The following is a 112,387-nucleotide window of genomic DNA, read 5'->3' as shown; positions in this document are numbered from 1 at the left end:
TGCGGCGACCATCATCTCGGCCTTCCTTCTCGACGGGCCCGCCTGGCGCAGGCCTTTACTCCTCCAGACTCGTAACGCTGCGTAGTGGTTCCGCAGCGCTGTGGAACTCACCTGATGGTGTGGCGAAGTTATTCACAGGCGCCTTCTTGTCCACAGTTTTCGAGCAAGATCCACTTCTTTTTCCGGATCCCTCCACCGTGATTCCAGCCGCGAAGTCCGCGGCTCGTGGATTTGCAGTGAGAAGGGGGCGGAGATCGTGGCTGGATCGAAGTCGTGTGAAGCGCAGGCACCCGTGGTGGCCGGTGGGGGTGGGGCCCGGGGCCGCGCCGGGGGCGCCGCGCCCGGTGGAGGGCGGCCGCTGATCATCACCGAGGACCCGCTGCTCCTCGACGACCTGCTGCGGCTGTGCGCCGCCGCGGGCGCCGAACCGCACGTGCACCACGCCGTGCCGGAACAGGGCGGAGCCGGTGGCGACGGAGGTGGCGGGGGCACCCCGGGGGTGCGGGGCACGGGATGGGATTCCGCACCCCTGGTGCTGGTCGGGGACGACGCCGCCCGCCGGGTGCGCGGAGCACCCCGCCGGGACGGCGTGTTCCTCGTCGGCCGGGACCTCGACGACCCCTCCGTGTGGCAGCGGGCCGTGGAGATCGGAGCCCAGGAGGTACTGCGCCTGCCCGACGCCGAGAGCCTGCTCGTCGACCGCATCGCCGATGTCGTGGAAGGCGCGGGACGGCCCGCCCTGGCCGTCGGGGTGATCGGCGGCAGCGGCGGGGCCGGGGCGTCCACCCTCGCCTGCGCGCTCGCCCTCCGGGCGGCCAAGGGCGGTGAGCGCACCATCCTCATCGACGCCGACCCGCTCGGCGGCGGCATGGACGTGCTGCTCGGCGGCGAGAGCGCCGAGGGGCTGCGGTGGCCCGACTTCGCCGCCTCCCGCGGCCGGGTCGGGGCCGGGGCGCTGGAGGAGTCCCTGCCCGAGCTGCACGCGCTGCGGGTGCTGAGCTGGGACCGCGGGGAGCGGGTGGTGGTGCCGCCCGCCGCGATGCGGTCGGTCGTGGCCGCCGCCCGCAGGCGGGGCGGGGTCGTGGTGGTCGACCTGCCCCGGCGGGTGGACGAGGCCGTGGCGGAGGTGCTGGCCCAGCTGGACCTCGTGCTGCTGGTGGTGCCGGGCGAGCTGCGGTCGGTGGCCGCGGCGGCGCGGGTGGCCGCCGGGGTGCGCATGGTGGCCCGGGACGTCCGCGTGGTCGTGCGGGGCCGCTGTCCCGACGGGCTCGACGCCGAAGCGGTGGCAGGGCTGCTGGGAGCGCCGCTCGCCGGGGAGGTACCGGTCGAGGTGGGGCTCCCGGGGAGGGTGGCCGAGGGGGAACCCCCGGGCGCGCGGGGCACGCTGGCCCGCTTCTGCGACGGCTTCTGGCGGCGGGCGCTCGGCTCCGCCCAGGGGGTGCCCGCATGAGCGCGGTGCTGCTGGACGCCGTGCGCCAGCACCTCGCCGAGAGCGGGGCCGAGCCCACGCCCGCCCGGGTCGCGGCGGCCCTGCGGGCACAGGGGCGGCTCCTCGGCGACGCGGAAGTGCTGGGCGTGGCAGCCGAGTTGCGGTCCGAGCTGGTGGGCGCGGGGCCGCTGGAGCCGCTGCTCGCCGACCCCGCCGTCACCGACGTCCTCGTGGCCGCCCCGGACCGGGTGTGGGTGGACCGGGGCGGCGGGCTGGAGCTGACCCCAGTGACCTTCGCCGACCCCGAGGCCGTGCGCAGGCTGGCCCAGCGGCTGGCCGCCGTCGCGGGACGGCGGCTGGACGACGCCCGGCCCTGGGTCGACGCCCGCCTGCCCGACGGCACCCGGCTGCACGCCGTGCTGCCTCCCGTGGCGGTCGGATCGGCGTGCCTGTCGCTGCGCGTGGTGCGGCCCAAGGCGTTCACGCTGGACGAGCTGGTCGCCGCCGGGACACTGCCGCCGGGCGGACAGCGCCTCCTGCGGGCGATGGTCGAGGCCCGGCTGTCGTTCCTCGTCTCCGGCGGGACCGGGACGGGGAAGACCACCCTGCTCAGCGCCCTGCTGGGGCTGGTCGGGCCGGGTGAGCGGATCGTGCTCGCCGAGGACTCCGCCGAGCTTCGCCCCGACCACCCCCATGTGGTGCGGCTGGAGACCCGGCCCGCGAACCAGGAGGGGGCCGGGCTGGTCACCCTCGCAGACCTGGTCCGCCAGGCCCTGCGGATGCGGCCCGACCGGCTGGTGGTCGGCGAGGTGCGGGGTGCGGAGGTGGCCGACCTGCTCGCCGCCCTGAACACCGGGCACGAAGGAGGCTGCGGCACGGTGCACGCCAATGCGGCGGGGCACGTGCCCGCCCGGCTGGAGGCGCTCGGGACGGCCGCCGGGCTCGACCGGGCCGCCCTCCACAGCCAGCTGGCGGCCGCTCTGACCCTGGTGGTCCACCTGGTCCGGGACCGGGCCGGTCGGCGGCGGGTGGCCGAGGTGCACGTGCTGGAGCGGGACCCGGCCGGGCTGGTGGTGACCGTGCCCGCACTGCGCTGGGGGCCGCGCTGCTTCGTGCGGGAGGCCGGCTGGGCGCGGCTCGCCCCGCTGCTGGGGAGCGCGCGGTGAACGCCGGGGCGCTCGGGTCGGTGCCGGTGTTCGCCGGGGTGCTCTGCGCCGGGGCGGCGGCCTGGGGGCTGGCCGGCGGCGAGCGGTCACCGCGGCGGGCCCGGCTGGTCCTGGCCGGGGGCGGACCGCTGGTTCCGGGCGGGCCGGCTCCCGGGCAGCGGCTGGCGGCCGCGCTGCGGGTACGGACCGCCCGGTGGCGGGAGTGGGCCGGCCTGGCGGCCGGGCTGCTGGTCGCCGTGGCCGGCGGGTCGCTGATCCCGCTGCTGCTCGGCGCGGCATCGGTGCCGCTGCTGCGGCGCTGGCTGCGGGCCAGGGCCCGGGAGCGGGCGCGCGCCGCCCGTGCGGCGGGGGTCGTGGAGCTGTGCGGGGCCGTCGTGGGGGAGCTGCGGGCCGGTGCCCAGCCGGGCAGGGCGCTGACCGTGGCGATACGGCGCACGGAGGCCGGTCCCGGCGGTCCGGGGGCGGCGGAGGCGGGGGTACTGGCCGCCGCCGCGTTCGGCGGGGACGTGGCCGGGGCCCTGCACCAGGCGGCGCGTGAGCCGGGGGCGCGCGGGCTGGCCGGGATGGCGGCCTGCTGGCGGGTCTCCGTCGACGGGGGAGCGGGCTTGGCGGCCGGACTCGACCGGCTGGAAGGGGCGTTGCGGGCCGAGCGGGACCGGGAGGAGTCGCTGCGGGCCCAGCTCGCGGGGGCCAGGTCCACGACGGTGGTGCTCGCGCTGCTGCCGCTGGTGGGCCTGCTCATGGGCACCGCGCTGGGAGCGGATCCTCTGCGGGTGCTGCTGCACTCCCCGGTCGGGTGGGGCTGCCTGCTGGCCGGCGGGCTGCTGGAGGCGCTGGGGCTGCTGTGGTGCCGGCGGATCGTACGCACGGGGGAGCGGTGATGGACGGTTCCGCGGTCCACAGGCTGGGGACGGCGTTGTGCGTGGCGGCGCTGGTGTGGTGGCCGGCCTCGGCGGTGCTGGCGAGGCTCGGTCGGCGGGTGGTCCGGCGCAGGACCGCGCTGCTCTTCCGGGCCGGGCCGGAGCGGCGGGGGCCGGTGTGGGGTCCGGAGGCACTCGTCGGGTCCGGCGCGGCGTCCTTGGTGCGGCGGCTGGTCGCGCGGGCCCGGCCGTCCAACGGGCCCGAACTGCGCGAGGCGGAGGTGCAGTTGCCGTTCGCGGCGGATCTCCTGGCGGCCTGCCTCGCGGCGGGGGCGGGGCCCGTGGAGGCGGCCGAGGTGGTCGGGGAGTCGCTGGGCGGCCCGGTGGGCGAGCGGCTGGCGCTCGCGGGTGCGGAGCTGCGCCTCGGCGGCGAACCGGGGTCCGCGTGGGGGAGGTTGGCGGAGATACCCGGTGCCCGGGGGCTGGCGGAGTGCCTGGAGCGCGCCGCGCGGACCGGGGCGCCGGCGGCGGAGCCGGTCTCCCGTCTGGCGGCGGCCCTGAGGGCGGACCGCTCCCGGCGGGCGGGCGCCCGGGCGCAACGGGCGGCGGTGCTCGTCACCGCTCCGGTGGGGCTGTGCTTCCTCCCCGCGTTCCTCGCGGTCGGGGTGGCGCCGGTGGTGATCGGAATGGCGTCGGGACTGCTGTCGCAGCGGTGACGCGCGCCGGGCGGGCCGCCGGAATCAAAAACTGAAATCAGATCAAGAACGTAATCCCACAGGAGGTTGTCATGAGGATCATCCGGATTCGGTTGCGGGCGGTACTGAAGGGGCGCGGGGGTGATGCGGGAATGTCGACTTCGGAATACGCCATGGGCACGATCGCGGCGTGTGCGTTCGCGGCGGTCCTGTACAAGGTGGTGACGAGCGACGTGGTGTCGGCGGCACTCCAGTCGACCATCGGGAAGGCACTCGATGTGCCCTTCTGAGCGAAAGCGGCCGGGAATCGGTGATCGCGGATATGTGACGGCCGAGGCCGCTGTGGTCATTCCGGCTCTGGTGCTGTTCGCGGCGCTGCTGGTGTGGGCGCTGATGGCGGCGGCCGCGCAGATCCGGTGTGTGGACGCCGCCCGGGCGGGTGCCCGGGCGGCGGCCCGGTCCGAGCCGGTGCAGGCGGCGGTGGCCGCGGCCCGGGAGGCCGCCCCGGAGGGGGCGGAGGTGGAGGTGGAGCGGTCCGGTGACCTGTGGCGGGTCCGGGTGGCCGCTCCGGCGCCGGGGCCGGGCGGGCTGCCGGTACGGCTCGGGGCGCGAGCGGTGGCTCTGGCGGAGGACAGCGTGGGGCCGCCGCCATGAGCGGGGTACGGGTCCGGGGGCCGCGCTCGTGGGGCCGTGAGCGGGACCGCGGGGTCGCGACGGTGTGGGCCACCGTGGTGGCCGCGGTGCTGGTGGCGGTGTTCGGGGGTGTGCTGCTGCTCGGGCAGGCGGTGGTGGCCCGCCACCGGGCGGGCGCGGCGGCCGATCTGGCGGCCCTGGCGGCGGCCGCGACCTGGGCGCACGGCCCCGAGCGGGCCTGTGGGGCGGCCCGGCGGGTGGCCGGGGCCCAGGGGGCGGTGCTGGCCGCCTGCGAGGTCGGCGGCGAGGTGGCCGAGGTCCGGGCCGGCGTCAGGGCCGGACCTTTCACCCCCGAGTCCGCCGCCCGGGCGGGGCCGCCGGTGGCCCCGCCTCCCGGGCCTCCCGGGCCTGCCGGGCCTGCGGGGCCTCCCGGGCCTGCCGGGCCTGCCGGGCCTGCCGGGCCTGCCGGGCCTGCCGGGCCTGCGGGGCCTGCGGGGCCTGCCGGACCTAAGGCCTCCGCCGGATCTGCGGGGTCTGCCGGGCCTGCGGGGCCTGCCGGAGAGCCTGCCGGTCCCTCCGGCCCCGGCGCCCCCTCCGGGTCGGCCGGGGGCGACGGAGAGCCCGGTGGGGAGCAGGCCCGTGCGCCCGCCGGGGAGCCGCTCCGGGAGGGGGTCAGGGGGCCGTGGAGAGGAGGCGGGTGAGGAGGCGTACGGCGCCGCGCTTGTGGAGGGGGTCGTTGCCGTTGCCGCACTTGGGGGACTGGATGCAGGAGGGGCAGCCCGCCTCGCACTCACAGGCGGCAATGGCGTCCCGGGTGGCGGTCAGCCAGGCCCTGGCCGTCCGGAAGCCCCGCTCCGCGAAGCCGGCGCCGCCCGGGTGGCCGTCGTACACGAAGACCGTGGGCAGCAGGGTGTCCGGATGCAGCGGGACGGAGACGCCGCCGATGTCCCAGCGGTCGCAGGTGGCGAACAGCGGGAGCAGGCCGATGGAGGCGTGCTCGGCGGCGTGCAGGGCGCCGCCGAGGATCTCCGGGCTGATCCGGGCTTCGTCCAGCTGGTCCTCGGTCACCGTCCACCACACGGCCCGGGTGCGCAGGGTTCGGGGCGGCAGGTCGAGCTTGGTCTCGCCGAGCACCTCGCCGGTGACCAGCTTGCGGCGCAGGTAGGAGACGACCTGGTTGGTGACCTCGACGGAGCCGAAGCAGAGCCGGGCCGCGCCCCAGGGGATCTCGGTCTCGGTCTCCAGGACGGAGATGGAGGTGGTGTCGCGCGCGGTGGTGGAGAAGGGCGGGTTCGCCTCCTCGACCAGGGCGGCGGAGTCTTCCAGGTCCAGGTGTTTCACCAGGTAGGTGCGGCCCTGGTGGAGGTGGACGGCGCCGTCGTGGACGGCGGTGTGCGAGGCGGATTCGTCGACGGTGCCCAGCAGCCGGCCGGTGGAGGCCTCCACGATCTGCACCGGGCGGCCCCCGCCGCCGCGGATGTCGGTCAGGTCCGAGGCCCGCTCGCGGCGGGTCCAGTGCCAGGCCGTGGCCCGGCGCCGCAGCAGTTTCGCCGCCTCCAGCTGGGGCATGAGGCCGCGCGCGGCGGGGCCGAAGAGGTCCAGGTCGGCTTCGGTCAGGGGCAGCTCGGCGGCGGCTGCGCACAGGTGCGGGACCAGGACGTACGGGTTGTCGGGGTCGAGGACGGTGGCTTCCACCGGCTGGCGGAACAGGGCCTCCGGGTGGTGGACCAGGTAGGTGTCCAGCGGGTCGTCCCGGGCGACCAGGATGGCCAGGGCGCCCTGCCCCGAGCGTCCGGCGCGCCCGGCCTGCTGCCACAGCGAGGCCCGCGTGCCCGGGTAGCCGGTGATCAGCACGGCGTCCAGGCCGGACACGTCCACGCCCAGTTCCAGGGCGGTGGTCGCGGCCAGTCCCAGCAGCTCCCCGGAGTGCAGGGCCCGCTCCAGGGCCCGCCGCTCCTCGGGCAGGTAGCCGCCCCGGTAGGCGGCGACACGCCCGGGCAGGGACCGGTCCACCGCCGCGAGCCGCTCCTTGGCGATCACGGAGATCAGCTCGGCTCCGCGCCTGGAGCGGACGAAGGCAACGGTCCGCACGCCCTGTACGACCAGGTCGGTCAGCAGGTCGGCGGTCTCGGCGGTGGCGGTCCGGCGCACCGGGGCGCCCTTCTCGCCCCTGAGGTCGGTCAGCGGCGGCTCCCACAGGGCGAAGACGACCTCGCCGCGCGGGGAGGCGTCGTCGGTGATCTCTGTGACCGGTACGCCGGTCAGCCGGGACGCGGCGGCCGCGGGGTCGCTGGCGGTTGCGGAGGCCAGCAGGAAGACGGGTTCGGAGCCGTAGCGGGCGCACAGCCGGCGCAGCCGCCGCAGTACCTGGGCGACGTGGGAGCCGAACACCCCGCGGTAGCTGTGGCACTCGTCGATGACCACGTAGCGCAGGGCCTTCAGGAAGGAGGACCAGCGGGGATGGGAGGGCAGGATCCCCCGGTGCAGCATGTCGGGGTTGGTCAGCACGTAGTTGGCGTACTGGCGCACCCACTCGCGTTCCTCGACGGGGGTGTCCCCGTCGTACACGGCCGGGCGCACGGCGTTCTTGAGGGGTGCGGCCAGCTCCCGGACGGCCCGCCGCTGGTCGGCGGCCAGAGCCTTGGTCGGAGCCAGGTAGAGGGCCGTCGCACCCCGCCCGTTCGGTGCCTCGGCGCCGTCCGCGAGGGCGGACAGCACGGGGGCCAGGTAGGCCAGCGACTTCCCGGAGGCGGTTCCGGTGGCGACGACCACGGACTCGCCGTCCAGGGCGTGCTCGGCGGCCGCGGCCTGGTGTTCCCACGGATGGTCGATCCCCGCCTCGCGGATCGCGGCTACGACATCCGTTCGGATGCGATGGGGCCAGACCGCATGACGGCCCTCCCGAGGGGGCAAGTGCTCCGTATGGGTGATGCGCGCAGCCCGGGAAGGCCCCCGTGACAGGCGCTCCAGGACCGTGCCGGGAGCGGGTCGTGGATCGGCGGGTGCCGTGGGTGGACCGGGGCGGTGAGTGTTGGCCATTGGAACCGAGTGTGTCACTGGCGTGCGGGACAATGGTCCCAAGGCGTCGTGCGCGCCTGCCGGTAAGTGATTGAATGCCATCGCGGCAGCCGATCCCCTCCCCTACCTTCGGGTGGGGAGGCCCCTGGGGGGCGCCGCTCGATAGCAAGGTGCTGGAGGATCCGTGGACCTGTCCCTGTCGACTCGCACTGTCGGCGACCGCACGGTCGTAGAGGTTGGTGGCGAGATTGATGTGTATACCGCGCCCAAGCTGCGCGAGCAGTTGGTGGAGTTGGTGAACGACGGCAGCTACCACCTGGTCGTCGACATGGAGCGAGTGGACTTCCTCGACTCCACCGGCCTCGGTGTGCTCGTGGGAGGCCTCAAGCGCGTCCGCGCGCACGAGGGCTCGCTGCGTCTGGTCTGCAACCAGGAGCGCATCCTGAAGATCTTCCGGATCACCGGTCTGACCAAGGTGTTCCCGATCCACACCTCGGTGGAGGACGCCGTCCAGGCCACCGACTGACGTACGGCTCCTGATACCGAGGGAGCCGTCGAGGAACGGGGGTACCGGGCCATGGTTGGTCCGGGCCCCTGTCAAGGCACGCCCGTAGTCCGAGGGGGACGCACATGGCCACCGTTGAACTGCGCTTCAGCGCCCAGCCCGAACACGTTCGGACGGCCCGCCTCGTCGCGGCCGCCGTGGCGCGCCGGGCGGGGGTGGAGGAGGCCGTCCTCGACGAGGTCCGCCTCGCCGTGGGCGAGGCCTGTTCGCGTGCCGTCGGACTGCACCGCAGCAACGGCCTGACCGCGCCCGTGCGCGTCGTGCTGACCGAGGAGGAGAAGTCGTTCTCCATCGAGGTCGGCGACGAGGTGCCCGGGCCGGCCGGCGGTTCCGCCGAGTCGGTGCCGGGCATCGCCGCCGTCCTCGACCCGGACGTGGACGGGGAGGACGAGATGGGGCTCGCGGTGATCAGCGGGCTGGTCGACGACGTCTCGGTGACCAGTGGGGAATCGGGCGGGACGATCCGGATGAGCTGGCCCGTCGCCGCGGCCCCCGAGCTTCCGTAGCACCCTCCCAGCCCTATTTTCCGATCTTCGTCAATTCCTCGGATCTTTACCAAGGCCCTGCTGAGCAGGGCCTTTTTCGTTTCCCCGGGAAATCTTCTAGATCGCTGATCGATCGTCAATGCCTTTGCCCCATTACTTCTTTCGGGGGTAATGGAGTGACGTGATCTATTGCTGAGGAGCAAGAGCGCGCCAATTCCGTTTCACGCGCACTGTTTTGATCAGGTCGCGCTCCCTACAATCCGTCCACATCTTGAGCTCATCACGTCAAGGAGGACGAATGACGGGGCTCTTCACCCCCATCGCTCCGGATCGCGCCCATGATCTGGCAGCCGCAGTACTCACCGATGACAACCGCGTCATCGTGTTCGTCATCGCGGGAGTCGCGCTGGCCGCGCTCGTCGTCGCGCAGATCCTGGTCCGCCAGGTCCTCGCCGCCGATGAGGGCACCGACAGCATGAAGAAGATCGCGGCAGCCGTCCAGGAAGGCGCCAACGCCTATCTCGGCCGCCAGTTGCGCACCCTCGGCATCTTCGCCGTGGTGGTCTTCTTCCTGCTCTTCCTGCTCCCCGCCGACGACTGGACGCAGCGGGCGGGACGTTCCGCCTTCTTCCTCGTCGGCGCCATCTTCTCGGCCGCCACCGGCTACATCGGCATGCGCCTCGCGGTCCGCGCCAACGTCCGCGTCGCCGCGGCCGCCCGCGAGGCCACCCCCGCCGAGGGCGAACCCGCCAAGGACCTGACCGACGTGGCCCACAAGGCCATGAAGATCGCCTTCCGCACCGGTGGCGTCGTCGGCATGTTCACGGTCGGCCTGGGCCTGCTCGGCGCCTCCTGCGTCGTCCTGGTCTACGCCGCCGACGCCCCCAAGGTCCTGGAGGGCTTCGGCCTCGGCGCCGCCCTGATCGCGATGTTCATGCGCGTGGGCGGCGGCATCTTCACCAAGGCCGCCGACGTCGGCGCCGACCTGGTCGGCAAGGTCGAGCAGGGCATTCCGGAGGACGATCCGCGCAATGCCGCGACCATCGCCGACAATGTGGGCGACAACGTCGGCGACTGCGCGGGGATGGCGGCCGACCTCTTCGAGTCCTACGCCGTCACCCTCGTGGCCGCGCTCATCCTCGGCAAGGCCGCCTTCGGCGACCTGGGCCTGGCCTTCCCGCTGATCGTGCCCGCCATCGGTGTGATCACCGCCATGATCGGCATCTTCGCGGTCGCGCCGCGCCGGTCCGACCGCAGTGGCATGACCGCGATCAACCGCGGCTTCTTCATCTCCGCCGTGATCTCCCTCGTGCTCGTCGCGATCGCGGTCTACAGCTACCTGCCGGCCACCTACAAGGAGCTCGTCGGCGTCGAGGACGCCGCGATCTCCAACCACGCCGGGGACCCGCGCATCCTCGCCGTGGTCGCCGTCGCCATCGGCATCGTGCTCGCGGCCCTGATCCAGCAGCTGACGGGCTACTTCACCGAGACCAACCGCCGTCCCGTCCGGGACATCGGCAAGTCCTCGCTGACCGGTCCCGCCACCGTGATCCTCGCGGGCATCTCCGTCGGCCTGGAGTCCGCCGTCTACACGGCGCTCCTCATCGGCCTCGGGGTCTACGGGGCCTTCCTGCTCGGCGGCACGTCGATCATGCTGGCGCTGTTCGCGGTCGCCCTGGCCGGCACCGGCCTGCTGACCACCGTCGGCGTCATCGTCGCGATGGACACCTTCGGCCCCGTCTCCGACAACGCCCAGGGCATCGCCGAGATGTCCGGCGACGTCGAGGGCGCCGGAGCCCAGGTCCTCACCGACCTGGACGCGGTCGGCAACACCACCAAGGCCATCACCAAGGGCATCGCCATCGCCACCGCCGTCCTGGCCGCCGCCGCGCTCTTCGGCTCGTACAACGACGCCATCACGGGCGCGGTCAAGGAAGTCGGCGCCAAGGCCGGGGAGATGAACCTCAGCCTCGACATCGCCCAGCCCAACAACCTGGTCGGCCTGATCCTGGGCGCGGCGGTGGTGTTCCTGTTCTCGGGCCTGGCCATCAACGCCGTGTCCCGCTCCGCGGGGGCCGTCGTCTACGAGGTGCGCCGCCAGTTCCGCGAGCACCCGGGGATCATGGACTACTCGGAGAAGCCCGAGTACGGCCGCGTGGTCGACATCTGCACCAAGGACGCGCTGCGGGAGCTCGCCACGCCCGGCCTGCTCGCCGTGCTCACCCCGATCGCGGTCGGCTTCACCCTCGGCGTCGGCGCGCTCGGCTCCTTCCTGGCGGGTGCCATCGGCACCGGCACCCTGATGGCGGTCTTCCTCGCCAACTCCGGGGGTGCGTGGGACAACGCGAAGAAGCTGGTCGAGGACGGCCACCACGGCGGCAAGGGCAGCGAGGCCCACGCCGCGGTCGTCATCGGCGACACCGTCGGGGACCCGTTCAAGGACACCGCCGGACCGGCCATCAACCCGCTGCTGAAGGTCATGAACCTGGTGGCCCTGCTGATCGCCCCCGCGGTCGTGCAGTTCAGCTACGGCCCGGACACCAGCGCGGCCGTGCGGGCCGTCGTCGCGGTGGTCGCGCTCACGGTGATCGTCGGCGCGGTGTACGTCTCCAAGCGCCGCGGCATCGCCGTCGGCGAGGACGGCGGGAGCACGAACGCGGAGCGGGTGGCCCAGCCGGCCGATCCGGCGGTGGTCTCCTGACGCTCCAGGGCCCCTGAGCCCGGCTCCCGCGGCCCCCGCGGACCGACCGGCTCGAAGATGCGCCCGAACGGCGGACGGGCGGCGCGGACTGACGCGTCGTCTGTCCGCCTTTGTGCGTGCGCTGATGGCGGGCGTGTATCTTCCGGCCGAGAGCCTTCGAAGGGACCAATCCGGTGAACAAGAAGCTTGCGGCCGCGGTGTCCGGCGGTGCGGTACTGATGCTCGTCCTGTCCGGCTGCGGCGACGGCGGGGACGACGGCGACAAGAAGGCCGACGCCTGGGCCAAGAAGGTCTGCGACAAGTGGGAGCCAGAGCTCACCAAGATCAAGACGACCAACGACGAGCTGAAGCGCGTCGCCTCCACGAGCAGCAAGCCCGAGGAGGTGCAGAAGACCGACTCTGCCGCCTTCCAGACCCTCTCCGACGCCTACAAGAGCATGGGCGGCACCCTGACGGCGGAGGGTGAACCACCCGTCAAGGACGGCAAGGCCGCGGCGGATTCCGTGGTCAAGAGCTACGGGGAGATCTCCAAGAGCTACACCGATCTCAAGACGAAGATCGACGGGCTCGACCCGAAGGACCAGAGCAAGTTCGCGGAGGGCCTCCAGGGGATCGCCGGCGGACTCACCGAGGTCGCGGCCAACGAGACGGCGGCCAAGGAGAAGCTCAACTCGACCGGCCTGAAGGTGATCTACAGCCAGAAGGGCTGCCAGGTCACGGCGCCCTAGGAGGACTGACCTCCGCGTTCCAAGCGCCCCGCGCCCCGCCCGGTCCGGGCGGCCGGGATCCCGATCGGATCCGGCCGCCCGTCGCGCGCCGGGGCTCGTACGGAATGTCGGCCCCAGCGGCCACAATGGTCGGGTGAGTACCACCAGCCTTCCCACGCCCGACCACGCCGCCGAGCTCCGCGAGGCGTTCCTCGCCGCGGGGTTCACCGCCGACGGACTGCTCGACCTGCTCGGCGCCCCCGCCTACGCCGCGCTGGCCCGCAGCGAGACGGTCCCCGCCCTGCGCGCCACCCGCGTCGCGGGCGACGACGCGCTCGCGAGCCTGATCCGGCTGTTCCTGCTCCAGCAGCCCGAGCCGTACGTGCACGCGGCCGCCGCGCTGCCCGTCGAGGCCGCCATCGCCGACGGCTGGCTGCGCTGGGAGGGCGACGAGGTGCACGCGACCGTCGACGTACGCCCGTACGGCGGCCCCGACGGCGAGGACTGGTTCATCGTCTCGGACCTCGGCTGCGCCGTCGGCGGCGCCGGCGGGATCGGCAGCCGAGAGGAGGGCGTGGTGCTCGGCGTCGGGGGCGCCTCCACGACCCTGGCCGGAATCACCGTGCCCGTTCCCGTCGGCTCGGCCCTCGACCTCGGCACCGGATCCGGGATCCAGGCGCTGCACGCCGCCCAGCACGCCACCCGGGTCACGGCGACCGACGTCAACCCGCGCGCCCTGGAGTTCACCCGTCTGACGCTGGCCCTCTCCGGGGCGCCGGAGGCCGAACTGCTGGCGGGCTCGCTGTTCGAACCCGTGGGCGACACCGCGTACGACCTGATCGTGTCGAACCCGCCCTTCGTGATCTCGCCCGGCGCCCGGCTCACGTACCGGGACGGCGGCATGGGCGGCGACGACCTGTGCCGGACGCTGGTCCAGCAGGCGGGGGCCCACCTCAACCCGGGCGGGTACGCGCAGTTCCTCGGCAACTGGCAGCACGTGGAGGGGGAGGACTGGCGCGATCGGGTCCGCTCCTGGGTGCCGCGCGGCTGCGACGCCTGGATCGTGCAGCGTGACGTGCAGGACGTGACGCAGTACGCGGAGCTGTGGCTGCGCGACGCGGGCGACCACCGCACGGATCCGGCCGAGTACGCGGCGAGGTACGAGGACTGGCTCGACGAGTTCGACGCCCGCAAGACCAAGGCCGTCGGCTTCGGCTGGATCACCCTGCGCCGTACCGACGCGGCCGAGCCCTCGATCGTGGTCGAGGAGTGGCCGCACTCGGTGGAGCAGCCGCTCGGCGAGGCGGTCCTCGCGCACTTCGCCCGCCAGGACTACCTGCGCGACCACGACGACGCGGCCCTGTTGGCGGGGTACTTCCAGCTGACCGCGGAGGTCGTCCAGGAGCAGGTCGGCGCGCCGGGCGCGGAGGATCCGGAGCACGTGGTGCTCCGGCAGAACCGGGGGATGCGCCGCGCCACCAAGGTGGACACGGTCGGCGCCGGCTTCGCCGGAGTGTGTGACGGCTCACTCAGCGCGGGCCGGATCCTGGACGCGATCGCTCAGCTGGTGGAAGAGGATCCGGTCGTCCTGCGGGACCGGACCCCGGAGGCGATCCGGATGCTGGTCGAGCAGGGGTTCCTGGAGCCGGTGCAGGGCCCCGCCCAGTAGCCGGCGGCTGTCGGCGCCGTGATGTAACCCGGGGTTCGCCTGCTGTACCCCCTCGGGTGGCAGGCTCCCGGGCAGCGGGGGATCCGGGGGGATCCCCGAGCGGCCCGGGGGAAAGGGGAACGGCATGGAACGCGGTCCGGCGATCTTCGCGGCAGCCGTGTTCCTGCTGTTCGGAGCCGCTCTGCTGGTCTGGACGGGGGCGCGCGCCAGGCACCGGGCGCCGGTGGCCGAAGGCGTGCGCCCCGTCGTGGCCGTACCGCTGGCCGTACTGGCCGGCGCGGGCTCGCTGGCCCTCGGCGCCTGGTGCCTCCAGCGCTTCTGAAGCGGACACCGCCGACGTTCTCCACCAGGGTGTGAAACCCGACGTCGCGACCGGTGCGGGTGCGGGGCCAGACGGCCCCCGAGCCACCCTGCCCGGTGACCGGGAGGGCCCCGGCGCGGCATCCGGGCGGCAGAAATGGCACTTGTCGGGTTACCGTTCGAGTGGCCGTTGCGGGCTTGTGCCGTTTGACACGGGGGCGGGTTGTACCGTCACACTCCGCAGCGTCGTCGTACCGCGACCGAGTGCCGACCGTGCCGACCGGAGAGAAGAGCCAAGTTGTCCCCGACTAGCGAGACCGCAAAGGGCGGCCGCCGACTCGTCATCGTCGAGTCCCCTGCCAAGGCGAAGACGATCAAGGGCTACCTCGGCCCGGGATACGTCGTCGAGGCGAGCGTCGGGCACATCCGCGACCTCCCGAACGGCGCGGCCGAGGTCCCCGACAAGTACACCGGCGAGGTCCGCCGTCTCGGCGTGGACGTCGAGCACGACTTCGCACCGATCTACGTGGTCAACGCGGACAAGAAGGCGCAGGTCAGGAAGCTCAAGGACCTGCTCGCCGAGTCCGACGAACTCTTCCTCGCCACCGATGAGGACCGCGAGGGCGAAGCCATCGCGTGGCACCTCCAGGAAGTCCTCAAGCCCAAGGTCCCCGTCCACCGGATGGTCTTCCACGAGATCACCAAGGACGCGATCCGCGACGCCGTCGCCAACCCGCGCGAGCTGAACCAGCGGATGGTCGACGCCCAGGAGACCCGCCGCATCCTCGACCGCCTCTACGGTTACGAGGTCTCGCCGGTCCTGTGGAAGAAGGTCATGCCGCGCCTGTCGGCCGGCCGCGTCCAGTCCGTCGCCACCCGCCTCGTCGTCGAGCGCGAGCGCGAGCGCATCGCCTTCCGCTCCGCCGAGTACTGGGACCTGACCGGCACCTTCTCCACCGGCCGCGCCGGTGACGCCTCCGACCCGTCGACCCTGGTCGCCCGCCTGAACACGGTGGACGGCAAGCGCGTCGCGCAGGGCCGTGACTTCGGCGCGAACGGGCAGCTCAAGAGCGAGGTGCTGCACCTCGACGAGGCGAACGCCCGGGCGCTGGCCGCCGCGCTGGCCGAGACCTCGTTCGCCGTCCGTTCGGTCGAGTCCAAGCCGTACCGCCGCTCCCCGTACGCCCCCTTCCGCACGACGACGCTCCAGCAGGAGGCCTCGCGCAAGCTGGGCTTCGGTGCGAAGGCGACGATGCAGGTGGCGCAGAAGCTGTACGAGAACGGCTTCATCACCTACATGCGTACGGACTCCACCACGCTCTCCGACACCGCGGTGTCGGCGGCGCGGGCGCAGGTCACCCAGCTCTACGGCGCCGACTACCTGCCGGAGAAGCCGCGCGTCTACGCGGGCAAGGTCAAGAACGCCCAAGAGGCGCACGAGGCGATCCGGCCTTCGGGTGATCGTTTCCGCACCCCCGCCGAGACGGGCCTGACCGGCGACCAGTTCCGCCTGTACGAGCTCATCTGGAAGCGGACCGTCGCCTCCCAGATGAAGGACGCGACCGGCAACTCGGTGACCGTGAAGATCGGCGGCCGGGCGTCGGACGGGCGGGACGCCGAGTTCAGCGCCTCCGGCAAGACGATCACCTTCCACGGCTTCATGAAGGCGTACGTCGAGGGCGCGGACGACCCGAACGCCGAGCTCGACGACCGCGAGCGGCGGCTGCCGCAGGTCGCCGAGGGCGACGCGCTGACGGCCGAGGAGATCACGGCCGACGGCCACTCCACCAAGCCGCCGGCCCGCTACACCGAGGCCTCGCTGGTCAAGGAGCTGGAAGAGCGGGAGATCGGCCGCCCGTCGACGTACGCGTCGATCATCGGCACGATCCTCGACCGCGGCTACGTCTTCAAGAAGGGCACGGCCCTCGTGCCGTCCTTCCTGTCGTTCGCCGTGGTGAACCTGCTGGAGACGCACTTCGGCCGGCTCGTCGACTACGACTTCACCGCCAAGATGGAGGACGACCTCGACCGCATCGCGCGGGGCGAGGCCCAGTCCGTGCCGTGGCTGAAGCGGTTCTACTTCGGCTCGGAGGACGCCTCGGAGGTCGTACCGGCCGACGGCGACCACCTCGGCGGCCTGAAGGAGCTGGTCACGGACCTCGGCGCGATCGACGCCCGGGAGATCTCCTCCTTCCCGGTCGGCGACGGCATCGTGCTGCGCGTCGGCCGCTACGGGCCGTACGTGGAGCGGGGCGAGAAGGACGCGGAGGGCCACCAGCGGGCCGACGTGCCGGACGACCTGGCTCCGGACGAGCTGACGGTCGAGTACGCGCAGGAGCTGTTCGCGAAGCCGAGCGGCGAGTTCGAGCTGGGCGCCGACCCGGTGAGCGGCAACCAGATCGTCGCCAAGGACGGCCGCTACGGGCCGTACGTGACGGAGATCCTGCCCGAGGGCACGCCGAAGACCGGCAAGAACGCGGTCAAGCCGCGGACGGCCTCGCTCTTCAAGTCGATGTCCCTGGACACGGTCACCCTGGAGGACGCCCTCAGGCTGATGTCGCTGCCGCGCGTGGTCGGCGCCGACGCGGAGGGCGTGGAGATCACGGCCCAGAACGGCCGCTACGGCCCGTACCTGAAGAAGGGCACGGACTCGCGCTCCCTGGAGACCGAGGACCAGCTGTTCTCGATCACCCTGGACGAGGCCCTGGCGATCTACGCGCAGCCGAAGCAGCGGGGCCGGGCCGCGGCCAAGCCGCCGCTGAAGGAGCTGGGCACCGACCCGGTGAGCGAGAAGCCGGTGGTGGTCAAGGACGGCCGCTTCGGGCCGTACGTGACGGACGGCGAGACGAACGCGACGCTGCGGCGGGACGACGACGTCGAGACGATCACGCCGGAGCGGGGCTACGAGCTGCTCGCGGAGAAGCGGGCCAAGGGGCCGGCGAAGAAGACCGCGAAGAAGGCACCCGCGAAGAAGGCGCCGGCCAAGAAGGCCCCGGCGAAGAAGGCCGCCGCGACGAAGACCGCCGCGGCGAAGAAGACGACGGCGGCCGCCAAGAAGACGACGGCTGCGAAGAAGACGACGGCGGCGGCGAAGAAGGCCGCCGCGTCCGCCCCGGCGGACGAGTAGCCGACGGCTCTGGGGTCGGGGCCGGGGACACCGCTGCGCGGACTGCTCCCCGCCCCGCCCCCGGACCCCCGCGCCTCAGACGCCGGCGGGGCTGGATCTCACGCAGCGAAGATTCCGGCCCGCGCTGGGGGCACCTCCCAGCGGTAGCAGGGGGAGTTTGAGCGCAACGGGGCCAGGGGCGGAGCCCCTGGGAACGGTGGAAGGGCGGGTAGGGGATCCCGCACCGCACAGCGGCCCACCCCGCGGGCCCGGGGCGCAGCCCGGAAGGTGGGTGCCGGGTCACACCCGGCGTCGTCCACAGGCCCCCGCAACGGCCAAGCGCAGCGGATAGGCTGGGCGGATGACGCGAGCCGAGCAGCCGACGGTCGTGACCGACTCCGAGAAGCCCACCTACGACGAAGCCCTGGCCGCGGACTCCCGCGAGCGAGCGGTGCGCGCCCTGCTGCGCACACCCGGGCTGCGCCGGCTGTGGAGCGCCCAGCTGGTGAGCGGCATCGGCGACGCCCTCGCCCTGCTGGTCCTGGTGCTGCTGACCCTCCAGGCGGCCGTCACCGCCGGCCCCGAGGGCCTGTTCGGCGGCGGCTACCGGGGCGCGGCCTTCGCCGTCGCCTCCGTCTTCGCGGTGCGCGTCCTCGCCACCGTCCTGTTCGGCGCGGTCCTGCTCGGGCCGCTGGCCCAGCTCACGGCCCCCGGCGGCAAGCTGGACCGCCGCTGGACGATGGTCGCCGCCGACGCGCTGCGGATCGGGCTGTTCGTCGTCGCCCCGCTGTGGCTCGACTGGATCCCGGCGCACGCCACGACCGCGCTGCTGGCCACCGTGTTCGTCTCCGGCGCCGCCGAGCGGGTGTGGACGCTGGCCAAGGAGAGCGCCGCGCCCGCGCTGCTGCCGGCGCCGCCGCCGGAGGGGGCGACCGTACGGCCCCTCCCCGACCACCTCGACGCCCTGCGGCGGCTCTCGCTGCGCACCGCCTTCGCGGCGATGCCCGTGGCGGCCGCCGCGCTGCTCGCCGCGACGCTGATAGGGCGGGCGCTGGGCCTGGGCGTGGACTGGTTCGCCGCGAACCAGGCGGCGCTGGGCTCGTACGTGGCCGCCGGCCTGTTCGCCGCGTCCGTCTCGCTGCTCGTCCCGCTGACGCTGCCGGCCGTGAAGACCCCGAGGCCGCGTTCCCCGCTGGAGGGCCTGCGGGCCCCCAGGGCGGGCGACCGGCCCGAGAAGGGCCGTACGGGCGCGGTCCGGCTGCTCGTGGCGGCCTGCGCCGCCGTCGCCGGAGCGGTCGCCTTCGCCGCGTCCGTCTCCGTGCTGCACGCCTTCGACCTGGGCGGCGGCCCGGCCGCGTACGCCCTGCTGGTGCTCGCCCTCGTCGGCGGCACCGCCCTGGGGATCCGCGCCACACAGGCCGGGAAGGTGCTGCCCGGGCTGTCCCGGCGCCGGCTGCTGGCCCTGGCCATGGCCGTGGCCGGGCTGGCGCTGCTGCTGACCGGGCTGGTCTCCGACACGGCGACCGTGCTGTTCCTGGCGCTGCTCGCGGGCACCGCCGCGGGCGTGGCGGCCAACACCGGGCACACCCTGCTCGACCAGGAGACCGAGGAGTTCCGCCGGGCCAGGGTCACCGAGCACCTCCAGGCCGTGGTCCGCGTGGCGGTCGCCCTCGGGGCGGTCGCCGCCCCGCTGCTGGCCGCGGCGATCGGCCCGCACCGCCTCGGCGGCGGGCAGGTCGGCCACTCGTACGGCGGCGCCGGCTACGCACTGATGCTGGCCGGCGCGCTGCTGCTGCCCGTCGCGGCGGTGGTCCTGGCCAAGGCCGACGACCGGGGCGGCGTGCCGCTGCGCCGCGACCTGCGCGAGGCGCTGCGCGGCGGGGAGCCCGCACAGGCCCCGCCCGCGACCGGGTTCTTCATCGCCCTGGAGGGCGGCGACGGGGCCGGCAAGTCCACCCAGGTGCAGGCCCTGGCCGACTGGATACGGGGCAAGGGCCACGAGGTCGTCGTGACCCGCGAGCCGGGTGCCACCCCGGTCGGCAAGCGGCTCCGCTCGATCCTGCTGGACATCTCCTCCGCCGGGCTGTCGAACCGCGCCGAGGCCCTGCTGTACGCCGCCGACCGCGCGGAGCACGTGGACTCGCTGGTCAGGCCCGCCCTGGAGCGCGGCGCGGTGGTCATCACCGACCGCTACATCGACTCCTCGGTGGCCTACCAGGGGGCCGGGCGCGACCTGTCCCCGACCGAGATCGCCCGTATCTCCCGCTGGGCCACCGGCGGACTCGTGCCGAACCTGACCGTGCTGCTCGACGTGTCCCCGGAGACCGCCCGGGAGCGGTTCACGGAGGCACCGGACCGGCTGGAGTCCGAGCCGACCGAGTTCCACCAGCGGGTGCGGGCCGGGTTCCTGACGCTCGCCGCGGCCGACCCCGGGCGCTACCTCGTGGTCGACGCCGGGCAGGACCCCGGCTCGGTGACCACCGTCGTACGCCACCGCCTGGACCGGATGCTCCCGCTCTCCGAGGCCGAGGTGGCCGCGCAGATCGAGGCCCGCAGGCTCGCGGAGGAGGAGGCCCGCCGCAAGGCCGAGGAAGAGGCCGCGCGCAAGGCGGAGGAAGCCCGGCTGCGCGCCGAGGAGGAGGCCCGCCTGGCCCGGGAGGCCGAGGAGGCCCGGCTGCGCGCCGAGGCCGAGGCGGCCCGCCGCGCGGAGGAGGAGCGGCTGCGCGCCGAGGAGGAGGCCCGGGCCCGGGCGGAGGCCGAGCGGCTGCGTGCCGAGGCCGAGCAGAAGGCCCGCGCCGCCGAACGGGAGCGGATCCGGCTCCAGGAAGCGGAGGAGGCCCGGCTGCGTGCCGAGGCCGACGAGCGGCGGCTGGAGAAGCAGCGGCGTGCCGAGGAGGCCCTGCTGCGGGCGGAGGAGGCGCGTCGGCTCGCGGAGGCGTCGGCGGCCGCCGCGGCTGCCGCATCGGCCGCCAGGGCTTCGGCGGCCACTGCTCCGGCCGCAGCGTCCGAGGAGCCCGCGCCGAAGGTCGTGATGCGCAAGGAGCCGCTGCCGGACGAGGCCGTCACGGTCGAGACCCCGGTGGTCCGGCGGTTCGTGCAGCCCGACGACGTGACCCAGACCGTTCCGGTACCCAAGATCGACCCGCGCGCCCCGCGTCCCGTGGACGAGACGGCCGTGCTGCCGCCCGTGCGGCCTGATGGACCCGCGGGGGACCAGGTCCGGTCGGCCCCGTCGGGGCGTACCCGTCCGGCGGAGCGGCCGACGGCCCCCCACTCGCAGGAGGCCCCGGCGGACCGGGTGCCGCCGGGCATCTTCCGGGACTCCGGGAACGACGTGACCCGCGAGCTCCCCGTGGTCGGCGACGACGGCCGGCAGCGCCGGGCCCCGTCCGACTGGGCGGAGGCGACCCCGATGGACGACCTGCCGACCCTGGCGGACGAGCTGCTGGGCCCGCGCCCGGACGACGAGGACGGCCAGGACGACGCCGACGGGCGGGGCAGGCCGCGCCGCCGCCGCTGACGGGGCGCGCGGTTCACGGAAAGTGACCGCGGGCGGGGATTGTCAGTGGCGGGCGCCACAATGTGAGCAGGCAGTGTCGACGGAGAGTGAAAGGCGGTGGGCGGCATGCCCGTGTGGGAAGACCTGGTGGGTCAGGAGCGCGTGCAGACGCAGCTGGCCGCCGCCGCCCGGGACGCCGACGCCCTCGTCACGGCCGCCGCGCAGGGGACCCCGCCGCCGCCCGCGTCCAAGATGACCCACGCCTGGCTGTTCACCGGCCCGCCCGGCTCCGGCCGGGCCACCGCCGCCCGCGCCTTCGCGGCGGCCCTCCAGTGCGTCAGCCCGGACCGCGCCCTCGGCGGTGAACCGGGCTGCGGATTCTGCGACGGCTGCCACACCACCATGGCCGGGACCCACGCCGACGTGGAGATCGTACGCACCGACCTGCTGTCCATCGGCGTGAAGGAGACCCGCGACCTGGTCCGCCGGGCCCAGCTCTCGCCCGCCGTGGGGCGCTGGCAGGTCATCGTCCTGGAAGACGCCGACCGGCTCACCGAGGGCGCGGGCAACGTCCTCCTCAAGGCCGTGGAGGAGCCCGCTCCGCGGACGGTGTGGCTGCTGTGCGCGCCCTCCCTGGAGGACGTGCTGCCCACGATCCGCTCCCGCTGCCGGCACCTGACCCTGACCACCCCGTCCGTGGCGGCGGTGGCCGACCTCCTGGTGCGCCGGGACGGCGTGGAGCCGGCCGCGGCGGCGGCCGCCGCCCGCGCGACGCAGGGCCACATCGACCGGGCCCGCAGGCTCGCCACCGACGAGGCCGCCCGGTCCCGCCGCGCCGCCGTCCTCAGGCTCCCGCTCCGCGTGGACGACGTGGGCGGCTGCCTGAAGGCCGCGCAGGAGCTGGTCGACGCCGCCGCGGAGGACGCCAAGCAGGTCGCGGAGGAGGTCGACACCAAGGAGACCGAGGAGCTGAGGGCCGCGCTCGGCGCCGGAGCGGGCGCGGGCGGCCGGCTGCCCCGCGGCACCGCCGGGGTGATGAAGGAGCTGGAGGACCGCCAGAAGCGCCGCCGCACGAGGACCCAGCGCGACAGCCTCGACCTCGCCCTGACCGACCTCACCGGCTTCTACCGGGACGTGCTGGCCCTCCAGCTCGGCTCGGCGGTGGCCATCGCCAATGAGGACATACGGCCGGACCTCGACCGGATCGCCCGCGCCTCCGGCCCCGAGCGCACGCTGCGGCGCATCGAGGCGGTGATCGCCTGCCGGCAGGCCCTCGACCGGAACGTGGCGCCGCTGCTCGCGGTGGAGGCCATGACGATGGCGCTCCGCGCGGGCTGACCGTCCGCGAGCCGGTACACGACCCCGGTTCACCCGTACGAGCGGTCCCGGCGGGACGCTGCGGGGGCCCCGTCCGTACGGGGCGCCCGGTCAGTGCCCGGTCGGGGGACGACCGCCCGGGTCCCGCGCGCCGGACGGGGCCCGTCGCCAGCACGTAGGCTCGCGGCATGGACACCAGGCGCCTGCTGCGTACCGCCGGAACCGTGATCGCAGCCGCCGGGCTGCTGGTCTCCGGATGCACCTCCGGGGGTCCGGAGCCGGCCGCCTCGGCCGAGCCCACCACCGTCCCGGACGCCCTGCGCCCGTACTACGACCAGAAGCTGAATTGGCGCGACTGCGGTGTCCCCGGCTTCCAGTGCTCCACCATGAAGGCGCCGCTGGACTACGCGGATCCCGGCTCCGGGCAGGACGTCGAGCTCGCCGTGGCCCGCCGGCCGGCCACCGGGCCGGGCAAGCGGCTGGGCTCCCTGGTGGTCAACCCGGGCGGCCCCGGCGGTTCCGGCATCGGCTACCTCCAGGCGTACGCGGGCATCGGCTACCCGGCCGCCGTGCGCGCCCAGTACGACATGGTCTCCTTCGACCCGCGCGGGGTGGCCCGCAGCAGCCCGGTCGAGTGCCTGACCGGCCCGGCGATGGACCGCTTCACCCAGGTGGACCAGACCCCGGACGATCCGGCGGAGCGCGCGAAGCTGGTGGCCGCGTTCGAGGAGTTCGCGGCGGGCTGCGAGACCCGCTCGAAGCGGGTCCTGCCGCACGTCTCCACCGTGGACGCCGCCCGGGACATGGACATGCTCCGCGCGGTCCTGGGCGACGAGAAGCTGAACTACGTCGGAGCCTCGTACGGCACCTTCCTCGGCGCCACGTACGCGGACCTCTTCCCGGGCCGTGTGGGCCGGCTGGTCCTGGACGGCGCGATGGACCCGACCCGGTCGTCCCTCGACCTGAACCGCGACCAGACGGCGGGCTTCGAGACCGCCTTCCGCTCCTTCGCGAAGGACTGCGCGAAGCAGCCCGACTGCCCGCTGGGCCAAGGGAGCCCGGAGGCGGTGGCGCAGCGCCTGAAGGAGTTCTTCCGCAAGGTCGACGCCCAGCCGGTCCCGTCGGGCGACCCGGCCCGCCCGCTGGGCGAGGCCCTCGCGACGACGGGCGTGATCGCGGCCCTGTACGACGAGAGCGCCTGGCCGCAGCTGCGCGAGGCCCTGGCCGCCGCGATGGACGGCGACGGCGCCGGCCTGCTGGCCCTCGCCGACAGCTACTACGAGCGCGAGGCGGACGGCTCGTACGCGAACCTCATGTACGCCAACGCCGCCGTGAACTGCCTGGACCAGCCGCCGGCCTTCAGCGGCCCCGACGCGGTGGACGCCGCGCTGCCCTCCTTCGAGAAGGCCTCCCCGGTCTTCGGCGCCGGGCTGGCCTGGGCCTCCCTGAACTGCGCGTACTGGCCGGTGAAGGCCACGGGCGCGGCGAAGCCCCTGAAGGCGGCGGGCGCGGCCCCGATCGTGGTGGTCGGCACGACCCGCGACCCGGCGACCCCGTACAAGTGGGCCCAGTCCCTGGCCGGCCAGCTGGAGTCGGGCACGCTCCTCACGTACGACGGGGACGGCCACACCGCGTACGGCCGCGGCAGCGAATGCATCGACACGGCGATCAACCGCTACCTCCTCCAGGGCCAGCCCCCGGCGGACGGCAAGCGCTGCTGACCCCGCCCGGCCGCCCCGGTTCGGGGCACCGGGTTTAACCCTGTAGACTTGGCGCCGCTGCTGATGAGAGCCTCCCTCCGAGGGAATTCTTGTCTTCCCAGCGGTGCCGCCTTAGCTCAGTTGGCCAGAGCAACGCACTCGTAATGCGTAGGTCTCGGGTTCGAATCCCGAAGGCGGCTCTAGAAGAACCCTAGGACTCACTCGCCGTGACCTGGGGTTTTTCTTATGCCCCGACCAAGCGGGGGCGGAACGCGATGATCTTCGCACCCTCATGTGAGGCCGTCGTGAGGCCATCCGGTTCCGGAACCTCGGCCGTGCGCGCGGCGAGGTGGGCCAGAGCCAACCGCGCGAGCTCCTCCACTGGGCGACCTTCCTGCTCGGCCGCGCCAGCAATCTGCGCGACGAGCTGATCGAGAACCGACTGCGCCGCCTGCTCGACGGTGGGCTCGGCCGGGTCCGGATCGGGTTCCGGTGCGGGCCGACGAGCCCCGCCACGCGGCACCATGGCGGCGGTTGCCTCGGCGGCGTCGGCCGCCTGCTTGGGCATGACGGACTGATAGATGTCGTGCGTGACACGGGTCTCACTGTGGCCGAGGGTCTCGGACACGATCTTGATGTCGACGCCGGCGGCGAGCATGAGCGAGGCGGCGACGTGTCGCAGGTCGTGCAGTCGGATCGGCGGGAGTCCAGCGAGCTCGACGAGCTTCTCGAACTGGTCGGTCAGCCACCCCGGGTGAATCCACTCCCCGTTTTCGCGGGTGAACAGCCGGCCCGACTCGACCCATGCCTCGCCCCACGCGATCCGGTCGACGTCCTGGCGCACGCCCTCGGCTTCGAGAATCTCGTCTGTGTAGTCGTCGATCGAGATCACGCGCTCGCCTGCGTTGGTCTTCGGCGCGCTCTCCCTTACCTCCCATCCGTCCTGCACGAGCTGTGTCGCGATGGTCATCAGCCGGGACGCACGGGCATAGTCGGCCTTGCGGACGCCGCACGCCTCGCCGCGGCGCAGGCCCCGGAACGTGATCAGGTGGAACACGCCGTACAGGCGCTGTTTCGTGTCCGCGAGGAAGTCGAGGAACTGCCCGGCCTGCTCGGGAGTCCAGACCATGACCGCCGAGGGCCGGACGCCCGTCCGCAGCCACTCCTCGACCCGCTCGGCCGTCCAGACGAGCGCCTTGGGGCGCTGTACGGTCGGCAGCTCGACGTATGAGGCGGGGTTGAAGGTGACCGCCCCGCGCCCGATCGCGACGTTCAGAGCGGCGCGCAGGGTGTCGCGGATGTGCTTCTGAGTCGCGGGGTTGGTCACCCGGCGGAATGGCGGCATAGCCTCGATGGCGGCTTTGAGCGCCTTCCGTCGCGCGCGGTTCTCCTGCCCCTTCCACGGGATCGCTTTAAGCTCGTCAACGGCCGTGCGCCGCATCACGTTCGCTTCGAGGATCTCCTCGTTGGTCTCGGCGATCCCTTCGAACATGCCGTCGAGGTGCTGCACCGTGAGGCGGTCGAGGCGGATGTGCCCGATCCGGGGTTTCAGGTGGCACCGCAGGTCGACCTCGTACCGGTCCGCGCCGCTCTTGCGGAGCGCCTTCTTTCCGGCGAGCCACAGGTCGAGCCACTCGGCGACGGTCATGTGCTGGGTCAGTGACTGCCCGGTCGCGAACCTCCTCTTGGTCTCGTCATAGTCGGGGATGTCCTCCCCAGTCGCCGAGACCGTTTCGAGCAGGTCGGCGATCCGGCGGCGCCCGTCGGGGTCGGTCTTCCTGTCGGCGATGTCGAGCAGCGCGGCGAGCGCCGTCATGTCCGCCGTCGCGTCGGTCTTGGTCTTGTAGCCCATGCGGCGGAAGCGCCGGCGGGTGCCGTCCTCTCGGACTGGCAGCTCAAGAACCAAGCTGAATATGCCGTGTGTTCGCTGCGAGAGCTTGGGGCAGGCGGCGCCGAGCTGCTTGTCGGTTACCGCGTCGCGGCATCCGCAGCGCTTCGTGATCTGTCCGCTCATCTAGTCGTCTTCCTCCGGTGTTACCGAGTCGGGGTTGTCGAGCATGGCGAGCCCCTTCATGTCCTCGATCCAAATCGCTGGTAGGCGGGGGACCGTAAGACCTGCTCGGGTCATCTCGTCGATGTGGTAGGCGAGTTGTTCAAGGTGTTCGAAGTAGTCCTGTCGGGTGTCGGTGGCACGCTCCTTGTCTCGCACGGGTTCGTCGCCCGCCCTCATGGCGCGTCGGTGCGCCTTGTCGACGGCGAACCGACGGCGCTCGAACTCGGGGTACAGGGAGGCGGTGTACGCCGCTTGAGCCCACGCGGCGGACCACCTCGGACCGCTCTCGGTGATTGACCGGGGCTCGGTGTAGTACCGGCCGTTGGTCGGGCCCGAGAGTGTGGGCGTCTCCTCGCCCGTCCACCACCGCCACACGGTGTGCGGCGGGCGCGGGTCGGCGGCCGGAACCGTGGGCACGGTCTCGTCGCTCCCAACGGGGAGGGCGAGCAGCAGGGGAGGGACCGCGAGGGCGAGGCCGAGCACGAGGAGCTCGTCGACCGTCACCTCACGGCGTCGGCGCCCATCGGGCTTTCGTCGGCCCGACTCGATGCTGACGAGCGCCGCATAGGTGAGCTCGTTGGCGCCGAGACGGGCGCACTCGGCGGCGAGCCGCTCGCGGGTCATCTTGAGGCGGTCTCGGTGCTGGCGCACCTGATCGCCGATGGTGTCGCTTGCCGTGAGGTGATTGTGCATACAGCACAGCTAACTTTGCCTGTTGCACAATGTCAATCATTGTCGTTACGTTGTTGATCTCAACCAGCAATGCCGGTTGGCCAGGTCAGAGCCTGTGCGCCGGACGCAACGAGGGGGCCGAATGGGCGACGAAGAGCAGGGGATGACACACGAGGAACTGATGGCTCTGCCGGTCGCGGTCACGCTGGACACGGCGAACAGGGCACTACTGCTCGGCCGGACAACGGGATACACCCTTGCCCGATGTGGGAAGTACCCCGTCCCGTTGCTGCGCCACGGACGGCAGTACCGGGTCGCACGCGCCCACCTGCACCGGCACCTCGGCGTCGCGGCCGAGGCGCCATCCGGAACCGAGTGACGGCATGGCTCCGCCCGCCGGGCGAGTACGCCGGCGGGCGGGGGGAATCCCGGGGGCTCAGATGGGCAGCGTCCAGCTTGATCCGTGAGGCACGTCGAGCCAGACCTTTTGAGTGTCTGGGGTGATCGTCACTCCGAAGTCGCTGAGGTGCGGCGAGCCGTAGCTCTGCCACTCCATGATTGCGTCCTCGATGGAGGTCCACAGGTTGAGCGGCCCACGCTGGACCGCGATCCAGCCTTTCCCGTCGGCTGCCGGTCGAGTCCGTGCCTGCGAACCAGTGGCCACGTCGAGCAGGATCTGCTCGGCGCCCATGCCGAGGCGCTCGGCCGAGGGGGCGGCGAGCTGTCCGACGAACCGGCCCGTCCAGTCATCGAGCAGGGCAGGGTCGATCCGGCTCGGCCGCTCCTCTCCGGGCAGCAGCTCGAACGGCCCGTGCGGCGGCCGGTCATGGGGGCGGGCGATCATGAATGAGGTGTACCCGGGCAGGAAGCGGCCTTCCGCGACGCCGTTCCCCTCGACCGAGAGGCGGACAAGACCATGGGCGACGCTCCAGCCGGACAGGGTGACGAGCAGCGTTCCCCCGGTTTCGATCTGTTGTAGCAGGCCGTAGGGAATGTGCCGCATGGAACAGAACGCGATCACGATGTCGTACGGGGCCCGCTCGGGGTACCCGCGCAGGCCATCGGCCGTGACGAGCGTCGGAGCGTATCCCGCCTCGGCGAGCGCCTTCCGAGCGCGCTCCGCCGCGGCGGGGTCGGTCTCGACCGAGGTGACGTTCTCCTCGCCTGCCACCTCGCAGGCGTAGGCGGTCGAAAGGCCCGTTCCGGCCCCGATGATCAGCACGCGCTTACCTCGGGCGACACCCGCCTGCTCGATCATCCAGAGCACGACGCCCGGCAGGGTCGAGGATGACGTCGGGCTGCCTCCGGTCACGGGACCGGTGGCGTCCTCGGCGAGCACTCCGTCGAGCTGCGTCACCCACGTCTGATCCTGATAGGTGAGACGCAGCCACTCCTCGGTGGGGGTGTCATCTCGGCGGGTGGGCGTCCAGACCGTGACCCCCGGGGGGCTGCTTGGCTTGTAGATCGCGGGTCCGAGGAACACCTCGCGCGGAACGATCTCAGCCGCCCGTCGCACCTCGGGGTCGTGCAGCAGGCCGTCGGCGACGAGCTGCTCGACGAGTCGGAGCCGCAGCGCGGCGGCGATCTCAGTGGTCATGCGGTGTCGCCCTTCTGGAGGGTGTCGGCGAGTGCGCTCGCGATGGCACGGGTTGTCGGCTCGTCGACGAACGCCCACTGCCCATTCGGGTTGCATTCGAGGAACCACCATCGACCGTCGGCGTCAAGGGTGAAGTCGAAAGCGCCGAAGCTGAGCCCGAACGCATGAAGGAACGCGCGCACAGCTTCGCGAACTGAACAGGGGACCGCGATCGGGGAGCAGGTGATCAGGGTTTGGTCCTGGCGCCAATCGAGGTGATCGCCGGCGGTGTCGATCCGGGTCGCGAACGCGTCATCCCCGACGGCGGCGAGACGAATGTCGGCGATCTTTGGGACGCAGGCTTGGAAGAGATGGGGGCAGAGGGCGATCGAGTCGTCGAGCTCGTCCGCTTGAACGGTGCGCACCCAGACGGTTCGGTTCCGTCCGTCCTCGCCGGCGAGGTGCACGCGGTGAATGGGCTTGTAGATCACGGGTCCGTGGTCGCCCGCGAACTTCCGGGCATCTGCCGGCACGTTTGTGATCAAGGTGTCGGGGAGCGTGAAGCCGAGGCGGGCCGCGGTGGCGAGCTGTAGTGCCTTGTTCTCGGCGTCGCGGTTCCGTGAGGGGTGGTTCACGTGCAGGGCCCCGGGAAGTGCAGTCAGCGCACCTAGGTAGCCGCTGCGCGATTGCTCAACCCCGAACCGCTGCTCGGGAGTCTCGGCCGCCTGCGGGTTGCTGAAGGGGCTTGGGCGGCGCCAGTACACAGAACGGACGCCGGATAGGTCGAGGTGCCGAGTCGAGGTGGTGAGATCCCCGGTGAAGGCGCCCCGTTCGATCCGAGCACTCATGCTGGCCGTATGGGGGAAGTCGGCGGCGGGGTCGAGCCGTACGGCCGGGATGCCCCGGCCGTACAGCTCTTCCATCACCAGATCCGCCGTGATGTCACCGAGCGCGGTGACGACGAGAACCGGTGCGTCGGTCATGTCAGTCCGAGTCGCTGTCGTCGGTGAGGTCGGAGTCGGCGGGCGGGGGCGGGTTGGGGCCCCCGCCGTCGGAGGACGTCGAGGTCTGGTTGGCCGTGGCCGTTCCGGTGCCGTGCCCACCCATCTCGACACGGTTGTCGTTCGCGTCGAAGTAGCGGGTCGTCTGGGTGTCCGGGTCGATCTCCGTACGGACGTACGGTACTGCGGTGATGCTGGGGTACAGCGCTAAGCGCGTGGTCCCCCACGGTGCAACTGCGGTGGTCATTGCATCTCCTGCTCTCTGATTAACGGTCACATGCTGTGAGTTGCCATACGGTGCGCTCTCCTCGGCGCGGCGACAAGGCCGCGCCGAGGCGGTTCCCCGTGTCGGGGAGGCGACGAGCCGGCCCCGACACGGGAGTGCTGGTGCGACCCTGACCCGGATGGTCGCCATGGGCGCCGCAATGCGGCGAGGGGTGAAGCAGTGTCCGGACGGTGGGGGCGCGGTCGACCGACCGCCCGGACGAGGTTTACTCGGGGAGTTCCGGCCGGTACGGGTAGAGCACCTGTCGGTCGTAACAGGCGTCTTCATCCGTGCAGACGACGGAGGAGAACCAGACGTCGTCGATGTCGTCGAGTTCCCGGGCGATGACGAGATCGTCTACGCGGGCCGCGACGTTGCAGGAGGTGCATTGGATCACCCGGGCGCCCGGTGGAGGTTCGACGCCCACTGGCAATGAGCCCCCGAGGCGCTCCCATGCATCCGGGGCTTTGGTTCGGAGGAAGCAAGCAGCCGCATCCCGGCAAGAGCGGCGTTTCGAGACCTGCTCGTGTTCGTCCTCATCGAACCAAACGAACGTCCCCGACTCGACCTCGTCGTGCGGCACGAGTGCCTCGCAGAGTCCGCACCGCTCAAGTACGGCGGACCTATCCACGGTGCACCACCGGGACTGGGGGCCGCACGTACGGTCGCAGGAAGTAGGCGTGTCCGTCGATCGGCGCCAGCCGGGCCCGTACGTGGGAAGGGAGCGGCCTGCGGGCATAGGCCGGGGGCGGCGGGAGGACCGAGGCGAGGCGCGGGGATGGCACCGGGCGCCGGCGGCAGTCAGATAAGCGCCGACGCGCGGTGCAGAGGGTCCGGCAGATGCCCGGCCCTAACCAGATCCAGAGGCAGGCGATAAAGTCGCGCATGTGTCGTCATCAGCTCCTTGTTAGCTGTTGGCGTCGCTGCCCGGCGGTCGTGTCCGCGGCCGTCGGGTCTTTGGATGTAGCGGTGGGAGTTGGTCCGTCGGCGTCAGACGGGCGGACCACCCACTCCGATGAACTTCCGGGAGGGCTCGGCCCGGGTCTTGCCGAGGAAGAGCCGTCCGCGCTGCGCCCCGTCCGACACGTACGGTCGGACGGCATCGAACGGCGTGCGTGGTAGCAGAGGGTCGAACCCGACTGCTACGGCAACCGGGGCGCCGGCCGTGACGAATCTCGACCACTCGGTGCTCACCGGGACGTAAACCGCGGTCTGGCAGCCGTTGAGACTCAGCACCGCGTATCGCCCGTGGACGGCGAGTCGAGGCCCGATGTCGGGAAGTTGCGCTGAGGGGTGGCCGAGTTCCAAAGCCGAGGCGAGCCCGCGCATACGGCCCTCGATGACTGCCGGCGACTCGCCTTCCCGACGAATGGGCGGATGAGCCAGCAGAAGAAACGCGACGTGACCAACCTCGGTGAGATCAATCCAGAACCAAACGCCGAGCGAGGCCAGCAGGCCGGCCGTCGGTGTGGGCACGCTCTCGATCAGCATGGGATCACGCCGATTGGTGTCTCGCGTCCCTGCGTCTTGAACTCCGTCCATACGGTCTTGCCGCACGGGTGGTGCGGCTCCACCCCCCATCCGTCCGCCAGTGACCACACGATCAGCAGCCCTCGCCCATCCGTGTCGTCATCACTCGGCCGCCCGAGGCGGGGAGCCCCCGCCCCTGCGTCGTGCACCTCGACACGCAGACGGCAGTCGTCGAGAGAGACCTCGACGACGAAATCACCGCGTGCGGCGTGGCGAACCGCGTTGGTCGCAAGCTCGGACAGGCAGAGCACCGCGTCGTCGGAGCGGTCGGAGATCGCCCACTCCTCCAGCACGCCACCTAAGAAGGAACGCGCCTCGGATACCGCGCCGACTGCACGCGGGAACCGCTGCGCCACCGATCTCGGCATGAGTTCAACCCCCTTGCCTGCGCCGTTGGTTCGAGCACTTAGGCAACCGGCAAGCCGACAGCGGGGGTACCGTCAGCGTGGGTGGCAAAGGGTGGCACTTGAAATAGCGCACCTCTCGGAGGGGTAGGTACCTAGCATGACGTCGCCGAACACTGACCTCGCGAGGTGGCTGGAACGATCCGGCATGAGCAACAAGGAGCTTGCTCGCCGGATCAAAACCGCAGCTCAGGTATGGGGGCAGCCGCATATCCAGCCGGACGCAACCGCCGTGCGTCGTTGGTTGAACGGGCTCCAGCCTCGCCCGCCGGTGCCCGAGATCATTGCCGACGTCATCTCTGGGCAGGTCGGATTCCGCGTCACTACCTACGACTTGGGCTTTCCCGAGGGCGGCATCGCCGACCGCTCCATCGTCTACAACCCCTCGTTCGCCGTTACGGTTGAAGCCGTTGCCGATTTGGGGAGGGCCGACGTGGACCGTCGTAAGTTCCTGGCAGCGGCGCCCTTTGCCGCCGTCGCCGCTGTTGGGCCGTCGCGAGACTGGCTACTCAACACGCTTGACCAGCAGCCCGAGCCGGGGCCACGTGTCCGGCTGGAAGACGTAACCGCCGTGAAGAACATGTTCGGCGAGTTTCAGAAGATGGACGTGCTGCAAGGCGGCGGATCGGGCCGCCTGATCTTGGCGCAGTACATGAACCAGCACGTCTATCCGCTGCTGCGTCGCACGCACGCGGAAGACGTTCGCCGGGCGCTCTGCGAGGCGGCGGCCGAGCAGACCTACCTTCTCGGGTGGATGAGCTACGACAACGGGGAGCACGGAACGGCACAGCGGTACTTGATCCAGTCGCTCCGCCTCGCGGAGGAATCCGGGAACGCCGCACTCGGCGCCCACGTCCTCGCCGGCATGGCTGACCAAGCGACGCTGCTCGGCAACCCGACTGAGGGCCGACGGTTGGCTCAGGCTGGCCGAGCAGGGCTCGGCAAGAGCGCGTCGGCTGCCTGCTTGGCCGACCTGTGGGCCCTCGAAGCTCGGGCCCTGGCGAAGCTCGGAGACAAGACGGCAGCGACTCGCGCAGTGACCGAGTCCGAGGCTGCGTACAACCGCGTGCAACTCCAGAACGAGCCGGAGTGGGCGGCGTTCATCGACCCCGCGTACCTCCACGGCGAGCACGCGAACACGTTCCGCGACCTCAAGGAATCCGACGCCGCCGAAGAGCACGCCCGCCAGTCCATCGACCATGCTCGCAAGCAGCGGCGAGCCCGCCGAGGTGCGATGTCGCAGGCCGCGCTCGCCGTCTCCCACCTGCAACGGGGAGACCTTGAAGCCGCGCACGCCGCCGGAGTGCGAACCCTGACGCTGTCGGGTCAGGTGAAGAGCTCGCGGTGCGTCGAGGCGGTACAGGACTTGCAGCGCCAGATGGAGCCGTTTGGTACTCACCGGCTCGTCGCCGACTTCAACGAGCGCGCCCGGGAACTGGTCGCCGCCGCCTAGAAAGACAGCCGACGCAAAACACCCGCCCCCGTGACCGGTCCAAAGCCGGTCACGGGGGCGGGGGCGTCAGCGGTTGGCGAGCTGCCAGAGGGTCAGCGCGACCCCGAGAACGGCGACCAGAGCGAGGACGCTCGGCAACGGCCATCGGGACCGTTCGAGTGCGTCGAGCCGCTGCTCGTGATCGGCGAGGCGGGTGTCGAGCTGATCGGAACGCTGCACGAGCAGGGCGAGCGCCCCGTCGAGACGGGCGAACCCGGTCTCGACGGTCGCCCGCAGCCTTTCGAGTTCTAGGGCGACATCGCCCGGGGTCGGGTCGGTCACGGGCGCCCGTCCCGGGTGCGGTCGAGGGCGATCAACTCGGCGTCGGCGCCGGGCGCGCTGCGCAGCCATCCGGGCAGCAGGTTCTCGACGACCGGAAGCGCCATCACCCGGGTTACGCCACCCGCGACGGCGAGGGCCAGGCCGACGCCAGCCGCGGTCTGCGGGATGCCCGAGGCGTCGATGATCAGGGGGAGTCCGGCCGCGAGGGCGAGCACGGTCTGCACCACGGTACGGACGGTGCGGCGAGTTGCATCGGTCATGGGTGTACCTCTCTTCTGTCCACAGGTTGGGGAAAGAGCGCACGCCCGCGGTCGGCGGGCGGGCGCGGGGGAGTGATCAGGCGTTGGGGACCTTGAGCGCGGCCCACGAGGTGGGGCCGGGCCACCCGTCGGCGTCGTCGCCGGAGTAGCCGAGGCTGCGCTGCCACGCGGCGTAGGACTGCCGGTCGGACTCGGTCCACTGGGGTCCGGGACCCTGCGAGTACCGGCTGCACCCGACCGCGACGAGGCGTCGGCCCATGGCGGTGATGATCGACGATCGGGGTTCGCCCTTGAACCACCCGACGCCCGGGAAGGGCTCGAACTGCGAGGTCGAGTTACCGCCCCCACTCCCACCCGGGCGCGGTGCGCCGCGCTGCACCCACGAGTACAGAGCCGGTCCCGGGCACGCGGTCGCGTAACCGTCGCGGTGGCCCTTGATTTCGGCGCCGGCGTCGCCGTCCTCGCGCAGCCATTCGATCGCGTCGCGCAGGCCGTCGAGCTGTGCGTCGGTGGGCGTGGTGAGTCCCTCGTCGCCGACCATGGCGCACACCGCGTAGTGGTTGGAGTTCAGCGACGCAGACCCGTTCGCACCGGTCCGGCGGTGCGCGCCGCGGCCCTCGTAGACATAGCCGTGCGGGCAGACCATCGCCGAGTACGCGATGTCGGAGTAGTCCTCTTCTCGGTTGGCGAGGTGGCTCGCCTGAATCGCTCGGACCCTGCCGGCGCACTGGCCGTGGTTCTCCGGGCGGGAGAGGGAGGCCGGTACGGGCGACCCCTCGTAATGAATCTTCACCCCGCGGGTGCTGCCGATGTAGGCGAGCGCGTAGCGGGAGGGGCGGGCGCCCCACTGGGCGCGACTGACGAACTTCAAAGGGCCCTCCGGGCATAGAAAAAGCCCCGGGCCACATCGGGCGCGGGGCGTGGAAATGGGGGCGGACGGGCTAGGCGGCCAAGCCGGTCCAGAACCTGTTTGACCCGTTCTCCATCGAGGTGAGGGTGAGCGAGGCCGGGGCGGTCGCGGCGCCGGTCGCGTAGGAACCGAAGCGGCGGACGTTGTTCAGCCCGAACACGTTGGGGGGCGCGCTGAAACTCGACTCGGCGACGAGCATCATGGGGCCGTCGCCGGTGCCGGTGTTGTACTGGAATCGCCACGCGACGTAGTACAGACCGGCCGCGGCGGAGTAAGCCGCGGTCAGCGGGACCGATACGGTTGCGCCGCCGGACGTGTGGACCTCGGCGGGCTCGGTTCCTGCGGTCGAAAGATCGGCGGTCTGCGCGACCCTGGTCCCGGCGGAGTTGTAGAGCGCGGCCCATGACCCACTCGTCAAGCCGCCGGCGTACCCGCCGAAGTGCCACACGATCTTGCCGACGGACGCGGCCGACCGCAGGTAGACGGCGGTGACCCTGATCGGGCCCGACCCGGGGTAGAGCGGGGCGGAGTGGCCGAGGACGGGGTCGAATGCCCACGTGAGCAAACCGAGGTCGCTGGCTCGGAACTCGCCCCCGCCGAGGGAGTCGACGTAGCCCTTGCGGGCGAGGTGGTTGTCGGCTGTCGGTGGGGCCGAGCTCGACGGCACGCTCGAAAAGGTCTTGGCGCCGGCGACGGTCTGGCTTCCACTGAGCAGGACGGCAGTACCCGCGGCTTCGGCGCCGACGTCCGCGGCGACGAGGGCGACTGTCCCGGTCTTTCCCGCGACCGAGGTCACCGGAATGCCGGACGGCTGCACGTAGCGTGCATCGGCCGCGGCCTGGTCGAGCGCGCCGACGTCGGCCGCGACGAGGACGACCGTCCCCGTTTTGCCGTTGACCGAGGCGACCGCGCCACCCGAGCTCGCAGGGAGTTGCGCGGCAAGTACCTTGCCGTCGGCGCCGAGGGTGGCGACACCGCCGGCGGTGCCGGCCGCACTCGCGGCGAGCGCCCCGAGGTCCGCCGGAGTGAGCGTGATCGCGGCGGCCGACTTGCCGTTGACCGACTGGACCACGCCCCCCGGGCCGACGCTACCGGTAAGGCCGGTATCGCCCTTGTCTCCTTTCGGGCCGCGGACGTTGCCGCGGGAGGTGCCCCAGCCGGTTCCGGTGTTCTGGAACAGATCGCCTGTGTCCGTGCGCAGCAGAACGTCGCCGGCGCGGGTGCCGGTGCTCGGCGTGCTGCCAGCGTTCAGGTACAGGGCGGAACCTCGGACGTCGCCGCCGAACTGCCCCCACAAGCCTGCGGTGCGCTGCCACGTCGAGACCGTGGTCGAGGTGAGCCCGAGGACGGTCGTCGATTCGTACCGCACGTACATGTCGCCGTCGGTACCGAGGCCGGCCGCGGGTGCGGCGGCCCCGGTGTAGATGCGGGAGCCGGGGGCGCCAGTCTCTCCGGTGTCCCCCTTGGGCCCGGGAACTCCGACAAAGTTCGGCTTGCTCGGGTCCGTGGGGGCGATGTCGGCGAGGTCGACCTCGGGCTGCACCTTGGGAAGCAGCACGTTGTAAGAGCGGCCGATCGGGATTCCCGAGAGCTGCTCGGTCACGACGTAGGCCCACCCGCCGGGGTCCATGTCGGGTGAGTCGGTGGCGGGCAGGGTGACCTCGATCCCGCCCTGCGCGTCGAGCTGTGCGACGACAGGGCCGCCGAGGATGACATCGGCCGTGGGGAAGGTGAGTTGTGCGGGAGCTCGGAAGATCAGCGAGCCCGACAGGGGGGTGCCGTCGGGGGCGAGGAAGCGCGCCCGGACGGTGACGGTCGGTATGGACGGGGGCAGCAGAGAAAGCCTCCTAATCGTCGATGGTGTGGAGGCCCGGCGCGGCGGACGGGCTCTTGGGCTGCTCGGCCTCGGTGATGCCGGAGGCTGCCTCTGGGGGCGGCGGTGGTGGCACGTACGGGTAGTCGGCGCCCTGCCCCGGGCTCGCGTCTGTCTCGGGTAGCCCGGTGTCGACCGCGGCGACCGCGGCACGGGCGGCGAGGCCCTGCGGCGGGGGGTCGGGGATGTCGTCTTTGGAGTAGCAGCGGCGGGTGAAGGCGCCGAGCAGGTTGCAGATCACGCCGCTCGTGCCGGACTTCTGGCGAACCTGCACGCGGAAGAACACCAGGTGCTCGAAGGTCGCGCGGTGCAGCGGGAAGGTGACCCATTCGGTCTTCCACGCGACCTCTTGCGCGGGTGCGGTCACGCTGAGGGTGGCGACGTTCGACCACCCCGTTTCGCCGCCGGTCCGGTACTGCACGACCACCTCGCAGGTGCTGCCCCCGCCCGCGCCGAATTCCAGCTCGATCGAGGCGACGGGGTTGTGCGCCTGCACGGTGGCGAACCAGACGTTCAGGAACGACGAGGACGTGATCACGTTGTCAACGGCGAGCCGTTGAAAGGGCAGCGGCAGGGCGGGGGCGCCGAGGAACCGGCCGCTCGTGGTGTCGTCGCTGAGGACGATGTTCCCCTCGCGGTCCCACAGGCTGATGGATTGAGTACCGGCGCCGCCGAGCTCGGCACTCGGCCACGCGAGGATGGAGAGCGCAAGGGTTCCGTCCTCGCGGTTCATCCAGAACCCTTGCTGAGAGGTCTTGTCGGGATGGTTGAAGTACGGCCCGAACGACCCCACCCGGAACAGGCCGGTCCCGGACGGTGACCACACTTCGAGCGAGCCGCCCTCGGCGATCTTGACGAGCCCGGACGTGATTTCGTTCAGCGCGGGTCTGATCTGCGCGCGGCCGGCGAGGGTGCGCACCTCGCGCTCAAGAGCGCGGATGCGGTCGAGTAGGTCAAGGGGGATCGCTGCCACTAGGCGGACTCCAAGCTGAGTTTGGCGGTCTCGGGGCGGCCCCGGACCGGCGGGGAGATCGCGAGGCCCACCACGCGGTACCGGCGGTCGAGGCCCTCGGCCCACCACAGATCGCGTATGCGTACGCGGACGGTGGCGCCGAGCAGGGCGGGAGAGAGCGGTGTGCGGTCGAGCGCGACCGTGATCTCGGGGATTGTCTGCGGGTGCAGTGCGGCGGCCAGGTCGGCGCGTGCATGTGCGTCGAGGGTGCTCTGCTCGGTCACGGTGCTGTAATCGCTGGTGCCGTCCAGCCGCGGCCATCCGGCTGCGAGCTGCTCGGTTGCTTCGAGCAGATCGGACATGATCGGCAGCGATTCTTTCGTCTGGTTGCGGTTGTCGCTCGCGCCCCGGGACTGCCACACGTTCGCCTGCACAGTGGCGTCGATGGGCCACCCGTACGAGAGGATCGGGCCCGGGTGGTCGAGGACCACCTCACTCGCCCCCGTCCGGATGACCGGGGCGCCGAGCTGCAAGCGTTTGATCCGTCGGCCGCTGCCCGGGTCGCGGTAGCTCGCGATCCGCCACTCGAACCCGCCCTCGACCGAGGCGAGTTGGTCGATCACCTCCCGGATGCGCGGAACGTCATACCGGCGAAAGGTCCGGTCCCGCAGCACGCCCGAGAGCTGCTCGGCGTCGTGCTCGATTCCGATGTCGCCGCCGGGGAGGCTCGCGGCATAGTCGAGCAGCCCTCGCACAAGGTCGAACTGATCAACTTGCAGGGCTTCTTGGGTGTGGAGGATTGCGCGGTGATCGAGGTACGACGCCCACCCGCCCGCCTGCACCTGTAGGCCGAGAAACCCGCGGCTGTTGCTCGTGAGCGAGGCGGTCCACAGCACACCGCCCCACCAGATTTCCGAGCCGCGCTCGATCCATACGGCCGTACGCCCCGGTTCGACCGCGGCGCGGGCACGGGCGGCGACGGCTCGGTTCGGCAGGGGGATCGTGGCCGAGGCGGCGCCCGCCTTGCCGATGTAGTCGTCGAGCGACACGTCGGTGATCGGTAGGACGTCGAGCACCTGGTCGCTGCGCAGGTCGCAGAGAACCACCCTGTACGTGGGGAAGGCCAACGGTCACCCCCTACGCGTCGAGCGGGTAGATCAGGCCGGACATGGCGGCCCACGTCGTGAGGCCGGGGTTCCCGATCAGCTTGAGATGTCCGTTCGTCTGCGCATCGACCTTGATCGGCACGCCGCCGGCCGCGATCGAGGCCGAGGTGTGCAGCGCGGGGCGGGCCGTGGCGGGAAGGGGTGCGGCGAGAGGCTGCCCGGAGTTGGGCGGCGAGGCGTTCGTCGCCCACGAGATGCCGCCGCGCCACTGGAGGTGAGGAACGCCGCCGAGCATGATCCGGCGATACCTGAGCGAGCCCTGCGAGTTGCCCGCGTTGGTGTAGCCGCTGGCCAAGGCCGGCGCCGTCCAACCGACCACGGGATCGAGGGTCTGCCACGCCGAGCCGTCCCACCGGTCAAGGCTGCTGCCGTTGTCGCGGTACTGGCCCGGGTAGGCGCCGGAGAACGACAACCCGTACCCGCGCGGGATGATCCCCCCGTACGCCGCGGTGAAGCGGCGCCGGTCGACGAGCGCCGAGCCCCATGTGATCCCGCCGGTGCCCGCACTCGTGCCTGCGGGCACCGTGATTTCCCACAGCCGCAGCGCGGCCGAGGGGAGCGAGGGCGGGCTCGGCGTCGCATTGGCGGCGCCCTGGACGATTTCGAGGCGGGCGAGGGTCTTGTCGCTGTTGTCGTGCAGCTCGTCGTACACCCGAATGATCACGGCGTCGATGCGTGTGTACTGGGCGTTTCCGTCGGCGACGGTCAGCGTCTCGGGCGCGGTCACGGCCACCGGGTAGGCGCCTTGGGTGTCCGTGCCTTGCACCAGGGCGCGGCCGACGCCGATCTGCACCTGCATGGCCGCGGTGCCGGTCGCCTTGAGCGCGTCGCCGCCGGCGATCACGCCGTCGCGAGTGGTCATGGCGGACTCGGGCGCCATGACGCCGAGGGGGACAAGGCGCGTGTCCTCGCGGGTCTGTCCTGCGGAGAGCAGCCATCCGGCGCGCACCGTCAAGGGGGTCCTCCTTACCAGTAGGCCGACCTCCACCGGACCTCGCACGAGGCGCGAGGGTCGGTGGAGCCGGGGGCCGCACGGAAGACGAGCGACGTCGCGCCCGGCGGAAGGGTGAACAGGGGCTCGGGCACGCTGCGCGCGGTCGCGGTGTAGAGCCGTGACGTGCTGCCGTTCAGGGTCACGGTGCCCTCGCGCGTGTCGATGGTCAGCGTGTCGTCGGCGGCGAGGTCGATGTCGTACTCGATTACCTCGCCGGTGCGGATGCCGGTCAGCGAAGGCAGCGAGACCGGCCCTCGGAAGGTGATGACCGGGTGGGCGGGGGCGTCGCCCTCGTTCACTGTGCGGAGCGCTCCCGTGCTGCCGGGGGCGCCGAAGTTGAGCGGGTACAGCAACCGCTCGGGGCCCGGGGTCAACTGCCAGTCGAGACCGGGCTCGGGGGAGGGCAGGGCGGTCTCGGCCTGCTGCTCGATCACGCCGTGCCGCCGCGGGTCGGTGGCCTCGAATTGCAGCGCGCCCCCGGTGACGAGACCGAGGGCGTACCCGCCCGCCCCGACCGGTATCGCTCGTCGCAGGCACCTTGCCCACACCAGCAGGGGCGGGGAGTCGTCGAGCTGGACGACGAGCGGCAGCTCGGCGTCGCCGAGCGCGGTTGTGGCCGACAGCTCGCGGACCGCGGCCCCCATCCGTCCTGGCTCGGTCCGGATCGCGAGGCCGTCGAGCGTGATCGTCCGTGCCTGCGCGAGCAGCCGCCCGGGGTAGGCCCCGTGGCTGTCCGACCGGGGCACGGTGCCCGAATCCAGCCCGGGGGAGTCTTCCCACCCTGAGAGTGACTCCCACCCGTACGGGGTGCCGGGGCCGAGCAGCAGCTCGCCGATCTGGATGTGTCCGGGCCTGCGGACGCGATCACCGGAGGCCATGTCACCCCCTTGCCTTCATGTGCCACGCGAGCGCGGTCGCGTTCTGCTCGGGGGACTGCTCGCCGCCGTGCCAGTTCTCGATATGGACGGTCGGCCCCCAACCACCGGCCGAGGCGCCCCCGCCCGCGGGCGCCCCTGCGGTGGCGAGCTGTGGACCGGCCGGCACCTGCACGAGGTTGCGCATCGACCGGGCGACGGCGGGCGAACCCGCTTTGATGCCCTCGACGATTCCCGCGGGAATGAAGCGGCCGATCTTGTCTCGCATGAGCCGCGACGGAGAATGAATTCCGAGGGCTTTCGCAATGGGTCCGGGAATCAGATTCTTGGCCCAAGACATCAGGGTCGAGCGCAGCCACGATCCCATGCCCTTAATGCCGTTCCACAGCCCGTAAATCAGGTCGCGGCCCTGGTCGTAGAGCATGGTGCCGAAGTTGCCGAAGTAGCTCGCGATCGACCCCGGCAGTCCGCGAACGTAGTCGAGCATTTCGCCCGCCTTGCGGACGGTTCCCGTCTTGATGGAATCCCAATGCCGGATTATCAGGCCGATCAAGGTCCAGTTTAGGAAGAAGTCGACGATACGGCCCGGGATGCCCTTGACCCAATCGACCGTGGCGTTCCAGGCGCTCACGGTGCCACTCTTGATCGAATCCCAATGCTTGATGATCAGGCCGACGATCGTCCAATTCAGGAAGAATTGAAGGATCGTTTCTCCGACCCATTTCAGCTTTCCCCAGACCCAATCCCACGCGGCCTTTGTGGCGCCGACGATCGTGTCCCAGTTGGCGACGATCAGGGCGACGATTCCGACCACCGCGGCGATCACGAGCGCGATCGGCCCCATGGCGAGCAGCCACGCCGCGGCCATCCGGGCGCCCTGTATCAGGGACTGTGTACCCATGACGACCCACGCCCCGACCACCCGTACAGCAGCCGCCGCGGCGCCCGCCCCCTGGGCAATCCAGCCCGCGAGCATCGACGCGTTGAGCAGGACAAACCTGGCTGCAGCGGCGACCCCGGCGGCGGTTTGAGTGGCCCATCCGGTGACGACCGCGACGGTCGTCGTCCACGCGGTGACACCGAGCGCGACGAGCGTCGGGAGCATCAGCACCGCGATCACGCCGGCGGCGATCGACAGTGCCGTCGAGTGCTCCGAGACGAACGACGCTCCGGCGCTGAACGCAGCGCCGAGCCCGCCCGCCCCAACCCAATTCGCGAGCTTTTCAATGATCGGGATCGCATAGTTCCCGATGGCGCCGACGAGCTTCTGTTCGATGCCTCGCTTGAATGCCTCGATCTTCGTCGCCGCATTATCGTGCAGCGCATTACCTGCGGCGTCGGTGGCGCCCTTTACATCCCCCAGGGCCTTGACTGCATTCGAGGGGTCGAGCGAGTAGATCGCTTTCTGCATGTCCTCGGCCTTGGTGCCGAAAAGGCCGAGGGCGAGCTCGCTCTGCTTGGCAGGGTCCTTGACACCGCGCAGCTTGTCGAGAACCTGATCGAGGGCCTTTGCTGCCTCCGGTCCACCCTTTTGGAAGACCTTTTGCATCTTCTCGGCGTTGAAACCGAGACTCGTATATGCGTCGGCCGTGGCCTCTTCCATCGATTGAGCCATCAAGGTGAATTCCTTGAGGCTGTCGGCGACGGTGTCAGCGTCGCGGGCGCCACCTTGCAGGCCCTGCTGTAGCAGCCCCATCGACGTCTGAGCGTCGAGCCCGAGCTGCCGAAATTCAGTCGGATACTCCGAGAATGTGTCGAGCAAATCCTCGGCGGCATCGACGCCGTTCTGTGAACCCTTTACGAGGACGTCGAGCGCTTCCTCGGCGGACTTGGCGAGCCCGTTTTTCATCATGACGCCGACGGAACGACTCACGTTGCCGACGTCCTCGCCCATGACCGAGGCAGCCGAAGCGACCTGCGTCGCCAGCGTCTTGACCTGCCCCTGCGTCGCCTCGGGTGGCAGCAGCCCCCCGCGGGCGATTCCCTTGATGATCTCGGCGCCGTCTCCGACAGAGTCGACGATCGCGCCCGCGTAGAGATCGCCCGCCACCTGGCCGTACTTGGCGGCGACCGGACCGGTCGCGCCGAGCTGTGCCTGTAGCTGCCCGGGGATCTTGTCCTGTTCGAGGGCCTTGCCGATGCCCGCCATGAGCGCGGCACCGATGCCCGCTCCGATCGCCGCGGCGGCGAACCCCTTGAGGGCGGTGCCCATGCCGCGGGACGCTTCCGCCCCGCCGTCGGCCGCGCCGTCGGCGAGCCCGTCGCCGAGCGCGTCGCCGGCCTGCTCGCCCGCGCGGTCGGCCTCGGCGGCGATTCGGTCGCCGCCCTGCCGCATCGCCTGCTCGGCGCGCGCGACTCCGGCGGCGGCGCCCGAGTCGTCAACGGTGATCGTGGCGGCGAGTTCGCCGACCATGAGGGCCACAGCTCACCCCCCGGTCGGTCGTGCCGCGCGGTGCTACCGAGCGGGAGAGTCAGGCGGGGGGTTGAGCAGGCGCGCGAGGCGCGTCTCGGTGCTGAGCAGGCCGAGCACCCGCACTCGCAGCCACCGCCACGAGCGGGTTTGCAGAAGGTTGGGGGTGCTGAGATCGAGCCCGTAGGTCTCGTGCAGATCAGCCTCGACGATCGGCCACTCGTCGAGAATCCGCGCCCACGTCACTTGCGGCGCTTGCCCTTGGGCTTGCCGCGGCCCGGTTCCGGCCGGGTACTCGTACCACTCGAAGAGCCCTGATTCCTCGTCGTATTCGCCCCGCCCGATCGGCGTGCTGCTCGGTTCGGGGCCAGACGAGAAGGGTCGCCACCGCTGTTCCAGAAGCGTTCCGCGGCAGTGCGGTCCTGCGCGATCCACACCATGCAGGTGAGGGCCGAGTGCTTGAGTGCCGGCCACGACACACCGTCGGCGAGCATCTCGTCGTAAGCGGTGCCGAGGACATCACGGAAGTGATCGCGTTCGGCCGCATCCGAGAGAACCTGTTCGTCGGCTCGGCCGCCGTCCGCGGCCACCGCGGCGGCGTGCACGAGGGCCTGTGTACGCAGACCGACCTCGGCCGACGGGGCGGGCACGACGTAGTGCCGGCCCCCGATCGGCAGAGTGAGCGATTCGACGAGCAGCTCGTCGAGAGCTTCGAACGCCATCAGCTGTCACCCCCCTTGGCGGCGAGCAGGCCCGGGGACGCAACGGGGTTCGTGATCGTGGTGAGCGGGCCCGAACCGGTAAGCGTGACCTTGACCGTGTCCACCTCGGCAGCGTCGCCGCCGTCCGGCTCCCACTGGACCACGGCCCGCCCCTCGTACGCGTCGGGGAGACCGGACCGGTCGAACCACCGCACCCGCACATAGCTGTCGGGACCGAAAAGCATCGACGCCTTGCGCAGGGCCTCTTGGGCAGTGCTGAATTTCTTGGTCGTGGGGTTCGCGCGGTGGGCGAGGGTGGTCTCGACGCTCCACTTGAGCATGGTCACCACCTGCTCGGGATAGCCCTCGCCGTCGTAGAGATTCAGCTCTTGCACGGTGGGCTCGATCTTCGGCGCGAACTCACTGACGCCCGGTACGAGCGTCCACACCGGCGTACCCGGCACGGTCGGCATGTCGAGTTCGAGGCGGTACCGCCGGGCAAGCAGGGTGGTTTCGTCGGGGGGCGGCGGCGTGCTCAATGACGCTTCTCCTATTCGAGGTTGGGATGCCGGCGGTTCGCGCGGCAGTAGTAGTTCGCGGTCCGCTCCCATCGGCCTGAGGAGTCAGCCCCGATCGGGGCGGCCGAGACGCGATAGACGAGCTGCACCTGCGACTCGCCCCACGCGTGGGGGCCGGACGCGTGCAGCAGGTCGTGCACCTGGTCGACGAGCACCTCGGCCTCGCGCGGGTCCGTACCGGCGCGCACGCGCACCTGTAGACCCGTGGTCGTGTCGGTGAGCGCGGCCGAGTCGGTGACCGGGTAGGTCGAGAGGCAGATCGCACGGTCGGGTGCTGGCGGGAGGGCGGCGACGGTGATCGCGGTCTCGCCCGCGGCGTACACGCCGGCGGGGCGGTAGACGCCGACCCCGGCGGCGGCGAGTAGCTGCGCGACCCCGTCGGCAAGGTCGGTGGAGTAGCTCACCGCAGCGCCCGCCGCACCTGCGCCGCGATCAGCGCCTGTACCTCGCCGGACGTCTCGGGCAGGACAGATTCGAGGTACTTCGCGCTGCGCCCGGGGGCGTGCCGAGCGTTCATGTCCTCGTGCACGCGGGCGGCGTACGGCACGTCGTAGCTGACCGCGGCGGTCATCTGCTGCTCGTCGACCGAGGCGGCGCCGGACCGTTCGAGGGTGCCCTCGGCGATCGGCACGCGCTGCCGGCTCGCGCCGAGGACGTGCTCGGCGCCGAGCAACAGCCCCCGCGCCGCGGCCTCGCGAATCGCGTCGGTGGCGGCGGTCCCGTTCCAACGCAGACGAGCACGGCTCACTCGCACATCACCTCCGAGCAGGCGGGCACCGGGAGACCGGGTGCGGTGTGGCGGGCGACAGAGAGCGCGGTCGTCACCCGCCCGTCGGGCAGAGTGATGCGCGAGCCGACCGGACAGGCGAGGTCCGGTGCGGCGATGATCTGCGCGCTGCTGGTGACCTCCCTCCCGTCCGGGGCGCGCACCATGCGGACCGAGGCGGCGACGAGCGCGGGCACCTCGCGGACGGGGACGCCGTAGACAGGCCCGTACGCCCCGTCGCCCTCGTGTGGCTCGATGGTGATCCGGTGCCGCAGCAGGAACTCGGGCAGGCTCACCATGCGAACACCCGCCCCGGTTCGAGCCCTGCTCGGCGCAGCGCCCGGCGGGCGCGCGGGGCGAGCTCGACCCCGGACGCGCCCGCGGCCGACGTCTTGCGGTCGGACAGGCTCACCGGGCCGATGGAGACCGAGCCCCACCGGTCGGCCGCGCCCGTGCCGTCGTCTCCGGTGGCGAGCCACCATTCGACCTGCGCGCAGCTCGCGGCGGACAGGGCGGCGGCGATGGCGGGGTCGGTGGGGTCGCCGTCCTCGTCGACCGGGTAGACGGCGGTCAGCAGTGCACTGTCGATGTCCTCTCCGGCTCTTGCGATCAGCCGCTCGGCCTCGGCGGGGGCTGGCTTGCCGAGCCACACGGCGAGGGTCTCGGGTGTTGTGTAGGGCTGTCGGGCCACGATCACCCCCTCGTGCGGCGGGCAGCAGAACGCCCCGCCGGCTTGTCGTCGTCCGGCGGGGCGCTCGTCTCGTCGATCGGGTCGACGTTGTAGCCGTGTCTGCGCAGGTACAGCAGCAGTCCCTCGCTCGGATCGGTCGCGGTGCCGCGCCCGTCGATGAGCGTCAGATCGGCGATCTGCTCGTCGCCGTCGTGCGGGGCGGTGATCTCGTAGAGGGCCATCACTGGACCTTGATGTTCCGGAGCACGGCCGCGGCCTTGGTGGATTTCAGCGCGACCGCCACCGGCCCGAGCTCGACCTCGCCCACCTTGACGGCGCCCGCGGTGGTGAAGTCGGGCAGCCACTGCCGCACGAGCTGCCCGCCGAGGGTCGAGACACCGTGGAACCCGTCGGTCCCGAGGCGGACGGCGTACAGGTCCGAGAGGCCGGTGATGTTGCCGCCCGCTCCAGCGCCGTCGACATCGCGGGTCTCGACCGGGATCACCGGGTTGGTGCTGCCGGCCTTGTCGCCGAGGTCCACCAGGGCGACGCCGTTGTACGACTCGATGCGCTGCCCGAACGAGTTCTCGCTGCGAGAGAAGTACCCGGCCCGGCGGGCAAGCGACCGCACACGAGCGATCGTCTTCTTGTTGCCGAAGATCGCCGACGGGGCGCCGTCGAGCAGGCTGAGGAACTCGTCGAGCACGTCGATCGCGTCGTTCGCCTTGCCTGCGCTCTCCCCGATCGCCGCGCCGGTCCAGTCGAGGGAGGCGCCCGCGCCCATCTCGGTCGTGCTGCTCGCGAGGGCCTTGTCGAGCCCGTCGAAACCAGCCTCGGCCCCCGGGGTCGCGATGCGCTTGCCGTTGATGACCTGATCGGAGAAGAACGCGTTCGCGCTCTTGATCGTCTGGCCCATCTGGAAGGCGACTTCATTCGTCGCCGCCGACCCGAGGTTCGCGAGCACGCGGTCGATCTCGAAAGCCCCGCCGAGCGGGGAGAGATCGACGGTGAACCGCTTCCGGGCCGCCTGCGCCTTGGGGTACTCGGTGTTCAGCGGCCGGAACTGCGCCGGGCGCTCGGTGATCAGGCGGGTGTATCCGTACGTGAGGGTCGCGCCCCCACCCGCGGGGGACACAACGTCGTCGAAGGGGAGATTGTCGAGCAGCCACGAGGACTTGCGGAACTCGTCGATCACGGTGAGGTCGATGTCGTCCTGCGTGTTCAGCTTGGCGTCGGCAAGGGTGATCGCCATAGGCGGTACCTCCTAGGTTGGGATCAGCCGCCGAGGCGGGCGGCGATGGCGTCGTGCAGCGATGCGGGCCGGCGCTCGCCCTGCGGAGCGCCGTTGAACTCGGCGCCCCCGCGGGCGGGACTGGGCACGGCGCGGTACAGATCGGGGTCGCCCTCGACCGTGCTCTTGATCGCGGCGGCGAGCTGCTCGTCGAACTTCGGGTCTTGCGGATCGGCGTCCTTGAGGCCGGCAAGGAAACTCCGGCTGTTCAGCAGGCGGTCCCCGCGCGCCCCGAGATCCGCGGCATGGCGGGCGACGGCGAGCTCGACTCGGGCCGAGCGCAGCGCGTCGGCATTCTCGGCGAGCAGGCGGTCGCGCTCGGCCACCGCGGCGGCGAGCTGCGCGGGGTCCTGCTCGGCCTCGCCGTTCGGGTTCAGCGCGCGGGTGACAGCGTCGAGGGCGGTACGCAGCTCGGCGCGTTCGGCCTCGGCCTGATCGGCGCGGGCGGTCACGGTGGCGAGCTGCTCGGCCGCGGCCTGGCCGTCGCCGGCCGGTGCTTCCGGGGTGGGGTTCGGGTCGGCCGCCGGGGCGCCCGAGGCTGGTGTGTTCGGGCCGGTCGGACTGGTCTCGGACGTGGGTTCAGGCATGGCTGTTCGGCCCTCCGGGGCGTGGTGCGGGCATGAGAAAGGGGGCCACCGGATCGGCGGCCCCCTAGGTGTGGGCGGTCACTGCTCGGGTTGCGCGTGCGGCTCGGCGGCGACGTACCCGCGCACCCATGCGGCGCGCAGCAGCGGCTCGTCGCCGCGGTGCGGGCAGTCGGTCGCCGGGCGCCCGGCGACCGCCGCGGCGGCACCGGCCTCGCGGGCGCGCACGGCGTTCTCGCGGAAACCCAAGCGCTCACCTCCTAGAACCGGCGGCGCTGGTCCTCGCGCGCAGCGCGGGCGGTTTCGCCTGCCTGCGTCCGGACCCCGGTCACCTGCTCGCTGAACTCGGTCAGCGTCACCCGGGGCGAGACCTCTTCCCAGAAACGAATCAAGTCCTCCGAGGCCCTCGCGTAGGCGACGTGGGCGGGACCGCTGAACAGGGAGAAGGGATCGAGGCCGGCGGACCTGCTTCGGCGATTGAGCAGGTTGCCGCGGGTGTAGTCCTCGGCGGCGAGCACTTGCAGATAGACGTGCTCGCGGTACATCTCGCGTATCTCCTCACGGCTGTACGCCGCGCGCGCCTCGCGGTCGGCGAGCTCGCGCTCGTACGCCCATCGCTCGGCCGCAGACATGTGCTCGGTCCCGTCCGGCCCTCTTTCGAGGTCGCGCCCGTAGGCGCCCCACTCGTCCGGGTCCGCCGGCTGTGGGTCATCGAGGCGTACGGGGTGCATGGTCGCGTCGAGGGCCTCGCGGGCGGCGAGGGTGTCCGCGACGGTCGCGCCCGCGGGGACGGCGGGCGGGGCGGCGGGGTATCGGCGGTCGATCTCGGCGGCGATCCGGGCGGCATCGTCGGGGGAGGCGTAGCGCACACCCCACACGAGGACGTCGTCGGCGAGCGCGGAGAGATCGGCGGCGAGCCGTCCGGCGGGGAAAAGTTGGCCGAGCAGGCGGCGCCGATGGATCTCGGCGCCGATCGCCGGCCGGTCGTCGGCTACGTTCCGGGCGCGGTCGGCGAGCTGCGCCTCGGACATGCCGACGAGGTCGCGGCGGATACCGGGCATGGCGGCGTCGATGTCGCGCCGGTCCATCTCGCCCATGATCCGCAGCATGTCCTCGTCGCCGAGGTGGACGGCGATCCGGGCGAGCTCGTCGTCGGAGAACTGCGCGAGGTCATCGACGAGCCGGCCCTGCGGCCGGATGCGGGCGAGCAGTTCCTGCTCGTCGCGGCGGTCCGCCTCGGCGACGATCCGGGCGCGGTCGCGCTCGTCGAGCACCCCCGGGCGCAGGGCGGCGCCGAGCGCGGTCTCGGTCATCTCCGGCAGGGTCCGCTCGTCGCCCGAGCGGACGCGCGCCGCCTGCACGGCGTCGGCTGGCGGCGGCGGTGCGGTCGAGGCGAGGTTGCCCGCGCCCGGCTGCTCGCGCTCGCGGCGGCGGATCAGCTCGGGGTGCGCGGCGAGGTGGTCGCGCATCTTGCCCTGCCACTGCCGCACTCTGGCCTCGGCCGCCGTCTTGGCCTCGGGCGTCAGCGCGGCGGCGCTGCGGTTCTTCCACTTGCGAATGCCGCGCTCGATCGCCCTCTGTTTCTGTGTCGCCTCGTACCCGTCGGGGTCCTGCGACGCCTCGGCCGGAACCCGAGTCACGCCCGGAAGGAATGCGGCGACCGAGTGCCGACAGTTGGGGTGTTGCAGCCCTCGGCGCCGAGCTGCGTCGAGGCTTCCGGCGATGTGCACCCGGACCGTGCGCCCGTCCTCGACGGCGTGCTCGACCTCGATCGTTCGGGCACCGTCGGGCCCGTCGAGCGTGAGCACGCGCCCCTCGAACGGGTCGCACAACGGGCAGTTGTGGGGGGCGTAGCTGACGATCACGAGGTCGAGGCCAGCAGCGCGCAGCCGGTCGCCGTGCGCCTCGACCGCGGCACGGCCCACGGCCGTGCGCACTGCCATCTCGGCGTAAGAGGTCATCTGCCAGGAACGCCCGGACCGGTCGACGAACGAGCGCAGACCACGGTCGGCCGCGCGGTCCATGGCCCGTTGTGTGGCCTGCCTGCGGGTGTCGATTCCGAGCAGCGGAGTCGCGGTCACCTCGGCAATAACCTGCCGGTAGGTGTCCTCGACGCCGCGGAGAATCCCACGGTGGGTCTGCGTGACGAGCTCGACGGCTTCCTGCGCGAGCCGGTCGACCGCCCGTGTGCTCGGGGTGCTCTCGGCGATCCGGCGGGCGTCGGCGTCGGCCAGGGCGCCGAGCTCGGCGAGCCCGGACCTCGCGCCCACGTTGTACGCCTCGGCGACGACGTCGAACACCTCAAGCTGCATAGCGTCCGACAAGGCGGTGACGACGCCCTGCGCCGCACGCCGTAGGGGCTGCACGTCGCGGAGTTTGGCGGTCGCCCACCCGGGCGCTTCGTAGCCTGCGGCGAGCTGCCGGGCGATGATGCCGAGCAGCCGCTGCTCGGCGTCGGCGTACAGGTCGCGGACACCGGCCGAGAGATCCTCGACCATCCCGGGGTGGATCGGCACGGCGCCCCCCTCGTCCGGTCAGAGCAGGGAGCCGGCCTGCATGGGGTCGGGCACGGCCTGCCCGGTCTCGGCGAGGATGCGGGCGGTTTCCTCCCGCACGGCGGTCTCGTCCCAGTTCGGATGGAGGATGCGCACGCGAGTCTCGACGCTGATCGCCTGCGCCTGCACGAGCAGGGCGAGGGTCTGCGCGGTGGCCTGCGGGTCCTCGCTGACCGAGTCCCCGAACACGACGCGCGGGCGCTCGACCACAAGAGACGGGGTGAACAGGCGCCGGTCGAGCAGCAGCATCACGTGCAGCATGTGCGCGAGGGGCGCCTGCCAGTACCGGGCTTTCTTGTCGCGGGTGATCATCGACCTGCGCTCGCGGGCCTTGACCTCGGTCGCGGTCGCGGCGACCTGATCGCCGATTCCGAAGCTCTGCGCGGAGTAGCCGGCGGAGCGCACGGCCTGCTGCACGATCGCGTCGGCACTGCTCTGGTGCTCGGTGACCCTGATCGCGAACTGCGACAGGGTGATACCGGCCCCGCCGGTTTCGGTCGGTGGGATCGCGAGGGCCTGCCATACCTCGCGGTCCTCGTCCCAGGAAGCGCCGCGGCCGGGGCCGTGGTCGCGCAGGTAGGCGTCGGGCACGATCAGGCGGGCACGGGCGAGGCGGATGTCACGCAGCCACGACGTCCACACCGAGTCGAGCGCGTCCATGAGGTCATGCAACGGGGCGGCGTAGTCGGACCGGCCGAACGGGGAACCCCGGTACTTCCGGTGCGGCTTGATGTTCGGCACGTACGCGGCGGTGAGCTCGTCGATTCCGGTCGCGATGCTGTCGCCGTCGCCGTCCGGGTCGAGGGAGTCCACCAGGGCGGCGACGTCGGGGTGCTCGGACAGGGGCACGCGGACGCCGAGGCGGTCGGGTGTCCCCTGATAGAGCCCGTGCCGAATGAGCCCCGGCTCGTGTCGTTCGAGGTGTCGCCACACGGTGGCGGTGTCCGAACCGGACAGCTCCCGCCAGAAGGTAACCCCGGTCAGGACGCCCCATCGGAAGTCCGGTACTGCCGAGTCGGCGTGCACGGCGGTGAGCAGTGGGCGGGCCGCAAGGCTGGTGTCCCACGTGACGCGCAGGTACACACCGCCGAGGGCCGCCCCGATCTCCGCTGCTTCGAGCAGCGCGTTCGCCACGCCGCCGGACTCGACGAGCTCGCCGAGCCGGTCCTGCGTCGCCCTGTCCTCGACGGTGAGCACCGGGGGCTCGGAGAAAAGAAGATCCGCCGAGGTCGAGGCGAGGTCACCGGCGAGCGGGATGTGCATGCGGTTGTCGGGCCGCCCCGATGCGGGAGCGCTGCGCGCCCACAGCCTGCGCCGCCCGTCCTGCCGTCGTCCGTGGTCGCGGTAGATCGCGGCGAGCCGCTTGCGGTCACCGGAGTACCAAGCGTCGTCGACCGCCATATCGCGCAGCAGGCCGGCGAGATGCGGCGGCGGCCACGCGCCGCCGTTATCGGGCAGGGGCACAGCTCACCCCCCGCCGTCGTCTCGTCCGGGCGCGCGAGGCCGCGCACCTGCGGCAGTGCCGGGTGCCGTTCGGAGCGACGTACGTCGTCGCCGTGTCGAACTCGTGGCCCCGGGCGCAGTGCGTCTGCCGTGCACGGCGCGCGGCGGGGGAGACCCCCCGCAGGATGTTGGTCCGGTGGGACACCACTTCGAGGTGGTCCGGGTTCACACAGTGTCTGCGCCGGCACAGATGGTCGATCACGAGCCCATCGGGGATCGCCCCGCGGGTCAGCGCGTAGGCCACCCGGTGCGCGTACTGCGGTCGCCCGCCGACCTTGAACTGCCCGTAACCGTTCGGCTTGACGTGCCCGTTCCAGTCCCAACAGCCGAGAGGGCCGGCAACGATCTTCGCGAGGAACCGGTCGGTCAGCTCGGGGCGCACCCGATCACCCCCTCATCGGTCGGGCCCGGTGCCGTGGCGGCGAGCAGGGCGTGAGCGGGAGTTCAGGCAGCGGTCGTCAGCAGCCCGCGCCACTCGTGCACGGTGCTGTGCACGACGTAGCGCAACGCGTCGACCGAGTGATCGGCCAGCTTCACCGGGCGGTCTTCGCCGCGCGCGGCTGCTTGGTCCGACCAGACGTATTCGGGGAGCTCGGCGAGCAGCCCCTCGCACGACTCATGGATGAGCAGCAGACCGGAGTCGAGGGCTGTCGCAACGCTGCGGATTCCGTCGAGCACGTCGTTCTTGGCCTTGGTCACCCCGGGGTGCCCGTCGGCCCACAACTGCGTGGAGAAGGAAGACGCCGAGGGGTCGATGAACGTCCACTCGGGCTCGATGCCCTGCTCGCCGAGCCACTCGCGTACGGCCTTGCTGTACTGCGCGTCGGTCAACTGCCGATGCTTCGCACGGGAGTCGTGGCGCCACTCGCTCGTTACATACAGCCGACCGTCGTCGCCGAGACCGAGGGTCAAGGCGGCGAAGGGATTCACCGTGCCGTAGTCCACGCCGGTCCAGTACCGGCGCATCGGGGGCAGCTCGGTCACGACGTGCCGCTGCTCGTCGTACATGTCGAAGACGCTGCCCTCGGCGACCACCCAAGCGCCGTCGATCATCCGCCGGCGCCACAGTCCGGAGTATTCGGCGGACAGGGCGGCGACGTACGCCGCGCTCAAGCTCGGGTTGTCGGCGAGGCGGAAGTGCCAGGAAGCGAGGTCGAGCTCGCTCTGCCGGTCAAGGTAATTGACCTTGAACCAGTGCCTCGGCGAGTCCGGGTTCGTGGTGCCGAGCAGCCGCGCCCCGGGCACGCTGAGCCTCGCGAGGAGCTGCGCGAAAAAGCCCTCGGGCATGAGGGTGATCTCGTCGCAGTAGGCGAGCGAGGCGGTCAAACCTCGCAGCCGGCCCTCGGCCCGAGCGTCGCTCGCGCCCACAAGGTGGACGACGCGGCCGAGGATGATCGCCGTCGTAGCGCCCCGAGTGTGGCGCACCTCGGCGGCGACTGGCCCGAACAGCTCGCGATCGGCGAGAGGTTCGAGAACGTTCCGCTCGATCGTCTGGAGACTGCGCCCGCAGATCAGGATGAGCCCGGACGCCGGCGCCCGCCGGACGGCCAGCAGGAAGGCCAGGAGCGAGGCGATCGTCTTTCCTGACCGCACGCTGCCGTGCCAACAGCAGATGCGGGCGGTCGCCTCGCGGATCGAGCGAATCTGTTTGTCGGACAGGGGCGGCGGCGAGGGGATCACCCCCCGTCGGTGTCGCCCCCCGGTTGCCCGAGCAGGGCGTCGGCGAGGCGGTCGAGCATCGAGCCCCCGGTGCTCCCGGTCCCGCTCGTGCGGGCGAGCTCGGCGACCTTGGCGTGTACCTCGGTCAGCGCTCGGGCGGCGGTCGCGTAGTCGCGTGCGTCCCGCGCGGAGTCGGCGGCGCCGACCCGCTCGACCTGATCGAGGGCACCGTCGAGGGCGTTGTCGGCGAGCTGCTCGCGTCGAGCAGCAGCGTCGGCTCGACGGGCCTCGGTGGCGGCGGCGACCCGCGCCCCGCCGCTGAACGTGAGCCCGAGCTCGGCAGCGATCTTCGAGACCGTGGCAGCGCTGCGCCCGGTCGATCGGGCGATGGCGTTGCGGGAAAGCCCCTCGAAGTGGAAGCGACGTACGGCCTCGCGGTCGGCGTCGCTGATCGGGTCGGCCACGGGATCACCTCCCGGGCATGCGAACGCCCCGTCACCGGGGGGATGGTGGCGGGGCGTTGCTGGACTGGATTCCGGGCACGCCGGAGGCGCTCCCGACTCTAGGTCACGAATGCATAACGACGCAACCCCTGATTTCAGGATGCCGACGACAGATCGACGCCGAGCGCGCCGATCAGTTCGGGAAGGTCTTCCCACTCCCACGCGCGCCGCTCGTGCTGGTCGAGAGGGACGGGCGCCGAGCACTCCCGCCCGCCCGAGCAGGTGACACTCGGCGGGCCGTCGGGGGCGCTGTGCAGGGTGAGCTCGCCGGCGCACCACGGGCACGGTTCGGGCAGGGGAGTCTCGCGCCGGTCGAGGCCGAGGGCGCGCAGCACCCGCACCTCGGCGATCCGCGCAGTACGCCGTGCCTCGTGCAGCAGGTAGAGCGGCAGCACTTCGTACGGCGGTGCGCTGATCGCGCCGTCGAGCTCGACCTCGGGGGTCGTGTCCTCGTCCAGCACCCGCCCCTCGACCCACACGCACGCCCAATGCAACCCGTGCCGCCTGCTGCCCGCCGCGCGGTGGCTGTCGGGTGCATCCGGGTCCGCGCACAGCCACGCCCGGGGGTCGCCCCGCTCGGTGTGCTGGACGGCGGCGGCGAGCGTGTCGGCGAGATCGAAGATCAGCCGCTCGACGTCCCGCCCGGCGTCGAGTGCGCCGAGGTTGAGCGGGGCGGGGTGCTCGCGCAGCACGAGGGGCGCTCGGTCCTCGACGAGCAGCTCGTCGTCGCCCTCGCGCATGGTGTGCGCGAGCTGCCGCGGCGGCCAGTGATCCGCCGGCGGTGTCTCGATCGCGAGCAGCAGGTCGGCCCACCGCCCCCGGATCACCCGCAGGGCGCGCACGGTCTCGCCCACAGCCTGTGCGTAACTCACTGGTCCCCCTTGGTGGCGAGCAGCACCTCGACCTCGGCGGCGTACTGGTCGCGCTCGGCCTCGATCTCCTGCATGGCCTGCTCGGCGGCGTCGATGCGGTGGCGCAGCCGGAGCGCGGCGGCCTGCTGCCCGCCGGCGGACTGCCGGAAGCGCTCGCACTCGGCGATCTCGGCCTCGGCCAGGTCGCGGAGTTGGCTCGCGTCCCCGGGGGTGAGAGCGCCTCGGTCGGCGCGGGCGAGCAGCAGCCGCAGCGCCGTGCGCCGCTGCTCCCGCACGCCCTCGCGGGCGGCGGTCCGGCCTCGCCGCGACCGGGCTCGGGTGGTGTCGTTCATCGGGTCTCTCCGGTCTCGGCTCGGCGGGTCGTCGAGCAGGCGGTGCAGGTGGTCGAGCAGGGGCGGCGGTCGAGGCGGCGCAGCTCGCGGTCGAGGCGGTCGTCGATCCGGACCATGTAGGCCAGGGAGGCGCCGAGCGCGAGGGCAAGCACGACCGCGAGGGCGAGCAGGGCCGAGCTCATGGGGTGTTCCCTTCGTTCGTTCGGGCGCGGCCGAGCAGCCGGGCGAGGGAGCGCCGAGCGCGCGGGATCTCCCGCGCGCGAGGCGCGACCGGTCGCGCGCCTTCGAGACGATTTCCATGAGCATCGTTGGCGTCTCGAACCACGGGAAAGCGGTCGGTCATGTGCCATCCCTCGATGGCAAGGCGGTCGGCGAGGGCGGCGACAACGGCGGTTGCGAGGTGCGGCTGCACGTCGAGCTCGTCGGTCAGATGTGCGGCGATCACTGCGCGTGCGGCGGGCGGGATCATCGGGCTTCCCCGCCGCTGGTGTGCCGAGCTCGGCTGTCTCGTCGCGGCGCGGGCGGTTGGCACATGATCCGGGCGAGCCTGATCTGTTCGGCCTCGGCCTGCTCGTCGACCCCGAGGCGAGCGACCAGAGCATCGACGCGCGAGGGGTGGACGCCGGTCAGTGGGCGCCTGCCCTTGCCGCGGTTGCGGAAGCTCGATCGGCACTGCTCGTCGATCTCGGCGAGGCAGTGGGGGCATTTCACCCCGAGCGGGTCGGGGATGCCCTCGGCGGCGAGCTGCTCGCGGTGGGCACGAGCCTTTCGGAACGGGCGCAATTCGGCGGCGACGTGGGCGGGCATGTAGCGGCGCGGTACGTCGCCGACTCCCGACATGAGCGCGGCGAGTCGTTTCTGCCCGGCGCGGTCGATCTCGGGTCGGTGGTGCGAGGGCGCGGCGTGTCCGGTCGCGACCGCGGCCCGGGTGCCGAGCAGCTCGGCCCGCCATGCCTCCGGGTTGTCGGGATCGGCGGCGGGCAGCGGGTCGGTGTGGCGGTTCATGAGCTCGGCTCGGAACGGGCCCCATGCGGCGAGCAGGTCGTGCGGCTCGATCGGCCGGTACTGTGCCGAGCGGTCGCCGCCGCGCTGTTCGTAGTAGCGGCGGGTCGCGCGGGCGGCGTCCCATGAGACGTCCGGCATGGTGGCCGGGACGTCAGCGACGGCGGCGGTCCACTCGGCGATGGTGCGGGCGGCCTGCTGCGGGTCGGCGAGGGCACGGCGCACCCGCGAGTCGAGCGTTCCGGCGAACGCGAGCAGGGCGGCGATCTGCTGCTCGTTCATGGGGTGCTCTCCTTCTGTGCAGTGATCAAGGCGAGGCCGGCGGCGAGGTTGTCGGCGTAGGCGGCGGTCGACGACGGCGCTCGGCGAGGTGCCGAGGTTGGCGGGCGGTCGAGGTCGGACCAGACCTTGAGCCAGTAGCGCGCGGCTTTCGGTGCCGCACCCGGGACGGTGCGGCGGGCGGCGAGGTCGACGAGGGCCTCGACGCCGTGCTGCTGCGTCAGCCGGTAGACGTCGCGCTGTTCCCCGAGGCCGAGTGACCACCGGACGGTGATCGAGGCTGCGGTGAGGGCGTCGTCGAGCGGGCGCAGTTCGGGAATCAGAGCGGACGAGCTCGCGCGCGGCTGCTGCTGAAGTTGTGGTGAGTAAGTAGGTACGTTCTGGGGGCCGGTTTCCGGCCCCCCGGGGGCCGATCTGCGGCCCTCCCCCGGGCCGGTGGCCGGTCCCCCCGGGGCCGATGTCCGGCCCCCCCCGGGGCCGCTCACCGGTCCCCCGGGGGCCGATTCCCGGCCCGGGTCGAAATCCGGTCCGGGGTGATCCTCGGCCCCCCTCTCATCGAGGAGCGGCAGACGATAGACCGTCTCGCCGCCGGGCCCGAGCTGTCCCTCGACGACGGCGAGCTCACCCGAGGCGAGCAGAGCGTCGACCGCATGCCGGACGGTGGAACGCGCCGCCCGGGTCCGCTTCATGAGCGCGGCCGTACCGGCGTAGGCGACGCCGTCGGCGCCGGCGCGGTCAGCTACGGCGAGCAGGACCAGACGAGCGGCGCCTCGGGCGTTGGAGTGGGTCCATACCCAATCCGTCACGGCGAGGCTCAACGGAGCGTCTCCTTACGTAAGTTGTGGAGCCGGGCGGTTCTGGTCGTCCGGCGAGGGCGGCGGGTGTGTGGAGCGGACAGCGGTCGCCGACGACGTAGCGGCGGGTGCCGAGGGCTCGGCAGTGGGCGCCGGCGGTGCCGTCCCAGAAATCGCAGATCACGCAGCGAGCCCGTGATCGTCGAGGCGGTCGAGCAGGAGGTGCAGTACGGCGACCGCTTGAGCGGGCACGACGCCGTTACCGAGCGCGCGAAGTTGTGCTGAGCGGGACAGGGCCGGAACGCCGGTCACGTGATGGTCAGGCAGTCCCATGAGCCACTCGACGAAACGAGGGTTCAGCCGTCCGCGATCGTCAGTTGGTCGGGGCGCGGGGCGAGTGAGGCGTTCCCATTGCTCGATGGCTGGGCGGAAGTCTCCCCACCCGGCGTCAGTAGGGAGCGCGGCACCATCCGGGCGACGCTCGTCACCAAGTCTTCGCCCCCCGCGCCTCGTGCTGCTCGCGCGTAGTCCGGACCCCGCACCCCGTCCGCCGCGACTGGTGTCGGCAGCAGCCGGTCCATCACCACGTTCGCGAGCCCATCCGAGAACCCGCGCCCCCGGTAGTCCCTCGCCCGCGGGGTCGGCAGGAACAGCGAGGATGAAGACGCGTTGCCGGGCGTGCGGAGCGCCGATCTCCGAAGCGCGTACGCACGCCCACGTCGCATCGAACCCGAGGCGGGCCAAGTCGCCGAGTAGGGCACCGAGTGACCGCAAAGCAGGCTGACCGCCTCGGTCTCCCAGACACCACGAGCAGGGCTCCATGTGGCTATGGGCCTGCGTCGAGAGGAGACCCGGGACATTCTCGATCACCACCAATCGGGGGCGTAGGACTTCAAGGGCTCGGGCGATGTGCAGCCATAGGCCGGAGCGGGTTCCGGGTGCGATACCGGCCATCCGGCCGGACAGCGAGACGTCGGTGCACGGGAAGCCAAAGGCGGCGATGTCGACTGGCTCGACGCTCGCCCAATCGACGGCGGCCAGGTCGCCGAGATTGGGTACGGTCGGCCAGTGATGCGCGAGGATCGCCGAGGCGCTCTCGTCGATCTCGGAGTGCCAGACAACCGAGCCGCCGAACACCTCGGTCACGGCTATGTCGAGACCGCCGTACCCCGAGCACAAGCTGCCGATCCGAGGACCGGCAGTCACTGCTCTGCGCCGCCGATGTACCGGGCATAGACGCGGTACTCGGTCACAGAACCCTCGGTCACGGTGCGTGCGACTGCTTCGAATGAGCCACGCGGTCCGTAGCTAGGCAGCCGAGCCTCACGAATCGCACGAGCAGCCGAGGCGGCACTGTCGAGGCTTGCGGGACGGCGCACAACTCCCCACACCTGCGGTCGGGATCGCAACTCGCGAGCGATGCGGAAGTGCTTGGTGTTGCGCTGTGCGGGCGGCGGCCCGAGGTACTCCACTGAACTCATGATCAACCCCCTGTGTCAACAGACGTGAACAGCCTGGTCGCGGCAAGGCAAAACCGGCAGGTAGGCTGTAAACGTTCATGAACACTTACGACCCTAGGTCGACCAAAAGTGCACGTCAACGAGATTCAGGACTGGGTGTTTCGGGTGCTGGCTGATTAGATGGCCCTCGACGTTCACGTTTGCTGACAGAGAGCGGGGGTGCCGGGGCCGTGCCCGACGCCGACATGCACGCGCCCGAGCCCGAGCTCGGCACGCCCTTTGCCGACCTCGTGCGCGAGACACGCGCAGAGCGAGAGTGGTCGTTCCGGGAGTTTGCCGAGGCGGCGGTCGACCCCGCGACCGGCTACAGCCCCTCGCACACGACGATTTGGAACATCGAGAAGGGCGCACCGGTCAAGGTGTCGCCCGCGCTCGTGCGAGCAGTCGCTGCTGTGGTGAGGCTGCCTCTTCGCGAGGTCCAGATAGCCGCCGCAGCGCAGTACATCGGCATGACGACGAGCACCTCGGGCGCAGGGGATGCACGCGCACTCCTCGCTGCCGAACCGTCGAGTGAGCGAACGGTCGTTGCCCATGTGCCGGGGCTTGACCTGACCGCAGAAGAGATGCCGCTCGTCCGTAAGTTGCTGGAGAAGATCGACCGAGCGGCGCAGCAGGCCGGCTAGTCCTGCTCGATCGCCCGCTCGCACGCACCCTCGGGGCCCATCCACCACGCGATGAGCTGATAGACCGTGGCCACGTCCAGCCGTGCCCGCATCTCCGACAGGGCCTTGCTGATTGTCTTCGAGCTGTACCCGAGGTGCTTTGCGATCTGCTGCTGATCGCGTCCGTCGCACAGCTCACGCAGAATCGTGCGCTGTAGGCCGGTCGTGATGGCCGATCGCTGTGCCGGTTCCTGCGCATGCCAGTCGAGTGCGAGCTGCCACTCTTGCTCGAACTGGGCAGCGAAGAAACCGCACGCAGCTCGATCCCGGACGACGTACGCGCCCTCAAAGCTCGGCCGGCCGTCGGCGTGGTCCTCGACGATCGCGAACTCGCGGTCAATCAGCACCAGTCGCATGAACGGACGGGTCAACGTCCGGAACTGCGCACCGCGAGCGGTGAGCAGGGAGACGCGATCCATCGCCCCCGGGTTCGAGCGGCTGCTCGTGCTGTAGAGCGTGCGCATCGCGACGCCCCTGTCGACCGCGTCGCGGTCGCGGTCCGTCGACAAGTGGATGACCTTTCGCGGCCGGGGGCCGGGCTGTGCAGTGAGGATCTCGTGCCGAGCGCCGTCGACAGCGACCGCGATTGCCGCGTTCACGCCGTCCTTGCCCTCGATCCACACCGACCCGGTGCCCGCTCCGCGGCTGCGGACACGACCGCATGCCCGCAGCTTCTCGACGAACGCGGGGATCTCGGCGAGCAGCCGCGCCGCCCCTTCGAGTTGCTGCTGTACCGAGGTCCGCAGCCGGCTCTCGATCTCGTCGGTGTCGACCGCGGCGTACCCGCTCGGCTGGAACGCGTCGGGAACGATCAGCCCAGCCCCAAGCAGGCGCCCGGCCGCCCCCTTGTCGTCGTCGGCAATCGGCTTGCCGTCGGCGATCAGGCCGTAAACACACAGCTCGGACTCAGACAACAGCGGCGCCCCCGACACACGTCCCCCTACGGTTCGGATCTTGGAACTTCCTACGTTTGACCAGGGGAAACGGTTGTTCGAAGCCCCCGGGATCGTGCAGCGTATCCCGTAGTGGAATCTATGTCGCTGGTGTATCTAAGTGGCATATCCAACATACGGGAGGGGAACCCATCAAATGATCATGAAACGAATCCGGGCAAGTGTGGTGGCGGCACTGGCGGTTGGTGCCGTGCTCGTCGGACTTTCTGCGGTCGAGGCCGAGGCCCCCGGCGCCGTCCGCGCCGACAGCTCGTGGAACTTCGCTCCGCTGCCGGTCGAGCCGACGCCCGCGGCGCCGACACCTGCGCCGGCCGACACCTCGTGGAACTAGGCGCCCCACAACGGGTGTTGTAGGCAGGACAGCGAAGGACAGGCAGAACCAAAGATAGGCGTAAATGGGGAGCGTCCGAGGAGGACGCGACCGCGGGGGGCGGTAATGATCTCTGTAATCCGAGCACCACTCGACACCGGCGTGTGGGCCGTCGCCACGACACGAGGGGAACGGGTGTACGTCGCCCTCGACGAGCAGCACATTACGGCGGCCGGCGCCCAAGCTCTCGAACAGGTGCTCAACGATCTTCGCGAACCCGGGCCGGGCGCACCGGGCGCCGAGGGTGACGCTCCTCGGGCAGCGTGACGACAAGGGCCGCACGGCTGAACCGTGCGGCCCCTTCCCTGCCCATGGCCTCACATCTGGCGCGCGTCGTGGTCCGTCGCGAAACCGCCCCCGCGGGTCGATCGAGCCTGATCAGGTGTGGCCAGCGTGTGGCCGGACTGCTCTGGACCAGTCGGCACCGGCTAGCACTCGGTCGACGCATGCAGCGCTCTGACCTGCACTTTCTGACACTAGCCGGTACCGACTGGAACCCCCCATCACGAACGATCTTGAGCTCGTAATGCGTAGGTCTCGGGTTCGAATCCCGAAGGCGGCTCTGTAGAAGCCCCAGGACTCACTCGCCGTGACCTGGGGCTTTTGCTATTTCCGAGGGTCGGTCGGAGCATGCGGCGGCGGGAGCCCGAGACCCCGTGCGTGAGCGGAGGGGCGAAGCGTTCTGCTCGGTGGGTTTCTTCGGCAGGGCCACCCGGCCGTGCTCAGCGCTGCGTGGGCATAGGCGGCGTGCCCAGCGCCTGCCGTGCCGTGCTCGGTGAAACGCTCCCGGCCGAATGCCCGGGCTTCCCTGTTGCGCGTGTCGCCGTTTTCACCCGGGGGTCGAGAAGTAGGCGGCGGGGTCGAGGGCGTTGAGGGTGATCCACCGGCGCTGGGTGCCCGCGGGGGGTGCTTCGGGGGTGTTCGGCGGGGTGTGGAAGAAGCCCTGGACTTCGAGGGCGATGCGCGGGTCGTCGTCGATGCGTCGGGCCATGTCGTAGTAGACGGCCAGCTCGTGGACGCAGCGCGGGGTGCCGGACGGGCAGGAGCAGCCGATGGTGACGAGTTTCGGCGCGGGTGCGTGGCCCGCGGCGGCGATCGCGCCGTACAGGTCGTCGGTGAGGACGGGGTGGACACCGCTCAGCCGGCGGGAGATCTCGGCCGTCGCCCCCTGCGACATCGTCGCCACCTCGATCGTCGTCAGCGTGGTGCCGCGGCCGCGGTGAACGACGGCACGCAGGGTCCGACCGTCGATCGTGATCTGCACCTTCCCGTCGCGCGCCATGCGGCGCGCGCTCGGCAGTTGGGGATCGGGGCGGGTCTGGCGCAGCGACTCGGCGAACCGGACCCAGTCCTTTCCCCACTTCGTGTAGCCGAAGTCGTTGTTGGCCATGGGTCAGCTGTCTCGCTTCCGGCGCAGGACCTCGATGAGGCGGTCGTCGTCCATACGGGTCAACTCGGCGACGCCGGATGCGTCGGCGATGTCCGACAGGGCGGACTTGCGGGAGTGCATGGCCGCGATGTGCTCCTCGACGGTGGTTCCCGTGGTCAGGGTGGTGACGGTGACGGTGCGGGTCTGGCCGATCCGGTGGACCCGGTCGGACGCCTGTGCCTCCACGGCCGGATTCCACCACCGGTTGAAGTGGATGACGTCGGCCGCGCGGGTGAGGGTGAGCCCGGTGCCGCCGGCCTTCAGGCTGAGTACGAGCATGCTCGGGCCGTCGTCGGCCTGGAACCGGCGGACGATGTCGGCCCGTTGTTGCTGGTTCAGGCCGCCGTGGAAGAACGGGGCGTCCACGCCGAACCGTTCCCGGAAGTGCCGGACCAGCAGCTCACCCGTCTGCCGGTACTGGGTGAAGACGATGGTCGGAGAGCCGTTCTCCAGGTTGTTGGCGACGATGTCGGTGCAGAGGTCGAGCTTTCCCGACCTTCCCGACAGCTCACCGAGGTCGTCCGAGATCAGGCCCGGGTGGTTGCAGACCTGCTTGAGCGCGGTCAGGACCGCCAGCACCTTGGTCTGCCGCTCGGCGCCGCTGCCGAAGCCGTCGTCGATGACCTGGTCCAGCAACCGGTCGTACAGGCGCTCCTGTTCCTCGGTGAGGTCGCAGATCAGATCGGCATGGATCTTGGGCGGGAGCGAGGTCGCGACCTGGGACTTCTTCCGCATCAGCACGACCGGCTCGATGGCCCCGCGCAGTCGGCCGGAGGCGGCGGGGGAGCCGTCCTCGATGGGCCGGACGAAGCGGCGGCGGAACTGCGTCCGGTGCCCGAACAGGTGCGGTGCGACCAGGTTGAGCAGGGCCCAGAGCTCGTCGAGGTGGTTCTCGACGGGCGTTCCGGTCAGGGCGATGCGCGCGTCGGCCGCGATGGCACGGGCGGCCTTCGACACCTGCGTACGGGGATTCTTCAGCACCTGGGCTTCGTCGAAGACCGCGGTGTGCCACTGGTGCTCCGCCAAGGCGGGGCTGTGCGTGCGGAGCGTCGGGTAGCCGGTGAGGACCACCGTTCCGCTCTCCGCCGCCTCCAGCGGTCCGCCGCGCCAGAGCACGGTCCGCAGACCGGGTGCGAACCGCGCGATCTCGTGCGCCCAGTTCCCGACCAGCGAGGTGGGGCACACCACCAGTTGCGGCCCCGCTCCGGCGCGCCCGGCGAGACAGCCGATGGTCTGGAGGGTCTTGCCGAGGCCCATCTCGTCGGCGAGCACCGCGCCGCCCTGCGCGGCGAGGGTCTCGCGCAGCCAGCTCACACCGCGCACCTGGTACGGACGCAGCCGGGCGGTGAGCGCGGTGCGCAGTTCGGCCGCGACCGCGGTGGTGTGCCGGAAGACGGCGCCGGCGTGCTCCGCCGTCGTCACGGCGACACCCGTGGCGTCGGGAACGGCGTGTGCCGCGATCGGCAGGGCGGGTTCGCCGCCCGCGATCCACGCCCGCCAGGCCTCCACCGAGCGGCCGGGTGAATCGAGGGGTGCTCCGAGGAGCCCGTCGGGCTCGATCAGCGCGCAGTCGACGTCGGACACCTTCAGCCTGCCGAGGTCCGGCGCCGGGACGGCAAGGGGGATGGTCTCGATGTCACCGACCTGCGGGGCCTCCCCCACGGTGCGTCCGGACCAGTTCCACAGGGCGAACATGTGGCGGTCCGGCAGGTAGGTCGCCTGGCTGCACGCCGGCGGGGCCGGAAGCTTCCGCCTGTTTTCCACGGCAGTGGAAGTCATGAATACCTTACGGGTGATCGGGAAAACCTGACCAGCGGACCGTAGGCAACGAAAAGGCGGCTGTCAATGCCGGAGATCCTGCGAATAGTTGCCGGTTTTCGCGGGCTGTCGAGGGCATGCCGCCAAGTGATTTGTCAATTTCCGGCACCGCTGGAACCGCTGTCCGGCCCCGCGTGTCCTTGCGGCCAGGCCAGGCCAGGCCAGGCCAGGCCAGGCCAGGCCAGGCCAGGCCAGGCCAGGCCAGGCCAGGCAGGCCCGGGCCTGGCCAGGCAGGCCCGGGCCGCAAGGAGCGAAGTCCATTTCCTGCCCGGCTTTCGGGCGAGGCGATCGGAATTCGCGGTCAGTCGGTCTCCTCTGGCGATCCGATCCGTGGACTGCGGTGCGTCCCTGGAATTCTTTCCGCGAGATGTATTGCGCGGAGGCGGCGGTTATGCCTCCGGGGTTCCGTCCGCCTTGATGCGGCGGAAGCCCAGGTACGGGACGAGGGACTCGGGCAGGACGAGGGAGCCGTCCTGCTGCTGGCACTGCTCCAGGAGCGCGGCCAGGGTGCGGCCGATGGGCAGGCCGGAGCCGTTGAGGGTGGCGACGGGCTTGGGCTTGCCGTCCTCGCCGCGGGTGCGGATGCCCGCGCGACGGGCCTGGAAGGTGCCGAAGTTCGAGACCGAGGAGATCTCCCGGTAGGTGTTCTGGCTCGGGATCCAGACCTCGATGTCGTACGTGAGCTGCGCGGAGAAGCCCGTGTCGCCGGCGGCCAGCCGGACCACGCGGTAGGCGAGGCCGAGCTCCTTCAGACAGGCCTCGGCGTGGCCGACCATCGTCTCCAGCTCGGCGTCCGCCGTCTCCGGGTCGACGATCTTGACGATCTCGACCTTGGCGAACTGGTGCTGGCGGATCAGGCCGCGGGTGTCGCGGCCGTAGGAGCCGGCCTCGGAGCGGAAGCACGGGGTGTGCGCGGTCAGGGCCAGCGGCAGCTCGGCCGGCGGGATGATCTCGTCGGCGTACAGGTTGGTCAGCGGGACCTCGGCCGTCGGGATGAGGAAGAGCTCGCGGTCGGCCACGCCCGTCTTGAACAGGTCCTCCTCGAACTTCGGCAGCTGTCCGGTGCCGGTCATCGTCTTGCGGGTGACCAGGTACGGGACCGCGTGCTCGACGTACCCGTGGCGACGGGTGTGGATGTCGAGGAAGAGCGTGGCCAGGGCCCGTTCCAGGGCGGCGCCGGCGCCGCGGGAGACCGCGAAGCGCGGGCCCGAGAGCTTCGTCGCGCGGGCGAAGTCCAGGAGGCCGGTGGCCTCGCCGAGGTCGACGTGGTCCTTCGGCTCGAAAGGGAAGGCCGGCGGGGTGCCGACGCGGCGGACCTCGACCGCGAACTCCTCCGAGTCCCCGTCGGGAGCCGCGCCGTCGGGCAGGTTGGGGATGGTCAGCAGCAGCTCGCGCAGCTCCTCCTGGACCTGCTCCTGCTCGGCCTCGACCTCGCGGATCCGGTCCTTCAGCTCTCGGGCGCGCTCCTTGAGCTCGGCGATGTCCCCGCCCTGCCTGGCCGTCTGCTGGACCTCGCTCGCCACCCGCTTGGACTCCGCCCGCAGGTCGTCGGCGGAGCGGATGCCCTGGTTGCGCCGGGACTGGAGGTCTTCCAGCCGGGACAGGTCCAGGGAGTAACCGCGACGAGCGAGCCGACGAACCGCTTCGGCACCCATTTCGATCAGGGCGCGGGCATCATGCATGAGGGAGGTCCTTCTTGTCCGGCGAGTGGGATGGGGGATACCGCGGATCGACGGTAGCAACCCCGGGCCCCTCGCCGATCTGCGATATCGCCGCGGTGAGCGCCGTCATTTGAGCCTTGTGACGAGGAAGGCGCGCAGCCTCCGTCCCGCGTGCCGACGGGGCCGCCCGGGCGGTGCGCCGTGCAGCCGGTGGGCCGTGTGCCGCGCCCACCACAGGCCCGCCGCGCCCACCAGGAGCAGCCAGCCGAGGTGGCCGGCGCCGAGCTCCTGGGCGCGTTCGACGGTGACCAGCACGGGGACGGACAGTACGAGCGCGGCCAGCGGGCCGCGCCCGTACCAGAGCCCCGTCTGGAGGGCGGCGGTGTTGCCCATGGGGGTCTCGGCGCCGACCAGCAGGTGGGTGGGGAGCGTGCCGCGGTACGAACTGACGAGTGCGGCACCCACCATGGCCGGCACCGCCGCCAGGAGCACGGCACCGCCCGGTGTCCAGCGGCCGGTGAGCCAGGCCGCGGCGTTGCCCGCGCCGAGCCAGCCGAGCATGAGGGCGCAGGGGACCCAGGAGTGCCGCAGCGCGAGGGCCCTGAACGCGTAGGGGAGGTTGGCGGAGCGGCGGGCGTCGTCGCTGTCGACGCGGGCCGGCTCCGTCAGCTGCGCGGCCGCCAGGTACTCGGCGGCGAGGGCGGCCGCGCACAGGGCGGCCTGCCCCTCCGGCGCGGCGTGGTGGGCGGCGGCGCCGAGGGCGAGGGCCGCCGTGCTCCACAGGGCCGCCCACAGCAGGCGGCCCGGGGACCGCAGCAGCCCGGTGGCGTCGCGCCAGGGCACGATCAGCCAGGCGCTGCGCGGTACGGGCAGCCGCAGCAGCGGCCTGGCCCGCTGCCCCCGCATGCCGCGGGCGGCGGAACGGGCCTGGCGCAGGTCGAGGGAGTAGACCGAGGCGGAGACGCGGAACGCGACGGTGGCGCGGCCGCGGAGGGCCTCCTCGGGGACGTCCGGGGCCTGGCGGCGGGCGAACAGCAGGGCGGCGAGCGTGAACGACGCGGACAGGGCCGTCCCGAACGCCCAGCCCGGTGTGTGGTGTCCGGCCGCGGTGACGAGCGGCTGGGCGGCCCACCCCCAGGGGCCGGACCACAGCGCCGACGTGCCGGGGGCGCCGCCGGCGCCGCGCAGTACCGCGTACGCGCAGAGCACCGCCGAGCCCGCCGCCAGCGCCCACGTGATGCCCTGGAACCGGACGGCGTTGCGGGAGACCGCGCGGTCATGGCGTTCGACGAGCAGCCCGGCGGCCACCGCGGTCAGCGCCGTCGCCGCGCCGGCCCACGCGCCCGCCGCGGTGAGCGGCAGCCAGGCGGCGGAGCCCGCGACCGAGAGCAGGTAGCCCAGCAGCCCGCCGCCGGCCAGGCCCAGCGCGGCCGCGCGGAGTACGGACGCGTGGAACCGGGGCAGCAGGAGCGGCCCGCGCAGGACGGGCAGCGGCAGCAGCCACGCGACGGTCGGCAGGTCCACGAGTACCGGGCCCCGCCAGACGGCCCCGCGGGCGGCGTGGACCACGACCAGCGCCATCAGGGCCGGCACGGCCAGGGGCAGGCCGGCCAGCAGGTGGTCCGAGGTGCTGCCGTGCCAGTCCCCGCGCCGTCCTGCCTCGGCGGCGGCGAGGAGGAGCGGTACTCCCCAGAAGGCCGTCCCCAGGGCGACGCAGTACAGCAGGAAGGCGTGGCTCCCGCGCTTGTCGCGGCGCGTCGAGGCGCGGGCCTCGTGCAGGAACGCCAGCGTCTCGTCCGTGCGCCGGCGCAGGTCGGTGTCGGTGTCGGTGTGGGTGTGGGTGCTGGGGCTGGGGCTGGGGCGGTCGGGTATCATCGGTCTCCCCTGACCGGGGTCACGGTGGCCCGTCCGTCCTCCAGGGTGAGCACGTGGTCGGCGACGGCCGCGGCCAGCCCGGCGTCATGGGTGGCGAGGAGGATCGCCGTACCCCGCCTCTTGTGCGCGCCGAGCCGCTCCGCCAGCTCCACGCGCGCCCGGGCGTCCAGCCGCTGTTCGGGCTCGTCCAGCACCAGCAGGTCGTGCGGCCGTACGAAGGCCGAGGCGAGGAGCAGGGCCTGGGTCTGCCCCGACGAGAGCGCCGAGGGCCGTGACCCGGCGTGGTCGGCGAGCCGGTGGTCGGCGAGCACCCGGTCGACCGCTCCGTCGGCGCGGCGGCCGAGTCCGTGCCCGACGGCGACCAGCATCAGGTGCTCGCGCACCGTCAGGTCCGGATAGGCCGAGCCGGCTTCCATGACGGTGGCCACTCGGGCGCGGGTGCGGGGCGAGTCCTCGTGCAGGGGCTCGCCGTCGAAGCGGACCTCGCCCGACGTGGGCTGCTCGCGGCCGCAGGCCAGCCGCAGGAGGGTCGACTTCCCTGATCCGTTGTCCCCCGTCAGTACGGTGCACTCCGCCGGCTCCAGCGCCATGGTGACCGCGCGCAGTACGCTCCGGTCCCCGTAGCTGCGGCTGACGTCGGTGAGCCGGAGCAGGCCGCCGTTCGTGGTCGCGTTCATGTGTGCCGTGCCTGCTTCGGGTCGGTGGGCGGTCGGTCCGGGTCCGCTCCGCCGGCCGCCCGCGCGGGGAGCCGTGTGCATCGACGCCGGTCGGTCCGGCGCGGGCCGGCGAAGGCGGCCCCGGCGGACATGGAGATCAAGCAAGAACGATAGCGGCGCTCACTGACGCCGCCTCAGCCGTCCCCGGCGCCCGGGGAGCCCGCTGCCGGAGCCCCCGCCCCCGGTCGCCCGCGTACCGGGGGCGGGGCTAGCGTGGAAGGACGTACGGCAGCGGGAGGCCGGGCATGAGGAGACGGTGGCGCGGTGCGGCGGTGGGCGCGGCCGCGATCGGGCTGGTGGTGGTCCCCGTCGGCGTCGGGGCCGGGTACGCCTGGGAGGCCGCGGCGCCCGCGGCCGGCGTGGTCGTCGCCCCCGCGGCCGACGAGTTCCCGCAGCTCACGCCGGCCGTGGCGGCCCGGCTGGACGAGGCCGTGGAGAAGGTGCTGAAGGAGGCCGGCGTGCCGGGCGTGGTCGTCGCGCTCTCCGCCCCCGGCAAGGGCGAGTACGTACGGGCCTTCGGGACCGCAGACAAGGCGACCGGGGCGCCCATGCGCACCGACGTGAACCAGCGGATCGGCAGCGTGACGAAGACCTTCACCGTCACCGCCCTGCTCCAGCTGGTCGACGAGGGCAAGGCCGGACTGGACGACCCCATCGGGAAGTACGTCGCGGGCGTCCCGAACGGAGACCGGATCACCCTGCGCGAACTGGCCGGGATGCGCAGCGGGCTCTACAACTACTCCGAGGACGAAGGCTTCTTCAAGGCCCTCACGGCCGATCCCCGGCGCCCCTTCACCCCGCAGGAGCTGCTGTCGTACTCCTTCGGGCACCCGGTGCTGTTCGAGCCGGGCGCGAAGTTCGACTACTGCAACACCAACCTGATCCTGCTGGGGCTGGTGGTGGAGAAGCTGAGCGGGACACCCCTCGACCGGTACATCGACGAGCGGGTGGCCAAGCCCGCCGGGCTGCACCACACCCTCTTCCCGACCGGCGCGGAGTTCCCGGAGCCGCACGCGCAGGGCTACACGGACCAGACCGCCACCGGGAAGACCGAGGACGCCGCCGACTGGAACCCGTCCTGGGGCTGGGCGGCCGGTGCGATGATCTCGGACCTCCCCGACCTGCGGAGCTGGGCGAAGACCCTGGCCACCGGCACCCTGCTGACCCCGGCCACCCAGGCGCAGCGGCTGAAGGTGGTCGAGGCGCTGCCGGGCGCCGGCTACGGCCTGGGCGTCTTCGACGTACAGGGGTGGATCGGCCACAACGGGTCGCTGCCGGGCTACCAGGACCTGGTGGTCTACCTCCCCGAGTCGCGGGCGACGCTGGTGGTCATGCTGAACACGGACGTCGCGTACGAGGGCAACGAGCCCAGCACGCTGTTCGGCGAGGCCATCACGAGGACCGTCACCCCGAAGCACGTGTTCACGCTGCCCGCCCAGCCGGTCACCGGCCACTGATCCCCGGCCGCTGATCCCCGGCCACTGATCTCCGGGCACTGATCCCCGCGCACAATGGACTCCGGCGCGCGAGCGGATCAAGGAGAAGCCCATGTTCGGTCAGGCGGGAACCCAGGACGGCACCGGCGGCACGGTCACGGACGAGGGGTCGGGTGTCGTGCTCCGCGTGGCGGGGGAGGCGGACCTCGACACGGCCGCGGAACTCTTCCGCGGCTACCTCGACTTCTACGAGGTGACCGTCCAGGACGCGGACGCCCCACGGGAGTTCCTCGCGGAGCGCATCGCGAAGGGGGAGTCGCTGGTGCTGCTCGCCGACGCTCCCGGCGTCCCCGGCACGGTCGGGTTCGCGCAGGTCTACCAGGCCTTCTCCTCCCTCACCCTGCGCACGGCGTGGATCCTCAACGACCTGTACGTGGCCCCGGCCGGCCGGCGTACCGGCGCGGGCCGGGCGCTGCTGCGCGAGGTGCTGCGCCGGGCGCGGGAGGCCGGGGTGGCGGGGGTGCAGTTGGAGACCGCGTACGACAACCACGTCGCGCAGGGGCTGTACGAGTCGGAGGGCTTCGTGCGCGAGGAGTTCCACGTCTACTTCCACGGTCTCGGCTGAGCGGGAAGGGTCGCGGAAGACGGGTGAAACATTTCCCGGGGCCCGTCGCGTCGATGGGGTGAGACGGACGCGAGGGGGAGTGCATGCGGCAGGGTCGCAGAGACGGGTTCCGCGAGTTCGCGGCGGGCCGGTCGGGACATCTGTACCGGTCGGCCTGTCTGCTGGCCAGCGGGGACACCCACCTCGCCGAGGACCTCGTGCAGGAGACCCTGGGGCGGATGTACCTGCTCTGGGGCCGGATCTCGCGCGTCGAGAACCCGGCCGCGTACGCGCAGACGGTGCTGGTCCGGGTCTTCCTGACGCACCAGCGCCGCCGCTCGGCGGGGGAGCGCCCGTTCGGGGAGTTCCCGGGGTCCGACGGCGGTCAGCCGGTGGCCGGCGGTACCGATCCGGCGCTGCGGCTGACGCTGCTGGAGGCGCTGGGGCGGCTGGCGCCCAAGGACCGGGCGGTGCTGGTGCTGCGGTACTGGGAGGACCGCAGCGTCGAGGAGACCGCCGAGGCGATGAAGGTCACCTCGGCGGCCGTACGGACCCGCACCTCCCGGGCGCTGTCCCGGCTGCGGGGGCAGCTGGGCGGCAGCCTCGCCGAGTTCGCGGGCCACTGAGGCCCCCGGCGCCGCCCTCCCCGGCGCCGCCCTCCCCGGCGCCGCAGTCCCTCCGCCCTGTCCCCCTCCCCGCCAACCAAGTGGAAGGTCTGGTTCCGCATGCCCCCCATGCCCCTTGAAGACGAGCTCGGCGAAGCCCTCCGGAGCGCGGGCGCCGCGTTCACGCCGGACCCGCAGGCCCTGGTGGAGGCGGGCGAGCGGCGCGGACGCCGGCTGGTGGCCCGCCGCCGCGCCGCCGTCGCCGGGGGCTCCGTGCTGGCCCTGGCCCTCGTCGGGACGGCCGGAGCCTGGACCGGCGGCCTGATCGGGGGTGACGGCGGGGGCGAGGTCGCCTCCGCGCCCGCCCTGCCCAGCCGGGGGCCGGCCAGGCCGCATGAGGACGGACCGCAGGAACGGGCGGGCACCGGGGCGGTCACCGCGCAGCAGATGACCGAGATCCTGAAGTCGCTGATGCCGGCCGGGCAGTTCACCCCCGCCGAGAGCCGCGGCAGCGACGACCAGGGGCCCATGGCCACGGGACTCTTCGACGACGGCAAGGGCCAGGGCCGCGTGGGCATCCTGCTGACCCGGATCGACCCGGCCGGCGCGATGGCCAAGGAGATGACCACCTGCCCCGCCCGCAAGGACGTGGCCTTCGACTCCTGCAAGGAGGAGGTGCTGCCCGACGGCTCCCGGCTGCTGCTGATCCAGTCCTACGACTACGACGACTCCCGGAAGTCGGTGAAGGACTGGCGGGCCACCCTCGCCACCCCGCAGGGCTACCTCCTCGACGCCTCGGAGTACAACGCCGTCCAGAGCAAGCAGAGCCGCGTCACCCGCCCCGAACCACCGCTGACCATGGACCGGATGAAGGCCCTGGTGCTGTCGGACAAGTGGCGCCCGGCGCTGGAGGACCTGCCGCCCGCCCCCTCGGAGAGCGGCTCCCGCAAGGGGCCCGAAGAGGACGCCGAGAGGTTCCTCGAAGCCCTGCTGCGCGGCTACGAGATCCCGGTCGCGGACAAGGGCGGCGACGGCGGCTACGGCTACGTGGTCCTCGACGACGGCAAGGGCCGCTCCCTGGTCGAACTGCGCGTCCAGCGGCTCAAGGACAGCACCGGCTTCCCCGCCGACGCCACCGCGCAGCCCGGCGGCATCCAGGCGAAGATCACGCAGGGCCCCGCCGGCCAGAACGCGCCGGGCGTGGTCCGCTGGTCGGTGGACACGCTGCGCCCCGACGGGGTGCGGGTGACGGTCTCCGCCTACAACGCCCCCAAGCAGACGGGTCCGGCGAGCCGCACCGCGCCCGTGCTCACACTGGAGCAGGTGAAGGAGGTCGCGATGAACCGGCACTGGAGGGACGTCTACGGGCGCTGACGGGCGCGGGACTCACTTGGCGTCGGCGTAGCAATCCACCACCGCCGTGGTGAACGGGAAGCGGACCGGGGTGTCCCCGAAGGCGATCCGGCCCGCCCGGTCGCCGGCCGCGCGGATCGCCTCCACGACGGTCTCCGCCTCCTCGGCGGGACAGTGCACGATCACCTCGTCGTGCTGGAAGAACACCAGCTCCGCGCGCATCCCGGCGGTGGCCTGCCGCAGCGCCGCCAGCATCAGCAGGGCCCAGTCGGCGGCGCTGCCCTGGACGACGAAGTTGCGGGTGAAGCGGCCGCGGGCGCGGGTGTTCGTCGAGGCGTAGCCCGGCGTCCACCCGGTGTCCCCGGAGTCGGGGCGCTCCTGCTCCTGGGGGATGCCCGCCTCGTCGGCCTCGGCGGCGCCGGCGGGCGGCGGGCAGGTGCGGCCCAGCCAGGTCCGTACGAGCCGCCCCTCCTCGCCCGCGCGGGCCGCGTCGTCCACGTACGCGACGGCCCGCGGGAAACGGCGGCGCAGCGCGGCCAGGTTCTTCAGGCCGTCGCCGGAGGTCTGCCCGTACACCGCGCCGAGCACGGCGATCTTGGCCTTGTCCCGGTCGCCGGAGAAGCCCTGGCGGGACACGGCCGTGTACAGGTCCTCGGGGCGCCCGGCCACCTCCATGAAGGCCGGGTCGCGGGAGATCGCGGCGAGGACGCGGGGCTCCATCTGGTCGGCGTCGGCCACGACGAGCCGCCAGCCGGGGTCGGCGACGACCGCCCGGCGGATCACCTTGGGGATCTGCAGGGCCCCGCCGCCGTTGGTGACCCAGCGGCCGGTGAGGGTGCCGCCGGGGATGAACTCGGGGCGGAAACGGCCGTCGCGGACCCAGTCCGCGAGCCAGGACCAGCCGTGGGCGGTGTAGATCCGGTACAGCTTCTTGTATTCGAGCAGCGGCTCGACGGCGGGGTGGTCGATCTCCTGGATCGCCCAGCGGCGGGTGGACCCGAGCCGGATGCCGGCCTGCGCGAAGGCCTTGATGACGTCGGCGGGCAGGTCGGGGCGCACCCGGCGGCCGAAGGCGGCGGAGATCCGGTCGGTGAGCTCCGCGAGGCGGCGGGGCTCGCCGCCGCCGGCGTAGCGCTCGCCGAGCAGCTCGGTCAGCAGGGCGCGGTGCACGTCGGCCCGCCAGGGCAGGCCCGCGTGGTGCATCTCGGCGGCGATGAGGAACGCGGCCGACTCGGAGGCGGTGAGCAGGCGCATCCGGTCGGGGTGGGCGGTGGCGGCGATCCGGCGGGCCTGGTCGGCGTGGACGGCGAGCAGGGCGTCGAGGGGGAGGGGCGCGGCGGCCCCGGGGTCGACGTCGAAGAGGGAGTCCTGCGCGGCGGCCCGCGCGGGCTCGGCGGCGCGCTGCGGGGGGTCCGGGGGGACGGGCGCGTCGTTGAGCCGCGCCCAGGCCGCCGCGGCCGAGCGGGGCTCCCCGGAGCGGCCCTCGTGGGCGAGGAGCAGCAGCTCGGCGTCTTCGATGTCGTAGCACCGCTCGACGCGGGTGCCGGCAGCGAGGACGCGGGGGTAGACGGCGGCGGTGGACCGCCAGATCCAGCGGGTGCCGGGGGGCGCGGAGCGGATCGCTTCCGCAGGGGTGGCGGTGGTGATGGGCCGGGCGGCGCCGGCCGGGTGCAGGGGGGTGGCGTGCCACTGGCCGCCGGCGGTTTCGGCGAGGGCCCAGGGGGTGGTGGGGTGGTCGCTCACGGGTGCGAGTGTCCCACCGGGGTCTGACAATGCCCGTGCCCTGGCCGGGCGTGTACGGGTCCCCGTGCGGGCGCTGCGCGGGCCGGGCGGGGCGTGCCGCTGCGCGGGGCCGTCCCCTAACCGCCCTTCCACCGTTCCCAGGGGCTCCGCCCCGGACCCCGCGCCTCAAACGCCGGCGGGGCTGAATCAGCCCTGCCGGCAGGGCGGGGAGGGGCAAGCCCGCGCAGACGCGCGAGCGGCGCGTCAAGAAGGACATGCAAAGCTGAAGGGGTGAGTCAGTACGCCGAGATCGTCGACCGGGCCTTCGCGGCCGCCCTCTACGCCCAGGACGACGCCGGGCTCGACATCGGGGCCTCCGCGCTCGCCGCCGACGGTGCGGCGTGGGGCGGGGTCGGGCGGGAGCTGCTCGTGCGCGGGGAGGCGTACGTACGGCAGGCGTGGGAGCGGGGCTGGCAGCCCGCCGACGTGCTGCGGCTGGTGCGGCGGGACCTGGACGCCGTGCACCTCGCCATCGCCGGTGACGTGATCGCCGCCGAGGCCCGGCGGTACGCGCGGCTCCCCGAGCGGTGGGGCGCGGCGGAGGTGTGGTGGGCGGCGGACGAGGAGTACGCCGACCGGCTCGCGCGCCGCGAGAGGGCGGACCGGTTCACCCTGGCCACCGCAGTCCTGGAGCTGTTCCGGCTGCTGGTGCGGCTGCCGTCCATCGAGCCGGTGGGGCCGGTCCCGGGAGACCCGGCCGGTGACGCCCTGGCGCACGCGCACATCGAGCCGCGCATGCTCGGCCGGATCCGGGCGCTGCTGGCGAAGGCCGAGGCGACGACCTACCCCGAGGAGGCGGAGGCGCTCAGCGCGAAGGCCCAGGAGCTGATGGCCCGGCACACGGTGGACGAGGCGCTGCTGGCGGTGCGCGGCGGCGGTCCGGCGCAGGTGCCCGGGGCCTGCCGGATCGGGGTGGAGCCCCCGTACGAGGAGGCCAAGGCGGTGCTGCTCGACGCGGTGGCCACCGCGAACCGCTGCCGGGCGGTGTGGAACAGCGGGTTCGAGTTCTCGACGGTGGTCGGCTTCGAGAGCGATCTGGAGGCGGTCGAGCTGCTGTACACCTCGCTGCTCGTGCAGGGCACGGCGGCGATGACCCGGGCCGAGGCCGCCCAGCGGGCCGGCGGACGCAAGCGGACCAAGACGTTCCGGCAGTCCTTCCTGCTCGCCTACGCCAGCCGTCTCGGCCGGCGGCTCGCCGAGACCGCCGAGCACACGGCCACCGAGGCGCCCGACAACCTGCCCGCCCTCGTGGCCCGGGACGTCGCGGTCGGCGCGCGGGCCGACGAGATGTTCCCCCGGACCACGACCACCCGGCTGCGCGGTGCCACCGACCACGCGGGCTGGGAGGACGGCACGGCGGCCGCCGACGCCGCCCACGTCGGCGGGCGGCGCCCCTCCCTGCCCTAAACCGTGTCCTCCGTGCGCAGGGCCCGGGCCTCCGACTTGAGGATGCGGGCCGACCTGCCCAGCGAACGGGCCGTGTCCGGCAGCCGCTTCGAGCCGAAGACCAGCAGGGCGACCGCCAGGACGATGATCACGTGCCAGGGTTCGAGGCCGTTGCGGAGCATTCGGTGCCCACCTTTCGGATCTTTCGGATGGCGGTCGCGGAAGACGGTCGCGCGACAGTGCTGCCCATCGAACAGGGCCGCACGGGTGGTGCACAAATCTGAAGAAAAGCTGAAAAGGGTTACGAACGGATACGCTCGACGCCATGAGCTGGCTCCGCGCGCTGAAGGACACCGCGCGCGCGGGCATGAAGGTCGAGCGGGCCCGTCTGGAGCCCCTCGTCGCCGTCCGGGCCGCCGTCGGGCTCGCGCTGGTCATCGGTGCCGGGCTGGCCCTCCTCGGGCCGGGCGCGGCGGCCAGTTCGGCGTTCGGCGCCTTCATGGCCGCCATCGCCACCTTCCAGCAGAGCTGGCGCCCCCGCCCCGCGCTGGCCCTCGCCTCCGGGCTGACCCTGGCCGTCTCCACCTTCACCGGGTACCTGGTCGGGTCTGCCGACGTCGGGCTGTTCCTGCCGATGCTCGCCGTCTGGGCCTTCGCGGCCGGGCTGATGTGGGCGGCCGGCCCCACCGCCGGGATCATCGCCTCCGGCAACGTCGCCGTCATGCTGGTCACCGTCACCCTGCCGACCTCCGTCCCGCAGGCGGCCGGGCACGCCGCGATGATCGCCGCCGGCGGGGTGGTGCAGGCGCTGCTCATCGTGCTGTTCCCGGTCCGCCGCTGGGGCGACCGGCGCGACGCCCTGGCCGACGCCCTCGCCGCCGAGGCCGACTACGCCCGCCGGCTGCGGCACGACCCGGTCAGCTCCTTCGACCCCGGTCCGCTGATGAAGGCCCGGGACGCGGCCGCCGTCACCGCCCGGCAGGCCCGGCGGCGGCCGGCCGAGCTGCACGGGGCGCGGGGGCTCGCGGAGCGGGTCCGGCCCGTGCTGGCCTCGCTCGCCGACCCGGCCGTCGGGGCGCCCGCCGAGGGGCCGGCCCGCGAGCGGGTGCGGGAGCTGCTGGACGCCGCCGGATCGGTACTGGACGCCGCCGCGCACGCCATCCGCCACGGGGACCCCGTGCGCCTGCCCGCGCCGGCACTGGCCGTGCTGAAGGCACCCGACCTGCCGGAGGTGTTCACCGGCCCGCCGCTGCGGGCCGCGCGCAGGCTCGCCGCCCTGCTGGACGACGTACTGGAGACGGCCGAACCGGGCTCCGGGCGCACCGCCGACCCCGCCGAGGCCATGCTGCGGCCCACCGTGCCCGCCCTGGTGCCGCTGGCGCTGAAGGCCGTACGGGCCGAGCTGCGCCCCGGCTCGCCCGTACTGCGGCACGCCGTCCGGGTCACGGCCGCGGCGTGCGCGGGGTACCTCGTCGGGCACGCGCTGCCGTTCGGGCACGCCTACTGGGCGCCGATGGCCTCGGTGATGGTGATGCGGCCCGACTTCACCCAGACCTGGTCCCGCGCCTTCGCCCGCTTCGGCGGCACGCTGGTGGGGGTGGGCGCGGCCACGGCGGTCGTGCAGCTGGCGCAGCCGGGGATGTACCTGTCGGGGCTGCTGGCCGTGGTCAGCGCGGGCCTGATGTACGTGCTGATGCGCACCGGGTACGCCGTCACGCAGGTGTTCGTCTCCGCGTACGTGGTCTTCCTGCTCGGCATGGGCGGCGTCCGCTGGGACCAGACGGTGCCCGACCGGATCGCGCTCACCCTGGTCGGCGGGGTCCTCGCGATGCTCGCCTACGCCGTCTACCCGGCCTGGGAGACCCCCCGGCTGCGCACCCGCCTCGCCGACTGGCTCGCCGCCGACGGGCGGTACGCGGCCGCCGTGCTCGGGCAGTACGCCGACCCGGCCGGGGCCCGGCGCGCGGACGTGCGGGAGGCGCTGCTGGAGGCCCGCGACGCCCGGATCGCCTGGCAGGAGGCCCTCTCCCGGGCGGAGGGGGAGCCGGTGCGCCACCGGGGGCTGTCCCGGGCGGCCGCCGAGGGCGCGGGGGACGCGCTGGCGGCGCTGGGCCGCAACGCGATGCTGCTGGAGGCCCACCTCCCCGACCGCGCCCACGCCCCCGTGCCGGGGGCCGCGGAGCTCGCGCGGGCGCTGCGGGAGGCGACCGGGGCGGGCGCGAAGGCGGTCCGGGAGCGGAAGGTCCCGCGGTGGGACGGGGTCCGGGAGCTGCTGGCGGACTGGGAAGCCCCCGAGCCGGGCGTCCTGCGCGGGGCGGCGGAGCAGCTGCTGGACTCGCTGGACGAGGTGTCGGAGGCACTGCGCCCCTGACCAGGGCCCTGGGCCGGCGAACCGGAGGCACCCGCCCCGCCGAACCGGAGCCACCCGCCCCGCCGAACCGGAGCGCCGGGGTCCTGAACCGCCATCAATGGTGATCAACAGTGACGGACGGAACACCGCGCGTGCACGTGCATCTGCCCATGCATGCGGTGGTGAACACAGCTATGATCCGGTGCAGTTGACATCTGCACTATCGGGGGCTTCCTGTGGACCACGCGTACAACGGGATGGCAGCTGCAGAACTCACTTCCCTGTACCAGCTGACCTGGCAGAAGAGCAGACACAGCAACTCGCAGGGATCCTGCGTGGAGTTCGCGAAACTGCCCGGGGGCGACGTCGCCATGCGCAACTCGCGCTTTCCCGACGGACCGGCGCTCGTCTACACGCCGGCCGAGATAGAGGCGCTGCTGGCGGGCGTCAAGGACGGCGAGTTCGACCACCTGGTCGGCTGACGGAACGGCGCAAAGATCACGCCATGCACGTGCACCGGCCGGGACCGATCGCAGTGATCGGGCCCGGCCGGTGGTCCGAGGACGTGGCGCGCGAGCGGCGGCGGCAGTTCAGTCCCGGAGCATGAACAGCGCCCAGACCACCTTGCCGGTGAGCCGTCCCGCGAGCGGGTGCCAGCCCCAGCTGTCGCTGTAGGCGTCCACCAGGAACAGCCCCCGCCCCGACTCCAGGTCGCAGTTCTCGTCCGTGCGCTCCGGCACGAACGATCCGCCCGGCCGGTCCTCGCTGGGGTCCCGCACCGCGCACACCAGCCGCGTGCGCCACCGCATCAGGTGCAGCCGTACCGCCGCCTCCGGCTCGCCCGACGGCCGCGCCTCGTCCGGCAGGGCGTGGCGCAGGGCGTTGGTGACGAGTTCGGACACGACGAGCGAGACGTCGTCGAAGCGGTCGTCCAGGTCCCACTGGGAAAGGGTCGACCTGGTGAAGGAGCGGGCGCCGCGCACCGCGTCGAAGCGGGCGGGCAGGGCGCAGGAGGCGGAGCCGGAGACGGCCGTGGGGTCGACCGGGGGCAGCCCCTGCCGTAACGGCTCGAGCATGGTCGATCCATTCGTCCCCATGCGAGGCACTCCCGGGATTCGCGGACGAAGCGGGCGGCTCCGTCCAAAGAGAACTGCGGGGTGGGTCCCGCGCCGGCGCGAAGAGCACGCAGGTGCGCGGCACCATCGTTCCGAATGCCGAAGCCGGATGCAAGGGCAGATGCACGTGCACGCGCCCGACCCGTCCACTCCCGTGACGGTTCTTGCTCATTTCTTCCTACGCATACTTACGGACTTCTTTTCCGGGACGCCGGATTCCGTTACAGAACGAGTACGGGCCGATGCGTTTTGGTGGCAGACTGCGGCACCGGGGTACGGGGGCCCCGACGAGGCACGCGCACACCACGCGCACACCATTGCGATGGGGAGGGCAGGACTAGTGACCGCAGAAGCCAGCGGTTCTGTGGTGCGCCGCATCCTCCTGGGCTCACAGCTCAGGCGACTCCGAGAATCCCGCGGCATCACCCGTGAGGCGGCCGGCTACTCGATCCGCGCATCCGAATCGAAGATCAGCCGCTTGGAGTTGGGAAGGGTGAGCTTCAAGGCCAGGGACGTGGAGGACCTCCTCACGCTCTACGGGGTCACCGACGGCGCCGAGCGGGAGTCCCTGCTCGGCCTGGTCCGCGAAGCCAACGCGGCGGGCTGGTGGCACAGCTACGGAGACGTGCTGCCCGGGTGGTTCCAGACGTACATCGGGCTGGAGGGGGCGGCCTCCCTCATCCGCATCTACGAGGTCCAGTTCGTCCACGGCCTGCTCCAGACCGAGGCCTACGCCCAGGCCGTCGTGCGCCGCGGCATGCCCGGCGCCGGCGCCGCCGAGATCGACCGCCGCGTCGCGCTGCGCCTGGAGCGCCAGAAGGTCCTGGTTTCCGAGAACGCGCCCGTCTTCCACGCCGTCCTCGACGAGGCCGCGCTGCGCCGCCCGTACGGCGACCGGGACGTGATGCGCGGCCAGCTCGAACACCTCATCGAGATCAGCCAGCGGCCCAACGTGCGGCTCCAGGTGATGCCCTTCTCCTTCGGCGGCCACGCGGGCGAGAGCGGAGCCTTCACCCTGCTGCGCTTCCCCGAGTCCGACCTCCAGGACATCGTCTATCTGGAACAGCTGACCAGCGCCCTCTACCTGGACAAAGAAGAAGAAGTGGCCCAGTACGCACGGGCGATGGAGCGGCTCCAGGCCGACTGCCCCGACCCCGGCCAGACCCGCGATCTCCTGCGCGGACTCCTCCAACTGTCTTGAACCGCACGTACTATGACGTCTGATCAGTGCATGAAGATGACCGATCGGTCTCCGGTGCAGCGCAAGGGTGCGCGCTCGCAGTAAGGGATGGCATGTCCATATTCACCGACCTGGCTCACCAGTACATCGACGGCGAATGGCTGGCCGGCACCGGTTCGTGGGACATCATCGACGTCAACCCGTACAACGGGGAGAAGCTCGCGGCCATCACCGTGGCCACCGTCGAGCAGGTCGACCGGGCCTACCGCGCCGCCGAGCGGGCCCAGCGCGACTGGGCGGCCACCGGACCCCACGCGAGACGCACCGTCCTGGAGCGCGCCCTGCGGATCACGGAGGAGCGCCACAAGGAGATCGTCGAGGCGATGATCGACGAGCTCGGCGGGACCCGCCCCAAGGCCGAGTACGAGGTCCACCTCGCGATGGAGTTCCTGCGCGAGGCCGTCCGGCTGGCCGTCCGCCCCGAGGGCCGCATCCTGCCCTCGCTCGTCGCCGGCAAGGAGAACCGGGTCCAGCGCCTCCCGGTCGGCGTGGTGGCGGTGATCAGCCCCTTCAACTTCCCGTTCCTGGTGACCCTGAAGTCGGTCGCCCCGGCGCTGGCGCTGGGCAACGCGGTCGTGATCAAGCCGAACCAGAACGCCCCGGTGGCCGGCGGCGGGATCATCGCCAAGATCTTCGAGGACGCGGGCCTGCCCGCCGGACTGCTGAACGTGCTGGTCACGGACATCGCGGAGATAGGCGACGCGATCCTGACCCACCCCGTCCCCAAGGTCATCTCCTTCGCCGGCTCCGACCGCACCGGCCGCCACGTCGGCTCGGTCGCCGCCCGCCACTTCAAGCGGACCGTCCTCGAACTGAGCGGCAACAGCGCCCTGGTCGTCCTCGACGACGCCGACGTCGACTACGCGGTGGACGCGGCCGTCTTCAGCCGCTTCGTCTTCCAGGGCCAGGTCTGCATGGCCGCCAACCGGATCCTCGTCGACGCGGGCGTGGCCGAGGAGTTCACCGAGAAGTTCACCGCCCGCGTGCGCGCCCTGAAGACCGGGGACCCCCGCGAGGCCGACACCCACATCGGCCCGCTCATCAACTCCTTCCAGGCGGACGCGCTGACCGCGCTCGTGGACCGCGCCGTGGAATCCGGGGCGCGGGCCCTCGTACGGGGATCTACGCGCGGCAACCTGGTCGAGCCGACCGTCCTCGCCGACCTCCCCGAGGACTCCCCGCTGCTGGGCCAGGAGATCTTCGGGCCGGTCGCCCTGCTGGTCGTCTTCGACGGGGAGGAGGAGGCCGTACGCCTGGCCAACGCGACCCCGTACGGGCTCAGCGGCGCGGTGCACACCCGCGACGTGGAGCGCGGCGTCCGCTTCGCCCGGCGCATCGAGACCGGCATGATCCACGTCAACGACTCCACCATCGGCGACGAGCCCCTCGCGGCCTTCGGCGGCGAGAAGGCCTCCGGGCTGGGGCGCCTGGGCGGCGAGGCCACCGTGGAGGCCTTCACCACCCAGAAGTGGATCTCGGTCCAGCACGGCCGGACCCAGTTCCCGTTCTGACGCCCCGCCCGGTTCTTCTTCACCGACGCGCGGGATTGCGGACAGGACCTGACCGCAAGTCTTCGTAGTGTGGTCCTTGTCAGCGGGGGAGAGCCCCCGCCCAGGGGATGAAGAGGTGGATGGTCATGGCCGAGATTTCCGGTGAGGTCCTGGGCGACGAGCGCGGCACCCTGCTCGCCTTCATCGAGTCCCAGCGCGTCGCGATCCGCGAGGCGGTCGCGGGGCTGAGCGAGGAGCAGGCGGCGAGCCGCCCGAGCGTCAGCGAGCTGTCCCTGTCCGGCCTGCTCAAGCACGTGGCCGAGGTGGAGCTGGGCTGGCTGCGGATGGCGCAGCAGCGTGAGAACGAGGTCGCCGGCACCCGCCAGGACTACGCCGAGGGCTTCCGGCTGGTCGGCGAGGAGACCGTCCCCGCGGTCCAGGCCTTCTGGGACGGGGTGACCGAGGAGCTGGTGGCCTTCGTCGCCGCGCTCCCCAGCCTGGACGAGACCTTCCCGCTGCCGCCGGCGCCCTGGTTCCCCGAGAACGGCAAGGTCTCCATGCGCTGGATGCTCCTGCACCTGATCGAGGAGTTCGCCCGGCACGCGGGCCACGCGGACGTCATCCGGGAGTCCCTGGACGGCACGAAGGCGATGGGCTGACGCCCCGCCCGTCCGAAGGGCTTGCACCTCACGCGGCGTGAGGAACCACAGTGGAGGGCGTACCCAACCAGAGGAGCGGAAGGCAATGGGCTACTCCGTGGGCCAGGTCGCCGGTTTCGCCGGAGTCACGGTGCGCACCCTGCACCACTACGACGAGATCGGGCTGCTCTCCCCGAGCGGCCGCAGCGGCGCGGGACACCGGCGGTACGACGACGCCGACCTGGACCGGCTGCAGCGGATCCTGTTCTACCGGGAGCTCGGCTTCCCGCTCGACGAGGTCGCGGTCCTGCTGGACGATCCGCATTCGGACCCGAGGGAGCACCTGCGCCGGCAGCACGCCCTCCTGTCCGACCGGATCGCCCGGCTCCAGCAGATGGCCAAGGCCGTTGAGCACGCCATGGAGGCGAAGAAGATGGGCATCAACCTCACGCCCGAGGAGCGGTTCGAGGTCTTCGGGGACAAGGACCCCGAGCAGTACGCGGAGGAGGCCGAGGAGCGCTGGGGCGGCACGGAGGCCTACGCGGAGTCGCAGCGCAGGGCCGCCGGCTACACCAAGGACGACTGGAAGCGCATCCAGGACGAGTCCGCCGACTGGGGCGCCCGGTACGCGGCGCTGGTGGCGGCGGGCGAGCCGGCGGAGGGCGAGGCGGCCATGGACATGGCCGAGGAGCACCGCCTGCACATCGGGCGCTGGTACTACGACTGCCCGTACGAGATGCACACCTGCCTCGGTGACATGTACGTCGCGGACGAGCGCTTCAAGGCGTACTACGAGTCGATGGGCGAGGGCGTCGCCGAGCACCTGCGGGACGCGATCACGGCGAACGCCGTGCGCAAGGCGTAGCCGCGTGTAGCAAGGCGTAGCGGAACCTCCCCCCGTCCCGCCCCCTCCGGTCCCTGGAACCCGGTGGGGGCGGTGTGCGTTCATAATTGAGACCGCCTGCCATGTCGCGTCCCCCACCGCAGACGTCCCCCTGATCCAGGAGAGCCCGGACACGTGGAACCCCTCTACACGCTTGCCCTCGGCCCACAGTGGCTGTCCCCGGAGTACCTGATCGGGCATTTCGGCCTGATCGGCATCCTGGTCATCGTCTTCGCGGAATCGGGTTTCTTCGCGTTCCTGCCCGGCGACTCCCTGCTCTTCACGGCGGGCCTCTTCGTCGCCAGCGGCGACATCAGCCAGCCGCTGTGGCTGGTCTGCACGATGATCGCGGCTTCCGCGATCCTCGGTGACCAGGTGGGCTATCTGCTCGGCAAGTTCTTCGGCCCGAAGCTGTTCAACCGGCCGAACAGCAAGGTCTTCAAGAAGGAGAACCTGGACGCCGCGCACGACTTCATGGAGAAGCACGGCCCCAAGGCGATCGTGCTGGCCCGTTTCGTGCCGATCATCCGCACGTTCGCGCCCATGGTGGCCGGCGCCAGTGCGATGAAGTACCGCACCTTCCTGACGTTCAACGTCATCGGCGGCATCCTCTGGGGCGCGGGCGTCACCGTCCTCGGCTACCAGCTGGGCCAGTTCGAGGTCATCAAGAAGAACGTCGAGCCGATCTTCATCGGCATCGTGCTGATCTCGGTGATCCCGGTGATCTTCGAGGTGCTGAAGGCCCGCAAGACCAAGAAGGCCGAGGAGGCCGCCGGCCCGGCGCAGCCCGGCCACCCGCAGCAGGAGCAGCCGCCGGCCCCCGGCCAGCGCGGCCGCCACGCCAAGCGCTGACGCCCCCTGAGGAGCCCCGTACGCCCCGGAGACGGCCCGTCCCCGGGGCGTACGCGTACCCGGACCCCGGCGCCTGCGGGCCGGTGTCAGAAGCCGCGGGTCCGCTTCGCCGCGGCCCGGCGCTTGGCAGCCCCGGGGATCCGCATGAAGAGCCGTGAGGATTCGGAGCCGAGGTTCACTCCGATCGCGATCGCGAGCGCGATGGCGGCGGCGTTGGTGAGCGAGGCGAGTCCCGCGTCGAGCCGGTTCTCGGCGATCGAGAGCAGCCCGTAGTACGTGGCCGAACCCGGCAGCAGCGGCCCGATCGCGGCCGTCACGTACGGCAGGGCGGAGGCGAACCGGTAGCGCGAGAAGAGCTGGCCGAACAGGCCGACCAGGCCGGCCGCGATGGCGGTGGACGGCACCGGCGGCAGCTCGGCGGCGCGCAGCGCGCCGAAGGTCACCCAGGCGACCCCGCCGTTGAGGGTCACGATCCACACCGTGGAGCGCTCCTGCTGGAGCAGGATCGCGAACGTGAACACCAGGACCATCGAGGCGAAGGTCTGGAGCACCGGGCGGTGCGGGATCTGGAGCACCTCGTCGGGGTTCGGCGAGGCGCCGAACTGGAGGCCCACGTAGATCACCACCAGCACGCCGACGATGATCCCGATGAAGAGGTACATGACCTCCAGCAGGCGGGCGGAGGCGGTGATGTAGAAGCCGGTCAGCCCGTCCTGCACGGCCGCGACCAGGGCCCGCCCGGGCAGCAGGGCGAACAGCCCGCCGGTGATCACGGCGGAGGCGCGGACGTCGAACTCGGCGATCTTCAGGGCCACGCCGATGGCGGCCGGCGGCATCGCGGCGACGACGAACTGGTAGAACTCGGGCAGCCCGCGGTCGGCGAAGTACCAGGCCAGGCGGTCGCCGAGGACGGCCCCGAGGGCGGCGCAGAAGAAGACGGTCACCCCGCCGCCGACGAGCGTGGAGGCGGCCCCCGCGAGCAGTCCGGCGGCGGCGGTGAGCACCCAGGTGGGGTACGGGTGGCGGTTGCGCCGGATCACGGCGAGGCGGCGGTAGGCCTCCTCCAGGGAGACCTCGACCTCGGGCGTGCTGATGTCGTCGACCAGCCGGAAGACGGCGGCGAGGCGGGTGTAGTCGGTGCCGCGGCGGCGCACGGTGCGGTTCGCGGAGACCGGGTCGCCCACCAGGGAGGGCTGGTGGGTGATCGACAGCAGGGTGAAGGTGACGGTGGGCTCGCAGCGGTCGAGCCCGTAGGAGCGGGCCACGGCGAACATCGCGGCCTCCACGTCCTCGGCGCCCTCGCCGCCCGCGAGCAGCAGCTCGCCGATGCGCAGGGTGAGGTCGAGCACGCGGCCCACGGCGGGGCCGGACTCGCTCTGCCGCTGGACCGTTTCGGGGACCGGGCGGACGTCCACCGGCATGCGCAGCATCGTGCGCATCCGGTCCTGCCAGGGGGAGGAGGCGGGGAATCCGGGGGCCGGGAGGGGGGTGTAGGCGGGCGGGGACTGACTGGCGCTGTAGGTGGCCGGGGCGGCGAAGGCGGAGCCCCCGGGCTCGGCGGAGGCCGGTGTGGCGCCCTCCGGCAGGGCGAACTCGGAAGTCGGCTGGTCCTCGACCGGAACCTCAGGCTCCATACCGAGTGGCGGGGTGAAGGCGCTGTGCGCCTCGTCGGACTTCGGCTTCCGGTCCTCGGGACCGGGCCCTTCGGCCTCCGCCACGCATCCTCCCACCCTTGATCACCGGCGGTATCAGTATGCGGAATCGTTTCGTCCGTGGCGAAGCGAGCCCCTGCCGGCGGCGGGAACGCCGCAGCGGGCGGCACCCCCGTGAGGGTGCCGCCCGCTGCGTGGTCCGGAGTACCGGCGGAGCCTAGTGGTGGCCGCCCTGCGCCTCCAGGCGCTTGTACGAGGCCTCGATCTCGGCCTCGGCCTCGGTGCGGCCGACCCAGTTCGCGCCCTCGACGGACTTGCCCGGCTCCAGGTCCTTGTAGACCTCGAAGAAGTGCTGGATCTCCAGGCGGTCGAACTCGGAGATGTGGTGGATGTCGCGCAGGTGCTCGACACGCGGGTCCGAGGCCGGCACGCAGAGCAGCTTGTCGTCGCCGCCCGCCTCGTCCGTCATGCGGAACATGCCGATCGCGCGGCACTTGATCAGGCAACCCGGGAAGGTCGGCTCGTCAAGGATGACCAGCGCGTCCAGCGGGTCGCCGTCCTCGCCGAGGGTGTTCTCGACGAAGCCGTAGTCCGTCGGGTAGCTGGTCGAGGTGAAGAGGCGACGGTCCAGACGGATCCGGCCGGTCTCGTGGTCCACCTCGTACTTGTTCCGCGAACCCTTGGGGATCTCGATGGTGACGTCGAACTCCACGTCCTGCTCCTCCATGATCAGCTCCGGCCCAGTGCCGAAGCTCGACTGCTTCGAGACGGCATTTGATTCAAATGCGCGCGCGTCCGGCCCAGCCCTGCGGGTGGGGTGCCATGCTCGCGGCAAGACGCAGTGATTAAGTGTCCCTCACGCATATGTGTGATCGCGAAAGGGGCTGGTCCGAGGTGCCATTGGCCAAGACGTGGCAGCTCATCGCGGGGTCGGCCGTCGCCGGCCTCGCCCTGTCGGCTGCGGCGGTCGCCACCGCCGGTCCTTGGGACTCCGGCCAGCGTAAGGCCGAGCGGGACAGGGCCGCCTCCTGGAGCCGGACGGGTGGCGCAGATCACGCCGCCGGAGGACTCCCGCAGGCCGCGCCCAGTGCTCCCGGGGTGCTGGCGGGCGTCGTCCCGCGCGCCGACGCCGGCGGCACCGCGCTCGCGGGGGCCCTCGCGCCGCTGCTCGCGGACCCCGCGCTCGGCAGCGCACGCGGGGCCTCGGTGGTCGACGTCGCGACGGGCCGGGTGCTCTACGAGTCGGGGTCCGCCGAGGCCATGACCCCGGCCTCCACCATCAAGATCGCCACCGCGAGCGCCGCCCTGGCCGCGCTCGGCCCCGAACACCGGATCCGGACCACCGTGGCCCCCGGAGCCGCCCCCGGCGAGATCGTCCTGGTCGGCGGCGGCGACCCGTCCCTCACCGCCAAGAAGAAGAGCCCGGCCGGCTCCGGCGGCAGCCTCGTGGCCCTCGCCGCCGACACCGCCCAGGCCCTCAAGGCCGCCGGCACCGACACCGTGACCCTCGGCTACGACGACTCCCTCTACACCGGAGCCGTCCTCCACCCCAACCCCACGGGCCGCGTCGGCAACATCGCGCCGGTCACCGCCCTCACCGCCGACGAGGGCCGCCCCGACGACTCCACCTCCGGCCCGGTCGCGCGCACCGACGACCCCTCCAAGGACACCGCCCGGGCCTTCGCCGCCCTGCTGCGCGACCGCGGCATCAAGGTCAACGGCGAACCGGCCAAGGCGAAGGCCCCCGCCGGGACCCAGCCGCTGGCCACCACCCTCTCCACCCCCCTCGCCGGGCTCGTCGAGCGGATGCTGACCAACAGCGACAACGACATCGCCGAGGCCCTCGCCCGCCAGACCGCCCTGGCCGCCGGCCGGCCCGCCAGCTTCGAGGGCGCGGAGCAGGCCGTCACCGAGAAGCTGGCCTCCCTCGGCCTCGACCTCAAGGGCACCCGCTTCGCCGACGGCAGTGGCCTCAACCACGCCGACAAGGTCACCGCCCGCCTCCTGACCGGCCTCCTGGCCAAGGCCGCCGACCCCAGCCACCCCGAGCTGCGGCCGGTCCTCACCGGGCTGCCCGTCGCCGGGTTCACGGGCACCCTGAGCGCCCGCAACGCCGGCACCTCCCCGGCCGCCGGCCTGCTCCGGGCCAAGACCGGCACCCTCAGCGTGGCGAACGCCCTCGCCGGCACCGTCGTGGACCCGTCCGGGCGGCTGGTCGCCTTCGCCTTCCTGGCCGCGAACACCCCCGACAAGGCCGCTGCCGAGAAGGGCCTCGACAAGCTGGCCGCGGCCGTCGCCGCCACCCCTTGACCCACAGGGGGATCCGCCGCGGCACGGGTCCACGTACGGTTGACGCATGACGAGCATCGGTGGTGCGGAGATGGTCGACTGGAACCTCGCGGTGGCGACCGCGACCCGGCTCGTGAGGCCGGGTCCGGAAGTCAGCCGCGACGAGGCCCGGGCCGTGGTGGCGGAACTCCGCCGGCACGCCAGGACCTCCGAGGAGCACGTGCGCGCGTTCACCCGGATGATCCCCGAGGGTTCCCCCCTCCCCGACACACCCGTCCTCGTCGTCGACCGGGCCGGCTGGGTCAGGGCCAACGTCGCGGGCTTCCGCGAACTGCTCGGCCCGCTGCTCGGCAAGATGCAGGACCGCCGCTCCGCCACCCCCGGCGGCGCCGTCATCGGCGCGGTCGGCGGCAAGGTCACCGGCGTCGAGCTGGGCATGCTGCTCAGCTTCCTGGCCTCCCGCGTGCTCGGCCAGTACGAGACCTTCGCGCCCGCCGGCCCCGACCTGCCGGGCGGCGGCGCCACCGGCGGCCGGCTGCTGCTCGTCGCACCCAACATCGTGCACGTGGAGCGCGAGCTGGAGGTGGACCCGCACGACTTCCGGCTCTGGGTCTGCCTGCACGAGGAGACCCACCGCACCCAGTTCACCGCCGTCCCCTGGCTGCGCGCCCACCTGGAGGGCGAGATCCAGACCTTCCTCGGCGCCACCGAGCTGGAGCCCGGAGCCGTCCTGGAGCGGCTGCGCGAGGCCGTCCAGTCCTTCGCCGGGGCCCGCGCCGAGGGCGAACGCGGAGACGAGGGCCCCTCGCTGGTCGAGCTCGTCCAGACCCCCGAACAGCGCGAGGTGCTCGCCCGGCTCACCGCCGTCATGTCCCTGCTGGAGGGCCACGCCGACTTCGTCATGGACGGCGTCGGACCCGAGGTCGTCCCCTCCGTCGCCGAGATCCGCGAGAAGTTCCAGCAGCGCCGGGCCAGCGGCGCGGGCCGCCTCGACGCCGCCCTGCGCAAGGTGCTGGGCCTCGACGCCAAGCTGCGCCAGTACCGCGACGGCGAGCGCTTCGTCCGGGCCGTCGTCGGCCAGGTCGGCATGGACGGCTTCAACCGGGTGTGGACCTCGCCCAACACCCTGCCGACCAAGACCGAGATCGCCCGCCCCGCGGACTGGGTGGCCCGGGTGCACCGCAAGGGGGGCACGCAGAGCGAAGAAAGGTGAAGCAGGAGGCGTAAACATGTCTCACTGGGGGAAGCAGCATCACCCTTCCGAGGGACCGTGAGCCGTGGAAGGGCGTGCGATGCTCGGGGAACGGCTCGGTTCTGTCACCATCGACGCACTCTGAGTGACATTCCGCATCTTCCCCCGCGCGACACCCGAAGCCTCCGAGCATCCGAACTCCACGAAGGGCACCGGACATGGGTCCCCATCCTGCGGTCGCGGCGATACGCCTGGCGGTCCGCCGCGTACTCCACGACGTCCTCACCGACCTCACCGACATCCCCCGCCCCCGCGCGGCGGGCACGCAGCCGCTCGTCCTCGTCGCCTGCTCCGGCGGCGCGGACTCCATGGCGCTCGCCTCCGCCCTCGCCTTCGAGGCCCCCAAACTCGGCATCCGGGCGGGCGGCATCACCGTCGACCACGGCCTCCAGGTCGGCTCCGACCTGCGCGCCGCGGAGGTCGTGACCCGCATGACCGCGCTCCGCCTCGATCCGGTGGAGTCCGTCGCCGTGCGCGTGGGCCGCGAAGGCGGACCCGAGGCCGCCGCCCGCGACGCCCGCTACGCCGCCCTGGACGAGGCCGCGGACCGGCTGGGAGCCTGCGCCGTGCTGCTCGGCCACACCCGTGACGACCAGGCTGAAACCGTCCTGCTGGGCCTCGCCCGCGGCTCCGGCATCCGCTCGCTCTCCGGCATGGCCGAAGTCTCCGGCGGCCCCGGCCGCACCAACCGCTACCGGCGCCCCTTCCTCCAGGTCGACCGGCAGACCGCCCGCAAGGCCTGCATGGTCCAGTCCCTGCCCGTCTGGGACGACCCGCACAACATCGACCCCGCCTACACCCGCTCCCGGCTGCGCCACGAGGGACTGCCCGCCCTGGAGAAGGCGCTCGGCAAGGGAGTCGTGGAAGCGCTCGCCCGCACCGCCCAGCTCTCCCGGGACGACGCCGACGCCCTCGACGCCTGGGCCGCCGACGCCGAGGCGGGAGTGCGCGACGAGGACGGCCGCCTGGAGTGCGCCAAGCTGTACGCGCTGCCCCCGGCCGTCCGCCGCCGCGTGCTGCGCCGGGCCGTGGTCGCGGCGGGCTCCCCCGCCGGCTCGCTCTTCGCCCGCCACATCGAGGAAGTCGACCGCCTCATCACCGGATGGCGGGGCCAGGGCGCCATCAACCTGCCCGGCCGCGTCGAGGCCCAGCGGCAGGGTGGCAGACTTGTCATCCGGCAGGGCTGATTGGTGCTGAAACACGGCTGAGTCCTCCGGGGGCACCCCCGGAGCCCCGGCCGACAACGAAAGTGATGCGGGTGGACGAGAAGGACATGGGCAACGACCTCCAGTCGGTGCTCATCACCAAGGAAGAGATCGACGCGAAGCTGGCCGAGCTGGCCGCGAAGATCGACGCGGAGTACGCGGGCAAGGACCTGCTCATCGTCGGTGTGCTCAAGGGCGCCGTGATGGTGATGGCGGACCTGGCGCGCGCCTTGTCCACCCCGCTCACCATGGACTGGATGGCGGTGTCCTCCTACGGCGCCGGGACCCAGTCCTCGGGCGTGGTGCGGATCCTCAAGGACCTCGACACCGACATCAAGGACAAGCACGTCCTGATCGTCGAGGACATCATCGACTCGGGCCTGACCCTGTCCTGGCTGCTGTCGAACCTCGGCTCCCGCCAGCCGGCCTCCCTCAAGGTCGTCACGCTGCTGCGCAAGCCCGAGGCCGCGAAGGTCGCCATCGACGTCGAGTGGGTCGGCTTCGACATCCCGAACGAGTTCGTCGTCGGCTACGGCCTCGACTACGCGGAGAAGTACCGCAACCTGCCGTTCGTCGGCACGCTCGCCCCGCACGTCTACGGCGGCTGACCCCGGCCGTCGAGCACGCCGTCACCGGCGGCGCCCCCGGGGGGAACCCGGGGGCGGTTTCCGACGTTGGAGCTTGGGAAGGCGGGTCTGTCAGCCGTCCCACGAGGCCGCGGGTGACAATACAGGGGTACATTCCGAAGAACAGTCTTTACTCACAGCAGCATTTACCTACGGGCAGGAGGGACGGGGTGCCCGGCACCCCGTATGGATGGACGTGAAGCGATACTTCCGTGGGCCGGTCATGTGGATCGTGCTGGCCGTCCTCGCCGTGGTCGTGTTGATGAACGTCGTCGGCTCCGGCGGCGGCTACAAGTCGGTGGAGACCAGCGAGGTCATCAAGGCGATCAACAGTGGCCAGGTGGACAGCGCAAAGCTGACCACCGGTGACAGCCAGATGATCAAGATCGAGCTGAAGAAGGGCCAGAAGCTCGGCAACAACAGCGGCACCAAGTTCCAGGCCAACTACATCGGGGACCAGGGCGTCCAGCTCGCCCAGAACCTCCAGAACAAGTACGAAGCCGGTCAGATCCCGGACGGCTACTCCGTCACGCCGGACAAGACCAGCCCGTTCCTGAGCGTGCTGCTCTCGCTCCTGCCCTTCGTCCTCATCGTCGTCGTCTTCCTGTTCCTGATGAACCAGATGCAGGGCGGCGGCTCCCGGGTCATGAACTTCGGCAAGTCCAAGGCGAAGCTCATCACCAAGGACACCCCGAAGACGACGTTCGCCGACGTCGCGGGTTCGGACGAGGCCGTCGAGGAACTCCACGAGATCAAGGAGTTCCTCCAGGAGCCGGCGAAGTTCCAGGCCGTCGGCGCCAAGATCCCCAAGGGTGTGCTGCTCTACGGCCCGCCCGGCACCGGCAAGACCCTGCTCGCGCGTGCCGTCGCGGGCGAGGCCGGCGTTCCCTTCTACTCGATCTCGGGCTCCGACTTCGTCGAGATGTTCGTCGGTGTCGGCGCCTCGCGCGTCCGCGACCTGTTCGAGCAGGCCAAGGCCAACGCGCCGGCGATCGTCTTCGTCGACGAGATCGACGCCGTCGGCCGGCACCGCGGTGCGGGTCTCGGCGGCGGCCACGACGAGCGCGAGCAGACCCTCAACCAGCTCCTGGTCGAGATGGACGGCTTCGACGTGAAGGGCGGCGTCATCCTGATCGCCGCCACGAACCGACCCGACATCCTCGACCCGGCACTGCTGCGCCCGGGCCGCTTCGACCGGCAGATCGCGGTCGACCGTCCCGACATGCAGGGCCGTCTGGAGATCCTCAAGGTCCACCAGAAGGGCAAGCCGGTCGCCCCGGACGTCGACCTCTCGGCCGTCGCCCGCCGCACCCCCGGCTTCACGGGTGCCGATCTCTCCAACGTGCTGAACGAGGCGGCCCTGCTGACCGCCCGCTCGGACAAGAAGCTGATCGACAACCACATGCTGGACGAGGCGATCGACCGCGTCGTGGCGGGCCCGCAGAAGCGGACCCGGATCATGTCGGACAAGGAAAAGAAGATCACCGCGTACCACGAGGGCGGACACGCCCTGGTCGCGGCGGCCTCCCCGAACTCCGACCCGGTCCACAAGATCACGATCCTGTCCCGCGGCCGGGCCCTGGGCTACACCATGGTCCTGCCCGACGAGGACAAGTACTCGACCACGCGCAACGAGATGCTCGACCAGCTCGCCTACATGCTGGGCGGGCGCGCGGCGGAGGAACTGGTCTTCCACGACCCGACCACCGGCGCCGCGAACGACATCGAGAAGGCCACGGCGACGGCCCGCGCGATGGTCACCCAGTACGGCATGACCGAGCGCCTCGGCGCGATCAAGTTCGGCGGGGACAACACCGAGCCGTTCCTGGGCCGCGAGATGTCGCACCCGCGGGACTACTCGGAAGAGGTCGCGGCGCTGGTCGACGAAGAGGTCAAGAAGCTCATCGAGACCGCGCACAACGAGGCCTGGGAGATCCTGGTCGAGAACCGGGACGTCCTGGACAACCTCGTCCTCGCGCTCCTGGAGAAGGAGACGCTGGGCAAGGAGGAGATCGCCGAGGTCTTCTCCACGATCGTGAAGCGCCCGGCCCGTCCGGCGTGGACCGGTTCCTCCCGCCGTACCCCCTCCACCCGTCCGCCGGTGCTCTCTCCCAAGGAGCTCCAGCTGACGAACTCCGCGAACGGCACCTCGGCGGCAGCCGCGGCGCCGGTCTCCACGGAGAAGGGCATCGAGGTGGCCCCGGAGGACCGCCCCGAAGCCTGACCCACCCGGAATGGAAGCCGCGCCCCCCAGGTTCTAGCCTGGGGGGCGCGGCACATTTGTACGAAGCCGCGCGTGCGCACAGGAACGAGGATGAGATGACCGACCCAGTGACCCTGACCGGTGGCGAGGGCACGATCGGCGAGTTCGACGAGAAGCGCGCCGAGGCGGCCGTCCGCGAGCTCCTGATCGCGGTCGGCGAGGACCCGGACCGCGAAGGCCTCCTGGAGACCCCGGCGCGCGTGGCGCGGGCGTACAGGGAGATCCTGGCCGGGCTGCGGCAGCAGCCGGAAGACGTCCTGACCACGACGTTCGACCTGGGCCACGACGAGATGGTCCTGGTGAAGGACATCGAGATCGTCTCGTTGTGTGAACACCACCTCCTGCCCTTCCACGGCGTCGCCCACGTCGGCTACATCCCGGCCGAATCCGGCAAGATCACTGGGCTGTCGAAGCTGGCGCGTCTCGTGGATGTCTTCGCGCGCCGCCCGCAGGTGCAGGAACGGCTCACCACGCAGGTCGCCGACTCCCTGATGGAAATCCTGGAAGCCCGTGGCGCGATCGTGGTCATCGAGGCCGAGCACATGTGCATGTCGGTCCGCGGCATACGCAAGCCGGGCGCCAAGACGACCACCTCCGCGGTCCGCGGGCAGCTCCGTGACCCCGCGACGCGGAGTGAGGCGATGAGCCTGATCATGGCGCGCTAGCCGATTGTCAGTGCCGCCCGCTACGGTCTCCCTCCGCGCACAGCCGGAGGGGGACCGATGCTTGGGGGATTACCGAGCAGGCAGACCGTCAACGCCGTGGGAGGGCGGTTGCGGGCGTGCGACGTGCGGCCCGGGGACCGACTGTGGACCCTGGCCGACGGCCGCACGACCCAGACGGTGGTCACCGCAGTGGAGGCCGCCCGTACGCGGTCCCTGGTCGATGTGACCACGGACCATGCCACCCTTTCGGCGGGCCCGGACCAGCTCCTGCGCACTCCTGATGGCTGGACGTACGCACGTGATCTCCCTGGGACCGTGGTCGCCTGGGCCCACGCACGGAAGCTCTGCAGGGAACGGCTTTCCATCACCCCGGGATACCCGCTCGGCTACTTGATTGGGGCGACCTGTTCCGACGGCACGGTGGGCGATAACTATGTATCGCTGGTGGTCAACGACGAGGCGTTCGCCGCGAAGTACGCACGGGCGCTCACCACTGCCACGGGGCTGCCTGCCCGTCTTGAAGCCGTGACACGGCCTTCCGGCTACCTCGGACGGGACGTCCCTGGGTTCCGGGTCCGTGTTGTCTCTTCGTATCTTGCCGATCTCATCCGGCAGTATGTGGGCGGGGACGCTCACCACATGCGGCAGAGCTTTCCACGGGTGGTCCTTCGAGACCGCGAGACTTTCGACGGATTCCTGGACGGCTATGAGGACGGAGACGGGTTCCGGATCAAGAGATGGCCGGCGAGGGGGCTGGTCAGCTCGAACGTTCCGTTCCTCATGGAGCTCTCCGAGGTCATCGGTGCTCGTTTCACGCCCCGGACGGATGGAGGGGCATCGCGCCTCGTGGTCGCCGACAGCTGGCCGACCAGGGGGACGTTCCGGCCCGAGGCACACCCGGTCGACCTGGAGGAGTCGGTTTGGATCGGGGTCAAAGGGGTCACTGAGCGCGTGCCGGGCAGGAAGCCGTCCACGGTCTACAACTTCCGCCTCGACCCCCATCCGACATTCCTCGTGAACGGTCACCTCGTCCGGATACCGTGGCCGGGGTAGGCGCCTCAGAGGCGCGTGTCAGGCCGTGGCGCGGGCCTTCGTCGGGTCGTCGTCCTCGGGGAGCTTCAGCACGTGCTCCAGGAACAGGGCGGCGGCCACCACCAGGGCCCCGGCGACGACCGAGCCGCCCGCGTACCAGGCCTGGTCGCGGCGGGCGGGGACGTCCATCGCGTCGGTGAGCAGGAAGACGCCCACGCCGCCGTACATGCCCGCGACGAGGGCCGCGACCAGGGCGCTCGCCTGGCCGAAGACCACCGCCCGGGCCGCCATCAGCGGCTCAACGCCCTTCGCCCCCGGCCGGCGGTCCCGCTGGGCCTTCAGGCGGGCGCGCATCGACAGGGCCGTCGCCAGCAGGACGGCGGCGATCACCGCCAGCACGATCGGCGCGGCCAGTGGGACGCCCGGCAGGGTGCCGTACGCGTTCCACAGGCGGGCGCCCGCCCAGGACAGCACCCCGGCGATCGCGAAGATGCCCGCCAGGACCGCCGGCCTCAGTTGCTTCACTTGCCCGTCCCCTGTTCAGTGGCTGCTACCTGAACACGCTAACGGCTATTCCGGCAGCCGGAGTTCCAGGTCGGCGCGCGCCGTGACACCGGCGAGGCCGATCGCGGCCAGCAGCTCCGTGACGGGGCCGCGGCCCGGCAGCTGGGCCCCGGGGTCGATGTCGTGCCAGGGGGCCAGCACGAAGGACCGCAGGTGCGCCCGCGGGTGCGGGAGGGTGAGCACGGGGTCGTCGGAGACCACGTCGGCGTACGTGACGATGTCGACGTCGATCGTGCGCGGCCCCCAGCGCTCCTCGCGGACGCGGTCGAAGGCCTCCTCGATCGCGTGGGCCCGCTCCAGCAGGGAGGAGGGCGGCAGGGTGGTCTTCAGCGCGACGACGGCGTTCAGGTACGAGGGCTGGGAGCCGGGCTCGACGCCCCACGGCTCCGTCTCGTAGACCGGGGAGACGGCCTTGACCCGCAGCCCCGGGGTGTCGCCGAGGGCGTCGATGGCGCCCTGGAGGGTGTCCAGGCGGTTGCCGAGGTTCGCGCCGAGCGCGACGACGGCCCACTTGGGGTTGGACAGGGTGGTGTCCGCCGCGTCGACCGCCTCGACGACGGAGGCGGGTACCGGCTGGACGGTGGGGTCGCTCTGGGCGTTCAGTCCGTTGTTCATGCGCGGCTCCGGGTGATCGTGATGGTCACGTCGTCGAAGGGGACGGTGATCGGCGCGTCCGGCTTGTGGACGACGACCTCCACCTGTGCCACCGCCTCGTGCTTGAGGCACTGCTGGGCGATCCGCTCGGCGAGGGTCTCGATCAGGTCCACGGGCTCGCCTTGGACCACGTCCACGACCTCCTCGGCCACGACGCCGTAGTGCACGGTCTTGGCCAGGTCGTCCCCGGCCGCGGCCGGGCGGGTGTCCAGGTGCAGCACGAGGTCGACGATGAAGGTCTGGCCCTCTTCGCGTTCCCGGGGGAAGACGCCGTGGTGCCCGCGAGCCTTGAGGCCGCGCAGCGCGACACGATCCACGCGAATCACTCCTGCTTTCGTAGGTGCTTCCGGTCCCGGGACTCCCCGGGGCCATGGGCCTACGCCGAGTGCGGTCGGCGTCGTCCACCTTCGAATTTACCTGCGATAAACCCGGGGCCCCGCCCGTGGGGTCAGCCGGAGCCCTCTTCTTCCTCGTCATCGGAGTCCGTGAGCACCGGAGAACCGTGGTGGGACCAGAGGCGCCAGCCCTCCGGTGTGCGTCGGAACACATTCGTGGCGACGACCAGCTGGCCGACCAGCGGGCCCAGCTCCCCGGCCTCCTGGGAGGGGCCCCCGCTGAGGATGTTCTCGGTGCACGTGACCAGGGCGGTGTCACCTATGAGGGCCACCTTCGTGTCGGTCAGGAAGAACTGGATGTACTCGGTGTGGGACATGATCAGCGCGTACGAGCGCAGCACCTCGCCCCGCCCCGAGAGCACCGGCCACCCGGGGTGGACGCAGGAGATCTCGTCCTCGAGCCAGAGCGCCGACAGCGTGTCGAAGTCCCCCTGCTCCATGGCCGCGTAGAAGGCCGTGTTGGCCTCTTCGACGGCTTCGATGTCGGTACGGCTCACCGTGCCCCTTCCCTGTACGTCCGGCGGGTGTGCGTCGGGCGGGTCAAAGAGCCCCTTCCACGGCGCGGGCCACCCGAACCGCGTCCGCGGTCGCCCGTACCTCGTGCACCCGTACGGCCCAGGCGCCCTGGTGCGCGGCGATGGCCGAGACGGCGGCCGTGGCGGCGTCCCGCTCGCGGGCCGGCGGCGGGGCGGTGTCGGCGGTGCCGGCCAGGACCCGGCCGAGGAAGCGCTTGCGGGAGGCGGCGACGAGGAGCGGGAAGCCGAGGGCGCGGAGCTCGGGGAGGCGGGCGACGAGGGCCAGGTCGTGCTCGGCGTTCTTGGCGAAGCCGAGGCCGGGGTCGACGACGATCCGCTCGGGGGCGATGCCGCCGGAGACGACGGCGTCGATGCGGGTCCGGAGCTCGGCGGTGACTTCGGCGAGGACGTCGTCGTAGACGGCGAGGCTGTTCATGTTGTCGCTGAAGCCGCGCCAGTGCATGACCACGAAGGGGACCTCGGCGGCGGCGACGGCGGGGATCATCTCCGGGTCGGCGAGGCCGCCGCTGACGTCGTTGACGAGGGTGGCGCCGGCCGCGACGGCCTTGGCGGCGACGGCCGCGCGCATGGTGTCGACGGAGACGGTGACGCCCTCGGAGGCCAGGCCCCGGACGACGGGCACGACCCGGCGGAGCTCTTCCTCGGCGTCGACGCGGGAGGCGCCGGGGCGGGTGGACTCGCCGCCGACGTCGACGAGGTCGGCGCCCTGGGCGACGAGTTCGAGGCCGCGCTTGACGGCGGCGGTCGTGTCGAACCACCGGCCGCCGTCGGAGAAGGAGTCCGGGGTGACGTTGACGACGCCCATGACCGCGCAGCGGTCCCAGTCGGGCAGCCCTGCGACGTTGCCCCTGGGGGCGGGCCCGAGGTTGCTGTTCATGGGCCCAGGGTAGAGCCCCTGCCCTGGCCGGGCGGTGCCGGTTGCCGCTGGGGCCGCTGCGCGGGCCGCTCCCCGCCCCGCCCTTCCACCGTCCCCCGGGGCTGCGCCCCGGAGCCCTCCTGGGGGCTCCGCCCCCAGACTCCCGCGCCTCGAACGCCGGCGAGGCTGAAATGACGCCGGCGGGGCTGGATGGTCCAGCCCCGCCGGCGTTTGGGGCGCGGGTCCGGGCAGCGCCCGGGAAACGGTGGAAGGGCGGGTAGGGGACCAGCTCGTGCAGCGGCCCCCCACCCCCCGGAGGGGCTACGCGGCCTGGACCTCGCGGTCCTGCTGGGCGGGCACCTTGGCCTGGTGGATCGTGTGGGCGCAGGTGCGGACCGGCTTGGGGCGGCGGCGGCTGGCGAACAGGCGGGGGAGGGCCAGCGTCACGAAGCCCTCCGCCTGCATCACGGCGAAGCCGATGCGCGGCAGGTCGCGGTGGTGCCGGTAGACCATGAAGCGCGGCTCCCAGCGGGGGCGGAACTTCTCGTTGAACTTGTACAGCGACTCGATCTGGAACCAGCGCGAGAGGAACACGAGCAGGCCGCGCCATGCCCGCAGGACCGGTCCGGCGCCGATCTTCTCGCCGCGCGCCAGGGCCGCGCGGAACATCGCGAAGTTCAGGGAGACCTTCTCGATGTTCAGCTCGGGGGCCCGCTGGAGGGAGGCGACGATCAGCAGCTCGTTCATGCCGGGGTCGGCGCCGCGGTCGCGGCGCATCATCTCCAGCGACATGCCGTCCTTGCCCCACGGCACGAAGTGCTGGATGGCCTTGAGGTCGCCGAAGGGGCTGGTGTCGCCCTCCTCCACGCGGTGCGCGGTGGCGATGATGCAGTCGCCGTCGCCCGGGTCTCCGACGCGGCCCAGGGCCATGGAGAAGCCGCGCTCGGTGTCGGTGCCGCGCCAGGCCTCGGCGGCGCCGCGTACGGCGGTCAGCTCTTCCTCGGTGAGCTCGCTGACCCGGCGGACCTTGGTGGTGTAGCCGTTGCGCTCGATGCGCTTGACCATCTGGCGGACGTTGCGCATCGGGCGGCCCGCGAGGGAGAAGTCTTTGACGTCGACGATGGCCTCGTCGCCGAGTTCCAGGGCGTCCAGGCCGGTCTCGCGGGTCCAGACCTCGCCGCCGGTCTCGCTGCAGCCCACGACGGCGGGGGTCCAGGAGTGGGCCTTGGCCTCTTCCATGAACCGCTCGATGGCGCCGGGCCAGGCCTCGACGTCGCCGACCGGGTCGCCGGAGGCGAGCATCACGCCCGAGACCACGCGGTAGGTGACGGCGGCCTTGCCGCTCGGGGAGAAGACGACGGCCTTGTCGCGGCGGAGCGCGAAGTGGCCGAGGGAGTCGCGGCCGCCGTGCCTGGTCAGCAGCTCGCGCAGCTTCTCCTCGTCGTCGGAGGTCAGCTGGGCGGCCGGGTGCTCGGGGCGGAAGGCCAGGTAGATCGTGGTGACGGCGGTCAGCATGCCGAGGGCGCCGAGGGAGTAGCCGACGGTCCAGGAGACGCGGCCGGCGTAGTCGACGGGGCCCTCGAAGCCGAAGAGGCCGTAGACGACGTGGGTGATCTGCTCGTACAGGCTGGGGCGGCCGACGACCTTGCCCGGGTGCACGTTGACGATGACCAGGCCCAGGCCGATGGAGCCGGCGCTCATCAGGACGAAGTTGGCCAGGGCCTTCCAGCGGCTGCGCGGGTCCGGCAGGGCCTTGAATTCACCCTGGTGGCGTACGAGCAGCGCGAGGAGGACGGCCGAGATGACCACGCCGATGACGGAGTGGCGGTACGCGAACTGTGCGACTGCGCCGGCGGGCAGCAGGATCACGGCGGCCCGCCAGGCCCTGCGCTTGTGGCGCTTGAGACCGTGCGCGAGCAGCAGGATGAGCACGCCCGCGCTGATGGAGAGGGCCGCGGCGAAGGGGCCCAGGGAGCCGGGCAGCACCTCGGTGACCGCGTGGATCCGGCTGTGGCGGAATCGCGGGAAGACGCCCGCCGCGATGTCCAGAAGGCCGACGATCATGACGGCCGTACCTACGAGACCGGGCACCGACTCCGGTCGTGGTCCGCGGAAGATTCGCCGGACCGTACTCGGAACCTGTCCCGACTTATCGCCATCTATCCTGCTAGACATCGCTTCCCGTTGCTCCGCGAGAGATCATGTGGCCGAAGGCCGTGACAGCCTCCGGAGTGTGGTGCGTCCACTAGGACGACATCGGCGGGGAGCGGGTTCACTCTTCCGTCGGAAAAATCCAGTCCTGCCATCAGAAAGTCGACTGACTGCTCATGGGTCTCACCAGTAATACGGTTCTGGTCCTGGCCATCATCGCGGGCGTGGCCCTGTTCGCGGTCACGGTCTGGGCCTGGCCGAAGCTCTCGGGGCGCGGCGTGCGCGCGGTTCTCGGCCGGATCGGCCTGCTGCTCGCGACCCAGCTGGCGCTGTTCTCGGCAGTCGGTCTCGCGGCGAACAAGTCGTTCCTCTTCTACGGCTCGTGGGCGGACCTGTTCGGCCAGGAGACGGCCATCGGCAAGGTCGTCGACCACTCGATGAGCAGCAAGGACATCAAGGTCCTCGACAAGCAGAAGCTGGACGTGCCCGGCGGGGGCAAGCCGCAGGTCGGCGGTCAGATCCTGAAGGTGGCCATAACCGGCCAGAAGTCGAAGATAACGAGCCCCGGCTACGTGTGGCTGCCGCCGGAGTACTTCCAGCCGCAGCACAAGGACCAGAACTTTCCGGCTTCGATCGTCCTGACGGGCTACCCGGGCACCGCCGAGAACCTGATCAAAGGGCTGAACTACCCGATGACGGCCTTCAAGCAGGCCAAGGCGGGCAAGATGAAGCCGATGATCCTGGTCATGCTGCGGCCGACGATCGCGCCGCCGCGCGACACCGAGTGCGTGGACATACCCGGGGGCCCGCAGACCGAGACCTTCTTCGCGCAGGACCTGCCGCAGGCCATCCAGTCCACCTTCCGGGTGGGCAAGAAGCCGCAGAACATGGGCTTCATCGGCAACTCCACGGGCGGCTACTGCGCCCTGAAGATCGCCGCGCACCACCCGCAGACCTTCGGTGCGGCGGTGGGCCTGTCCGCGTACTACAAGGCGGCGGACGACGCGACGACCGGTGACCTGTTCCACGGCGACGCCAAGCTGAAGGCCCGCGCGGACGTGCTGGAGAGCCTCAAGGACAAGAAGCCGACCGGTACGTCCTTCCTGGTCACGACCAGTGAGAAGGGCGAGGACAACCTGAACGACACCAGGAAGTTCCTCAAGCTGGTCAAGGGCCCGGACCGGGTCTCCTCGATCATCCTCGACAGCGGCGGCCACAACTTCAACACCTGGCGCCGCGAGATCCCGCCGATGCTGGTGTGGCTGAGCGGCCGCATGCAGGCCTGAGCCCCTGCGCCGCAGGACGTCGTACGTGAAGGGCCCGGCTCCGGCCGGGCCCTTCACGCGTGTCCGGGGACCGTCAGGCGCCTTCTCGGACGTCGCCCGGGACGCCGGCCGGGACGCCGGCCCGGCGCAGGGCCCGGTGGACGCCGCCGGGGGTCAGTACGCCGGCCAGCGCGCCGGAGTCCGGGTCCGTGACGCCGATCCGGCCGGAGTCCTCCTGGAGCAGGGCGGCGAGGGCCTCGCGCAGCGACGCCCCCAGGGGCACGGAAACGGCGGGGTCCGGGCCGCCGTCGGGGGCCGTCAGGTCGGCCGTTCCGACGGGGGTGACCGCGAGCCGCTTGAGCCCGCGGTCGGCGCCGACGAAGGAGGCGACGTACTCGGTGGCGGGCGCGGCGAGCACGGCGGCCGGGCGGGCGAACTGCTCGATGGTGCCGTGCCCGTAGACCGCGATCCGGTCGCCGAGCCGGACGGCCTCCTCCAGGTCGTGCGTGACGAGCAGGATCGTCTTGCGGACGGTCTTCTGGAGGGCCAGGAACTCGTTCTGGAGCCGCTCGCGCACCACCGGGTCCACCGCGCCGAACGGCTCGTCCATCAGCAGGACCGGCGGGTCGGCGGCGAGGGCGCGGGCCACGCCGACGCGCTGGCGCTGGCCGCCCGACAGCTGTTGCGGGTAGCGGCCCCCGTACACGGCCGGATCCAGCCCCACGAGTTCGAGGAGTTCGGCCGCGCGGGCGCGGGCCTTCGCCTTCGGGGTGCCGATGAGCTGGGGCACGGTCGCCGTGTTCTCCAGGACCGTCTTGTGCGGGAACAGCCCGACCTGCTGGATGACGTACCCGATGCGGCGGCGCAGCTCGACCGGGTCGGCGGCGGCGATGTCCTCGCCGTTCAGCAGGATCCGGCCGGAGGTGGGCTCGATCAGCCGGTTGACCATCTTCATCGTGGTCGTCTTGCCGCAGCCGGACGGGCCCACCAGCGTGACCAGCTCGCCCTCCGCGACCTCGTAGGACAGCTCCTCGACGGCCGTCGTCCCGTCGGGGTAGCGCTTGGTCACTCGCTCGAATCGGATCACCCTGCCATCCTCCCCCAACGGTCCGCCCGGATGGGCGAAGGGTTTGTCAGGGGAGTGTTGCGGGTGTGCGAATGATTCCGGCCATCACGGGCACCGGGGGTTATGGTCGCCCGTAGGCCGGATTCGGCACACGCGTGCGACGGGGGAAGGGGTGAGCGGCATGGCCGGGCAGGGCTGCCTGGTGGCGAACGACTGGATCTGCTGGGAATACGTCACCTCCCGCTCCCAGGAGCTCGCCGACGCCACCGTCGAACACGTCTGGATCACCGCGGTGTCGGTGCTCGTCGGCGTCGCCGTGGCCGTCCCGCTGGCCCTCCTGGCCCGCCGGGGCCGCCGCTGGGCGGCACCCGTACTGGGCCTGACCACCCTGCTCTACACGATCCCCTCGCTCGCCATGTTCTCCCTGCTGCTGCCCTTCTTCGGGCTCTCGGCGGCGCTCGTGGTGACCGGTCTGGTGCTGTACTCGCTGACCATCCTGGTCCGCAACGTGCTGGCCGGCCTGGAGGCCGTCCCCGAGGACGTACGGGAGGCCGCGCGCGGGATGGGCTACGGCCCGGGCCGGCTGCTGTGGCAGGTCGAACTGCCGCTGGCGCTGCCCGCACTGCTCGCCGGGGTGCGGATCGCCACCGTGTCGACGGTGGCGCTGACCACCGTCGGCTCCATCGTCGGCAAGGGCGGCCTGGGAAACCTGATCGCCCCCGCCGTGAACAGCTCCTTCAAGGCCCAGGTGCTCACCGCCTCCGTGCTGTGCGTGCTGCTCGCGCTCGTCGCCGACCTGCTGCTGCTCGGCGTGCAGCGGCTGCTGACCCCGTGGACCCGGCCCGGCCGGCGTTCCGCGAAGGCGACGCCGAAGACGAAGGGGGCGTGAGGGCGTGGGCGTGATGGCGCGGGCCTGGGACTGGCTGGCCGACGGGGCCAACTGGTCGGGCGAGGCGGGGGTGTGGCACCGGCTCGGCGAGCACGTCTACGTCAGCGGGATCGCCCTGGCCGTCGCCTGCGCGGTGGCCCTGCCGGCCGGGCTGTGGCTCGGCCACCTCGGCAAGGGCGGCACCCTCGCGGTGAACGTCTCCAACGCCGGGCGGGCCGTGCCGGTGTTCGCGGTACTGGCCCTGTTCATGGTCTCGCCGCTGCGCAGCGCCGGCTACGTGCCCACCATCGCCGCGCTGGTGCTGTTCGCGGTGCCGCCGCTGCTGACCAACGCGTACGTCGGCATGCGCGAGGTGGACCGCTCGGTGGTCGAGGCCGCCCGGGGCATGGGCATGTCCGGGCGCCAGCTCTTCCTGCGCGTGGAGCTGCCCCTCGCGCGCCCGCTGGTGATGACCGGGCTGCGCTCGGCCGCCGTGCAGGTCGTCGCCACGGCGACCATCGCGGCGATGGTCGGCCAGGGCGGCCTGGGCCGGATCATCACCGCCGGCTTCAACACGTACAACACCCCGCAGGTGGTGGCGGGCGCCGTGCTGGTCGCCCTGCTGGCCCTGGTGGTGGAGGGCGCGCTGGTGGCCGCGGACCGGCTGCTGCCGGGGGCCCCGTCGCGCTGAGGCGCGGCCGGCCGTCCTTCTTCCTACCCGATCCCCAAGGAGCATGATGAGCAAGTCCACGCGCGTTCTCGGCGCGACCCTGGGCGCGGCGGCCCTGACCGTTTCCCTCGCCGCGTGCGGCGGCGAGAGCCTGGAGAAGGCCAAGGACGGCGGATCCGCCTCGGCCCCCGCCGGTGGCGGCAAGGGCAGGCTGGTGGTCGGCGCGGCGGGCTTCACCGAGTCCAACGTGCTGGCCGAGCTGTACGCGCAGGTCCTGCGCGGCGCCGGCTACGACACCTCGATCACCACGGTCAACAACCGGGAGCTGTACGAGCCGTCGCTGGAGAAGGGCGAGATCGACGTCGTCCCGGAGTACGCGGCCACGCTCGCGGAGTTCCTGAACGCCAAGGTGAACGGTCCGAGCGCGCCGAAGGAGAAGCCGGTCGCCTCCAGCGACGCGGCGGCGACCGTCGCGGCGCTGGAGAAGCTCGCGGCGCCGCTCGGGCTGAAGGCCCTCCCGGCGGGCTCGGCCGTCGACCAGAACGCCTTCGCGGTGAGCCGGGAATTCGCGCAGAAGAACAACCTCAAGTCCCTTTCCGATCTTGGAAAGTCGGGGCTGAAGGTGAAGATCGCGGCGGGTGACGAATGCGCCGTCCGTCCGTTCTGCGCACCGGGACTGGAGAAGACGTACGGAATCGCCGTTTCCGGTATTGACCCCAAGGGAGTCGGCACCCCGCAGGCCAAGCAGGCCGTCAAGGACGGGGCGGCCCAGCTGGTGCTGACCACCACCACCGACGCCACCCTCGACGGCTACGGCCTGGTCCTGCTGGAGGACGACAAGAAGCTCCAGAACGCCGACAACGTGCTGCCCGTCGTCAACGCCAAGGACGCCGGGGCCCCGGAGGTCGCCGCCGCCCTCGACGCGCTCACCAAGGCGCTGACGACCGCCGACCTCGTCGAGTTGAACCGCAAGGTGGACGCGGAGCGCGCGAAGCCGGCCGACGTCGCGAAGGCCTATCTGGACTCCAAGGGCCTGCTGAAGAAGCAGTAGTGACGTGTTTGGTGGCCAATTGTGGGGTAACTGCCCGGGAACAGATTGCCGGGCGGGTATCCCACGCACCGTCCACGCCCTGTAAATTTCAGGCCATGCCCCGTGGACGCCACCGCAATCCCGAGCCCCTGCACCGACTTCTCACGCCGACGGCCGTCGCCGGGGTGTCCGTGGCCAGCGCCGGTGCGGCCTGGCTGCTCGCGGAACCCCTCGCGCTGCGCCTGCTCGTGGCCCTCACGGCGGCCGCGGGCGTGGGCGGTGCCGTCCTCATGCGCTCCTGGGACCGGGCGGCCGGCCGCCGGGTGGCGGAGCTGGCCCGCGAGCGCGTCAAGGACGAGTGGAAGACGGACGAGCGGATAGCCGAGCTCGAATCCGACATCGAGGAAGCGCGCCTGCTGCGCGCCCGCCTCGACGCCAAGCTCCGCGCCAAGCGCGTCGAACTGGCGGGCCTGCGCGGGGAGCACGCCGCGCTGCTGCGCCGGTACGCCACCGCCGAGACCGAGCGCGCCAGCGCCCTGGAGAAGCGGCGGCTGCTGGCCATCGAGGCCGCCTCCGCCCCGGCCACCGGCCCCAAGGAGCTCCCGGCGGTCTCCGAGGAGCGCACCGGCGCCGGCGCGCCCACCCCGGTCGGCTACGCCCGCGCCCACGCCGCGATGTCGGCCCTGGCCCGCAAGGCGCAGGAGCGGTCCGCCGCCCAGCCCGCCGCGCACACCCGTCCGGCGGCCCCGGCCCCCGCCCGGGCGGCGGCGGTCCCGGCCCGCCGGCCGGCGGCGGCGGTGTCCCCGTACGCGGTCCAGCGCCGCACCGCCTCCCGCGTCGAGGGCGGCTTCGACTTCTTCGGCACCAAGAACGCCGCCCAGGCCCGGGCCGTGATCGAGTCCGTGCAGAACGAGGACCTGGCCGACGTGGTCGGCGCCGAGGCCCTCGCCGTCCACAAGGCCGAGACCGCGGGCGGCGCAGCCGAGCCGGAGTTCAAGGCCCCCACCCCCGAACAGGAGGCGGTGGGCCAGGTCATCGACCTGACGGCGCACGACGAGACGGAGCCCATCGACGTGGTCCGCCTCCGCACCGCGATCTCGTAGGCGGACACACCCTAGGAGCGGCCGCTCAGGGAGCGCGGGGCGCGGACGTTCTCGGCCCGCTCCGGGGTGAGCGGCTCCTGCGGGCTCAGGGGAAGACGAGTACGAGCCCCACCGCGACCAGCTCCAGCACCAGTTGGGCGCCCAGCGCCCGCCCGCGCACCCGCGCCGGCGCGGCCAGGGCCAGCATCATCGCCACCGCCGCCGCACCGCACAGCACAGCACCAGGAAGAAGACCCCGGGGAAGGGCGCGCAGCCGCCGCGCACCAGGCAGCGGGAGCCCTCCTCGGTGGCCAGTACCAGGATCTTCGCCACCACCAGCGCGGGCACGAACAGCGCGGCGGTGATCACCGCGCGCACGCGGACCCGCGCAGCCCCGGCGGACGGGGGCGCTGCGACGGTCGGGGGCCGGGGGTTCCAGGTCATGCCGCCATCCTGGCCCCGCGGGCCGGCCCGGGGATCCGTACGCGTACTCAGTCCGCAGCGCCCCCGTACCCAGCCGGCGACGGCCGGGGCGGCTCAGAACAGCGGCAGCTGCCCCGGCTGCGGCCCGAGGACGAAGCCGTCCAGGGTCGGGGCGGAGGCGCCGAGCACCACCCGGGCCCGGGAGCCGGGGCAGGACACCATGTCGCCCCGGTCGCGCCCGGACGGGGGGTCGTGGCGGGCGATCCGGCCGGCCGTCACCGCGCAGTCGCGGCCGCAGGTGGGGCAGGCCCGTCGGGGGGAGTGGGACATGTCCCCAGTCTGCCCTGCCGCACCGACAGCGAAGCCGTCAGGAGGCCTTCGAGGGCTCGGAGGCCCCGGACTTGGCGGCCCTGGAGGCGAGCCAGGCCCTGTGGGCCTCGTCCACCCGGGCCCACAGCACCTCCCGGTCCGCCGCCGTCAGGTCGTCGAGCCGCCGCAGGAAGACGCCCTCCAGCACCTCGAAGAACTCCCGCTCCCCGGCCAGTACCCGCTCGGCCGTCACCTTCCCGCCCCCCGACACCCGGGTCAGGACGCGTCCGCGCAGGACGTCCACGCCGTCCGCGTCGCGCCGGAACAGTGCGAAGGTCCGTACGAACGGGGAGTCCGGGGAGGTCGACAGCCAGGTGTGCGCCTCCTCGAAGTCGGCCGTCGTCGCCGGGGCGTCGCGGAAGTTCACCCGCGGCATGGGGCCGTCGGGGGTGAGGTAGCTCCAGCCGGGGCCCTCGCCCTCCAGCGGATCGAGCCGCCGCAGCGCGTAGCGGAAGCCGCCCTGCTCGTACGAGCCCTCGCGCAGCGGCAGCGGCTCGTACGGGCCGTCCCCGAGCCCGGCCTCCACCCAGTACTCCGTGCCGTCGACGCGCACGGTCAGCGTCAGGTGCTGGCCGTTGACCACGCGCGACCCGGCGTCGGCCTCGACCCCGCCGAGGTGGCGGGTCACGTCGTAGCCCAGGTCCTCCAGGAGCGCCGCGAAGGCGCCGTTGAGGTGGAAGCAGTAGCCGCCGCGCCCGGCGGCGAACCGGCGCACCGACAGCCCGGGGTCTATGCCGGGCGGCCGGCCGACGTGGATGTCGACGTTGTCGTAGGCGATGCGCTCCAGATGGGCCCGCTGGAGCGCGAACAGCCCCTCGGCGGAGGGGGCGCCGGGGTCGGTGACGCCGAGCCGGCGCAGGTAGTCCGTGTACGTGCCAGTGGTCATGTGGGCACCCTAGGAGCCCGTACTGACACGGCACGGGCGGATTTCCGCCGGACTGTCAGGTCGCGGCCCCCGCGGGCGGGGAGCCCCCAGACCGCTGCCTACTTGTCGATGTCGCCGACCACGAAGAAGAGCGACCCGAGGATCGACACCATGTCCGCGACCAGCTGCCCCGGCAGCAGCACCGCCAGCGCCTGGATGTTGTTGAAGGAGGCGCTGCGCAGCTTCAGCCGGTACGGGGTCTTCTCGCCCTTCGAGACCAGGTAGTAGCCGTTGATGCCGAGCGGGTTCTCCGTCCACGCGTACGTGCTGCCCTCGGGCGCCTTCAGCACCTTCGGCAGCCGCTGGTTGACCGGCCCCGGCGGCAGCTCGGCCATCCGGTCCAGGCAGGCCACGGCCAGGTCGAGGGCGTTGTGCGTCTGGTCGAGCAGCACCTCGAAGCGGGCCAGGCAGTCGCCCTCGGTGCGGGTGACGACCTTCAGCACGTCGGCCAGCTCGCCGTACGCCAGGTACGGCTCGTCGCGGCGCAGGTCGAAGTCCACGCCGGAGGCGCGCGCGATCGGGCCGGACACCCCGTACGCGTGCACCGCCTCGGCGGACAGGACGCCGACGCCGCGGGTGCGGGCCCGGAAGATCTCGTTGCCGTGGACCAGCTTGTCGTAGACGTCCATGCGGGTGCGGACGTCGGCGATGGCGGCGCGGGCCCGGCCGAGCCAGCCGGCCGGGAGGTCCTCCTTGAGGCCGCCGACGCGGTTGAACATGTAGTGCATGCGGCCGCCGGAGATCTCCTCCATGACGGCCTGGAGCTCCTCGCGCTCGCGGAACGCGTGGAAGATCGGGGTGATGCCGCCCAGTTCGAGGGGGTACGACCCGAGGAACATCAGGTGGTTCAGGACCCGGTTCAGCTCGGCGAGGAGCGTACGCATCCACACCGCGCGCTCGGGCACCTCCATGCCGAGCATCCGCTCGACGGCCATGACCACGCCGAGCTCGTTGGAGAACGCGGACAGCCAGTCGTGGCGGTTCGCGAGCATCACGATCTGGCGGTAGTCGCGCGCCTCGAAGAGCTTCTCGGCACCCCGGTGCATGTAGCCGACCACCGGCTCGGCGCTGGCGATGCGCTCGCCGTCCAGGACGAGCCGCAGGCGCAGCACGCCGTGGGTGGAAGGGTGCTGGGGTCCGATGTTGAGCACCATGTCGGTGCTCTCCGCCGCACCGCCGATGCCGACCGTGGTCTCCGTCATGGGCGCATTGTCTCAGTCCTAGGGTGGGCGCATGGATACGGGGACGAAGGGTGAGACGGGCCGCCCGGAGTGGGTGGGCCTGCCGGGCGGGCTGCGCGGGGTCCGGCGGCTGCTGCTGGTGATCTGGACGGTGCCGCTCACGGTGGCGACCGGCGTGTCGCTGGGGCTGGCCGTCGGGCCGTGGTGGGCGGCCTTCGCGGCGTTCTGGCCGGCAGTGCTGGTCTGGGGATGGGTGCTGATCGGGCGGAACTGGCGGTCCTGGCGGTACGCCGAGCGGGCCGACGACCTGCTGATCAGCCGGGGGGTGCTGTGGCGGGAGGAGACGGTGGTCCCGTACGGGCGGATGCAGCTGGTGGAGGTGACCTCGGGGCCGCTGGAGCGCCGCTTCGGCCTGGCCTCGGTCCAGCTCCACACGGCGGCCGCCGCGACGGACGCCAGGATCCCGGGCCTGGCCCCGGCGGAAGCGGAACGCCTCCGCGACCGCCTGACCGCGCTGGGCGAGGCAAGGTCGGCGGGCCTGTGACGGCCCGCCCCGAGGGGGAACCCGACCCGGGCGCCCCCGCGCCCGCCGACGCGAAGCGCCCGGAAGCACCGCGGGGGACCGGCGAGCGCCGACTGCACGTGCTGACCCCGCTGCGCCGCGCGTGGGTGCCGATCACGGCCACCGCCGGCGTCGTCATCCAGCAGGGCGAGCGCGCCCAGGAGTGGGTGGGCGGCCTCACCCCCGTCGTGCGGCTGCTCATGGTGGCCGGGCTGGTCCTCTTCTTCGGCACGTACGGCTTCCTCAGCTGGTGGTTCACCCACTACGCCGTCACCGACACCGAGCTCCGCATCCGCACCGGCCTGGTCTTCCGCCGCACCGCCCACATCCGCCTCGACCGCATCCAGGCCGTGGACGTGACCCGCCCGATGCTGGCCCGGATCGCCGGCGTCGCCAAACTCCGGCTCGACGTGGTCGGCACCGAGGCCAAGGACGAGCTGGCCTTCCTCGACGAACGCGACGCCGTCGCCCTGCGCGCCGAGCTGCTGGCCCGCGCGGCCGGCTTCGCGCCCGCCGAGGCCGTCGCCGTCGGCCAGGCCCCCGCGCGGGAGCTGCTGCGCGTGCCCGTACGGGACCTGGTGGTCTCCCTGCTGCTCGGCCTCGACGTGTGGACGGCGCTGGCCGCCGGGCTCGTCGCCCCGGTGGTGGTGTGGCGGGTCAGCGACAGCCTCTGGGCGGCCGCGGTCACCCTGGTGCCGCTGCTCGGCGCCGTGTGGGGCGGCACCGTCGGCCGGTTCCTCACCGGGTACGACTGGACCGTCGCCGAGTCCCCCGACGGGCTGCGCCTGGACCACGGGCTGCTGGACCGGGCCCACGAGACGGTCCCGCCCGGACGCGTCCAGGCCGTACGGATCGTGGAGCCGCTGCTGTGGCGGCGGCGCGGCTGGGTCCGGGTGGAGCTGGCCGTGGCCGGCTCCAAGAACGGGATGCTGGTCCCCGTGGCCACCCGGGACGCCGCCCACGCCCTGATCGCCCGCGTGCTGCCGGGCGCGGACCCGGCGGGCCTGGAGTTCAGCCCCTCGCCGAGCACCGGCTCGCGGTGGGTGGTGCCGGTGTGGTGGAAGGGGTACGGCCTGGCCGTCTCGGAGGAGGTCTTCGCCGCCAGGCGGGGCCGCCTGTGCCGGCGTACGGAGATCGTCCCTCATGCGAAGGTGCAGAGCGTGCGCCGCTCACAGGGCCCCTGGGAGCGCGCCCGAGGAGTGGCCGACGTGCATGTGGACACCGGCGCGAACACCACCGTCACCGCCCGGCTGCGCGCCGCCGCCGAGGCCGACGGCCTGCTGCACGACCAGGCGGTCCGCTCCCGTACCTCCCGCGCGGCGGCCCGCCCCGACCGATGGATGACCTGACATGACGACGGCCTACGAGCGGCTGCTCGGCACCGGTTTCGACGGCACCCCCACCGACGACCCGTACGAGGTGATCTGGGAGGGCGAGGACCATCCCGCCCACCGCGACCGCGTCCCCGGGCTCACCGCCCTCCTCGACGACCCCGGCGCGAAGTGCGGCGAACGCCTCATGGCCCTCATCGCCCTGGTGCACTGGGCCGAGCCCGCCGGCTTCGAGGCCGTCCTGCGGGCCGCCACCACCGACCCCCGCGCCGCCTTCTGGTACGGCTGGTCGATCGACCGCTGGTTCTCCCAGGACGACAGCTACGGGCTCTTCTGCGAAGCCGCCGTCGAGAGCCGGGAGTTGGCCGAGGAGAAGGACACCTCGGAGCTGCGCGCCGCGACGCTCCGCGCCCTGGTCGACCTCGCCGACCGGGAAGGCTTCGCCAACCGGCTCGGCGACTGCCTGGACGCCGCTTCCGTACGGGACTGCCTGCCCGGGATCCGCGCGGCCGTCGAGCGGGGCCTCTCCCGGATGCGGGCCGGCGAGCGCTTCCTCTTCGACGTGGAGACCCAGCTCGTCGGCCTGGCGGGAGCGGTGACCCTGGTCGACGAGGAACTCGCCGTGGAACTGCTGCGGTCGCTGCTCGGCAACGCCCCCTCCGGCCGGGCCATGCGGTACGCCGCCGGCCCCGTCGCCCGCTGCCAGGGCCCGGCCGGCCGGGCCCTGGCGGCCTGGCTGCGGGTCGCCGGGGACGAGTACGTACGGCAGGTCCTGGGGGAGCGGGAACCCACTGGGGACGACTTTCGGACAGACGTTCAGGCCGGATGAAACCGTGTTTGTGTTCGCAACGTCCCTTCGGTAGACAGGTAGGCACGCAAGTGACGGCACAACACGTCAGGGGTGGGTGAATGAAGTTCGACATGGGCAGCACCACGCTGTCCGAACTGGGCAAGGCCACGGGCGGCTCCAGCGACGACCTCGGCACGCTGATCAAGCTGCTGGTCGCCGCCGCGGACCCGCTGGAGGGCAAGTTCAACGGCGTCGGCCGGCAGGCCTTCGACTCCTTCAAGCGGCGCTCCGACGCGATCACCGCCGAGCTGAACGCCTCGCTGCGCGCCATCCTCGGCGGTCAGGCCGGGATGGACACCTCGTTCACGACCGGTGACCAGGAGCAGGGCGACAACGCCCACCAGAACATGGGCTCCGCGAACTTCGACGCCGCTCGCTTCGGCGCGCGCTGACACCCGGGGGACTGACAGACATGGCGAACCAGGACCGCACCTCGTACGACATCGCCGCCTCCGTGGAGGTCCAGGGCGGCCTCGGCGGGATCATCGGCCAGCTGGAGCGGGTGCTCGGCGACCGTGACAACGCGGTGAAGGCCGCGATGGCCGAGTTCCAGGCCGACGGCGTCTCGGACGAGTACCACGGCAAGGAAGTCCGCTGGAACAAGGCGGCGAACGAGGTGCGCGACATCATCCGCCTCGTCCGCACCACGCTGGAGCAGAACGACGCGACCGCGCAGGCCACGCTTCAGAAGGCCAAGGCGGCGGTCGACAACATCGGCTGACGCCGGGACGCACGGCGGACGAGGGACGCGAGGACACGGGGGTAGGGCATGGCCTGGGACATCAAGCCGTCCGGCGTGCAGGGGGTCGTCAACAAGACGATCACCGCCGCCGAGGGCTTCCAGAAGGCGGGCAAGTCGCTCCAGACGGAGCTGCCGGAGGCCGCGAAGCACGCGGGCACCATCACGCCGGGCGGCGGCACCGGCGGCGAGGGCGGCGGCATGGGCCCGATCGCCGGTGCGCTGGGCGGGCTCATGCAGTCCCACGACTACCGGCTCGCGTACATCGGCAAGCGCACGGAGGCCTCCATCAACGGGGCGATCAAGGCCACGACGGCCTACGTGCAGGGCAATATCGAGCAGGCGCAGAACGCGCAGAACGAAGCCCTGAAGGAGCCCAAGGTCGACCTTCCGGGGGCTGGGCAGAAGTGACCGACCACGTACCGATCAATCCGTGCACGATTCCGCAGTTCACGGGTGACCTGGACGCGTTGGAGCAGGACCACGCGGCGATC

At 72.1% G+C, this 112,387-nt stretch carries 112 protein-coding genes, 1 tRNA gene and 1 pseudogene; 52 read left to right on the top strand and 62 right to left on the bottom strand.

Annotated elements, in window-relative coordinates; genetic code table 11:
* Nucleotides 1–292: 292 nt before the first annotated feature.
* From ssd to ACZ597_RS05730, 7 genes are all read left to right on the top strand, one after another.
* Nucleotides 293–1,450 (top strand): septum site-determining protein Ssd, encoded by a 1,158-nt coding sequence (gene ssd, locus ACZ597_RS05760; RefSeq protein ID WP_471326748.1) that lies wholly within the window; start codon nt 293–295, stop codon nt 1,448–1,450.
* Nucleotides 1,447–2,595 (top strand): TadA family conjugal transfer-associated ATPase, encoded by a 1,149-nt coding sequence (locus tag ACZ597_RS05755; RefSeq protein WP_471325448.1) that lies wholly within the window; start codon nt 1,447–1,449, stop codon nt 2,593–2,595. Before ssd ends, ACZ597_RS05755 begins: the two co-directional genes overlap by 4 nt.
* Nucleotides 2,592–3,476: a type II secretion system F family protein gene (locus ACZ597_RS05750; protein WP_471325445.1), complete on the top strand. Its 885-nt coding sequence runs from the start codon at nt 2,592–2,594 to the stop codon at nt 3,474–3,476. The genes ACZ597_RS05755 and ACZ597_RS05750 overlap by 4 nt, the downstream gene beginning before the upstream one ends.
* On the top strand, nt 3,476–4,171 hold the full coding sequence (locus ACZ597_RS05745) for a type II secretion system F family protein (RefSeq protein WP_471325442.1): 696 nt from the start codon (nt 3,476–3,478) through the stop codon (nt 4,169–4,171). Before ACZ597_RS05750 ends, ACZ597_RS05745 begins: the two co-directional genes overlap by 1 nt.
* A gap of 71 nt (nt 4,172–4,242) precedes the next feature.
* The gene (locus ACZ597_RS05740) at nt 4,243–4,440 is read left to right on the top strand and encodes a DUF4244 domain-containing protein (RefSeq protein ID WP_405980037.1); all 198 of its coding nucleotides are present in this window, start codon (nt 4,243–4,245) and stop codon (nt 4,438–4,440) included.
* On the top strand, nt 4,427–4,804 hold the full coding sequence (locus tag ACZ597_RS05735) for a TadE family type IV pilus minor pilin (protein WP_471325438.1): 378 nt from the start codon (nt 4,427–4,429) through the stop codon (nt 4,802–4,804). Before ACZ597_RS05740 ends, ACZ597_RS05735 begins: the two co-directional genes overlap by 14 nt.
* The gene (locus ACZ597_RS05730) at nt 4,801–5,484 is read left to right on the top strand and encodes an Rv3654c family TadE-like protein (RefSeq protein ID WP_471325436.1); all 684 of its coding nucleotides are present in this window, start codon (nt 4,801–4,803) and stop codon (nt 5,482–5,484) included. Before ACZ597_RS05735 ends, ACZ597_RS05730 begins: the two co-directional genes overlap by 4 nt.
* Here the strand turns inward: ACZ597_RS05730 and ACZ597_RS05725 are convergent.
* On the bottom strand, nt 5,456–7,903 hold the full coding sequence (locus tag ACZ597_RS05725) for a DEAD/DEAH box helicase (RefSeq protein ID WP_471325433.1): 2,448 nt from the start codon (nt 7,901–7,903) through the stop codon (nt 5,456–5,458). The two genes, ACZ597_RS05730 and ACZ597_RS05725, sit on opposite strands and share 29 nt — an antisense overlap.
* Before the next feature lie 82 nt (nt 7,904–7,985).
* Between ACZ597_RS05725 and bldG the strand changes: the two genes are divergently transcribed.
* The 11 genes from bldG to ACZ597_RS05670 all read left to right on the top strand — a co-directional run bounded on the left by bldG (nt 7,986) and on the right by ACZ597_RS05670 (nt 24,050).
* The gene (gene bldG / locus ACZ597_RS05720) at nt 7,986–8,327 is read left to right on the top strand and encodes an anti-sigma factor antagonist BldG (RefSeq protein ID WP_007264942.1); all 342 of its coding nucleotides are present in this window, start codon (nt 7,986–7,988) and stop codon (nt 8,325–8,327) included.
* A gap of 104 nt (nt 8,328–8,431) precedes the next feature.
* A complete protein-coding gene (locus ACZ597_RS05715; RefSeq protein ID WP_471325431.1) occupies nt 8,432–8,872 on the top strand; it encodes an ATP-binding protein in 441 nt (146 codons plus the stop codon).
* 277 nt (nt 8,873–9,149) lie between these two features.
* The gene (locus tag ACZ597_RS05710) at nt 9,150–11,552 is read left to right on the top strand and encodes a sodium-translocating pyrophosphatase (protein WP_471325428.1); all 2,403 of its coding nucleotides are present in this window, start codon (nt 9,150–9,152) and stop codon (nt 11,550–11,552) included.
* 173 nt (nt 11,553–11,725) lie between these two features.
* The gene (locus ACZ597_RS05705) at nt 11,726–12,280 is read left to right on the top strand and encodes a small secreted protein (protein ID WP_471325426.1); all 555 of its coding nucleotides are present in this window, start codon (nt 11,726–11,728) and stop codon (nt 12,278–12,280) included.
* Nucleotides 12,281–12,413: 133 nt separating this feature from the next.
* Nucleotides 12,414–13,928: a DUF7059 domain-containing protein gene (locus ACZ597_RS05700; protein WP_471325424.1), complete on the top strand. Its 1,515-nt coding sequence runs from the start codon at nt 12,414–12,416 to the stop codon at nt 13,926–13,928.
* Nucleotides 13,929–14,052: 124 nt separating this feature from the next.
* Nucleotides 14,053–14,250, top strand: a complete 198-nt coding sequence (locus ACZ597_RS05695) for a hypothetical protein (RefSeq protein ID WP_471325421.1) — start codon at nt 14,053–14,055, stop codon at nt 14,248–14,250.
* A gap of 276 nt (nt 14,251–14,526) precedes the next feature.
* Nucleotides 14,527–17,355: a type I DNA topoisomerase gene (gene topA, locus ACZ597_RS05690; protein ID WP_471325419.1), complete on the top strand. Its 2,829-nt coding sequence runs from the start codon at nt 14,527–14,529 to the stop codon at nt 17,353–17,355.
* A gap of 340 nt (nt 17,356–17,695) precedes the next feature.
* Nucleotides 17,696–20,854, top strand: a complete 3,159-nt coding sequence (gene tmk, locus ACZ597_RS05685) for a dTMP kinase (protein WP_471325416.1) — start codon at nt 17,696–17,698, stop codon at nt 20,852–20,854.
* 105 nt (nt 20,855–20,959) lie between these two features.
* A complete protein-coding gene (locus ACZ597_RS05680; protein WP_471325414.1) occupies nt 20,960–22,171 on the top strand; it encodes a DNA polymerase III subunit delta' in 1,212 nt (403 codons plus the stop codon).
* A gap of 167 nt (nt 22,172–22,338) precedes the next feature.
* A complete protein-coding gene (locus ACZ597_RS05675; protein ID WP_471325411.1) occupies nt 22,339–23,871 on the top strand; it encodes an alpha/beta hydrolase in 1,533 nt (510 codons plus the stop codon).
* A 105-nt stretch (nt 23,872–23,976) separates the two neighbouring features.
* A tRNA-Thr gene (locus tag ACZ597_RS05670) sits at nt 23,977–24,050 on the top strand.
* Between the two features lie 44 nt (nt 24,051–24,094).
* Here the strand turns inward: ACZ597_RS05670 and ACZ597_RS05665 are convergent.
* Nucleotides 24,095–25,864, bottom strand: a complete 1,770-nt coding sequence (locus tag ACZ597_RS05665; protein WP_471325408.1) for a tyrosine-type recombinase/integrase — start codon at nt 25,862–25,864, stop codon at nt 24,095–24,097.
* Nucleotides 25,865–26,596, bottom strand: a complete 732-nt coding sequence (locus ACZ597_RS05660; RefSeq protein WP_471325405.1) for a hypothetical protein — start codon at nt 26,594–26,596, stop codon at nt 25,865–25,867.
* A 121-nt stretch (nt 26,597–26,717) separates the two neighbouring features.
* On the opposite strand from ACZ597_RS05660, the gene ACZ597_RS05655 reads away from it, so the two are divergent.
* Nucleotides 26,718–26,954 carry an integrase gene (locus ACZ597_RS05655; RefSeq protein ID WP_471325402.1) on the top strand — a complete coding sequence of 79 codons (237 nt, stop codon included), beginning with the start codon at nt 26,718–26,720 and terminating at the stop codon, nt 26,952–26,954.
* A gap of 57 nt (nt 26,955–27,011) precedes the next feature.
* Here the strand turns inward: ACZ597_RS05655 and tgmC are convergent, their stop codons facing one another.
* The 6 genes from tgmC to ACZ597_RS05625 all read right to left on the bottom strand — a co-directional run bounded on the left by tgmC (nt 27,012) and on the right by ACZ597_RS05625 (nt 31,315).
* Nucleotides 27,012–28,172: an ATP-grasp peptide maturase system methyltransferase gene (gene tgmC / locus ACZ597_RS05650; protein ID WP_471325399.1), complete on the bottom strand. Its 1,161-nt coding sequence runs from the start codon at nt 28,170–28,172 to the stop codon at nt 27,012–27,014.
* On the bottom strand, nt 28,169–29,134 hold the full coding sequence (gene tgmB / locus ACZ597_RS05645; RefSeq protein WP_471325396.1) for an ATP-grasp ribosomal peptide maturase: 966 nt from the start codon (nt 29,132–29,134) through the stop codon (nt 28,169–28,171). The genes tgmC and tgmB overlap by 4 nt, the downstream gene beginning before the upstream one ends.
* Nucleotide 29,135: 1 nt before the next feature.
* Nucleotides 29,136–29,399 carry a putative ATP-grasp-modified RiPP gene (gene tgmA, locus ACZ597_RS05640; RefSeq protein ID WP_471325393.1) on the bottom strand — a complete coding sequence of 88 codons (264 nt, stop codon included), beginning with the start codon at nt 29,397–29,399 and terminating at the stop codon, nt 29,136–29,138.
* A gap of 244 nt (nt 29,400–29,643) precedes the next feature.
* Entirely contained in the window at nt 29,644–29,814 is a 171-nt protein-coding gene (locus tag ACZ597_RS05635) for a hypothetical protein (RefSeq protein ID WP_471325390.1), read from the bottom strand.
* Nucleotides 29,815–30,407: 593 nt separating this feature from the next.
* Nucleotides 30,408–30,908 (bottom strand): hypothetical protein, encoded by a 501-nt coding sequence (locus tag ACZ597_RS05630; protein ID WP_471325387.1) that lies wholly within the window; start codon nt 30,906–30,908, stop codon nt 30,408–30,410.
* Nucleotides 30,902–31,315 carry an ATP-binding protein gene (locus tag ACZ597_RS05625; RefSeq protein ID WP_471325384.1) on the bottom strand — a complete coding sequence of 138 codons (414 nt, stop codon included), beginning with the start codon at nt 31,313–31,315 and terminating at the stop codon, nt 30,902–30,904. Before ACZ597_RS05625 ends, ACZ597_RS05630 begins: the two co-directional genes overlap by 7 nt.
* 136 nt (nt 31,316–31,451) lie before the next feature.
* On the opposite strand from ACZ597_RS05625, the gene ACZ597_RS05620 reads away from it, so the two are divergent.
* Entirely contained in the window at nt 31,452–32,804 is a 1,353-nt protein-coding gene (locus ACZ597_RS05620; RefSeq protein ID WP_471325381.1) for a transcriptional regulator, read from the top strand.
* A gap of 66 nt (nt 32,805–32,870) precedes the next feature.
* Here ACZ597_RS05620 and ACZ597_RS05615 read toward each other — a convergent pair whose 3' ends face one another.
* The 31 genes from ACZ597_RS05615 to ACZ597_RS05465 all read right to left on the bottom strand — a co-directional run bounded on the left by ACZ597_RS05615 (nt 32,871) and on the right by ACZ597_RS05465 (nt 57,791).
* The gene (locus ACZ597_RS05615) at nt 32,871–33,125 is read right to left on the bottom strand and encodes a hypothetical protein (RefSeq protein ID WP_471325378.1); all 255 of its coding nucleotides are present in this window, start codon (nt 33,123–33,125) and stop codon (nt 32,871–32,873) included.
* The gene (locus ACZ597_RS05610) at nt 33,122–33,385 is read right to left on the bottom strand and encodes a hypothetical protein (RefSeq protein WP_471325375.1); all 264 of its coding nucleotides are present in this window, start codon (nt 33,383–33,385) and stop codon (nt 33,122–33,124) included. The genes ACZ597_RS05615 and ACZ597_RS05610 overlap by 4 nt, the downstream gene beginning before the upstream one ends.
* A gap of 76 nt (nt 33,386–33,461) precedes the next feature.
* Nucleotides 33,462–34,256: a peptidoglycan-binding protein gene (locus tag ACZ597_RS05605; protein WP_471325373.1), complete on the bottom strand. Its 795-nt coding sequence runs from the start codon at nt 34,254–34,256 to the stop codon at nt 33,462–33,464.
* A 70-nt stretch (nt 34,257–34,326) separates the two neighbouring features.
* Nucleotides 34,327–35,898, bottom strand: coding sequence for a hypothetical protein (locus tag ACZ597_RS05600; RefSeq protein ID WP_471325370.1), 1,572 nt, complete (start codon nt 35,896–35,898; stop codon nt 34,327–34,329).
* 244 nt (nt 35,899–36,142) lie between these two features.
* The gene (locus ACZ597_RS05595) at nt 36,143–37,141 is read right to left on the bottom strand and encodes a hypothetical protein (protein WP_471325368.1); all 999 of its coding nucleotides are present in this window, start codon (nt 37,139–37,141) and stop codon (nt 36,143–36,145) included.
* Entirely contained in the window at nt 37,141–38,247 is a 1,107-nt protein-coding gene (locus ACZ597_RS05590) for a hypothetical protein (RefSeq protein WP_471325366.1), read from the bottom strand. Before ACZ597_RS05590 ends, ACZ597_RS05595 begins: the two co-directional genes overlap by 1 nt.
* Nucleotides 38,248–38,257: 10 nt before the next feature.
* Nucleotides 38,258–39,241 (bottom strand): hypothetical protein, encoded by a 984-nt coding sequence (locus ACZ597_RS05585; RefSeq protein WP_471325365.1) that lies wholly within the window; start codon nt 39,239–39,241, stop codon nt 38,258–38,260.
* A gap of 11 nt (nt 39,242–39,252) precedes the next feature.
* Nucleotides 39,253–40,158 (bottom strand): phage distal tail protein, encoded by a 906-nt coding sequence (locus tag ACZ597_RS05580; RefSeq protein WP_471325364.1) that lies wholly within the window; start codon nt 40,156–40,158, stop codon nt 39,253–39,255.
* A 1-nt stretch (nt 40,159) separates the two neighbouring features.
* The gene (locus ACZ597_RS05575) at nt 40,160–42,568 is read right to left on the bottom strand and encodes a phage tail tape measure protein (protein ID WP_471326745.1); all 2,409 of its coding nucleotides are present in this window, start codon (nt 42,566–42,568) and stop codon (nt 40,160–40,162) included.
* Between the two features lie 239 nt (nt 42,569–42,807).
* A complete protein-coding gene (locus ACZ597_RS05570) occupies nt 42,808–43,287 on the bottom strand; it encodes a DUF7426 family protein (protein WP_471325363.1) in 480 nt (159 codons plus the stop codon).
* Nucleotides 43,287–43,805: a phage tail tube protein gene (locus tag ACZ597_RS05565; RefSeq protein ID WP_471325361.1), complete on the bottom strand. Its 519-nt coding sequence runs from the start codon at nt 43,803–43,805 to the stop codon at nt 43,287–43,289. Before ACZ597_RS05565 ends, ACZ597_RS05570 begins: the two co-directional genes overlap by 1 nt.
* An 11-nt stretch (nt 43,806–43,816) precedes the next feature.
* The gene (locus tag ACZ597_RS05560; RefSeq protein WP_471325358.1) at nt 43,817–44,248 is read right to left on the bottom strand and encodes a minor capsid protein; all 432 of its coding nucleotides are present in this window, start codon (nt 44,246–44,248) and stop codon (nt 43,817–43,819) included.
* Entirely contained in the window at nt 44,245–44,592 is a 348-nt protein-coding gene (locus tag ACZ597_RS05555; RefSeq protein WP_471325355.1) for a hypothetical protein, read from the bottom strand. The genes ACZ597_RS05560 and ACZ597_RS05555 overlap by 4 nt, the downstream gene beginning before the upstream one ends.
* The gene (locus ACZ597_RS05550; RefSeq protein ID WP_471325353.1) at nt 44,589–44,909 is read right to left on the bottom strand and encodes a hypothetical protein; all 321 of its coding nucleotides are present in this window, start codon (nt 44,907–44,909) and stop codon (nt 44,589–44,591) included. The genes ACZ597_RS05555 and ACZ597_RS05550 overlap by 4 nt, the downstream gene beginning before the upstream one ends.
* On the bottom strand, nt 44,903–45,301 hold the full coding sequence (locus ACZ597_RS05545) for a hypothetical protein (protein WP_471325350.1): 399 nt from the start codon (nt 45,299–45,301) through the stop codon (nt 44,903–44,905). Before ACZ597_RS05545 ends, ACZ597_RS05550 begins: the two co-directional genes overlap by 7 nt.
* A gap of 2 nt (nt 45,302–45,303) precedes the next feature.
* Nucleotides 45,304–45,522, bottom strand: coding sequence for a hypothetical protein (locus ACZ597_RS05540; RefSeq protein WP_471325348.1), 219 nt, complete (start codon nt 45,520–45,522; stop codon nt 45,304–45,306).
* Nucleotides 45,522–46,532 carry a major capsid protein gene (locus ACZ597_RS05535; RefSeq protein WP_471325345.1) on the bottom strand — a complete coding sequence of 337 codons (1,011 nt, stop codon included), beginning with the start codon at nt 46,530–46,532 and terminating at the stop codon, nt 45,522–45,524. The genes ACZ597_RS05540 and ACZ597_RS05535 overlap by 1 nt, the downstream gene beginning before the upstream one ends.
* Before the next feature lie 23 nt (nt 46,533–46,555).
* Complete coding sequence (locus ACZ597_RS05530) at nt 46,556–47,158, bottom strand: hypothetical protein (protein WP_471325342.1); 603 nt, start codon at nt 47,156–47,158, stop codon at nt 46,556–46,558.
* A 78-nt stretch (nt 47,159–47,236) separates the two neighbouring features.
* Entirely contained in the window at nt 47,237–47,404 is a 168-nt protein-coding gene (locus ACZ597_RS05525; protein ID WP_471325340.1) for an Rmf/CrpP fold protein, read from the bottom strand.
* An 11-nt stretch (nt 47,405–47,415) separates the two neighbouring features.
* On the bottom strand, nt 47,416–49,671 hold the full coding sequence (locus ACZ597_RS05520; protein ID WP_471325337.1) for a phage minor capsid protein: 2,256 nt from the start codon (nt 49,669–49,671) through the stop codon (nt 47,416–47,418).
* A gap of 18 nt (nt 49,672–49,689) precedes the next feature.
* Nucleotides 49,690–51,174: a phage capsid protein gene (locus tag ACZ597_RS05515; protein WP_471325334.1), complete on the bottom strand. Its 1,485-nt coding sequence runs from the start codon at nt 51,172–51,174 to the stop codon at nt 49,690–49,692.
* The gene (locus ACZ597_RS05510; RefSeq protein WP_471326742.1) at nt 51,158–51,457 is read right to left on the bottom strand and encodes an HNH endonuclease; all 300 of its coding nucleotides are present in this window, start codon (nt 51,455–51,457) and stop codon (nt 51,158–51,160) included. Before ACZ597_RS05510 ends, ACZ597_RS05515 begins: the two co-directional genes overlap by 17 nt.
* A 200-nt stretch (nt 51,458–51,657) precedes the next feature.
* Nucleotides 51,658–52,890, bottom strand: a complete 1,233-nt coding sequence (locus ACZ597_RS05505; RefSeq protein WP_471326739.1) for a PBSX family phage terminase large subunit — start codon at nt 52,888–52,890, stop codon at nt 51,658–51,660.
* The gene (locus tag ACZ597_RS05500) at nt 52,890–53,336 is read right to left on the bottom strand and encodes a helix-turn-helix domain-containing protein (RefSeq protein ID WP_471325331.1); all 447 of its coding nucleotides are present in this window, start codon (nt 53,334–53,336) and stop codon (nt 52,890–52,892) included. Before ACZ597_RS05500 ends, ACZ597_RS05505 begins: the two co-directional genes overlap by 1 nt.
* A gap of 134 nt (nt 53,337–53,470) precedes the next feature.
* Nucleotides 53,471–54,247 carry a hypothetical protein gene (locus ACZ597_RS05495; RefSeq protein WP_471325327.1) on the bottom strand — a complete coding sequence of 259 codons (777 nt, stop codon included), beginning with the start codon at nt 54,245–54,247 and terminating at the stop codon, nt 53,471–53,473.
* Entirely contained in the window at nt 54,244–54,579 is a 336-nt protein-coding gene (locus ACZ597_RS05490) for a hypothetical protein (RefSeq protein WP_471325324.1), read from the bottom strand. The genes ACZ597_RS05495 and ACZ597_RS05490 overlap by 4 nt, the downstream gene beginning before the upstream one ends.
* Nucleotides 54,576–54,761 (bottom strand): hypothetical protein, encoded by a 186-nt coding sequence (locus ACZ597_RS05485; protein ID WP_471325321.1) that lies wholly within the window; start codon nt 54,759–54,761, stop codon nt 54,576–54,578. Before ACZ597_RS05485 ends, ACZ597_RS05490 begins: the two co-directional genes overlap by 4 nt.
* Complete coding sequence (locus tag ACZ597_RS05480; protein WP_471325318.1) at nt 54,758–55,048, bottom strand: hypothetical protein; 291 nt, start codon at nt 55,046–55,048, stop codon at nt 54,758–54,760. The genes ACZ597_RS05485 and ACZ597_RS05480 overlap by 4 nt, the downstream gene beginning before the upstream one ends.
* Nucleotides 55,045–55,863, bottom strand: coding sequence for a zinc finger domain-containing protein (locus ACZ597_RS05475; RefSeq protein ID WP_471325316.1), 819 nt, complete (start codon nt 55,861–55,863; stop codon nt 55,045–55,047). Before ACZ597_RS05475 ends, ACZ597_RS05480 begins: the two co-directional genes overlap by 4 nt.
* Nucleotides 55,860–56,678: a hypothetical protein gene (locus ACZ597_RS05470; RefSeq protein WP_471325313.1), complete on the bottom strand. Its 819-nt coding sequence runs from the start codon at nt 56,676–56,678 to the stop codon at nt 55,860–55,862. The genes ACZ597_RS05475 and ACZ597_RS05470 overlap by 4 nt, the downstream gene beginning before the upstream one ends.
* Before the next feature lie 156 nt (nt 56,679–56,834).
* On the bottom strand, nt 56,835–57,791 hold the full coding sequence (locus ACZ597_RS05465) for a DNA cytosine methyltransferase (RefSeq protein ID WP_471326736.1): 957 nt from the start codon (nt 57,789–57,791) through the stop codon (nt 56,835–56,837).
* A 553-nt stretch (nt 57,792–58,344) separates the two neighbouring features.
* Here ACZ597_RS05465 and ACZ597_RS05460 point away from each other — a divergent pair.
* Nucleotides 58,345–58,797: a hypothetical protein gene (locus ACZ597_RS05460; protein ID WP_471325311.1), complete on the top strand. Its 453-nt coding sequence runs from the start codon at nt 58,345–58,347 to the stop codon at nt 58,795–58,797.
* Here the strand turns inward: ACZ597_RS05460 and ACZ597_RS05455 are convergent.
* Nucleotides 58,794–59,750: a LuxR C-terminal-related transcriptional regulator gene (locus ACZ597_RS05455; RefSeq protein ID WP_471325308.1), complete on the bottom strand. Its 957-nt coding sequence runs from the start codon at nt 59,748–59,750 to the stop codon at nt 58,794–58,796. The two genes, ACZ597_RS05460 and ACZ597_RS05455, sit on opposite strands and share 4 nt — an antisense overlap.
* A gap of 175 nt (nt 59,751–59,925) precedes the next feature.
* Between ACZ597_RS05455 and ACZ597_RS05450 the strand changes: the two genes are divergently transcribed.
* Nucleotides 59,926–60,120, top strand: a complete 195-nt coding sequence (locus tag ACZ597_RS05450) for a hypothetical protein (protein ID WP_471325305.1) — start codon at nt 59,926–59,928, stop codon at nt 60,118–60,120.
* A gap of 868 nt (nt 60,121–60,988) precedes the next feature.
* Here ACZ597_RS05450 and ACZ597_RS05445 read toward each other — a convergent pair.
* The 5 genes from ACZ597_RS05445 to ACZ597_RS05425 all read right to left on the bottom strand — a co-directional run bounded on the left by ACZ597_RS05445 (nt 60,989) and on the right by ACZ597_RS05425 (nt 67,619).
* Entirely contained in the window at nt 60,989–61,549 is a 561-nt protein-coding gene (locus ACZ597_RS05445; RefSeq protein ID WP_471325302.1) for a hypothetical protein, read from the bottom strand.
* Between the two features lie 3 nt (nt 61,550–61,552).
* Nucleotides 61,553–63,367, bottom strand: coding sequence for a DEAD/DEAH box helicase (locus ACZ597_RS05440; RefSeq protein WP_471325299.1), 1,815 nt, complete (start codon nt 63,365–63,367; stop codon nt 61,553–61,555).
* A 428-nt stretch (nt 63,368–63,795) separates the two neighbouring features.
* Nucleotides 63,796–65,088 carry a serine--tRNA ligase gene (gene serS / locus ACZ597_RS05435; RefSeq protein ID WP_471325296.1) on the bottom strand — a complete coding sequence of 431 codons (1,293 nt, stop codon included), beginning with the start codon at nt 65,086–65,088 and terminating at the stop codon, nt 63,796–63,798.
* 105 nt (nt 65,089–65,193) lie between these two features.
* Nucleotides 65,194–66,942: a hypothetical protein gene (locus tag ACZ597_RS05430; protein WP_471325293.1), complete on the bottom strand. Its 1,749-nt coding sequence runs from the start codon at nt 66,940–66,942 to the stop codon at nt 65,194–65,196.
* Nucleotides 66,939–67,619: an ABC transporter ATP-binding protein gene (locus tag ACZ597_RS05425; protein WP_471325290.1), complete on the bottom strand. Its 681-nt coding sequence runs from the start codon at nt 67,617–67,619 to the stop codon at nt 66,939–66,941. Before ACZ597_RS05425 ends, ACZ597_RS05430 begins: the two co-directional genes overlap by 4 nt.
* A 284-nt stretch (nt 67,620–67,903) precedes the next feature.
* On the opposite strand from ACZ597_RS05425, the gene ACZ597_RS05420 reads away from it, so the two are divergent.
* The 4 genes from ACZ597_RS05420 (at nt 67,904) to ACZ597_RS05405 (ending at nt 71,677) form a co-directional block, all read left to right on the top strand.
* A complete protein-coding gene (locus ACZ597_RS05420) occupies nt 67,904–69,115 on the top strand; it encodes a serine hydrolase domain-containing protein (protein WP_471325287.1) in 1,212 nt (403 codons plus the stop codon).
* A gap of 91 nt (nt 69,116–69,206) precedes the next feature.
* A complete protein-coding gene (locus ACZ597_RS05415; protein ID WP_471325285.1) occupies nt 69,207–69,719 on the top strand; it encodes a GNAT family N-acetyltransferase in 513 nt (170 codons plus the stop codon).
* 83 nt (nt 69,720–69,802) lie between these two features.
* Nucleotides 69,803–70,324, top strand: coding sequence for a SigE family RNA polymerase sigma factor (locus tag ACZ597_RS05410; RefSeq protein WP_471325281.1), 522 nt, complete (start codon nt 69,803–69,805; stop codon nt 70,322–70,324).
* A 108-nt stretch (nt 70,325–70,432) separates the two neighbouring features.
* Nucleotides 70,433–71,677 carry a hypothetical protein gene (locus tag ACZ597_RS05405; protein ID WP_471325279.1) on the top strand — a complete coding sequence of 415 codons (1,245 nt, stop codon included), beginning with the start codon at nt 70,433–70,435 and terminating at the stop codon, nt 71,675–71,677.
* Nucleotides 71,678–71,689: 12 nt separating this feature from the next.
* On the opposite strand, the gene ACZ597_RS05400 is transcribed toward ACZ597_RS05405, so the two are convergent.
* On the bottom strand, nt 71,690–73,399 hold the full coding sequence (locus ACZ597_RS05400; protein WP_471325276.1) for a bifunctional 3'-5' exonuclease/DNA polymerase: 1,710 nt from the start codon (nt 73,397–73,399) through the stop codon (nt 71,690–71,692).
* Between the two features lie 270 nt (nt 73,400–73,669).
* Here ACZ597_RS05400 and ACZ597_RS05395 point away from each other — a divergent pair, with 270 nt between their 5' ends.
* The gene (locus ACZ597_RS05395; protein WP_471325273.1) at nt 73,670–74,845 is read left to right on the top strand and encodes a DUF2786 domain-containing protein; all 1,176 of its coding nucleotides are present in this window, start codon (nt 73,670–73,672) and stop codon (nt 74,843–74,845) included.
* On the opposite strand, the gene tatA is transcribed toward ACZ597_RS05395, so the two are convergent.
* Nucleotides 74,842–75,006, bottom strand: a complete 165-nt coding sequence (tatA, locus tag ACZ597_RS05390; RefSeq protein ID WP_471325270.1) for a Sec-independent protein translocase subunit TatA — start codon at nt 75,004–75,006, stop codon at nt 74,842–74,844. The two genes, ACZ597_RS05395 and tatA, sit on opposite strands and share 4 nt — an antisense overlap.
* A gap of 143 nt (nt 75,007–75,149) precedes the next feature.
* Between tatA and ACZ597_RS05385 the strand changes: the two genes are divergently transcribed.
* Both ACZ597_RS05385 and ACZ597_RS05380 read left to right on the top strand, forming a co-directional pair.
* Entirely contained in the window at nt 75,150–77,195 is a 2,046-nt protein-coding gene (locus ACZ597_RS05385) for an FUSC family protein (protein ID WP_471325267.1), read from the top strand.
* A gap of 215 nt (nt 77,196–77,410) precedes the next feature.
* Nucleotides 77,411–77,656, top strand: coding sequence for a DUF397 domain-containing protein (locus ACZ597_RS05380; RefSeq protein ID WP_405980064.1), 246 nt, complete (start codon nt 77,411–77,413; stop codon nt 77,654–77,656).
* A gap of 108 nt (nt 77,657–77,764) precedes the next feature.
* Here ACZ597_RS05380 and ACZ597_RS05375 read toward each other — a convergent pair whose 3' ends face one another.
* Complete coding sequence (locus tag ACZ597_RS05375; RefSeq protein WP_471325263.1) at nt 77,765–78,271, bottom strand: ATP-binding protein; 507 nt, start codon at nt 78,269–78,271, stop codon at nt 77,765–77,767.
* 340 nt (nt 78,272–78,611) lie between these two features.
* Here ACZ597_RS05375 and ACZ597_RS05370 point away from each other — a divergent pair, with 340 nt between their 5' ends.
* The 5 genes and pseudogenes from ACZ597_RS05370 to ACZ597_RS05350 form a co-directional block, all read left to right on the top strand.
* On the top strand, nt 78,612–79,490 hold the full coding sequence (locus ACZ597_RS05370) for a helix-turn-helix domain-containing protein (RefSeq protein ID WP_471325260.1): 879 nt from the start codon (nt 78,612–78,614) through the stop codon (nt 79,488–79,490).
* Nucleotides 79,491–79,582: 92 nt separating this feature from the next.
* Nucleotides 79,583–81,040: an aldehyde dehydrogenase family protein gene (locus tag ACZ597_RS05365; protein ID WP_471325258.1), complete on the top strand. Its 1,458-nt coding sequence runs from the start codon at nt 79,583–79,585 to the stop codon at nt 81,038–81,040.
* 119 nt (nt 81,041–81,159) lie between these two features.
* Nucleotides 81,160–81,678, top strand: a complete 519-nt coding sequence (locus ACZ597_RS05360; protein WP_471325255.1) for a DinB family protein — start codon at nt 81,160–81,162, stop codon at nt 81,676–81,678.
* 85 nt (nt 81,679–81,763) lie between these two features.
* Nucleotides 81,764–82,522: a MerR family transcriptional regulator gene (locus ACZ597_RS05355; protein ID WP_471325252.1), complete on the top strand. Its 759-nt coding sequence runs from the start codon at nt 81,764–81,766 to the stop codon at nt 82,520–82,522.
* Nucleotides 82,523–82,675: 153 nt separating this feature from the next.
* Nucleotides 82,676–83,359: pseudogene (locus ACZ597_RS05350) on the top strand (DedA family protein); the annotation flags it as partial.
* Nucleotides 83,360–83,478: 119 nt separating this feature from the next.
* Here the strand turns inward: ACZ597_RS05350 and ACZ597_RS05345 are convergent.
* The gene (locus ACZ597_RS05345) at nt 83,479–85,110 is read right to left on the bottom strand and encodes a threonine/serine exporter family protein (RefSeq protein WP_471325249.1); all 1,632 of its coding nucleotides are present in this window, start codon (nt 85,108–85,110) and stop codon (nt 83,479–83,481) included.
* 151 nt (nt 85,111–85,261) lie between these two features.
* Complete coding sequence (locus ACZ597_RS05340) at nt 85,262–85,756, bottom strand: inorganic diphosphatase (protein WP_361600844.1); 495 nt, start codon at nt 85,754–85,756, stop codon at nt 85,262–85,264.
* Nucleotides 85,757–85,908: 152 nt separating this feature from the next.
* Here ACZ597_RS05340 and dacB point away from each other — a divergent pair, with 152 nt between their 5' ends.
* The 7 genes from dacB to ACZ597_RS05305 all read left to right on the top strand — a co-directional run bounded on the left by dacB (nt 85,909) and on the right by ACZ597_RS05305 (nt 94,397).
* Nucleotides 85,909–87,354: a D-alanyl-D-alanine carboxypeptidase/D-alanyl-D-alanine endopeptidase gene (gene dacB / locus ACZ597_RS05335; protein ID WP_471325246.1), complete on the top strand. Its 1,446-nt coding sequence runs from the start codon at nt 85,909–85,911 to the stop codon at nt 87,352–87,354.
* Nucleotides 87,355–87,400: 46 nt separating this feature from the next.
* The gene (locus tag ACZ597_RS05330) at nt 87,401–88,546 is read left to right on the top strand and encodes a zinc-dependent metalloprotease (RefSeq protein ID WP_471325243.1); all 1,146 of its coding nucleotides are present in this window, start codon (nt 87,401–87,403) and stop codon (nt 88,544–88,546) included.
* Between the two features lie 197 nt (nt 88,547–88,743).
* The gene (gene tilS, locus ACZ597_RS05325; RefSeq protein WP_362461939.1) at nt 88,744–89,772 is read left to right on the top strand and encodes a tRNA lysidine(34) synthetase TilS; all 1,029 of its coding nucleotides are present in this window, start codon (nt 88,744–88,746) and stop codon (nt 89,770–89,772) included.
* A gap of 65 nt (nt 89,773–89,837) precedes the next feature.
* Nucleotides 89,838–90,398: a hypoxanthine phosphoribosyltransferase gene (gene hpt, locus ACZ597_RS05320; protein ID WP_007264874.1), complete on the top strand. Its 561-nt coding sequence runs from the start codon at nt 89,838–89,840 to the stop codon at nt 90,396–90,398.
* A gap of 208 nt (nt 90,399–90,606) precedes the next feature.
* A complete protein-coding gene (gene ftsH, locus ACZ597_RS05315; RefSeq protein ID WP_471325240.1) occupies nt 90,607–92,640 on the top strand; it encodes an ATP-dependent zinc metalloprotease FtsH in 2,034 nt (677 codons plus the stop codon).
* Between the two features lie 95 nt (nt 92,641–92,735).
* Entirely contained in the window at nt 92,736–93,344 is a 609-nt protein-coding gene (folE, locus tag ACZ597_RS05310) for a GTP cyclohydrolase I FolE (RefSeq protein WP_471325237.1), read from the top strand.
* A gap of 177 nt (nt 93,345–93,521) precedes the next feature.
* On the top strand, nt 93,522–94,397 hold the full coding sequence (locus ACZ597_RS05305; RefSeq protein ID WP_471325234.1) for a hypothetical protein: 876 nt from the start codon (nt 93,522–93,524) through the stop codon (nt 94,395–94,397).
* An 18-nt stretch (nt 94,398–94,415) separates the two neighbouring features.
* Here the strand turns inward: ACZ597_RS05305 and ACZ597_RS05300 are convergent, their stop codons facing one another.
* The 6 genes from ACZ597_RS05300 to ACZ597_RS05275 all read right to left on the bottom strand — a co-directional run bounded on the left by ACZ597_RS05300 (nt 94,416) and on the right by ACZ597_RS05275 (nt 99,556).
* On the bottom strand, nt 94,416–94,901 hold the full coding sequence (locus tag ACZ597_RS05300) for a DUF3180 domain-containing protein (protein WP_471325231.1): 486 nt from the start codon (nt 94,899–94,901) through the stop codon (nt 94,416–94,418).
* Nucleotides 94,902–94,946: 45 nt separating this feature from the next.
* Nucleotides 94,947–95,555 (bottom strand): 2-amino-4-hydroxy-6-hydroxymethyldihydropteridine diphosphokinase, encoded by a 609-nt coding sequence (gene folK, locus ACZ597_RS05295; protein ID WP_471325228.1) that lies wholly within the window; start codon nt 95,553–95,555, stop codon nt 94,947–94,949.
* Nucleotides 95,552–95,911, bottom strand: a complete 360-nt coding sequence (folB, locus tag ACZ597_RS05290) for a dihydroneopterin aldolase (RefSeq protein WP_030010912.1) — start codon at nt 95,909–95,911, stop codon at nt 95,552–95,554. The genes folK and folB overlap by 4 nt, the downstream gene beginning before the upstream one ends.
* Nucleotides 95,912–96,042: 131 nt before the next feature.
* The gene (locus tag ACZ597_RS05285; protein ID WP_470974198.1) at nt 96,043–96,486 is read right to left on the bottom strand and encodes a nuclear transport factor 2 family protein; all 444 of its coding nucleotides are present in this window, start codon (nt 96,484–96,486) and stop codon (nt 96,043–96,045) included.
* Between the two features lie 43 nt (nt 96,487–96,529).
* The gene (folP, locus tag ACZ597_RS05280) at nt 96,530–97,402 is read right to left on the bottom strand and encodes a dihydropteroate synthase (RefSeq protein ID WP_471325224.1); all 873 of its coding nucleotides are present in this window, start codon (nt 97,400–97,402) and stop codon (nt 96,530–96,532) included.
* Nucleotides 97,403–97,702: 300 nt separating this feature from the next.
* On the bottom strand, nt 97,703–99,556 hold the full coding sequence (locus tag ACZ597_RS05275) for a phosphatidylglycerol lysyltransferase domain-containing protein (protein WP_471325221.1): 1,854 nt from the start codon (nt 99,554–99,556) through the stop codon (nt 97,703–97,705).
* Nucleotides 99,557–99,708: 152 nt separating this feature from the next.
* Between ACZ597_RS05275 and ACZ597_RS05270 the strand changes: the two genes are divergently transcribed.
* Complete coding sequence (locus tag ACZ597_RS05270) at nt 99,709–100,818, top strand: alpha/beta hydrolase (protein WP_471325218.1); 1,110 nt, start codon at nt 99,709–99,711, stop codon at nt 100,816–100,818.
* Nucleotides 100,819–100,891: 73 nt separating this feature from the next.
* Here the strand turns inward: ACZ597_RS05270 and ACZ597_RS05265 are convergent, their stop codons facing one another.
* Nucleotides 100,892–101,884 (bottom strand): ABC transporter ATP-binding protein, encoded by a 993-nt coding sequence (locus ACZ597_RS05265; protein ID WP_471325215.1) that lies wholly within the window; start codon nt 101,882–101,884, stop codon nt 100,892–100,894.
* A 160-nt stretch (nt 101,885–102,044) separates the two neighbouring features.
* Between ACZ597_RS05265 and ACZ597_RS05260 the strand changes: the two genes are divergently transcribed.
* The 4 genes from ACZ597_RS05260 to ACZ597_RS05245 all read left to right on the top strand — a co-directional run bounded on the left by ACZ597_RS05260 (nt 102,045) and on the right by ACZ597_RS05245 (nt 105,534).
* Complete coding sequence (locus ACZ597_RS05260) at nt 102,045–102,752, top strand: ABC transporter permease (RefSeq protein WP_471325212.1); 708 nt, start codon at nt 102,045–102,047, stop codon at nt 102,750–102,752.
* A 4-nt stretch (nt 102,753–102,756) separates the two neighbouring features.
* On the top strand, nt 102,757–103,422 hold the full coding sequence (locus tag ACZ597_RS05255; protein WP_471275314.1) for an ABC transporter permease: 666 nt from the start codon (nt 102,757–102,759) through the stop codon (nt 103,420–103,422).
* A 46-nt stretch (nt 103,423–103,468) separates the two neighbouring features.
* Nucleotides 103,469–104,452, top strand: a complete 984-nt coding sequence (locus tag ACZ597_RS05250) for an ABC transporter substrate-binding protein (protein WP_471325209.1) — start codon at nt 103,469–103,471, stop codon at nt 104,450–104,452.
* Nucleotides 104,453–104,547: 95 nt separating this feature from the next.
* Nucleotides 104,548–105,534 (top strand): hypothetical protein, encoded by a 987-nt coding sequence (locus ACZ597_RS05245; protein ID WP_471325206.1) that lies wholly within the window; start codon nt 104,548–104,550, stop codon nt 105,532–105,534.
* Nucleotides 105,535–105,720: 186 nt separating this feature from the next.
* Here ACZ597_RS05245 and ACZ597_RS05240 read toward each other — a convergent pair whose 3' ends face one another.
* From ACZ597_RS05240 to ACZ597_RS05225, 4 genes are all read right to left on the bottom strand, one after another.
* Nucleotides 105,721–105,957 carry a hypothetical protein gene (locus ACZ597_RS05240; RefSeq protein WP_471325203.1) on the bottom strand — a complete coding sequence of 79 codons (237 nt, stop codon included), beginning with the start codon at nt 105,955–105,957 and terminating at the stop codon, nt 105,721–105,723.
* A 93-nt stretch (nt 105,958–106,050) separates the two neighbouring features.
* Complete coding sequence (locus ACZ597_RS05235; RefSeq protein WP_471325200.1) at nt 106,051–106,266, bottom strand: hypothetical protein; 216 nt, start codon at nt 106,264–106,266, stop codon at nt 106,051–106,053.
* A gap of 37 nt (nt 106,267–106,303) precedes the next feature.
* Complete coding sequence (locus ACZ597_RS05230; protein WP_471325198.1) at nt 106,304–107,191, bottom strand: arylamine N-acetyltransferase family protein; 888 nt, start codon at nt 107,189–107,191, stop codon at nt 106,304–106,306.
* Between the two features lie 98 nt (nt 107,192–107,289).
* The gene (locus ACZ597_RS05225) at nt 107,290–108,432 is read right to left on the bottom strand and encodes an NADH-quinone oxidoreductase subunit D (RefSeq protein ID WP_007264853.1); all 1,143 of its coding nucleotides are present in this window, start codon (nt 108,430–108,432) and stop codon (nt 107,290–107,292) included.
* A 31-nt stretch (nt 108,433–108,463) separates the two neighbouring features.
* Between ACZ597_RS05225 and ACZ597_RS05220 the strand changes: the two genes are divergently transcribed.
* The 6 genes from ACZ597_RS05220 to ACZ597_RS05195 all read left to right on the top strand — a co-directional run bounded on the left by ACZ597_RS05220 (nt 108,464) and on the right by ACZ597_RS05195 (nt 112,304).
* On the top strand, nt 108,464–108,955 hold the full coding sequence (locus ACZ597_RS05220) for a PH domain-containing protein (protein WP_471325195.1): 492 nt from the start codon (nt 108,464–108,466) through the stop codon (nt 108,953–108,955).
* On the top strand, nt 108,952–110,322 hold the full coding sequence (locus ACZ597_RS05215; protein WP_471325192.1) for a PH domain-containing protein: 1,371 nt from the start codon (nt 108,952–108,954) through the stop codon (nt 110,320–110,322). The genes ACZ597_RS05220 and ACZ597_RS05215 overlap by 4 nt, the downstream gene beginning before the upstream one ends.
* A 1-nt stretch (nt 110,323) precedes the next feature.
* Nucleotides 110,324–111,133 (top strand): hypothetical protein, encoded by an 810-nt coding sequence (locus ACZ597_RS05210; RefSeq protein WP_471325189.1) that lies wholly within the window; start codon nt 110,324–110,326, stop codon nt 111,131–111,133.
* An 80-nt stretch (nt 111,134–111,213) separates the two neighbouring features.
* On the top strand, nt 111,214–111,546 hold the full coding sequence (locus ACZ597_RS05205; protein WP_469113546.1) for a hypothetical protein: 333 nt from the start codon (nt 111,214–111,216) through the stop codon (nt 111,544–111,546).
* 20 nt (nt 111,547–111,566) lie between these two features.
* Complete coding sequence (locus ACZ597_RS05200; protein WP_007264848.1) at nt 111,567–111,875, top strand: pore-forming ESAT-6 family protein; 309 nt, start codon at nt 111,567–111,569, stop codon at nt 111,873–111,875.
* 48 nt (nt 111,876–111,923) lie between these two features.
* Entirely contained in the window at nt 111,924–112,304 is a 381-nt protein-coding gene (locus tag ACZ597_RS05195) for a DUF6507 family protein (RefSeq protein ID WP_471325186.1), read from the top strand.
* Nucleotides 112,305–112,387 lie beyond the last annotated feature (83 nt).

It is taken from the genome of Streptomyces sp. NPDC040718, from assembly GCF_055593565.1.
This window is presented reverse-complemented; position numbering and strand designations above follow the sequence as displayed.

Coding starts and splice junctions, on each gene's coding strand:
- ACZ597_RS05755 (WP_471325448.1), top strand. CDS start 1,447: ATGAGCGCGGTGCTGCTGGACGCCGTGCGCCAGCACCTCGCCGAGAGC.
- ACZ597_RS05745 (WP_471325442.1), top strand. CDS start 3,476: ATGGACGGTTCCGCGGTCCACAGGCTGGGGACGGCGTTGTGCGTGGCG.
- ACZ597_RS05740 (WP_405980037.1), top strand. CDS start 4,243: ATGAGGATCATCCGGATTCGGTTGCGGGCGGTACTGAAGGGGCGCGGG.
- ACZ597_RS05735 (WP_471325438.1), top strand. CDS start 4,427: ATGTGCCCTTCTGAGCGAAAGCGGCCGGGAATCGGTGATCGCGGATAT.
- ACZ597_RS05730 (WP_471325436.1), top strand. CDS start 4,801: ATGAGCGGGGTACGGGTCCGGGGGCCGCGCTCGTGGGGCCGTGAGCGG.
- ACZ597_RS05725 (WP_471325433.1), bottom strand. CDS start 7,903: ATGGCATTCAATCACTTACCGGCAGGCGCGCACGACGCCTTGGGACCA.
- ACZ597_RS05715 (WP_471325431.1), top strand. CDS start 8,432: ATGGCCACCGTTGAACTGCGCTTCAGCGCCCAGCCCGAACACGTTCGG.
- ACZ597_RS05710 (WP_471325428.1), top strand. CDS start 9,150: ATGACGGGGCTCTTCACCCCCATCGCTCCGGATCGCGCCCATGATCTG.
- ACZ597_RS05695 (WP_471325421.1), top strand. CDS start 14,053: ATGGAACGCGGTCCGGCGATCTTCGCGGCAGCCGTGTTCCTGCTGTTC.
- tmk (WP_471325416.1), top strand. CDS start 17,696: ATGACGCGAGCCGAGCAGCCGACGGTCGTGACCGACTCCGAGAAGCCC.
- ACZ597_RS05680 (WP_471325414.1), top strand. CDS start 20,960: ATGCCCGTGTGGGAAGACCTGGTGGGTCAGGAGCGCGTGCAGACGCAG.
- ACZ597_RS05675 (WP_471325411.1), top strand. CDS start 22,339: ATGGACACCAGGCGCCTGCTGCGTACCGCCGGAACCGTGATCGCAGCC.
- ACZ597_RS05665 (WP_471325408.1), bottom strand. CDS start 25,864: ATGAGCGGACAGATCACGAAGCGCTGCGGATGCCGCGACGCGGTAACC.
- ACZ597_RS05660 (WP_471325405.1), bottom strand. CDS start 26,596: ATGCACAATCACCTCACGGCAAGCGACACCATCGGCGATCAGGTGCGC.
- ACZ597_RS05655 (WP_471325402.1), top strand. CDS start 26,718: ATGGGCGACGAAGAGCAGGGGATGACACACGAGGAACTGATGGCTCTG.
- tgmC (WP_471325399.1), bottom strand. CDS start 28,172: ATGACCACTGAGATCGCCGCCGCGCTGCGGCTCCGACTCGTCGAGCAG.
- tgmB (WP_471325396.1), bottom strand. CDS start 29,134: ATGACCGACGCACCGGTTCTCGTCGTCACCGCGCTCGGTGACATCACG.
- tgmA (WP_471325393.1), bottom strand. CDS start 29,399: ATGACCACCGCAGTTGCACCGTGGGGGACCACGCGCTTAGCGCTGTAC.
- ACZ597_RS05630 (WP_471325387.1), bottom strand. CDS start 30,908: ATGCTGATCGAGAGCGTGCCCACACCGACGGCCGGCCTGCTGGCCTCG.
- ACZ597_RS05625 (WP_471325384.1), bottom strand. CDS start 31,315: ATGCCGAGATCGGTGGCGCAGCGGTTCCCGCGTGCAGTCGGCGCGGTA.
- ACZ597_RS05620 (WP_471325381.1), top strand. CDS start 31,452: ATGACGTCGCCGAACACTGACCTCGCGAGGTGGCTGGAACGATCCGGC.
- ACZ597_RS05610 (WP_471325375.1), bottom strand. CDS start 33,385: ATGACCGATGCAACTCGCCGCACCGTCCGTACCGTGGTGCAGACCGTG.
- ACZ597_RS05580 (WP_471325364.1), bottom strand. CDS start 40,158: ATGGCCTCCGGTGATCGCGTCCGCAGGCCCGGACACATCCAGATCGGC.
- ACZ597_RS05575 (WP_471326745.1), bottom strand. CDS start 42,568: ATGGTCGGCGAACTCGCCGCCACGATCACCGTTGACGACTCGGGCGCC.
- ACZ597_RS05570 (WP_471325363.1), bottom strand. CDS start 43,287: ATGGCGTTCGAAGCTCTCGACGAGCTGCTCGTCGAATCGCTCACTCTG.
- ACZ597_RS05550 (WP_471325353.1), bottom strand. CDS start 44,909: ATGGTGAGCCTGCCCGAGTTCCTGCTGCGGCACCGGATCACCATCGAG.
- ACZ597_RS05540 (WP_471325348.1), bottom strand. CDS start 45,522: ATGGCCCTCTACGAGATCACCGCCCCGCACGACGGCGACGAGCAGATC.
- ACZ597_RS05535 (WP_471325345.1), bottom strand. CDS start 46,532: ATGGCGATCACCCTTGCCGACGCCAAGCTGAACACGCAGGACGACATC.
- ACZ597_RS05530 (WP_471325342.1), bottom strand. CDS start 47,158: ATGCCTGAACCCACGTCCGAGACCAGTCCGACCGGCCCGAACACACCA.
- ACZ597_RS05490 (WP_471325324.1), bottom strand. CDS start 54,579: ATGAACGACACCACCCGAGCCCGGTCGCGGCGAGGCCGGACCGCCGCC.
- ACZ597_RS05485 (WP_471325321.1), bottom strand. CDS start 54,761: ATGAGCTCGGCCCTGCTCGCCCTCGCGGTCGTGCTTGCCCTCGCGCTC.
- ACZ597_RS05480 (WP_471325318.1), bottom strand. CDS start 55,048: ATGATCCCGCCCGCCGCACGCGCAGTGATCGCCGCACATCTGACCGAC.
- ACZ597_RS05475 (WP_471325316.1), bottom strand. CDS start 55,863: ATGAACGAGCAGCAGATCGCCGCCCTGCTCGCGTTCGCCGGAACGCTC.
- ACZ597_RS05450 (WP_471325305.1), top strand. CDS start 59,926: ATGATCATGAAACGAATCCGGGCAAGTGTGGTGGCGGCACTGGCGGTT.
- ACZ597_RS05445 (WP_471325302.1), bottom strand. CDS start 61,549: ATGGCCAACAACGACTTCGGCTACACGAAGTGGGGAAAGGACTGGGTC.
- ACZ597_RS05440 (WP_471325299.1), bottom strand. CDS start 63,367: ATGACTTCCACTGCCGTGGAAAACAGGCGGAAGCTTCCGGCCCCGCCG.
- serS (WP_471325296.1), bottom strand. CDS start 65,088: ATGCATGATGCCCGCGCCCTGATCGAAATGGGTGCCGAAGCGGTTCGT.
- ACZ597_RS05430 (WP_471325293.1), bottom strand. CDS start 66,942: ATGATACCCGACCGCCCCAGCCCCAGCCCCAGCACCCACACCCACACC.
- ACZ597_RS05425 (WP_471325290.1), bottom strand. CDS start 67,619: ATGAACGCGACCACGAACGGCGGCCTGCTCCGGCTCACCGACGTCAGC.
- ACZ597_RS05420 (WP_471325287.1), top strand. CDS start 67,904: ATGAGGAGACGGTGGCGCGGTGCGGCGGTGGGCGCGGCCGCGATCGGG.
- ACZ597_RS05415 (WP_471325285.1), top strand. CDS start 69,207: ATGTTCGGTCAGGCGGGAACCCAGGACGGCACCGGCGGCACGGTCACG.
- ACZ597_RS05410 (WP_471325281.1), top strand. CDS start 69,803: ATGCGGCAGGGTCGCAGAGACGGGTTCCGCGAGTTCGCGGCGGGCCGG.
- ACZ597_RS05405 (WP_471325279.1), top strand. CDS start 70,433: ATGCCCCTTGAAGACGAGCTCGGCGAAGCCCTCCGGAGCGCGGGCGCC.
- tatA (WP_471325270.1), bottom strand. CDS start 75,006: ATGCTCCGCAACGGCCTCGAACCCTGGCACGTGATCATCGTCCTGGCG.
- ACZ597_RS05385 (WP_471325267.1), top strand. CDS start 75,150: ATGAGCTGGCTCCGCGCGCTGAAGGACACCGCGCGCGCGGGCATGAAG.
- ACZ597_RS05375 (WP_471325263.1), bottom strand. CDS start 78,271: ATGGGGACGAATGGATCGACCATGCTCGAGCCGTTACGGCAGGGGCTG.
- ACZ597_RS05370 (WP_471325260.1), top strand. CDS start 78,612: ATGGGGAGGGCAGGACTAGTGACCGCAGAAGCCAGCGGTTCTGTGGTG.
- ACZ597_RS05365 (WP_471325258.1), top strand. CDS start 79,583: ATGTCCATATTCACCGACCTGGCTCACCAGTACATCGACGGCGAATGG.
- ACZ597_RS05360 (WP_471325255.1), top strand. CDS start 81,160: ATGGTCATGGCCGAGATTTCCGGTGAGGTCCTGGGCGACGAGCGCGGC.
- ACZ597_RS05355 (WP_471325252.1), top strand. CDS start 81,764: ATGGGCTACTCCGTGGGCCAGGTCGCCGGTTTCGCCGGAGTCACGGTG.
- dacB (WP_471325246.1), top strand. CDS start 85,909: ATGTGTGATCGCGAAAGGGGCTGGTCCGAGGTGCCATTGGCCAAGACG.
- ACZ597_RS05330 (WP_471325243.1), top strand. CDS start 87,401: ATGACGAGCATCGGTGGTGCGGAGATGGTCGACTGGAACCTCGCGGTG.
- tilS (WP_362461939.1), top strand. CDS start 88,744: ATGGGTCCCCATCCTGCGGTCGCGGCGATACGCCTGGCGGTCCGCCGC.
- hpt (WP_007264874.1), top strand. CDS start 89,838: ATGCGGGTGGACGAGAAGGACATGGGCAACGACCTCCAGTCGGTGCTC.
- ftsH (WP_471325240.1), top strand. CDS start 90,607: ATGGACGTGAAGCGATACTTCCGTGGGCCGGTCATGTGGATCGTGCTG.
- folE (WP_471325237.1), top strand. CDS start 92,736: ATGACCGACCCAGTGACCCTGACCGGTGGCGAGGGCACGATCGGCGAG.
- folK (WP_471325228.1), bottom strand. CDS start 95,555: ATGAACAACGGACTGAACGCCCAGAGCGACCCCACCGTCCAGCCGGTA.
- folP (WP_471325224.1), bottom strand. CDS start 97,402: ATGAACAGCAACCTCGGGCCCGCCCCCAGGGGCAACGTCGCAGGGCTG.
- ACZ597_RS05275 (WP_471325221.1), bottom strand. CDS start 99,556: ATGTCTAGCAGGATAGATGGCGATAAGTCGGGACAGGTTCCGAGTACG.
- ACZ597_RS05270 (WP_471325218.1), top strand. CDS start 99,709: ATGGGTCTCACCAGTAATACGGTTCTGGTCCTGGCCATCATCGCGGGC.
- ACZ597_RS05260 (WP_471325212.1), top strand. CDS start 102,045: ATGGCCGGGCAGGGCTGCCTGGTGGCGAACGACTGGATCTGCTGGGAA.
- ACZ597_RS05250 (WP_471325209.1), top strand. CDS start 103,469: ATGAGCAAGTCCACGCGCGTTCTCGGCGCGACCCTGGGCGCGGCGGCC.
- ACZ597_RS05245 (WP_471325206.1), top strand. CDS start 104,548: ATGCCCCGTGGACGCCACCGCAATCCCGAGCCCCTGCACCGACTTCTC.
- ACZ597_RS05240 (WP_471325203.1), bottom strand. CDS start 105,957: ATGACCTGGAACCCCCGGCCCCCGACCGTCGCAGCGCCCCCGTCCGCC.
- ACZ597_RS05235 (WP_471325200.1), bottom strand. CDS start 106,266: ATGTCCCACTCCCCCCGACGGGCCTGCCCCACCTGCGGCCGCGACTGC.
- ACZ597_RS05230 (WP_471325198.1), bottom strand. CDS start 107,191: ATGACCACTGGCACGTACACGGACTACCTGCGCCGGCTCGGCGTCACC.
- ACZ597_RS05225 (WP_007264853.1), bottom strand. CDS start 108,432: ATGACGGAGACCACGGTCGGCATCGGCGGTGCGGCGGAGAGCACCGAC.
- ACZ597_RS05220 (WP_471325195.1), top strand. CDS start 108,464: ATGGATACGGGGACGAAGGGTGAGACGGGCCGCCCGGAGTGGGTGGGC.
- ACZ597_RS05210 (WP_471325189.1), top strand. CDS start 110,324: ATGACGACGGCCTACGAGCGGCTGCTCGGCACCGGTTTCGACGGCACC.
- ACZ597_RS05205 (WP_469113546.1), top strand. CDS start 111,214: ATGAAGTTCGACATGGGCAGCACCACGCTGTCCGAACTGGGCAAGGCC.
- ACZ597_RS05200 (WP_007264848.1), top strand. CDS start 111,567: ATGGCGAACCAGGACCGCACCTCGTACGACATCGCCGCCTCCGTGGAG.
- ACZ597_RS05195 (WP_471325186.1), top strand. CDS start 111,924: ATGGCCTGGGACATCAAGCCGTCCGGCGTGCAGGGGGTCGTCAACAAG.